Annotated in this window: 66 protein-coding genes and 1 riboswitch; of the genes, 32 read left to right on the top strand and 34 right to left on the bottom strand. The window is 72.0% G+C overall.

What is annotated here, in order from left to right:
• The first annotated feature begins 92 nt into the window (after window positions 1-92).
• Complete coding sequence (locus tag AC3A5R_RS21555; protein WP_487622825.1) at window positions 93-869, top strand: maleylpyruvate isomerase family mycothiol-dependent enzyme; 777 nt, start codon at window positions 93-95, stop codon at window positions 867-869.
• 24 nt (window positions 870-893) lie between these two features.
• Here AC3A5R_RS21555 and AC3A5R_RS21550 read toward each other — a convergent pair whose 3' ends face one another.
• Entirely contained in the window at window positions 894-2,876 is a 1,983-nt protein-coding gene (locus AC3A5R_RS21550) for a caspase family protein (RefSeq protein ID WP_487622824.1), read from the bottom strand.
• A gap of 2 nt (window positions 2,877-2,878) precedes the next feature.
• Window positions 2,879-5,239, bottom strand: coding sequence for a CHAT domain-containing protein (locus AC3A5R_RS21545; protein WP_487622823.1), 2,361 nt, complete (start codon window positions 5,237-5,239; stop codon window positions 2,879-2,881).
• A 136-nt stretch (window positions 5,240-5,375) separates the two neighbouring features.
• A riboswitch (guanidine-III (ykkC-III) riboswitch) is annotated at window positions 5,376-5,439 on the top strand.
• Window positions 5,440-5,449: 10 nt separating this feature from the next.
• Here AC3A5R_RS21545 and AC3A5R_RS21540 point away from each other — a divergent pair.
• The 5 genes from AC3A5R_RS21540 (at window position 5,450) to AC3A5R_RS21520 (ending at window position 8,616) form a co-directional block, all read left to right on the top strand.
• On the top strand, window positions 5,450-5,764 hold the full coding sequence (locus AC3A5R_RS21540; RefSeq protein ID WP_487622822.1) for a DMT family transporter: 315 nt from the start codon (window positions 5,450-5,452) through the stop codon (window positions 5,762-5,764).
• Window positions 5,764-6,120, top strand: a complete 357-nt coding sequence (locus tag AC3A5R_RS21535) for a DMT family transporter (RefSeq protein WP_487622821.1) — start codon at window positions 5,764-5,766, stop codon at window positions 6,118-6,120. Before AC3A5R_RS21540 ends, AC3A5R_RS21535 begins: the two co-directional genes overlap by 1 nt.
• Window positions 6,121-6,174: 54 nt before the next feature.
• A complete protein-coding gene (locus AC3A5R_RS21530) occupies window positions 6,175-7,440 on the top strand; it encodes a hypothetical protein (protein WP_487622820.1) in 1,266 nt (421 codons plus the stop codon).
• A gap of 85 nt (window positions 7,441-7,525) precedes the next feature.
• Entirely contained in the window at window positions 7,526-8,137 is a 612-nt protein-coding gene (locus AC3A5R_RS21525; protein ID WP_487622819.1) for a hypothetical protein, read from the top strand.
• A gap of 134 nt (window positions 8,138-8,271) precedes the next feature.
• Window positions 8,272-8,616 carry a 2TM domain-containing protein gene (locus AC3A5R_RS21520; RefSeq protein ID WP_487622826.1) on the top strand — a complete coding sequence of 115 codons (345 nt, stop codon included), beginning with the start codon at window positions 8,272-8,274 and terminating at the stop codon, window positions 8,614-8,616.
• On the opposite strand, the gene AC3A5R_RS21515 is transcribed toward AC3A5R_RS21520, so the two are convergent.
• Both AC3A5R_RS21515 and AC3A5R_RS21510 read right to left on the bottom strand, forming a co-directional pair.
• Entirely contained in the window at window positions 8,555-9,487 is a 933-nt protein-coding gene (locus AC3A5R_RS21515) for a hypothetical protein (protein WP_487622818.1), read from the bottom strand. The two genes, AC3A5R_RS21520 and AC3A5R_RS21515, sit on opposite strands and share 62 nt — an antisense overlap.
• Window positions 9,488-9,527: 40 nt before the next feature.
• Window positions 9,528-9,902 carry a thioesterase family protein gene (locus AC3A5R_RS21510; RefSeq protein ID WP_323099766.1) on the bottom strand — a complete coding sequence of 125 codons (375 nt, stop codon included), beginning with the start codon at window positions 9,900-9,902 and terminating at the stop codon, window positions 9,528-9,530.
• A gap of 116 nt (window positions 9,903-10,018) precedes the next feature.
• Here AC3A5R_RS21510 and AC3A5R_RS21505 point away from each other — a divergent pair, with 116 nt between their 5' ends.
• The 5 genes from AC3A5R_RS21505 to plsY all read left to right on the top strand — a co-directional run bounded on the left by AC3A5R_RS21505 (window position 10,019) and on the right by plsY (window position 16,976).
• Window positions 10,019-10,666 carry a lysoplasmalogenase gene (locus tag AC3A5R_RS21505; protein WP_487622817.1) on the top strand — a complete coding sequence of 216 codons (648 nt, stop codon included), beginning with the start codon at window positions 10,019-10,021 and terminating at the stop codon, window positions 10,664-10,666.
• Window positions 10,667-10,981: 315 nt separating this feature from the next.
• Complete coding sequence (locus tag AC3A5R_RS21500) at window positions 10,982-11,935, top strand: hypothetical protein (protein ID WP_487622816.1); 954 nt, start codon at window positions 10,982-10,984, stop codon at window positions 11,933-11,935.
• Between the two features lie 319 nt (window positions 11,936-12,254).
• Window positions 12,255-15,224, top strand: coding sequence for a leucine--tRNA ligase (locus AC3A5R_RS21495; RefSeq protein ID WP_487622815.1), 2,970 nt, complete (start codon window positions 12,255-12,257; stop codon window positions 15,222-15,224).
• Window positions 15,225-15,339: 115 nt separating this feature from the next.
• Complete coding sequence (locus tag AC3A5R_RS21490; RefSeq protein ID WP_487622814.1) at window positions 15,340-16,227, top strand: DegV family protein; 888 nt, start codon at window positions 15,340-15,342, stop codon at window positions 16,225-16,227.
• Entirely contained in the window at window positions 16,224-16,976 is a 753-nt protein-coding gene (gene plsY, locus AC3A5R_RS21485) for a glycerol-3-phosphate 1-O-acyltransferase PlsY (protein WP_487622813.1), read from the top strand. Before AC3A5R_RS21490 ends, plsY begins: the two co-directional genes overlap by 4 nt.
• A gap of 20 nt (window positions 16,977-16,996) precedes the next feature.
• On the opposite strand, the gene AC3A5R_RS21480 is transcribed toward plsY, so the two are convergent.
• The 6 genes from AC3A5R_RS21480 to purU form a co-directional block, all read right to left on the bottom strand.
• Window positions 16,997-19,252, bottom strand: a complete 2,256-nt coding sequence (locus tag AC3A5R_RS21480; protein WP_487622812.1) for an efflux RND transporter periplasmic adaptor subunit — start codon at window positions 19,250-19,252, stop codon at window positions 16,997-16,999.
• Window positions 19,245-20,228, bottom strand: a complete 984-nt coding sequence (locus tag AC3A5R_RS21475) for a hypothetical protein (RefSeq protein ID WP_487622811.1) — start codon at window positions 20,226-20,228, stop codon at window positions 19,245-19,247. The genes AC3A5R_RS21480 and AC3A5R_RS21475 overlap by 8 nt, the downstream gene beginning before the upstream one ends.
• A gap of 25 nt (window positions 20,229-20,253) precedes the next feature.
• The gene (locus AC3A5R_RS21470) at window positions 20,254-21,477 is read right to left on the bottom strand and encodes an ABC transporter permease (protein ID WP_487622810.1); all 1,224 of its coding nucleotides are present in this window, start codon (window positions 21,475-21,477) and stop codon (window positions 20,254-20,256) included.
• Window positions 21,474-22,238, bottom strand: coding sequence for an ABC transporter ATP-binding protein (locus tag AC3A5R_RS21465; protein WP_487622809.1), 765 nt, complete (start codon window positions 22,236-22,238; stop codon window positions 21,474-21,476). Before AC3A5R_RS21465 ends, AC3A5R_RS21470 begins: the two co-directional genes overlap by 4 nt.
• 4 nt (window positions 22,239-22,242) lie before the next feature.
• On the bottom strand, window positions 22,243-23,460 hold the full coding sequence (locus AC3A5R_RS21460; protein WP_487622808.1) for an efflux RND transporter periplasmic adaptor subunit: 1,218 nt from the start codon (window positions 23,458-23,460) through the stop codon (window positions 22,243-22,245).
• A 183-nt stretch (window positions 23,461-23,643) separates the two neighbouring features.
• Window positions 23,644-24,486: a formyltetrahydrofolate deformylase gene (gene purU / locus AC3A5R_RS21455; protein ID WP_487622807.1), complete on the bottom strand. Its 843-nt coding sequence runs from the start codon at window positions 24,484-24,486 to the stop codon at window positions 23,644-23,646.
• Between the two features lie 176 nt (window positions 24,487-24,662).
• Here purU and AC3A5R_RS21450 point away from each other — a divergent pair, with 176 nt between their 5' ends.
• Window positions 24,663-25,670: a ComEA family DNA-binding protein gene (locus AC3A5R_RS21450; protein ID WP_487622806.1), complete on the top strand. Its 1,008-nt coding sequence runs from the start codon at window positions 24,663-24,665 to the stop codon at window positions 25,668-25,670.
• Complete coding sequence (locus AC3A5R_RS21445) at window positions 25,667-28,090, top strand: ComEC/Rec2 family competence protein (protein ID WP_487622805.1); 2,424 nt, start codon at window positions 25,667-25,669, stop codon at window positions 28,088-28,090. Before AC3A5R_RS21450 ends, AC3A5R_RS21445 begins: the two co-directional genes overlap by 4 nt.
• Before the next feature lie 5 nt (window positions 28,091-28,095).
• Here AC3A5R_RS21445 and AC3A5R_RS21440 read toward each other — a convergent pair whose 3' ends face one another.
• From AC3A5R_RS21440 to AC3A5R_RS21420, 5 genes are all read right to left on the bottom strand, one after another.
• Window positions 28,096-28,545, bottom strand: coding sequence for a cupin domain-containing protein (locus AC3A5R_RS21440; protein ID WP_487622804.1), 450 nt, complete (start codon window positions 28,543-28,545; stop codon window positions 28,096-28,098).
• Between the two features lie 23 nt (window positions 28,546-28,568).
• Window positions 28,569-29,357, bottom strand: a complete 789-nt coding sequence (locus tag AC3A5R_RS21435) for a DUF1295 domain-containing protein (protein ID WP_487622803.1) — start codon at window positions 29,355-29,357, stop codon at window positions 28,569-28,571.
• Window positions 29,351-30,703, bottom strand: coding sequence for a class I SAM-dependent methyltransferase (locus tag AC3A5R_RS21430; protein WP_487622802.1), 1,353 nt, complete (start codon window positions 30,701-30,703; stop codon window positions 29,351-29,353). The genes AC3A5R_RS21435 and AC3A5R_RS21430 overlap by 7 nt, the downstream gene beginning before the upstream one ends.
• A gap of 115 nt (window positions 30,704-30,818) precedes the next feature.
• Window positions 30,819-32,342: a gamma-glutamyltransferase gene (locus tag AC3A5R_RS21425; protein WP_487622801.1), complete on the bottom strand. Its 1,524-nt coding sequence runs from the start codon at window positions 32,340-32,342 to the stop codon at window positions 30,819-30,821.
• A 110-nt stretch (window positions 32,343-32,452) separates the two neighbouring features.
• Window positions 32,453-33,403, bottom strand: a complete 951-nt coding sequence (locus AC3A5R_RS21420; RefSeq protein WP_487622800.1) for a LysR family transcriptional regulator — start codon at window positions 33,401-33,403, stop codon at window positions 32,453-32,455.
• Between the two features lie 87 nt (window positions 33,404-33,490).
• Here AC3A5R_RS21420 and AC3A5R_RS21415 point away from each other — a divergent pair, with 87 nt between their 5' ends.
• The 4 genes from AC3A5R_RS21415 (at window position 33,491) to AC3A5R_RS21400 (ending at window position 37,186) form a co-directional block, all read left to right on the top strand.
• Entirely contained in the window at window positions 33,491-34,453 is a 963-nt protein-coding gene (locus AC3A5R_RS21415) for a Sir2 family NAD-dependent protein deacetylase (protein WP_487622799.1), read from the top strand.
• A 1-nt stretch (window position 34,454) separates the two neighbouring features.
• Complete coding sequence (locus AC3A5R_RS21410) at window positions 34,455-35,537, top strand: phosphotransferase (protein WP_487622798.1); 1,083 nt, start codon at window positions 34,455-34,457, stop codon at window positions 35,535-35,537.
• Window positions 35,538-35,684: 147 nt separating this feature from the next.
• Window positions 35,685-36,269, top strand: a complete 585-nt coding sequence (locus AC3A5R_RS21405) for a DUF6318 family protein (RefSeq protein ID WP_487622797.1) — start codon at window positions 35,685-35,687, stop codon at window positions 36,267-36,269.
• Between the two features lie 467 nt (window positions 36,270-36,736).
• Complete coding sequence (locus tag AC3A5R_RS21400; protein WP_487622796.1) at window positions 36,737-37,186, top strand: PKD domain-containing protein; 450 nt, start codon at window positions 36,737-36,739, stop codon at window positions 37,184-37,186.
• Window positions 37,187-37,201: 15 nt separating this feature from the next.
• Here AC3A5R_RS21400 and AC3A5R_RS21395 read toward each other — a convergent pair whose 3' ends face one another.
• Window positions 37,202-38,107 carry a hypothetical protein gene (locus AC3A5R_RS21395; RefSeq protein WP_487622795.1) on the bottom strand — a complete coding sequence of 302 codons (906 nt, stop codon included), beginning with the start codon at window positions 38,105-38,107 and terminating at the stop codon, window positions 37,202-37,204.
• Window positions 38,108-38,229: 122 nt separating this feature from the next.
• Window positions 38,230-38,937 carry a transcriptional repressor LexA gene (gene lexA, locus AC3A5R_RS21390; RefSeq protein ID WP_487622794.1) on the bottom strand — a complete coding sequence of 236 codons (708 nt, stop codon included), beginning with the start codon at window positions 38,935-38,937 and terminating at the stop codon, window positions 38,230-38,232.
• A 227-nt stretch (window positions 38,938-39,164) separates the two neighbouring features.
• On the opposite strand from lexA, the gene AC3A5R_RS21385 reads away from it, so the two are divergent.
• The 3 genes from AC3A5R_RS21385 to AC3A5R_RS21375 all read left to right on the top strand — a co-directional run bounded on the left by AC3A5R_RS21385 (window position 39,165) and on the right by AC3A5R_RS21375 (window position 41,850).
• Window positions 39,165-39,578 (top strand): LysM peptidoglycan-binding domain-containing protein, encoded by a 414-nt coding sequence (locus AC3A5R_RS21385; RefSeq protein WP_487622793.1) that lies wholly within the window; start codon window positions 39,165-39,167, stop codon window positions 39,576-39,578.
• Between the two features lie 269 nt (window positions 39,579-39,847).
• Window positions 39,848-40,153, top strand: coding sequence for a hypothetical protein (locus AC3A5R_RS21380; RefSeq protein ID WP_487622792.1), 306 nt, complete (start codon window positions 39,848-39,850; stop codon window positions 40,151-40,153).
• Complete coding sequence (locus AC3A5R_RS21375) at window positions 40,153-41,850, top strand: alpha/beta hydrolase (RefSeq protein ID WP_487622791.1); 1,698 nt, start codon at window positions 40,153-40,155, stop codon at window positions 41,848-41,850. Before AC3A5R_RS21380 ends, AC3A5R_RS21375 begins: the two co-directional genes overlap by 1 nt.
• 37 nt (window positions 41,851-41,887) lie before the next feature.
• Here the strand turns inward: AC3A5R_RS21375 and AC3A5R_RS21370 are convergent, their stop codons facing one another.
• Entirely contained in the window at window positions 41,888-43,156 is a 1,269-nt protein-coding gene (locus tag AC3A5R_RS21370; RefSeq protein ID WP_487622790.1) for a sensor histidine kinase, read from the bottom strand.
• A gap of 139 nt (window positions 43,157-43,295) precedes the next feature.
• Between AC3A5R_RS21370 and AC3A5R_RS21365 the strand changes: the two genes are divergently transcribed.
• The 4 genes from AC3A5R_RS21365 (at window position 43,296) to AC3A5R_RS21350 (ending at window position 49,138) form a co-directional block, all read left to right on the top strand.
• Window positions 43,296-43,946, top strand: a complete 651-nt coding sequence (locus AC3A5R_RS21365) for a helix-turn-helix domain-containing protein (RefSeq protein WP_487622789.1) — start codon at window positions 43,296-43,298, stop codon at window positions 43,944-43,946.
• Complete coding sequence (locus tag AC3A5R_RS21360; RefSeq protein ID WP_487622788.1) at window positions 43,943-45,136, top strand: MFS transporter; 1,194 nt, start codon at window positions 43,943-43,945, stop codon at window positions 45,134-45,136. The genes AC3A5R_RS21365 and AC3A5R_RS21360 overlap by 4 nt, the downstream gene beginning before the upstream one ends.
• 444 nt (window positions 45,137-45,580) lie before the next feature.
• Window positions 45,581-46,078, top strand: coding sequence for a transcriptional regulator NrdR (gene nrdR / locus AC3A5R_RS21355; RefSeq protein ID WP_487622787.1), 498 nt, complete (start codon window positions 45,581-45,583; stop codon window positions 46,076-46,078).
• 129 nt (window positions 46,079-46,207) lie between these two features.
• Window positions 46,208-49,138 carry a vitamin B12-dependent ribonucleotide reductase gene (locus tag AC3A5R_RS21350; RefSeq protein WP_487622786.1) on the top strand — a complete coding sequence of 977 codons (2,931 nt, stop codon included), beginning with the start codon at window positions 46,208-46,210 and terminating at the stop codon, window positions 49,136-49,138.
• A gap of 217 nt (window positions 49,139-49,355) precedes the next feature.
• Here AC3A5R_RS21350 and AC3A5R_RS21345 read toward each other — a convergent pair whose 3' ends face one another.
• A complete protein-coding gene (locus AC3A5R_RS21345; protein WP_487622785.1) occupies window positions 49,356-50,357 on the bottom strand; it encodes an AraC family transcriptional regulator in 1,002 nt (333 codons plus the stop codon).
• A 472-nt stretch (window positions 50,358-50,829) separates the two neighbouring features.
• Here AC3A5R_RS21345 and AC3A5R_RS21340 point away from each other — a divergent pair, with 472 nt between their 5' ends.
• Window positions 50,830-53,727 (top strand): winged helix-turn-helix domain-containing protein, encoded by a 2,898-nt coding sequence (locus AC3A5R_RS21340; protein WP_487622784.1) that lies wholly within the window; start codon window positions 50,830-50,832, stop codon window positions 53,725-53,727.
• A 446-nt stretch (window positions 53,728-54,173) separates the two neighbouring features.
• On the opposite strand, the gene AC3A5R_RS21335 is transcribed toward AC3A5R_RS21340, so the two are convergent.
• Window positions 54,174-55,166, bottom strand: a complete 993-nt coding sequence (locus AC3A5R_RS21335) for a hypothetical protein (RefSeq protein ID WP_487622783.1) — start codon at window positions 55,164-55,166, stop codon at window positions 54,174-54,176.
• Between the two features lie 498 nt (window positions 55,167-55,664).
• Between AC3A5R_RS21335 and AC3A5R_RS21330 the strand changes: the two genes are divergently transcribed.
• Entirely contained in the window at window positions 55,665-57,011 is a 1,347-nt protein-coding gene (locus AC3A5R_RS21330; RefSeq protein ID WP_487622782.1) for a threonine/serine exporter family protein, read from the top strand.
• 73 nt (window positions 57,012-57,084) lie between these two features.
• On the opposite strand, the gene AC3A5R_RS21325 is transcribed toward AC3A5R_RS21330, so the two are convergent.
• From AC3A5R_RS21325 to AC3A5R_RS21305, 5 genes are all read right to left on the bottom strand, one after another.
• The gene (locus AC3A5R_RS21325) at window positions 57,085-58,425 is read right to left on the bottom strand and encodes a M20/M25/M40 family metallo-hydrolase (protein WP_487622781.1); all 1,341 of its coding nucleotides are present in this window, start codon (window positions 58,423-58,425) and stop codon (window positions 57,085-57,087) included.
• Window positions 58,426-58,431: 6 nt separating this feature from the next.
• Entirely contained in the window at window positions 58,432-58,875 is a 444-nt protein-coding gene (locus AC3A5R_RS21320; RefSeq protein ID WP_487622780.1) for a hypothetical protein, read from the bottom strand.
• Window positions 58,872-60,335 carry a glutamate/gamma-aminobutyrate antiporter GadC gene (gene gadC / locus AC3A5R_RS21315; protein ID WP_487622779.1) on the bottom strand — a complete coding sequence of 488 codons (1,464 nt, stop codon included), beginning with the start codon at window positions 60,333-60,335 and terminating at the stop codon, window positions 58,872-58,874. The genes AC3A5R_RS21320 and gadC overlap by 4 nt, the downstream gene beginning before the upstream one ends.
• A 150-nt stretch (window positions 60,336-60,485) precedes the next feature.
• Window positions 60,486-61,622, bottom strand: a complete 1,137-nt coding sequence (locus tag AC3A5R_RS21310; RefSeq protein ID WP_487622778.1) for an aminopeptidase P family protein — start codon at window positions 61,620-61,622, stop codon at window positions 60,486-60,488.
• Window positions 61,623-61,734: 112 nt separating this feature from the next.
• A complete protein-coding gene (locus AC3A5R_RS21305; RefSeq protein ID WP_487622777.1) occupies window positions 61,735-63,015 on the bottom strand; it encodes a threonine/serine exporter family protein in 1,281 nt (426 codons plus the stop codon).
• Between the two features lie 423 nt (window positions 63,016-63,438).
• On the opposite strand from AC3A5R_RS21305, the gene AC3A5R_RS21300 reads away from it, so the two are divergent.
• Together AC3A5R_RS21300 and AC3A5R_RS21295 are read left to right on the top strand one after the other, a co-directional pair.
• Complete coding sequence (locus AC3A5R_RS21300; RefSeq protein ID WP_487622776.1) at window positions 63,439-64,527, top strand: peptidoglycan-binding domain-containing protein; 1,089 nt, start codon at window positions 63,439-63,441, stop codon at window positions 64,525-64,527.
• 46 nt (window positions 64,528-64,573) lie between these two features.
• Window positions 64,574-65,734 (top strand): AI-2E family transporter, encoded by a 1,161-nt coding sequence (locus tag AC3A5R_RS21295; protein ID WP_487622775.1) that lies wholly within the window; start codon window positions 64,574-64,576, stop codon window positions 65,732-65,734.
• A 104-nt stretch (window positions 65,735-65,838) separates the two neighbouring features.
• Here the strand turns inward: AC3A5R_RS21295 and AC3A5R_RS21290 are convergent, their stop codons facing one another.
• The 6 genes from AC3A5R_RS21290 to AC3A5R_RS21265 form a co-directional block, all read right to left on the bottom strand.
• Window positions 65,839-66,474, bottom strand: a complete 636-nt coding sequence (locus tag AC3A5R_RS21290; protein WP_487622774.1) for a response regulator — start codon at window positions 66,472-66,474, stop codon at window positions 65,839-65,841.
• A complete protein-coding gene (locus AC3A5R_RS21285; RefSeq protein WP_487622773.1) occupies window positions 66,471-67,751 on the bottom strand; it encodes a sensor histidine kinase in 1,281 nt (426 codons plus the stop codon). Before AC3A5R_RS21285 ends, AC3A5R_RS21290 begins: the two co-directional genes overlap by 4 nt.
• A 9-nt stretch (window positions 67,752-67,760) precedes the next feature.
• Window positions 67,761-69,902, bottom strand: a complete 2,142-nt coding sequence (locus AC3A5R_RS21280) for an MMPL family transporter (protein WP_487622772.1) — start codon at window positions 69,900-69,902, stop codon at window positions 67,761-67,763.
• 81 nt (window positions 69,903-69,983) lie between these two features.
• Complete coding sequence (locus tag AC3A5R_RS21275) at window positions 69,984-71,696, bottom strand: DHA2 family efflux MFS transporter permease subunit (RefSeq protein WP_487622771.1); 1,713 nt, start codon at window positions 71,694-71,696, stop codon at window positions 69,984-69,986.
• Window positions 71,697-71,699: 3 nt separating this feature from the next.
• Entirely contained in the window at window positions 71,700-72,191 is a 492-nt protein-coding gene (locus tag AC3A5R_RS21270; RefSeq protein WP_487622770.1) for a DUF2871 domain-containing protein, read from the bottom strand.
• A 190-nt stretch (window positions 72,192-72,381) separates the two neighbouring features.
• The gene (locus AC3A5R_RS21265; protein ID WP_487622769.1) at window positions 72,382-72,591 is read right to left on the bottom strand and encodes an ACT domain-containing protein; all 210 of its coding nucleotides are present in this window, start codon (window positions 72,589-72,591) and stop codon (window positions 72,382-72,384) included.
• 599 nt (window positions 72,592-73,190) lie between these two features.
• Here AC3A5R_RS21265 and AC3A5R_RS21260 point away from each other — a divergent pair.
• Entirely contained in the window at window positions 73,191-74,576 is a 1,386-nt protein-coding gene (locus tag AC3A5R_RS21260) for an NAD-dependent malic enzyme (protein ID WP_487622768.1), read from the top strand.
• Between the two features lie 6 nt (window positions 74,577-74,582).
• On the opposite strand, the gene AC3A5R_RS21255 is transcribed toward AC3A5R_RS21260, so the two are convergent.
• Together AC3A5R_RS21255 and AC3A5R_RS21250 are read right to left on the bottom strand one after the other, a co-directional pair.
• Window positions 74,583-74,990, bottom strand: coding sequence for an LbetaH domain-containing protein (locus AC3A5R_RS21255; protein ID WP_487622767.1), 408 nt, complete (start codon window positions 74,988-74,990; stop codon window positions 74,583-74,585).
• Window positions 74,991-75,100: 110 nt separating this feature from the next.
• Window positions 75,101-76,204, bottom strand: coding sequence for a hemerythrin domain-containing protein (locus tag AC3A5R_RS21250; RefSeq protein WP_487622766.1), 1,104 nt, complete (start codon window positions 76,202-76,204; stop codon window positions 75,101-75,103).
• Between the two features lie 87 nt (window positions 76,205-76,291).
• Between AC3A5R_RS21250 and AC3A5R_RS21245 the strand changes: the two genes are divergently transcribed.
• Window positions 76,292-77,302: an aldo/keto reductase family protein gene (locus AC3A5R_RS21245; RefSeq protein WP_487622765.1), complete on the top strand. Its 1,011-nt coding sequence runs from the start codon at window positions 76,292-76,294 to the stop codon at window positions 77,300-77,302.
• An 86-nt stretch (window positions 77,303-77,388) separates the two neighbouring features.
• On the opposite strand, the gene AC3A5R_RS21240 is transcribed toward AC3A5R_RS21245, so the two are convergent.
• Window positions 77,389-79,332 (bottom strand): hypothetical protein, encoded by a 1,944-nt coding sequence (locus tag AC3A5R_RS21240; RefSeq protein ID WP_487622764.1) that lies wholly within the window; start codon window positions 79,330-79,332, stop codon window positions 77,389-77,391.
• Window positions 79,333-79,572: 240 nt separating this feature from the next.
• Between AC3A5R_RS21240 and AC3A5R_RS21235 the strand changes: the two genes are divergently transcribed.
• Together AC3A5R_RS21235 and AC3A5R_RS21230 are read left to right on the top strand one after the other, a co-directional pair.
• Window positions 79,573-81,228 (top strand): NERD domain-containing protein, encoded by a 1,656-nt coding sequence (locus AC3A5R_RS21235; protein WP_487622763.1) that lies wholly within the window; start codon window positions 79,573-79,575, stop codon window positions 81,226-81,228.
• A 79-nt stretch (window positions 81,229-81,307) separates the two neighbouring features.
• Window positions 81,308-81,736, top strand: coding sequence for a hypothetical protein (locus AC3A5R_RS21230; protein WP_487622762.1), 429 nt, complete (start codon window positions 81,308-81,310; stop codon window positions 81,734-81,736).
• The last annotated feature ends 228 nt before the right edge of the window (window positions 81,737-81,964 follow it).

Here is an 81,964-nt window from a genome sequence, read left to right as displayed (position 1 = left end):
CAACCACCACCGGCCCCACTCAGCGATCGGGAAGGTCGCACCCATCACCCGGTTGGACAACCTGGCTGGGCATCACAGCTAGACATCCGCTCGTGCACCCCACCCTCGAGCTGCCCGACCTGATTCGCCTCATCGACGAGCGAGCGACCGCCTTCCGTGCCGTCGTGACGTCCGCCCCGGACCTCGAAGCCCCGGTGCCATCCTGCCCCGGCTGGACGCTCCACGACCTGGCGCAGCACATCGGGGCGGGCCGCCGGTCGTGGGCCGCCACGGTCGCCCTGGGAGCCGCGGCCACCGGACGCGTGGTCCCCGACCCCGAGGAGGCCACCGCACCCCGCGACCGCGCGGACCTGGACGCCTGGCTCGCGACCTCGACGCGGCAGCTTCTCGACGCCCTCGCCGAAGCCGGGCCGGACCGGCCGTGCTGGACGTGGTGGGGCTCGTCGCAGTCGCCGCAGACCAGCGGCGCCGTGGCCCGGCACCAGCTTCAGGAGGTCGCCGTGCACACGTGGGACGCCCAGCTGGCCGTCGACGCGCCGCAGCCCCTGCCCCAGCAGGTGGCCCTCGACGGGGTCGAGGAGTTCCTCTCGACGTGCGTCGCGACGACGAGCCCGTGGCCGTACGAGCCGGCGACGGTCGTCTACCGGGCCACCGAGGGCGCTGCGTGGCGCCTGGGTCTGTCGGCCGAGGGAGCCCGGGTCGAGCGTCTCGCCGGGGCCGACGGAGCCGGGGAGCCGGACGTCACGGGCTCGGCCACGGCGAGCGAGCTCGTCCTGCTCATGTACGGACGCCTGCCCGTCGACGTGCTCGACATCGACGGAGACCGCCGGCCCCTCGACGGGCTCGTCGAGTGGGAGCCCGAGGACTGAGGCCCGCGCCCCGGGCCGCCTCGCTCAGGTGCGCGGCCGCGTCGTGACGACGCGGACGGTGGCGGTGCGCCAGTCGGCCACCGACCCGGCCCGGGCGACCGGGGTGGCCCGGCGTGTCCGGACGCTGCGCAGCACCCCGTCGAGCGAGGTCGCGGGCTCGCTGGCGCCGACCGCGAACGATGTGTCGACCCCGCGCACCGGCCCGGCGGGGGCGGGCGGCGCCGTGACGTCCAGCTCGTCCTGCTCGAGGGTGCGCGGGTCGAACTCGAGCGTGCTCGTGACGAGCATGAGCACGTCGGTGACCGACACGGTCCCGGCCTCCCACAGCGCGTCGGACACCTGGCCCATGAGGTCGACGGCCGTCGACTCGCCGGGGCCGAGGGCGACCGATCCGGCCGGGAAGGCGTCGGTGAAGATGCCGTAGGTCTCGGTGAGGTCGAGCAGCGCTGCCCAGAGCGGGCCGTCGGTCGTGTTCGTCACCGTCACGGTGAACCGCGGCGGGCCCTGCCCGGTGTAGGCCACGCCGAGCGTTCCGCCGGCGCCCGTGGGGGCGGTGACCGCGGCGTCCGGGGTGCTCACCTCGATGCGGACGGCGTCGGCGGGCAGCCGGGTGGCCGGGTTGGTCAGGGTGGACAGGCGCAGCCACCGGGCGACGTGCTCGAGCGCCACGACGGTGCGCTCCTCGCGGCCCGCACCTGCGACGACGGGCACGAGCGGACGCGGCACTCCGGGGCGAGTGATGACGAACCCGCCCGGCGTGGACTCGACGACGAGCCCGGGGGAGTCCGCCCCTGGCTCGCCGGCGTCGACGAGGTCGACGAGCGTGTGGTCGGCCTCCTCGGCGGCGCGCCGCAGGGCGGCGGTGCCCGCGTCATCACCAGTGACGCGAACGGTCAACGGGCGCAGGGGGATCGACGTGACGACGGCGCGGTAGACGAACGACCGGTCGAGCTCCGGGGTGAGCGTGACGAGGCTGCGGTCCGGGAGTACCCGCGTGACTGTCGCCACCGCGAGGGGCGCCCCCGACGTCTCGCCGGTCAGTGGGTACACCGCGAGCTCGGTCGTGTCGTCGCCGATCGGCTCGGGCACGCCGTGGACCGCCCCGGAGTCGATCGACCACCCGTCGGGCAGGCGGCTCAGTGTCAGCGGCCGCGGCGTCGAAGGGAGCGCACCGCCGAGGAAGGGCCGGTCGAGGTCGGAGGCGTCGGTGCTCTCCAGCTGCGGGTGCTGCTCCTCGACGCGTCCGAGCACCTCGGCAGTGATGGCGCGCAGCACGTCGCGGTAGGAGGGCCGGCCGTCCGAGGCGAGCAGCGTCGCCTCGAGCGCCGCGGACATCACGCCGCGCTGGCGCCCGAGGACCGTGACCTCGCGTGCCTTCTCCGAGGACCGGCACGCGGCGAGGAGGACGTGCCGGGCGGCCGGCGTCGCCCACCGCGGGACGTCACGCGTCGCGTCGGTGCCGCCGGCCTGGGCGACGACCCCGGGCAGGAACGAGCTCGCCGGGCGCACTCGGCGGTCCTCTGGTGCCAGGCGCACCACCTCGTCGACGTCGCGCGTCCCGCCTCCGGAGTGGCAGCAGTCGAGGACGACGAGCAGGTGGCACCCGGACGCGGCCACCCCGGCGGCGAGCGTGGCCACCTCCTTGTCGGCGAGGTCCCACCCACCCTCCGAGCGGCTGTCGACGCAGACGATCGTCTCGTTGCGGTGGTCGGGCTCGACCGCCCACAGCTCCGGGGGCGTGTCCTGCTGGGACCCGTGGCCGCTGAAGTAGAACAGGGCCGTGTCGTCGGGGCCGGCCCGCCCCAGGTGTTCGGCGAAGGCGGCCGTGACGCGCTCGCGGGTCGCCTCGGCGTCGGTGACGAGCAGCAGGTTGAGGGCGTCGTCGCCGACGCGGCGTCGCAGGACCTCGGCGAAGACCGTGACGTCGTTGACGCAGCCCTGCAGCGCCGGCACCGGCGGCGGGTAGGCGTCGACCCCGACGAGGAGGGCATGCAGGCGGCCGGACACGGTCACCCCGAGTCGCCGAGGGCGAGGGTCTGCCACGTGCCGGGGTGGTTCTGGTTGGCGCCCGAGCGGCTCGGGTTGCTGCTCAGCATGGTGCGCAGCGCCCAGTCGGCGCCCGAGCCGCGCGCGTCGCTGATGTTGACGTTGAACCCGAGGACCTCGCCGCGCGACGGAGGCACGGACCGGCCGATCTCCGACCACGGCACCCGCGCCTCGAGCTCGTAGCCGCTGTCGGTCGGGCGGGCGACGACCGCGATCTTCGGACGTCGCGACCCGGTGGGAAAGACGATCTGACCCTTCGAGCTGGTGCCGACGACGTTGACCGCCGCCGCCGCCCCGCGGTCGCCGTCGTCGAGGAGTCCGAGCACGACGTGGAAGTCCTTGCCCTTGCGCAGGGAAGCGGAAGGGGACAGGGCACGCGGGTCGGGCCCCACCTCGAACGACACGGCGTCGCCGCGCCACCACTGGCTCGGCTGCCCGGCAACGACGGCGGTGTGCGTCGGGTCGGTGACGACGGCGTGCAGGAACAGGGCGTCCTTGTCCCACAGGGCCTGCCACGTCGCCGACAGCCCGTTGACCGGAACTCGTGCGAAGTCCGGCACCGGGGTGTCGATGACGCGGGTCGTCACCGAGCGCCAGTCGTCGAACGAGCCGTCGACGACCGGCGCGACGGGAGCGCAACCGATCGTGAAGTCGGTGGCGCCCGGATCGACCGAGCTGGTGCCGCACGCCGCCGCGACGAGCGGGTCGGCCTTCTGCAGCAGCGAGGGCAGCGTCCGCCAGGCGACGAGCCCGAGGACGACGACGACGGCCAGGAGGGCCAGCCGCACCCATCGGCCGATCCCCTTGCCCCGATCCCGTTGCCGCCGTTCGGGTTCGGGCCGGACGGGCCTCGGCGGGTCGGGCTGGGGCTGCACGGGCTCGGGGTGCTCAGGCTCGGGGTGCTCGGGTTCGGGCTGCTGCTCGCGCGCCCACGGGAACGTCTGCGGACGCGGGTTGACGCCGACCACCGAGACCGGGTTCCGCGGCACGTCCGTGACCGCGGGCCCGGCGTCGGGCCGGACCCGTTCGATGAGCTCGGTGACGTCGGCGTAGTCGGGCCGCTCGGCGGCGATCTGCTCGAGCATCGGCAGCGCCGTCGTCGTGTCGGCGGCGGCGATGGCGCCCTGGGCTGCGGTGTAGAGCGAGGCGAGGCGGGCCTCTCGGGCCTGCGGGTCGGTGCCCGACGTCTCCGACCCGGCGGGTCGCCCTGCGGCAGAGGAGGGCCCGACGAACGCGAACGGCTGTTCCGAGCCCGAGCGGAGCAGCACCGCCGTGCCCCACTCGGCCGCCTCGTCCGACACAGCCATCGCCTTGCGCACCTCGCACATCGCGGCGTCGATACCGAGGCCGCGGGTGAGGAACCAGTAGAACTCGTGGCTGAAGACGAGCGCCGCCCGGTCGGAGATCTCGGTCTGCATCGCGACGACCGCCGGCAGCCCCTGGCGCACGAGCGCCTGCCCGACCCCGGAGAACGCGTCGCGCCCCGACGTCCGGGCGCCCTCGCACGCGTTGAGGACGGCGAGCTGGAGGGTCCGCGCGTCGTGCAGCAGCGTGCCGAGCCGGGCCCCGCTGACGAGGTGCGCCGTGCCGTCGGGGTGCTCCAGGGCGAGCACGCCCTCCTGTGCCTGGTCGTCGAAGCCGCCGTGGCCGATGAAGTGGAAGACGTGGTAGTCGTCGAGCAGCGCCCGCTGCAGCGAGATGAGCGTGGCCTCCTCGACGACGACCACCTCGAGCAGGCCTGCCGCGACGAGGTCCCCGGTCGTCGCGCGCAGCAGCTGCTTCTCGCGGTCGACCGCCAGCGGCTCGAGGTCCGAGGGGCTGCTCACCATGACGAGCACCCGCAGCGGAGGCTCGACCATGACGACGGGCGGACGGTCGAGAGCGTCGAGCAGGCGCACCACGGGCGTCTCCTGGGACAGCGCGACGAAACGCTCGAGTCCCTTGTCGTACAGGTACTCCCACGGGACGGGGTCGAGGTCGGGCACGGCGTCCAGCCGCAGCCGCAGCCGCAGGTCACGGCCCTGTGCCGTCGCGGCGGCGAGGCTGTCGCGGAAGGCGCGTCCGACGTCCCCGGCGAGCAGCGCGTCGGCGAGTCGGCGCCCGTACTCGCGCACGTCGACGACCCGGGACTCGGCCGGCACGAGCCGCCGCGAGGTGACCCGGGGCGGGCCCACCGCCACCATGAAGCGGGCCAGGTCGGCGGCGCCGAAGGGCAGCGTGAAGGGCGTGGACGCCTGCCCCGCAGGGGAGTCGAGCACGTGCGCTGCGTATCCCTGGCCCTCGCGGGTCAGTGCGATGTCGAAGTCGAGGTAGTCACCGCTCATGGCTGGTCCCGGGTGGTCGAACCGAACCGACATCTCACGGTAGTGCGGCGACACCCTCCTGATACACGGTTCACGAGCGGTTCCAGGCGTCGCGACGCCCGACTTGGGTCGGGTGCATGGGTCACCTACCATGAGGCGAGCGCGCGAGACCGCGCTGCGGACGAGGGAGCCGTACCCGCACAGCGACAAGACGGCCGGATCGGAATCGCCATGTACTGGCTCGTCCTCGTCGTCTCCGGGGCCCTCGAGGCCGTCTGGGCCACCGCGCTCGCCGCGTCCGACGGGTTCCGGCGTCCGCGCGCCACAACGCTGTTCGCCGTCTCGCTCGTGCTGAGCATGGTCGGCCTCGCGTGGGCCATGACCGGCCTGCCCGCGGGAACCGCCTACGCCGTGTGGGTCGGCATCGGCGCCGTCGGCACGATCGCGCTCGCGGTCGCCCGTGGCACCGAGCGGCTCGGCGCAGCACGCGCCGTGCTGCTCGTCGTGCTCGTCGGCTGCATCGCCGGGCTCAAGGCGGTGGCGTGATGCCGTGGGTCGTGCTCCTGCTCAGCGCCGTCCTCGAGGCCGTCTGGGCCTCGGCCCTGGCTGCGTCCGATGGGCTCTCGCGCCCGCTCCCGGCCGCCGTCTTCCTCGTCGCCGGCGCGCTGAGCATGGTGGGCCTGGCCCGCGCGGCCCGCTCCATCCCCATCGGGACCGCGTACGCGGTGTGGACCGGCGTCGGCGCCGCCCTCACGGTGACGTGGGCGATGCTGTTCGGCGGCGAGGCCTTCTCGGTGGCCAAGGTCGTGCTGCTGGCCGGGGTCGTCGCGGCCGTCATCGGACTCAAGGTCGTCGGCACTCCGGCGCGTCCCACGGGGGAGCGGCGCGTCCGGAGCCGATGATGGGCTCGACGTCCCCGGCAGCGGGTCGCGGACGCTGACCAAGGAGCCCTCACCTTGCCCAAGCCCTCACCCTGGTCGGTCGCGCTCGTCGCGACGCTCTCGCTCTCACTCGGCGGCGCCGGTCTCGCGGCCGGCGCCGGTGCCGCGTCGGCCGCGCCGACGTCAGCCGGAGCGCCCTCGACCGCCACCACGTCGTCACCGACGGCGTACGTCGCCCCGAACGGACACACCTACGACCTCGCCACCGGTGCCACGGACGACCCGCGCGCCGCGGCACTCCTCGCCCGCGCCAGGGCGTTCATGCCGGCCGACTGGCAGGCCCGCCGGCAGGCCGCCGCGGCTCGCCTGGGCGTCGAGGCCTCGGCCCCGCGCGAGGCCCTCGAGCGTGCCATCGACCCGACGCAGTACCAGTGCGCCCCGACGCGGCTCGACGCCTACGTCGACGGGCTCCTCGCGAACATCGACTACTCCAACCTCTTCTTCCTCGCCACGACCGGCGCCCTCGACCTGCCGACCTACGACGCGATCCTCTTCGGCTCCTCGGGCGATACCCGGTACGCCCTCCAGCGCGACTACCGCAACGAGCTGACCCACTCCTTCCGGGCGGCCCAGTCCTTCTGGGACACCGACGGATCCGGCATCCAGCTCATGGCGATGCACGGCGACGTCATGCGCGACGAGGCCCGGATGACCCGCACGCTCGCCTTCCTCTACGGGGACCCGACCTACGCGGCGGGCCTCGCCTCGCTCATCCGCCAGGTCGTCGCCGGCGACCCCGGCCTGCAGGACGGCGACAACCCGCTGTTCACCCTCAACGCCTTCGCATTCAGCGCCGAGGGCGAGACCGACCCGGTCGTCGCGGCGATCCCCGACAAGCTCGTCTTCGGCGACGGCATCCTCGCTGCTCTGCAGGCCATCGGCGTCGGCGACGTCGGCCCGCGCGCCGTCCTCGGCCACGAGTACGCCCACCACGTGCAGTACGACAAGGGCCTGTTCGCCTCGCCCCTCACCGGTCCCGAGGCCACCCGCCGCACCGAGCTGATGGCCGACGCGTTCGGCACGTACTTCGTCACGCACAAGCGCGGCCTGGCCCTCAACGCGGCCCGCGTGCTCCAGGCCGAGCAGTCCTTCTACCAGGTCGGTGACTGCAGCTTCACCAGCGAGGGCCACCACGGCACGCCGAACCAGCGCCTGCGGGCCTCGACGTGGGGCTTCTCGGTCGCCGACAGCGCCCAGAAGCAGGGACACGTGCTGCCCTCGCTGACGCTCGACGCGCAGTTCGAGGCCAAGCTGCCCGAGTTCGTCGCCCCCGACGCCTGACGCGTCCGCTGCAGACTCGCTCCGGGGCCCCGCCGATTCCGGTCGGCGGGGCCCCGGACCGCTCGGTCGGCACTAGGGTCGGCCCATGGGTTCCTGGTGGCTCGAGGCGATCGGCTGGATCGGTTCGGCCGTGCTCGTCTGGTCGCTCCTGCAGACACAGCTGCGACGGCTCCGGATCATCAACCTCGTCGGCTGCGTCATCCTCATCGGCTACAACACCGCCAACCACGTGTGGCCGATGGTGGGGCTCAACGTCGTGCTCGCCGCGATCAACATCTGGCAGCTCGCGCGGATGGCGCGGGAGCGGCACGACGCTGCCGCGTACGAGGTGCTCGAGGTCGCCGGCGACGACACGTACCTGCGCCACGTCCTCCGTGTCTACGAGGCCGACATCCGCCGGTTCAACCCGGACTTCGTCTACGACCCGTTCTCCGGCGACCCCTGCTTCCTCGTCCTCAAGGGCGACGAGACCGTCGGCGTCGTCATCGGCCACGACGCCGGCAACCGGACGGCGCAGCTGCTCCTCGACTGGGTGACCCCGCGGCACCGCGACCTCTCCCCGGGGGAGTTCATCCTCGGCCCGGACGGGCTGCTGCGCCGGCGCGGGTACCGGCGCTTCCTGCCGCCGCCGGGGATGGTCGAGCCGTACTACGGCTCGCTCGGTCTCTCGCGCGACGGCGACGCCTACGTGCTGTGACGCGTCCTGTGACGCATCAGGCCTGGTGAGGCCCGCCACGAGGGGCCTCCGGCGCCTGCGCGGCGACCTACGGTGGAACTGTGGGAGCCGGTGCGAGGTCCGCCCGGCGGCCCGCGGAGGAAACGGTGAGAACGATGACCGTGCACGGCACCCCGATCGAACCGCGACCCGACGTCGACCCCACGAGGGACCGCGTCGTGCCGGACGACCGCACGGGCGAGGAACCCGACCTGCGCACCAGAGCGCTCCAGCGGCTGCGCAAGAAGGCGGACTTCCGCGTCCACCTGCTCATCTTCTGCCTCGTCAACGGCATGTTCGTCATCATCTGGGCGATGACGACGAGCGGCTTCTTCTGGCCGATCTTCCCGATCGCCGGATGGGGCGTCGGGCTCGTCGCCAACGCCTACGAGGTGTACGTCAAGGAAGAGCCGACGGAGGCCCAGGTGGACGCCGAGGTGGAGCGGCTGCGTCGCCGCTGACGACGAGGTCCTCGTCCAGGGCGGCAGCCTGCTCGGGCCCGGCCCCCTCAGCCGGCTCTGCCCGGCCGGCGAGGGCAATGCATCCGGCGAGCGTCGCGACGAAGGCGGCGGCCGCCATCGGGTCGCGCCCGGAGACCACCCGGTCGCCCAGGGCGAGCAGCCCCACGAGCGCGGGCACCACGGTCTCGGTCGCGAACGTCAGGGCCGCCACGGTCGTGACGCGGCCGCGCGCCAGGGCCAGCGCGTAGGCGACGGTCGCCAGGGCGGCGTGCGCTGCGAGGATCCACGCGAGGCCGTCGGTGAGCAGACCCCAGAGCGGGTCGGGGACCTCCAGCAGCCGCGCCGCGACGCCGACCCCGCCGAAGCCGAGGCCGGCGGCGACGCTGAGCAGCAGCGCGCCCCGTCGGCGGTCGTGGTCGATGGCGCCGACCACGACGAGACCCGCCACCAGCGCGGCAGCGGCGAGCAGCCACCACGTCGCGCCGGGCCCGGGCTGCACGGCCGGACCCGGAGCGGCGGAGACGGCGAGGCCGGTCAGGCCGAGGCACACCGCCACGAGCGCGACCACCTCACCTGCGCCGAGCCGCAGGCCGAGGACGGCCACCGACAGCACGGCCGTCACCGCGACCGACGACGCCACGGCGGACTCCACGAGGAAGAGCGGCAGCGTGCGCAGCGCGGCCACCGAGGCGAGGAAGCCGAGCCCGTCGAGCACGAGCCCGAGCCCGTAGGGCCACACGGCCCGGACGCGTCGGAGCAGCGGGGTGCCCGGCGGGGTCGCCGAGAGACGGCGCACGCCGAGGGCCTGAAGGACCGTGGCGGCGCCGTAGGCGAGCGCTGCGAGGAGCGCACCGATGAGGCCGGGCGTCACGCGTCGATCGTGGCAACCACGGCTGGGAGGCGGCTGCGCGTCAGAGGATGCGCTGGCACTTGGCCATGAAGCGGTCCGGGTCGACGACCGCCCGGTGCACCTCGCCGAAGGCGATCTCCTCGCCGTCGGCGTCCTTGGCGCTGACGTGGCACACGAGCCGGCGGCCGTCGTTGATCGGCTCGGCACACAGGATGGTGATGTCGGTGCCGACGGCGCTGCCCTTGACGTGCTCGATGACGATCTTCGTGCCCACGGTGGTGTGGTCGGCGTCGATGCTCTGCTGGCAGACCTGGAAGGCGGCGTTCTCGCACCACGTGGCGAGACGCGGGGTCGCGAGGACCTCGAGGTCACCGCTGCCGACCGTGGCGGCCGTGTCGTCCGGGGTGACCGTGTGCTGGAACTTGCGCATGGGCATTGGACGAGTCTGACAGAGAACCATGAGGCCCTCGACACGTGCCCGGTGGGCGGGCGACGGTGGCGATCCTGCGTGTCGGAGCCCGCCCACGCGGCCCGGCTGGGAGTCTTGGCACCGTGACCACCCACCTCTGGGTCCTCTCGGTGGCCCTCGGCGTCACGGCGCTCATCAACTGGGGTGCCGTGCTGCGGGGTGAGTACGTGCTCGAGCGGTTGACCAAGCCCCTCGTCGTGCTGCTCCTCGGCGGCCTCGCCTGGTCGCTGAGCTGGGAGGGCGCGGCACCCGGGTCACCGACGCTGCTGCCGGTGCTCGTCGCGCTCGGCTTCAGCCTCGTCGGCGACGTCGCCCTGCTGACCGCGACCGAGACCCGGTTCCTCGTCGGGGTCGGCGCCTTCTTCGCTGCCCACGTCGCCTACATCTGGGCCATCCTCGAGACCCCGAGGCAGCCGGGCTTCCCGTGGTGGCTCCTCGGTGCCGTTCCGGTCGCCGTGCTGCTCTTCGTCTTCTTCGGCCGCGACATAGTCAGGGGCGCGGGGGAGCAGCGCGGACCGGTCTTCATCTACCAGCTCGCCCTGATCAGCCTGCTGCTCGTCGCCGCGTGGAAGGGTGACTGGCTCGTGATCCTCGGCTGCTTCACCTTCGTCGTCAGCGACACGGTGCTCGGCCACGACCGGTTCGTCCACGAGCGTCGGTGGGCCCCGATCGTCGTCATCGTCACCTACCACGTGGCCCAGACCCTCATCGTCGTCGGCCTCTTCCGCTGACGCGACGACCTGACGACCTGACGACCTGACGACCTGACGACCTGACGACCTGACGACGCAAGGCCACTTCCCCATCGAGTGAGCACTCAGCCCCACCCGTCCCACCCGTTCCACGCCGTCGCGGGTCCACCCCCGTTATCGAGTGAGCACGAAACCCCGCCAGCCCCATCGGTGACGCGCCGTCCACACCCCTGAACGGACGTCCGTCGCTGTCCACACCCGGAAACCGACGCCTTTCCCGCGCAACGCGGCACGCCGCAGCGTTGGGCGGTGCCCTCATCGTTCGCCGCCATCGGCGTCGCCCACGTCCCGTACATGAAGCTGCTGCCGGACGAGGAGTACTCGGCGGTTGTGGAACACGGGCGCCTCGTCCTCGATTGCGTCCCGCCGGGCTCGGTGCTGTCGCACGTCACCGCGGCGCAGCTGCACGGGATACCGCTGCCCGCCTCGGCACTGTTGGACTCGCGGACGCATGTGGTGCGTCCACTGCCCGCGACGCAGGCGCGGGTGCCGGGGGTGAGTGGCCACCGGGCGCTGCACCCCCGGGAGGTGACGACGATCCGGGGCCTCCCGGTCACGGGCCTCGCCGACACGTTCGCCGACCTGGGTGAGCTGATCGGTCGCGGGAAGCCGCTGGGCCTCGATGATGCGGTCGTGGCCGGGGATGCGTGCGCCACGATGATGTGCAGCGTCGCCCCGCTGCGACGGGCCATCGACGCGCGGGTCCGGCCACGGGGCAAGCGAACACTTGTCGAGGCACTGCAGCTCGTCAGGGTGGGTGCGGCCTCCCCGCGGGAGACGATCGCCAGACTCATGTTCGTCAGGGCGGGGCTGCCGGAACCGAAGCTGAACGAGCCGGTCCGCTCGGCCGATGATCCCGACCGCATCCTCGGCTTCGCCGACCTGCTCTGGAGAGTCCGGGCACCCGACGGCACCGTCCAGCAGCTGGTGGGCGAGTACCAGGGCGAGGCCTTTCACTCCTCGGCAGATCAGCGCGGCCGGGACGACGTACGAGCGCGTGGTTTCGCAGACGAAGGATGGCCGGTCGAGGAGATGTGGAAGGCGGACCTGGCGACCGAAGCGGCAAGGGTCCAGACGGTCCTGCGGTTCGCATCGCGTCTCGGCGTTCCGCGCAGCGCTCTCACGCTCTCGGCCGTCGGGTCTCGCTTCTTCGCGAGCCACGTGATCGAGGAGGCGATCCAGCGCTCCATGGTCGTCGAGGCGCGACGCGCCGAACGTGATACGTCGGACCGCCGAAGGGGCTCGTGAGGCTGAGTGCTCACTCGACGGAGGGGACGGGCGGTGTGGGACGGGTGGGGTCGAGTGCTCACTCGACGGAAGGGGGAGTGGGTCGGCATGGGGCTCGTGGGGTCGAGTGCTCACTCGATGGGAGGGGGCGCGCGGGTGTCCGGGATCATGCGGGTCGGCGGCGGTGGGGCGTGCTGCGCTAACCTTGCGAACATGGCTGGTCTGCTCCTCCTTCCGCAGCCGCGTTGAGCAACGTCGGGGTCACCCGACATCAGCGCGGCTCCCCCTCCTGTGCGAGGGGTTTTCTTTTGCCCCGGCGACCAGCGACGAGAGAGAAGACATGAGCCAGGCCAGCGAGAACCAGACGTCCGAGCGCCCGCAGACCGACGACACGCCGCACCGCTACACCGCGGCCATGGCCCGCGACATCGAGGTCGCGTGGCAGGACCGCTGGGAGGAGGAGGGCACCTTCGCGGCCCCGAACCCCGCGGGGCCGTGGGCCGAGCCGGACAAGGTGGCCGCGCTCGGGCGCAAGCTCATCGTCCTCGACATGTTCCCGTACCCGAGCGGCGTCGGCCTGCACGTCGGCCACCCGCTCGGCTACATCGCGACGGACGTCTACAGCCGCTACCACCGCATGCAGGGCCGCAACGTGCTGCACGCGCTCGGCTACGACGCGTTCGGCCTGCCCGCCGAGCAGTACGCGGTCCAGACCGGGCAGCACCCTCGGAAGACCACCGAGGAGAACATGACGAACATGAAGCGCCAGCTGCGCCGCCTCGGGCTGGGCTTCGACAACCGGCGCACCTTCGCGACGATCGACGAGGACTACTACAAGTGGACCCAGTGGATCTTCCTGCAGATCTGGGACGCCTGGTACGACTCCGACGCGGTGCGCGAGGACGGCGGCCTGGGTCGGGCGCGGCCGATCAGCGAGCTCGTCGAGCAGCTCGAGTCCGGTGAGCGCACCGTCCCGACGCCCGACGGACGGGTCTGGGCCGAGCTGACCGGCACCGAGAAGGCCAAGGTCCTGGAGGGCTTCCGACTGGCCTACCAGTCCGAGGCGCCGGTCAACTGGTGCCCCGGACTCGGCACGGTGCTGTCGAACGAGGAGGTCACGAACGAGGGCCGCTCCGAGCGTGGCAACTTCCCGGTGTTCAAGCGCAACCTCTCGCAGTGGATGATGCGCATCACCTCCTACGCCGACCGGCTCGCCGACGACCTCGACGGCGTCGACTGGCCCGAGAACGTCAAGCGCCTGCAGCGCAACTGGATCGGCCGCTCGCAGGGCGCCCGTGTCACCTTCCCCGTCGTCACGACGACGGGCGAGCAGGCCGGCATCGAGGTCTTCACGACGCGTCCCGACACGATCTTCGGCGCCACCTTCATGGTCGTCGCGCCCGAGCACCCGCTCGTGGACTCGCTGGTGCCGCAGGGAGACTGGCCCGAGGGCACCAAGGACGGCTGGCGCGGTGACGACGCCGACGCGTCCGGCACCCCGGCCGCCGCGGTGGGCGCCTACCGCCTCGCCGCGTCGCGCAAGGGCGAGGTCGAGCGGCAGACCGAGGGTCGCGACAAGACCGGCGTGTTCACCGGCTCGTGGGCCACGAACCCGCTGACGGGACAGTCGATCCCGGTGTTCGTCGCGGACTACGTGCTGATGGGCTACGGCACCGGCGCGATCATGGCGGTGCCGGGGCAGGACACCCGCGACTGGGAGTTCGCCGCGAAGTTCGGCATTCCGATCGTGCGCACCGTGCAGCCGCCCGAGGGCCACCCCGACGACGAGCCGTTCCTGGGCGACGGCGTCGCGATCAACTCGAGCACCGAGCGCATCTCCCTCGACGGCCTGCACGTCGCCGAGGCCAAGGAGCGCATCATCGCCTTCCTCGACCAGGAGGGCATCGGCCGCGGCACCGTCAACTACCGCATCCGCGACTGGCTCTTCAGCCGCCAGCGCTACTGGGGCGAGCCGTTCCCGATCATGTACGACGCGGACGGGGTCGCCTACCCGGTGCCGGACGCCGAGCTGCCGCTGACGCTGCCCGACGTGCCCGACTACTCGCCGAAGACCTTCGACCCCGACGACGCGACGAGCAGCCCCGAGCCGCCGCTGTCGCGCGTTCCGGAGTGGGTCGAGGTCGAGGTCGACCTCGGTGACGGCCGCGGCACCCGCGCGTTCCGCCGCGAGACGAACACCATGCCGAACTGGGCCGGCTCGTGCTGGTACTACCTGCGCTATCTCGACCCGGCCAACCACGACGCGTTCGTCGACCCCGAGAACGAGGCCTACTGGCTGGCCCGCCACGACGAGACCGTCGAGGGCGCGCCCGCCGGCACCCGCGACCCGGGCGGCGTCGACCTCTACGTCGGCGGCGTCGAGCACGCGGTGCTGCACCTGCTCTACGCGCGGTTCTGGCACAAGGTGCTCTTCGACCTCGGCCACGTGCGCAGCGAGGAGCCGTTCCGCAAGTACTTCTCGCAGGGGTACATCCAGGCCTACGCCTACACCGACGCCCGCGGCCAGTACGTCACCGCCTCCGAGGTGGAGGAGCACCCGGGCGGACACGGCGAGGACCCGACGTTCACGTGGGAGGGCCAGCCGGTCAACCGCGAGTACGGCAAGATCGGAAAGTCGCTGAAGAACTCGGTGAGCCCGGACGAGATGTACGACGCGTACGGCGCCGACACCTTCCGCGTCTACGAGATGTCGATGGGTCCGCTCGAGCTGTCCAAGCCGTGGGAGATCCGCGCGGTCGTCGGCAGCCAGCGCTTCCTGCAGCGACTGTGGCGCAACGTCGTCGACGAGGCCACCGGTGAGGTGCGCGTCGGAGACGCCGAGCCCGACAAGGCGTTGACGACCCAGCTGCACCAGACCATCGCCGGCGTCCGCGAGGACTTCGAGGGCCTGCGCTTCAACACCGCGATCGCCAAGCTCATCGAGCTCAACAACGCCGTGACCAAGCTCGACGTGGCGCCGCGGGAGGTCGTCGAGGCGCTTGTGCTCATGGTGTCGCCGATCGCGCCGCACATCGCCGAGGAGATGTGGGCCCGGCTCGGTCACTCCGGCGGCGTCGCCTTCGCGGCGTTCCCCGAGAGCGACCCGAGCAAGATCGTGCAGGAGCAGGTCACCTGCGTCGTGCAGATCAAGGGCAAGGTGCGCGACCGCGTCGAGGTGAGCCCCGACATCACCGAGGACGCGCTGCGCGAGCTCGTCCTGGCCCGCCCGAAGGTCCAGGCGGCCACCGAGAACGGCGTGCGCACCGTCATCGTGCGCGCGCCCAAGCTCGTCAACGTCGTCCCCGCCTGACGCCTCCGGGCGCAGCGCCCGACCCACGGCACCGGACGCGTCCCCGACGGACGCGTCCGGTGCCGGTACGTTGAGACCACCTGGCGCCACCTCGACCCGGCGGAAGGAGCGGCGCGTGACCACCCGCATCGTCACCGACTCGACGGCTTACCTGCCGGCCGCCGACGTCGAGCGGCACGGCATCGAGGTCGTGCCCCTGCACGTCGTCGTCGGCGGGCGCGACCACGTCGAGGGCCAGGACATCACCTCCCAGGAGGTCGCGGCCGCGCTGCGCGAGTACACGATCGTCACGACGTCGCGCCCGACGCCCCAGGTCTTCGCCGACACCTACGAGCGCCTGGCCGCCGAGGGCGCCGAGGGCATCGTGTCGGTGCACCTGTCCTCGCAGATGTCAGGCACCCTCGAGGCCGCCCGGATCGCCGCGGCCGAGGCACCCGTGCCGGTCGAGGTGGTCGACAGCGAGACGATCGGCATGGCCATGGGCTTCGCCGTCGTGACGGGCGCCGAGCGCGCGCGGGCCGGCGACGGTGCGTCCGAGGTGGCCTCCGCGGTGCGGGAGCGTCTGACGCCGTCCGGCGTCCTCTTCTACGTCGACACGCTCGAGCACCTGCGTCGCGGAGGACGGATCGGCGCCGCGTCGGCGCTGCTCGGCTCCGCCCTCGCCATCAAGCCGATCCTCGCGGTGCGGGGTGGGCGCATCGTGCCCGTCGAGAAGGTGCGCACGTCGGCGCGTGCCGTCGCCCGGATCGAGGCGATGGTGCTCGAGCACGTCCGTTCCGGTGGCCTCGCCGTCGACCTCGCCGTGCACCACCTCGACGCCGCCGAACGCGCCGACCAGATCGCCGAGCACCTGCGCTCGCAGGTGCCGGGCTCGCCCAACGTGCTCGTCGTCGAGCTCGGGGCGGTCGTCGGGGCCCACGTCGGTCCCGGGACCGTCGCCATCGCCGTCGCACCACGACCGGGGGAGCCGCTCTCGGAGGCGGGGGAGGGCACCCGGCCGTGACCGTCGGCTCCGTGCTCGCCTGGGCCGTCCTGGTCCTTGCGGCCTTCCTCATCGGCTCGCTCAACCCCGCGACCGGCGTCGCGCGGCTGCTCGGCAAGGACCTCTCGACGTCGGGCTCGGGCAACCCCGGCGCCACGAACGCCGGACGCGTGCTCGGGCGCAAGTGGGGCGTGCTGGTCGGGGTCCTCGACGTGCTCAAGGGCCTGGTGCCGACGCTCGTGGCCGGTCATTTCCTCGGGGCCCACGCCGCGTACGCCGTCGGCATCGCCGCAGTGCTCGGGCACATCTGGTCGCCGTTCCTGCGCGGACGCGGCGGCAAGGGTGTCGCGACGACGCTCGGGGCGGTGCTCGGCGTTCACCCGTGGGTGGCGCTCGTCGTCGTCGTGGTCTTCGTCGTGGCCGTGGCGCTGACCCGCTGGGTCGCGGCCGGGTCGATCTTCGGGGCCGTGTCGATGCTCGTCGTCGCGGTGCTGGTGTGGACCGGGCACGCGCCCGGCGACGCGTGGACCGGGTGGTGGCTCACGGCGATCGGGCTGCTCGTGCTGTGGCGCCACCAGAACAACGTCGTCGGCTGGTGGCGCCAACGCCGGGTCGTGCACCTCGAGCACCTCGAGGAAGCCGAAGAGTCCGACGAAGCCGAGGAGCCCGAGGAGCCCGAGGAGCCCGAGGAGTCCGAGGAGTCCGAGGAGTCCGAGGAGCAGGCGCAGCAGGAGGAGCAAAGCGGCGAGCGGGACCGGGAGCAGGGCTGACCGCTCCGGCTCGCCACCGGTCAGCCGGTTCGGCCCGCGGTGCGGCCGGTCGTCGCGGCGCCCCCGGTGCCGACGGTGCCGCCCGTGCCCCCTGCTCCACGGCCGGCACCCGCGCCGCCGAACCCACCGCCGCCGAAGCCACCCTTTCCGAGGCCGCGCAGCCCGGTCGTCGTCGTCGGAAGGGCCGCGGACAGGTCTGCGACGACGACCTGCTCGCCGCCGCTGAGGCCCGTCAGCACCTGCGCCCAGCCGCCCCCGACCGCCCCGAGCACGACGCGCCGGGTGGTCGGGGTACCCGCGCCGAGCACCTGGACCGTGGCGCTGCCGCCGTCCCGGCCCGCGATGGCCGACACCGGCAGCCGCACCGTGTCGGGGGCCGAGGCCACGACGAGCGAGACCGTCGCCGTGGAGCCCGCGGCGAGGGCGGCCGGCGGGTGGGCCACGAGCACCTGGGCCGGGTAGCTCGGGGACGCCGAGGCGGATGACGCGGACGATGCAGCGCCTCCCGCGGTGGAGGCGCCGCCGGCTGTGGTGCCGGCGGCGGAACCCGAGCCGCTGGTCGGCAGGAGCCCGACGGAGGTGACGCTGCCCGCGACCCCGGCGGTCCCGCCCGCCGGCGTGACGGTGGCAGCAAGCCCGGCGGTGACGAGGTGGACGCTGGTGAGCGGGACGGCGACGGACACCTGGGCCGCGCCGTCGCCGACGACGACGATGCCGGTCGACGTCGACGCCGGGCTCCCTGCGGTCAGGTCGACCTGGGCCACGACGCCGGTGACGGGAGCCTTGAGCGTGGCCCCGTCGAGATCGACCTGCGCCTGCTCGACCGATGCCTGCGCCTGGAGCACCGCGACCCGGTCCGACGCGATCCGGCTCGCCGTGCTCTGCGTCCCGGCGCCCGAGCCGCTGGTCCCCCCGGTGCCGCCGGTACCGCGGCTCGTTGCGCCGCTCGAGCCACCAGCGCTGCCGGTGCGTGATGAAGTACCCGTCGAACTGCTGGCGCCGGAGGACCGCGAGCCGCTCGACGAGCTGCCCTGACCGGACGAGCTGCTCGAACCGGTGGAGCCGCCCGCGCCCGTGGCGCCGGTCGAGCCGCTGCCGGCTGCCGCGGCGGCCCGCGCGATCTGCTGCACGACCCGCGCCACCTGGGCGGCGAGGGTGGTGAGCTGCGAGGCAGCAGCTCCCTGGGCCGCCGCCGTGGCCTGCAGGGCAGCCGCACACGTGGCCAGCTGGCCCGAGGTGGGACCCGCCGGGGCTGTCGTCGGGCCGGTGGGCGTCGTCGAAGTGGTCGTCGGCGTGGACGTGGTCGGCGTGGACGTGGTCGTCGGGGGAGCGGTGGACGTGCCCGTCCCAGTGCCGGTCGGGTCCGGCGCAGGAGGCTGGGTCGTGGCCCCTGGGGTCGGGGTGCCGGTGGAGGTGACCGAGGCCAGGCGCGCCGTCCGCGTCGTCGACCGGCTCGGGCGGCCACCAGCACGTGCGGTCGGGGCGGGGGAACCTGTGGTGCCGAGAACGGGGGCGCAGGCGGTCTGCTGCGCGGCGAGGGCCGTCTGGGCCCGCTGCACGGCGTGCACGAAGGTCGTCGTGTCGAGCGGCGCGCTGGTCGAGGAGCCGGAAGACGATCGGCGTGCCGTCGAACCCTGTCCGCCGCCCGCCCGGCCGGTCCCACCGCTTCCACCGCTGCCGCCAGTGCCGCCGGCTCCGCCGGACCCCGTGGCACGCGTCGAGCCGGACGACGAACCGGACCCGGCGCCCGAGGCGGACGACGCGGTTCGTGAACCCGAGGCCGAGCCAGAGCCGCTGGCCGCCGCGGACGCGCTGGCGCCCGTGGACGAGCCGCCGGAACCACCGGTGCTCGCGGTGCCGCTCGAGGCGGTGGACGTCGAGGTGCTCGTCGTCGATGCCGCGGTCTCGTCCGTGTCGAGGGAGGCCTGTGCCTGCGCGAGCTGGGCGTCGGCGGCGAGGAGGGCGGCCCGAAGGTCGGTCGGGTCCAACGTCGCGAGGGTCTGGCCCTCGGTGACGCGCTGGCCGACGTGGACCGGCACGGTGCGCACCGTGCCCGAGGTGGGGAACGTCGCCGTCACCTCGTCGAGCCGGCTGACGGTTCCGGTCAGCGTCAGCACCTGCTGCACGGCGCCGCGTCCGACCGTCGCGGTGCGGTAGGTGCCGGTCGGGTCGGTGCCGCGGGTCACGGCGACGGCGTAGCCCCCGGCGAGCACGAGGACGACGGCGGCCGCGACGACGACGACCGTCCAGCGCCGGGTGGTTCCTCGCTCAGCCACTGGTGGTCCCCACCCCTCCGGCAGCAGGTGCGCCCGTGCCGGTGCCGGCCCCGAAGCCGCCCCGCCCGCCGAAGCCGCGGCCCGTCGTGCACGACCCGCCGACCGGCCGGCTGACCTGCAGCGACGTCGCCGTCACCGCACCGGTCGAGTCGGCCTTGCCGAGGGCCGTGACGCAGAGGCCCACCTTGACGGCGCTCGCGGCGGCCGCCTGCAGCGTCGTGAACGTCGTCGACGCGTCCCAGGTGACCGTCACCGGCGCGAGGGGCGTACCGGCCGGCCCGTTCGGTCCGCGCAGGACGACGGGGCGCACCGTGAACGCGCCGGTCGTGACGGCGGAGACCGTCCCGACGGTGCCCCGGGCGCCACCGCGGAAGCCGTTCTGGCCTCCCGGTGCACCGGTCGCGGTGGTGGTCCGCGACGCGGCTCCGCGGCCGCCGCCGAAGCCGCCCGGGCCGACTCCGGCGCCACCCAGGCCGGTGGGCACGCACTTTCCCGAGGTCGCCGGGAAGAGCTCGACCGTGGCGGCGGCAACGGTGGTCGTCGCGCCGGCGGTGGTCGCCGTGGGCGTCGGTGTTCCGGACGCAGTGCCCGTGGGCCGGCCGGAGAACGCGGGTCGGGCGGTGACGCAGTCGCCGACGTGCACGGCGGACGCGGTCGCCGGCGTCAGGCTCGTGAACCGGGTCGTGCGGGTCCAGCTCACCGAGGTCTGCGCCGTCGCGCTCTGCACCTGGGCCGTGCTGCCGGTGACGTCGGCCACGAGGCCCGCGACGCCGGGGAACCCACGGCCCGAACCGGGTCCGCCGCCGCTGCCTCCGCCGAAGGCGCCGGTGCGTCCGGTGGGGGCCGCTGACGTCCCGCCTCCTGACTGCGAAGCGGCCGTGGCACCGGGCCCGCACGCCCCGAGGCCGAGGGCTGCCGCCAGGACTAGCGCCGGCACGGCGACGCGTCGACGGGGGAGAGGCTGGATGTCGGTCACGGGATCACTCGTTTCGGACGGGACGTCACTCGCTGCGGAGCGCGTCGATGGGGGCGAGGCGGGCCGCGCGGTTGGCCGGGTACACCCCGGCGGCGACGCCGATGACGAGGGAGACGAGCAGCGCGGCGGCCGCCGCCTCGACGGACACCGCGACGGGCTGGCCGATCGCGTGCGGCAGCACCGCGGCACCGACGAGCCCGAGACCGAGACCGAGGACGCCACCGACGAGGCCGAGCAGGCTCGCCTCGACGAGGAACTGGCGCAGGATGGCGCGCGGTGTGGCACCGAGCGCCTTGCGCAGGCCGATCTCGCGGATCCGCTCGGTGACCGACACGAGCATGATGTTCATGACGCCGATGCCGCCGACGAGCAGCGAGATCGCGGCGATCCCGCCGAGCAGGACGGTGAGCACGTGAGCGGTCGTCGTCGCGGTCTGCACGAGCGAGGCCTGGCTGTTCACGGTGACGTCGGCGGTGTCGGCCGTGACGCCGTGCGAGGTGAGGAGGGCGTTCTGTGTCTCCTGGTAGGCGGCCGACAGTGCGTCCTGTCCGGTGGCCTCGACGTAGATCGTCGACACGGCCGGGCTGCCGCTGCCGAAGGCCTGCGCGTACGTCGTGGCCGGCACGACCACCTGGTCGTCCTGGTCGCCCCCGACGGTCGACCCGGCCGTGTTGAGCACGCCGATGACCGTCAGCTGCAGACCGCCGATGCTCATGGTCTGTCCGACGGGCGACCTTGCGCCCCAGAGCTGCTCGGCTGTGGTTGCGCCGACGACGGCCACCCGGCCGGCGGCGTCGAGCTCGGGCTGGGTGAAGAAGCGGCCCATCTGCACCGACCGGGCCCGGACCCCGAGCCACGACGGGGTGGTGCCGACGACGCTCGTCGTCCAGTTCGTGCCGTCGGCGAGGACGCTCTGGGTCGAGGTCGACACCGGCGCCACGGAGGCGACGTCGGGAGCCACGGAGCGGTCGGCCAGCACGGCCGCGTCAGCGGCGGTCAGCGTCGTGGCGGTGCCCCGGCCGCCGCGGAGCCCACCGGTCTGGGTGGCGCTGCCGGGGGTGACGATGAGCAGGTTCGAGCCGAGCGCGTTGATCTGGCTGGCCACCTGGGCCTGCGCGCCCTGGCCGAGGCCGACCGTGAGGATGACCGCGGCGATGCCGATGAGCATGCCGAGGACGGTGAGGGCCGAACGCATCCTCCGGGTGCGGATCGCGTCGAACGCGGTGCGGGCGGTCTCGACCCACGTCATCGCGCGCCTCCGAGGGGGAGGGTGCCGGTCGCGTCGGACGCCGAACCGTCCGCGACGACACGGCCGTCGAACACGTGCACGATGCGGGCGGCGCGGGCCGCGACGTCGGACTCGTGGGTGATGAGCACGATGGTGCGGCCCTGCGCGTGCAGCGCCTGGAAGAGGGCGAGGACCTCGTTCGTCGATGTCGAGTCGAGGTTGCCTGTGGGCTCGTCGGCGAGGATGAGGTCGGGGTCGGTGACGAGGGCCCGGGCCACCGAGACCCTCTGCTGCTGCCCGCCGCTCAGCTCGCCGGGGCGGTGCTCCACGCGGTCGGCCAGCCCGACGCGGGTCAGCGCCTCGACGGCACGTCGCCGCCGCTCCTCCCGGGCCACTCCGGCGTACGTCAGCGGCAGCTCGACGTTGCGCCACGCGCTCAGCGTGGGCAGGAGGTTGAACTGCTGGAACACGAAGCCGATCCGCCGGTTGCGCACGTCCGCGAGCTGCCGCTCACCCATCGTGCTGACGTCCTCGCCGGCGAGGTGGTAGGTGCCTGTCGTCGGCACGTCGAGGCAGCCGAGGATGTGCATGAGCGTCGACTTGCCCGAGCCGGAGGGGCCCATGACCGCCACGTACTCACCGGCGTCGACGGACAGCGTCACCCCGCGCAGCGCGTCCACGGCGACGCTGCCGGTGGAGTAGGTCTTTCGGACGTCGGCGAGGTCGAGGATCGGGACGGCCGGGAGGACGGGGACGGGGAGAACGGGGATGGGGGAGGTCATGACGTCAGCCGCCCTGCCCGGCTCCGCGGCCCTGGCCGCCGCCGCCACCACCGCCGCCGCCGAAGCCGCCACCACCGAACCCGCCGCCCCCGAGTCCACCGAACCCGCCGCGTCCGCCCGTCCCGGTCGGGCTCGTGCTGCCGCCGGTGGTCCCTCGCTGGAGGGTGCTGAGGTCGATGACGACCTGGTCGCCGTCGGCCAGGCCCTTGGTCACCTGGGTCTGGGCACCGAACACCTGCCCGACCGTCACCGGCGTCGTCACCGTGGCGCCGCCGCGCACGAGGGAGACGACCGTCGACCCGTTCTCGGTGCGCACCGCCAGCGTCGGGACGACGAGCACGTCCTGCAGCTGGCGTACGACGATCGACACTGACGCGGTCGTGCCGGCGTAGACGCCGGTCGGGTGCCCGGTGAGGGCGATCGTGACGGGGAACTCGGCCGCGCCGCTCGAGCCCGATGAGGCGATGATGCCGACCGACCTCACGGTGCCGAACAGGGGCTGAGTGGCACCGGTCGGCGTCACCTGGGCCTGCAGACCCGCCTTGACGTTCGGCAGGTCGGCATTGGTCACCGAGGTCGTCACGAGCCACGACGAGGTGGAGATGACGGTCAGGACGGTCGTCCCGGTGCCCCCGGATGAGGCGGATGTGCCCGAGCCACCCGCGGCACCCGACCCACCCGATCCGCCCGAGCCGCCCGAACTGCCACTGCCGGAACCGGATCCGCCGACGCGCGCACCCACCTGCACGTCGACCGCGGCCACGACGCCGTCGAACGGCGCGGTCAATGTCGCCCCGGACAGCGCGTCCTGCGCCTGCGTCAGCCGGGCCTGCGCCGACGCGAGCTGCGCGCGGGCCGAGGCCAGCTGCGCGGCCGTCCCGGTGGCGCTGTCGTCGACCTGCGTCTGCGCCTGCGTCACCTGCGCCGACGCGAGGTCGACCTGGCTGCGCAGCGTCGTGTCGTCGATCGTGGCGAGGCGCTCGCCCGTCGTCACCTTCTGCCCGACGGTGGCCGAGAGGGTCGTCACCGTGCCGGCGCTGCCGAAGGCGAGGTCGGCCTGCTGCGCCGGCTCGATGGTGCCCGAGGCAGTGACGGTCTGCTGCAGCGTCGTCAGGGACGCCGTGACGGTGCGGGTACGCGTCGCCGTCGGGTCGCCCGCGCGGTGCGTCAGCGCCCAGGCGCCGCCGCCGCCGGCGATGAGGAGGACCGCTGCGAGCAGCACGACCGCTCTGCTCCGGTACCACGCTCGAGGACTGCCGTCATGGCGAGACCTGGCCACCGCACACCGTCCGATCCATCCGTCTGAGAGGTGTTTTCGGCGTGACGGTAGGAGCGCCGACTCAAAGGTCGGCATGGACCGGCTGTCAGGACGCTGTGGGTGGACGCGACGGCGTCCGGCGGTGCGTCAGAAGACGATGGTGCGGCGTCCCGAGAGGAAGACACGCGACTCCGCGTGGTCGCGAACCGCCCGCGACAGGACGCGCCGCTCGACGTCGCGGCCGATCGCGACGAGCCGTTGGGGCGACTCCGCGTGCGTCACGCGGACGACGTCCTGCTCGATGATCGGGCCCTCGTCGAGGTCGGCCGTGACGTAGTGCGCCGAGGCGCCGATGAGCTTGACGCCGCGGTCGTGGGCCTGGTGGTAGGGCTTGGCCCCCTTGAAGCCGGGCAGGAACGAGTGGTGGATGTTGATGGCTCGGCCCTCGAGCGCGCGGCACAGGGCGTCGCTGAGGATCTGCATGTAGCGGGCCAGGACGACGAGACCGACGTCGTTCGTGTCGACGATGCGCAGCAGCTCGGCCTCGGCGTCGGCCTTGGTGTCGGGGGTGACCGGTATGACGGTGAAGGGCAGCCCGAAGTACTCGACGAGCCCACGGCAGTCCTCGTGGTTGGACACGACGCCGACGATGTCGATGGGCAGGTCTCCGGACTTCCACCGGTGCAGCAGGTCGAGGAGGCAGTGGTCGAACTTGCTGACGAGGATGACGGTGCGGCAGCGCTCGTCCTCGGGGCGGACCGCGAGGTGCTGGGACACGACGGCCGGGCTCTCGCGGATGGTGTCGAGGACGCGCTCGACGTCGGAGGCGTCGGCGTCGAAGACCGTGCGCATGAAGAAGAGGTTGGTGTCCTCGTCGGAGAACTGCTGGTTCTCGACGATGTTCGCGTCGACGGCGAGCAGCGCCGCGGAGACGGCCGCGACGATGCCGGGTCGGTCCTCGCAGGTCAGGGTCATGATGTGCCGGGCCATTGGAGCAGTCTGGACCACGCCGCCGCCGCCGCGGGAATCGGCGCGCCCGGTGTCTCGGTACGTGGGTCACCGGCCCGTCCGCGGTCCGTCCACATCCCCTCGCCGGAGTGGTGCGTCGTCCCCAGCCCGCGCTCGAGGGCGGGACGCCGGTGGCTCGCGCTACCTAGCGTGCGGGCATGCCTCGACGACCGCGCCGCCCCACCGACCTGCGTCGCGTGGCCGCGATCCTCGCCGACGGACGCACCACGGCGGGCTGGGTGCCCGAGCCGCCGGGTGAGCCGGAGCGCCCCGCTGAGCGCGCCGACGACGGGGGCCGCAGCCGGGTCCGTGACGGGCTCGAGCGGGTGGGGCTGGGCGGCGTCGGCGACCTGCTCGGTGTGGCGGAGGGGTCGGACGGGGCGGAGGGCTCTGAAGCCGACGAGCAGACGCGTCGCCTCGACGCCGACCTGCGCCGAGCACGCCGACCGGGGCTGCTCACGGTGCCCGACGACGTGCGGTCGGGCCGGCGCAGCGTGTCGACGACCGCCGTCGTGTCGCTGCTGGCGCTCGTCGTCGCTGTCGGGTGCGCCTTCGTCGTGCGCGTGCTGTGGGCGGAGCGGTCGGCCGCCGGACAGGTGGACCCTCCGGGGCGCGGGGTGTCCGTCGTCGCGGCCACCGGCACCTCGCCGCCCACTGCGGCTGGAACCGCGACGCCCCCTCCTTCCGCGGCTTCGCCCGCGCCCTCGTTGGTCGTGCACGTCGTCGGACAGGTCAACCGCCCCGGGCTGGTGCGGCTGCGTGCCGGGTCCCGCGTGGCCGACGCGATCGAGGCCGCAGGAGGAGCCCGCCGCGGCGCCGACCTCTCGGCCCTCAACCTCGCTCGGCTCGTCGTCGACGGCGAACAGGTGCACGTGCCGAAGCCCGGTGAGGTGGTGCCCGCCGTAGGCGTCGGCCCGTCCGGCCCGTCCGGCTCGTCCGGTGCGGCCGCCGGTGGGGGAGCAGGTGCCGCAGGCGCTCTCGTGAGCCTCAACACCGCCGACGTCGCAGGGCTCGACACGCTGCCCGGCGTCGGCCCGGTGCTCGCGCAGCGCATCCTCGACTGGCGCACCGAGCACGGCCGCTTCACCTCCGTCGACGAGCTCGGCGAGGTGAGCGGGATCGGCGACAAGCTCATGGCGCAGCTGCGACCCAAGGTGACGCTGTGAACGGCGCCGGTTCGCGCGGGGCCGCGGCGCGCCACCGCGGTCCCCGGACGGCCGGGCTGCTCGACGTCCGCCTCCTCGTGCCCGTCGTCGTCGCCTGGCCGGTCGTCGCCTTCTGGGGGCTGACCGCTCCGGAGGACGTGGTGGTCGTCGTGGCACTCTCGACGCTCGTCGGTGCCGTCGGGCTGCTCGTCGCCGTCCGGGGGCCGAAGCCCGGACGGCGGAGGCAGGTCGCGCCCGCTGCGCGTCTCGCCGCCGCGACGCTCGCCGTGCTCGCGCTCCTGCTGTGCGCCGCCGCCGGGCACCGGGCGGTCCGGTCGGCGGGTCCGGTGGGAGAGCTGGCCGACGAGCAGGCGGTCGTGACGCTCGTCGGTCGGGCGGCCGCCGATCCCCGGCCGATCGGTCCCGATCTCTCCGCGCCCGAGCGCGCCGGCCCGCCCCTCTGGGTGGTGCGGCTCGACGCCGAGCAGGTCACCGGCCGGGGTCGCACCACCGCGGTGTCGACGCCCGTCCTGCTCATCGGCCGCGGCGCCGCGTGGGCCGGCGTCGGCTGGCGTGACGAGCTCGTCGTCGTCGGCCCGCTGTCCCCGGCCCAACCCGGCGACGACGTCGTCGCGGTCGCGTCGGTCACCGGCGAGCCTCGGGTCCGGGACGGCCCCGGCGCCCTCGTCGAGGCCACCGACCAGGTTCGGGAGCTGTTCCGCGAGGCGACGGACGCGGTGTGGCCCGACGCGCGTGGCCTCGTGCCGGCCCTCGTCGTCGGTGACACGTCGCGCACGCCGTCCGAGCTGACCGACGCCATGCAGGCCACCGGCCTGAGCCACCTGTCCGCGGTGTCGGGCACCAACGTCACCCTGGTGCTCGCGGCGGGTCTGGCGCTCTGCGGCGTGGTGCGCCTGCCACGACGCCGGCGCCCGCTCGTCGCGCTCGTGATGCTCTCCGGCTTCGTGGCGCTGGCGCGGCCGGAGCCGAGTGTCGTGCGCGCCGCAGTCATGGGCTGCGTCGGTCTGCTGGCGCTGTCCACGTCCCGGCGACGGGCCGGCGTCCCGGCGCTCGCCGGCGCCGTGGGTGCCCTGCTGGTGTGGGACCCGTGGCTCTCGCGCTCGTTCGGGTTCGCCCTGTCCGCCGTGGCCACCCTCGGGCTGCTCGTGCTCGCTCGGCCGTGGGGTGAACGCATCGCGGCCGCGCTGCCAGGGCGCCTGGCGCCGTTCGGTCCCGTCGTCGCCGTGCCCGTTGCCGCCCAGGTCGTGTGCGCACCGCTCGTGGCGCCCCTGCAGGGCAGCGTCTCCGTCGTCGGTGTCCTCGCCAACCTCCTCGCCGCCCCTCTCGTCGCTCCCACGACGATCGTCGGCATCGTCGTCGCCGTCCTCGCCACCATGTGGGTCCCGGCAGCGGCCGTACTCGCCTGGGTCGCAGCGGTCCCGGCGCAGGGCATCGCGGCCGTGGCCCGCTGGTGCGAGGGGCTGCCCGGTGGGTCGGTGCCCTGGAGCGACTCCGGGCCGGCGGCGGTGCTGCTCGCCGTCCTGTCCGTCGCGCTGGTCGTCGTCGGGCCGTGGGCCTGGCACCGCGGCCGCCACCGTCCGCTCGCGGCGGTGGCCGTCGTCGTGGTCGTGGCCGGCGGCGCCACCCCGACCAGCGTGCTGTCGTGGCCGCCCCCGGGCTGGGTCGTCGTCGCCTGCGACGTCGGCCAGGGCGACGGTCTCGTCGTCGACGCCGGCGGCGGGCACGCGGTCGTCGTCGACGCCGGGCCCGACCCCGACCTCATGCGCAGCTGCCTCGACCGTCTGGGGGTTCGCGCCGTCGACCTCGTCGTGCTGACCCACTTCCACGCCGACCACGTCGACGGGTTCGCCGGCGTGCTGGACCGCCCGGTCGCCGAGGTGCGTACCTCGTGGGTCGCCGATCCCGCCGACGAGGCAGACCGCGTCGGCCGGCTCGCCCGGGGCGCCGGAGCGCGGCTGGGCACGCTCCGGGCAGGGGACCGCTTCGTGGCAGGTCCGGTGTCCGCTGAGGTGTGGTGGCCGGCGCGCCGCATCGACGCCGGGTCGGTGCCGAACAACGCGTCGGTCGTGCTCACCCTGCACGTCCGGGGTGTGACGGTGCTCTTCGCGGGCGACGTCGAGCGCGAGGCTGCGGCGGCCGTCGTCCACGAGGCCGCTCTCGACCCCGGCCGGTGGGGCCGGGTCGACGTCCTCAAGGTGGCCCACCACGGGTCCTCGAACCGCGACGACCGGCTCCTCGATGCCGTGGCCGGGCGGATCGCGCTCATCAGCGTCGGCGCGGGCAACGACTACGGCCACCCGGCGCCGGCGACGCTCCGGGCCCTCGACGCCCGCGGCTTCGAGGTCCACCGCACCGACCTCGAGGGTGACGTCGCCGTCGTCACCGACGGCGCCGGGGAGGTCCGGGCGGTCCACCGGTGAGCGGATCAGCCCGCATGGTCTCCAACGTCGTCTCCCGTTTCGGCGAGCTCGAAGTCGGCGAAGTCGAAGCCGGGGGACACGAGGCAGCTGACGAGCGCGTCCTCGGGGCCCGGACGCGTCCGCTGCCAGGCTCCGGCCGGCACGACGGCCTGCGCCGCCTCGCCCGCCCCCACGTCGGTGCCGACGACGACGGAGCCCACGGCCTCGGGGCCCGGCCCGGTGCCGCCGAGCTCGAGGGCCACCCGACCGGTGTGGGCGAGCCAGACCTCGTCCGAGGCCACCCGGTGCCAGGCCGACGACTCACCCGCCGGCAGGAGGAAGAGGATGAGCGTCGCCGCCGGGCGCACCCGGCCGTCGGCGAGCGTCACCACCTCGGGGGAGGCCCACGTCTGCCGGTACCAGCCGCCCTCGGGGTGGGGGCTCAGGTCGAGGGTGGCGGCGAGATCCGGGTGCACGGCTCCATCCTGCCGGTCGCCCGTCACCCCGCCGCCTCCTTCTTCGGCGGCCACGGGAAGAACCCGCTCGTGCGCCGGACGTACTCGGCGTACTGCGGACGGCGCTCGCCGATGTCCTTCTCCAGCAGCTTCTTTCCCGTCCCGGCGTAGAGGTTCCACACCATGGCCGCGGGGGAGAGGACGGTCAGCACTCCGGGCCACGCGCTCGCGGCGACGAGGAAGAGGCCGGTCCACACGCACGCATCGCCGAAGTAGTTGGGGTGGCGGGTGTAGCGCCACAGGCCGGTGTCGAGGACCGTGCCACGGTTCGCGGGGTCGGACCGGAAGCGCGTCAGCTGGAGGTCGCCCACCGACTCGAAGAAGAACCCGACCGCCCAGACGAGGACCCCGAGCCACAGCACCCAGCCGAGCCCGCCCTCGACGACCATGGCGGCCTGCACGGGCAGGGAGACGAACCACATGATGACGCCCTGCGGCAGGTAGATGTGCAGCAACGCGTACGTGTTCGGGTTGCCGTCGGCTCGTTTCATCATCGCCTCGTAGCGCGGGTCCTCGCCCTTGCCCCGCGACCGGCTGAAGATGTGCGCGGCGAGGCGCAGGCCCCAGACCGCCGTGAGCACCAGGGCGAGCCACCGGCGCAGGCCGTCGCCCTGGCCGCTGGTCGCGAGGAAGGCCGTCAGGGCGATGGCGACGAATCCGAGGCCCCACGTCACGTCGATGACGGCCTGCTTGCCGACGCGCAGCGCCACGGCGAAGGTGATGCCGAGGACGACGACGACCGCCAGGGCCGTGAGCCCGAGCATCGTCACCATGTCCGCACCGGCGGGAGGCCGCTGCGGCCGTCGGCCGTCGGCCTAACCGCGAGGATCTGGTCGACGCCCATGCGGCCCTCCTCGAAGGCGAGGGCCCCGCCGACGAGGTAGAGCCGCCACACGCGTCCGACCTCCTCGCCGACCATCTCGACGACGCGGTCCCAGTTGGCCTCGAACGTGTCGTACCAGGCGTTGACGGTCCGCACGTAGTGCTCGCGCAGCGCGTGGACGTCACGGACCTCGAGACCGGCCCGCTCGATGAGGTCGACGGTCTCGCCGACCGGGCGCATGTGCATGTCGGGGGCGATGAAGGCCTCGATGAAGGGACCACCGCCGGGTCGGGTGGTGCGCGACATCTGCTGGATGAGGGCGCGGCCGCCGGGCCGGAGCAGCCGGTGGATCTGCGCCGTGAACGCCGGGTAGTTCTCCTTGCCGACGTGCTCGCCCATCTCGATCGAGGACACGGTGTCGAAGGGCGCGTCGGGCACCTCGCGGTAGTCCTGGAGGCGGATCTCGACCCGGTCGGTGAGGCCGCGCTCCCGGATCCGCTCGTCGATGAACGCCTTCTGCTCGCTGGAGATCGTCACGCCGACGACGTGGGCGCCGTAGTGCTCGGCGGCATGCAGCGACAGGGAGCCCCAGCCGCAGCCGATGTCGAGGTGGCGGCCCCCGGGCTCGATGCCGAGCTTGCGGCAGACGAGGTCGAGCTTGTCGCGCTGGGCGTCCTCGACCGTGTAGCCCGCGTCCGCGCTGGTCCAGTAGCCGCAGGAGTAGGCCATGTGCGGGTCGAGGATCAGGGAGTAGAACTCGTTGCTCAGGTTGTAGTGGTGCTCGATGGCGCTGCGGTCGCGTGCCTTGGTGTGCAGCCGGCCGCGCAGCCGCGCCTGCGACGCCGGCGGCTCCGGGGGCAGACCCACGACGCCGAGGTCGAGCGCCGTGCGGATGGCGCGTGGCGTCACGGTGGCGAGCGTCGCGGCGCTGACGGTGCCGGCGCCGAGCTCGCGCGCGCGGGCCCAGACGCGTCGGAAGCCGTCGAGCAGGTCGCCCTCGACGTCGAGCTCGCCGGTGACGTACGCCTGTGCGAGCCCGAGCTCGCCGGGGTGGCGCACCAGCCGGCGCAGGGCGGCCGGGTCGCGCAGCACGACGGTGGGCGCGTCGGTGGGGCCGGCGAGGCTGCCGTCCCAGGCGCGCAGCCGCACCGGCAGGGTGCCGCCGAAGAGCGGGGCCACGACCTCGGCGAGGCGTGCGGCGACACCTCCGGGTCCGGCCACCGGGCCGGCCGCCGGGCCGGGTGTCGCCTCGGAGGTCGGCTCGCTCACGGCGGGGCGGTCGTCGGTCGTCGTCATCGGGTCGGCCTCTCGTCAAGGGCGGTCCGGTGCGCCGCCGTCGGCGGTCGTCCGGTCACGGTTCGCCGGTGTCGGGTGCGGTTCGGTGCCGGTGCCCGTCCGGATGGGAGCCGCCTCAAGGGGATACCCCGACGGCGGCCTCCCGTCGCGCATCGCCGGCGGCGACGAGCCCGTCGGGCCCGAGCAGGGCCGCGCCCACACCGCCGAAGTACATGTGCAGACCCGGGTAGGCGTGCGAGGGCAGGCCGGACTCACGGACCGCGGCGGCGATGGCCGCGGACGGCTCGTGCTCGACGCGGGGGGTGCCGTCGTCGGTGAAGCGGACGTGCAGACGCGGCTCGTCGATGGCCGACTGGAGCGGCTCGTGGTGCAGCAGCGTCTGGCCCAGCACCTGCATCAGGGCCGTGGTGATGCGGTCGGCGCCGGGGGAGCCGACGGCGAGGGCGCCGCCGGTCGCCCCGCGCGCCGTCGTCGGCGCCATGTTCGAGGCGAGTCTCGTGCCCGGTGCCACGGCGTGCACACCCAGCCGGTTGAGCTCGGGTTCGCCCAGGGCGTTGTTGAGCAGGATGCCGGTGCCGGGCACGACCATGCCGGCGCCGTAGCCGGCGGACATCGTGACGGCACAGGCGTTCCCGTACTCGTCGACGGCCGAGACGTGGGCGGTGGAGGCGGACGTCGGCAGGCCCGCCAGCCCGTGCCGTTCGACGGCGGCGAGGAGGGCGTGGCCGTCGGCGTCGAGGTCCTCGGAGTGGTCGTGGACCCTGATCCGGTAGGCGAGCACGCGGCGCTGGATCTCGATGACCTCGGTCCACGTCCACGCCTCGTGGTGGGCGAGCTCGCCGAGCATGACGGCGAGCATCGGACCGCCCACCGACGGAGGCGGGTTGAGGGCCACGCTCCAGTCGCCGACGCGTCGCATCGTCGGGCAACGGGCGACGGCCGTGTAGGCGATGAGGTCGGCCTCGGTGATGAGTCCGCCGTGGGCCGCCATCTCCTCGGCGAGGACGCGCCCGACCGCGCCGGTCGACAGCAGCGAACCCCCTTGCGCAGCAAGCAGCTCCAGGATCTCGGCGAGGTCGGGGTTGGTTGAGGTCTCGCCGGGCTGGAGCGCCCCGCCGTCGGCGCCGGTGACGAGGGCGTGGGCCTCGGCGTCCTCTCCGAAAAGGGTGTCTCGGACGAGCCCGAGGTAGAGGGCGGCCGATGCCCCGATGCGGTAGCCCTCGCGGCACGACCGGATCGACGGCTCGATGAGGCGACGCCACGGCAGGACGCCCCAGCGCTCGCTCGCCATCTCGATCGCGGGTACGGCGCCGGAGTTGGCCACCGAGCCGTGACCCGCCCCCATCGACACGCCACCGCCGTAGTCGGTCCGGATGGTGCGGATGCCGCGGCCGAAGGCGGAGGCGTCGAGGCCCCGCCCGGGCATCTCGACGTTCCCGTCGACGACGACCGGGTCCTCGCCGGCCGGCCACACGTTGACGTACGCGCCCCCCATGAGGCTGACGATGCCGGGCTCGGTGCTCATCGCCGCGAGCGCGGCCGCCAGGGCGGCGTCGACCGCGGTGCCACCGTCCGCAGCCACCTCGAGCCCGGCGCGGAGCGCGGCGGGTCCGGTGGCGGCGAGCGCGACCCGGGTCATGACGCCATTGTGCCGACGTTCCGGCTCCCGCGCGGGGCGACGACGCCGCCCGTGGCGCGACGCGTCAGGCGTGGGCCGCGCGACGCGTCAGGCGTGGGCCGCGCGACGCGTCAGCTGCGGGCCGCACCCACGAGCTCGGCGGTCGAGAGGTTGGGGTCGGCGCCGGCGGCCTCGCACAGGGCGTCGAGGGCAGCAGCGACGGCGGGCACTCGCTGGAGGTCGGGCGTCGTGACGGCGAGGATCTGTCGGCGCGAGGCCGGGGAGAGCGGCAGTGTCGCGACCTCGTCGTGCTTGGCGGCGTTGAGGATGAGGTCGGGCACGAGGGCGACGCCGAGGCCGGCGGTGACGAGGCCGAGCTGGGCGACGTAGTCCTCGGTCTCGAAGGCGACGTTCGGGCGGAACCCGGCGTGGTCGGCGAGGGAGAGCAGGTGCCCGCGGCAGCGGGGGCAGCCGGCGATCCAGTCGTCGCCGGAGAAGTCGGTGAGCGTGGCGGACGCATCGCCCGCGTGGGCGTGGCCGCCGGGCACGACGAGACGCACCTCGTCGTCCATGAGACGGCGGGTCACGAGGAGGGAGAGGTCCTCCTCGAGCTCGCCGAGGTCGGCGCCCTCGTAGGCGAAGGCCACGGCGACGTCGCAGTCGCCGTTGCGCAGGGCGGCGAGCGACTCGGGCGGCTCGGCCTCGCTGAAGGTCACGGTGATGTCGGGGTGCTTGGCCTTGAGGATGGCGAGCGTCTTGGGCACGAGGGTCGCCGACGAGCTGGGGAAGGCCTGGAGGCGGACGCGTCCGGCCCGCAGGCCGGCGATGGCCGTGATCTCCTCCTCGGCGGCGTCGAGCGCGGCGAGGACACCGACCGCGTGACGGGCCAGCACCTGCCCGGCCTCGGTGAGACGGACCTGGCGGCCGTAGCGCTCCACGAGGACGGTGCCGGTGCGCTGCTCGAGGCGACGCACCATCTGCGAGATGGCCGGCTGGGTGAAACCGAGCGCGTTGGCGGCGCTCGTGAAGCTCCCCTCGTCGGCGATGGCCTTCATGACCCGCAGTCCCGCAGCATCGATCATGCGCGTATCATAACCGACGATTATGGAAAGTACCGATCGACAGCACGGTGGGCATGGGACGGCGGAGCCCCCGCGTACGCTGGCCCGGTGCATGTGCCCCAGGGGTCGTCCCAGGATTCCGAGCCCTCTCGCGACGGCGGGGTGCTGACGCGTCTGGCCACCTCGCGGCGCCTGCCGCTCGAGGTGAGCGACCTCGGCACCTTCGACGACCTCGTCGACCTGGTCAGCGCCGGCGACGTCGTCGTGCTCAGCGGGGCCGGCCTGTCGACCGACAGCGGCATCCCCGACTACCGCGGTCCCGACGGCACGCGACGCGTCGAGCCGATGACGTACGGGGAGTTCGCCGGTTCGAGCGACGCGCGGCGCCGGTACTGGGCTCGCAGCTACATCGGCTGGCAGCGGTTCAACGCCGCGTCGCCGAACGAGGGCCACCGCGTCGTCGCCGAGCTGCAGCACGCCGGCTATGTCGGGCCGGTCATCACCCAGAACGTCGACGGCCTGCACCAGGCCGCCGGGGCGCGCGACGTCGTCGAGCTGCACGGCTCGCTCGACCGCGCCGTGTGCCTGACGTGCGGTGAGGTGACCTCGCGCCTCGGCCTGCACGAGCGGATGACCGAGGCGAACCCGGGCTTCATGGACCGCTTCTCGGCGGCCGCGGCTGCTGTGGGGTCGCAGTGGGGCGAGCAGGTGCGGCCCGACGGCGACATCGTCCTCGCCGACGAGCTGGTCGCCTCCTTCCACGCCCCGCGCTGCCTCGTCTGCGACCACGACACCGTCAAGCCGGATGTCGTCTTCTTCGGCGAGTCGGTGCCGAAACCGTTGGTGGAGAGGTGTTTCGCGCTCGTCGAGGCCGCCGGGGCGGTGCTCGTGCTGGGCTCGTCGCTCGCGGTCATGAGCGGGTACCGGTTCGTCCGGCGCGCGCACCAGCGCGGGGTGCCCGTCGCGATCGTGACCCGGTCGGCGACCCGGGGCGACGCCGAGGCGACGATCCGCCTGCACGCCCCGCTCAGCGAGGCGCTCCCGCGCCTGCGCTCGGCCCTGGGCCACTGAGGTGGCCGGCTCGGAAGGCGCGCCCGGCGCCTCGGGCGTTGCTGACGCGTCGGGCGAGCGCTGGTGGGCGGCACTGCCGGCCGCCGGGGACGGGCCGTCGGTCCGCTGGACGTCGGACGCGTTCGCCGCGGAGCTGCGCGAATGGGTCGCCGACGCCTTGGGTGGGCTCGAGGCCGGTGGGCTCGCCGACCTCGAACCGGTGCACCAGCGGCCCTGGTCGACGGTGTGGCGGGCCACGACGACCGGCGGAAGCGTCTTCTGGGCCAAGGAGAACTGCCCGCACCAGGCCTTCGAGGCGGCCCTTCTCGAGGTGCTCTCGCGGCGCGCTCCCGACCGGGTCGTGCCCGTGGCGGCGGTGGACACGGCCCGCGGGCTGCACCTCGTGCCCGACCAGGGCGAGGTGCTCGGAGCGTCCGTCGACCCGCACGACACCGACACGTGGTGCCGGGTCATCGCGGAGGCGATGCACCTGCAGCGCGAGCTCGCCGGGTGCGAGCCGGAGCTGGTCGCGGCCGGCCTGACGCCGCTGCACCCGCTAGACGCCGCCGACTACGTCGTCGCGCGTGCCTCGCAGCTCTCCGCGCTGCCCGAGGCCGACCCGCGACGCCTCGACGGCGAGGCGTCGCTACGCGTCCTGTCGCTGGCTCCGCGTGTGGCCGAGTGGGGCGAGGGGCTCGACGCGCTCGGGCTGCCGCTCGCGCTCGTGCACAACGACCTGCACGCGAACAACGTGTTCGCGACGGCGTCGGGCATGAGGTTCTTCGACTTCGGCGACGCCGTCCTCGCGCACCCGCTCACCGCGATGTTCGTGCCGCTGAACGTGCTGGCCCACCGTCTCGAGGCATCGGCGGAGGACCCGCGCCTACGCCGCGTCGCCGATGCCGGGCTCGAGGTGTGGAGCGACGTCGCGCCGACCGCGGCGCTGCGGGCCGCGTTGCCTGCGGCTCAGCGGCTGGGCCGGCTCGGACGCGTCGAGTCGTGGCTGCGGGTGACGGCGACGATGACGCCGGCCGAGCTGGCCGAGTACGGCGACGCCGCGGCCTGGTGGCTCGCGGCGGTGGGGGACGCGACGCCGGTGTCCTGACGTGCCTGTGGACGGCCGCGGGCGCCCGAGATGCGGTTGGGGCAGGATCTGTGGGAGCGTTCGATGACGTTTTCGCCCGTTTGCGCCCGGTGGGCAGGGCACAGATTCGCCGAACAGGGGACCAGGGTCGTGCTGAGACACCAGAGGATGACGTGCGCCGCCGCCGGGCTGACGCTGGCCGTGACCGCGCTCGCGGGGTGCACCGGGGGAGACCCGGCACCGCCGCAGACGAGCGCCGCGGTGCTGTCAACGACGACGAGCACGACGACGTCGGCGCCGCCCAAGACGGCCACGACGAGCGCGGGGCCCGCCTTCCCGGCCGGCCTCCCCGACGCCGCCAAGACCAAGGACAAAGCCGGCGCCGAAGCGTTTCTTCGGTTCTTCATCCACAGCCTCAACGGGGCGTGGACGAGGGCGGAGCCCAAGAGACTCGATGGATTGTGCCTGCCCTCGTCCGAGGCCTGCGCTTCATGGCGCTCGGACGCAGCCGAGCTGAAGCGCCTCAAGCATCACTACGACGGCTCTCCGGTGACTTTAGAGTCACTAAAGTCTCTCTCTGCGACGGGCGACCTGGTCCGATTCACGGCGAACGTCACGCAAGAACGACGCGACGTTGTGGACTCGATGGGGCGAGTCGTCAAGACCGATGAGCATGCTGAACTAAAGATGTTGGCGGCGCTCAAGTGGACTAAGTCCGGTTGGCAACTTTCGTCCTTCGGCACCGTCTCGTGACGGGGCATCGCATCCCTGCTGCTCTCGTCTTGTCGTTTGTCGTCTTGGCGGCGAGTAGCGCGACGGCGCTGGCAGACTTCAAGGGGGGTGCCGGAAAGGACGCCGCGACCATCCGAGTGAAGACTCTGCGCGCGTGGACGGCTGAGTATCAGGAGGCGGTCGTCCAGGCACAATCACGTTGGATTTATCGCACGCGAATCGCCTCGTGCGATTTGGGTGGCCGCGATGCCAGCAGCGAATGTTATGCGGTTGCCGTTGAGGCGTGCGCTGACAATCCGCCCAGCGAGGGGCGGGGTCCCCTAACTGACGTTCTTCGCCGGTGGGTCGACAAATCTGGGCAGCCTGAGGAACATGATCCTTCGCCGACCGCAGAGGCGGCAGAGCCGAATGGATGGTTCCTAGAGGGGACTACGTGTCTTCCCGAGGCCGTTCCGGGCATTAAACCGGCCCCAACAATCTCTATGATCGTGGACGCGTTTCACAAGACGGCGTGGGCGAAGGGTGCGATCTCGACGCAGCCGAAGGGGAATACGACGCTCGTCAACCTCAAGACCTTCTACAAGGTTGACTGGGCCAGTGCCGGTTTCGAGCCGGGCGAGATCGACCTCGTCGACCCGACCACGATGTTCGGCTACCGCGTCGAGATCCGGCCCAAGCTCGTCAGCTACGTCTACCGCTTCGGCGACGGCACGAGCGAGGGCCCGACCACCTCGCCGGGCGGCGTGTACCCCGACGGCGACATCATCCACACCTACCGAAAGCCGGGCACCTACACCTCGCGCGTCGACGTGACGTTCGGCGCCGACTTCCGGATCAACGGCGGGTCCTGGATCGCCATCCCCGACACGGTGACCGTCCCGCAGCCCGGCACCGCGATCACCGTCAAGGAGGCCCGAGGCGTCCTCGTCCGCAACTGACGCACCCGGAGTCGGTCACTCGGCGACGGCGTCGACCTTGCGGGCCTCGACCTCGGCGGTGTCGCGCAGGTCCCAGAGCTCCTTGGTCTGCACGATCCAGTAGGTGCAGAACAGCACGATAATGATGACTTCGCCGATGAGGATCACGTGGTCGAACCCGTGCAGCGTCAGGTGCGCCAAGACCGTGATGGTCAGCAGCACGGCGAGCGTGCCGGCGATGGCGAGGTACCAGCGCTTGTACGTCAGCGCCTCATCGGTGGAGGCGTGCCGGTCCTCGACGCGGAAGGCGCTCAGCACCATGACGGCGATGACCCCAGCGACCATCGTCGCGGCCGCCAGGCCGTGGCTCAGTGCGATGAATCGGTCGGGCAGGGCGAGGAAGAGCACGAGCTCGAAGACGATGACGGCGCTACAGGCGACGGTCAGGAGCATCGTCCGGACCGGTGGACGCTGAGCGGGGTCGGCCAGCTCGTCGCGCCGCAGCCACACCGTCACGACCAGCGCGACGAACCCGACGGCGATGAGCGACCACACGTTGTTGTTGACCGCGTCGGAGATCGCCGCCGTCGACAGCGCGAACGGGTTCGTCGACCCGGCCGTGCTGCAACGCCCATCGGGGACCGTCGGCACCATGGCGACCACGAAGGCCATGAACCCGGAGAAGTTGAGCAGCACGTCCTCGGCCGGCGAGTGCCCCTTGTAGACGACGAGCGCCGCGCCGAGCGCGAAGAGGCTGCCGACGAAGACCGTGCGGGACGGCGTGAAGTAGTACGCGCTGATCGAGCCGAGCCAGCACGTCCCGTTCGTGCCCCACCACCACTGGAGGATGACGGACAGCAGCAGCATGAGCAGCATCGCCACCATGCCGCCGCGCAGGTAGCGGTAGGTGAAGACGACGTCGCGGTCCGGACGGTCGGGCATGGCGTCCTCCTGAGGCGAGTGTGTCTCTCAGAGTGGCGAACCCGGCCGCCGGATACGTCGCGACGCGCCGCGGAACGTCCGCGGCGCGTCGGGAGGCGAGGCGTCAGAGCAGGGAGTGGGCGTCAGACGCGGCGCAGCACCGCGGTGACCTTGCCGAGGATCGTCGCGGCGTCGCCGTCGATCGGGTCGTAGGCGGCGTTGTGCGGCAGCAGCCAGACGTGGCCGTCCTTGCGCTTGAAGGTCTTGACGGTGGCCTCGTTGTCGAGCATCGCAGCCACGATGTCGCCGTTCTCGGCATTCGGCTGCTGCCGCACGACGACCCAGTCGCCATCGCAGATCGCGGCCTCGACCATGGAGTCGCCCTGGACCTTGAGCAGGAACAGCTGGCCCTCGCCGACGACCTGCCGGGGGAGCGGGAAGACGTCCTCGACGACCTCCTCGGCCGTGATCGGGACGCCCGCGGCGATCTTGCCGAGGACGGGCACGTACGAGGCCTCCGGGCGCGCGTCACCCGCCTCGGTCTCGACATCGTGCTGCTGGGAGCCGGCGGCACGACCGCGGCGCGTCGGCTCGTCGGCGCCGTCGGGCGAGACGACCTCCAGGGCGCGCGGACGGTTGGGGTCGCGCCGCAGGTAGCCCTTGCGCTCGAGTGCCGCGAGCTGGTGGCTGACGCTGGAGGGGCTCGCGAGACCCACGGCCTCGCCGATCTCGCGCATGCTCGGCGGGTAGCCACGCCTGTCGACGGAGTTGCGGATCACCTCGAGCACGCGTCGCTGCCGCATCGTCAGGCCGTCGCCCTTGTCGCGGTCGGGAAGCTCGGTCACGCCCATGGTGTCCCCTTCGTCGCCCGTCCAGAGCCCGTGATCCGGGCCGCTGCGGACCCAGTGTCAGTGGTGACTGGTGTGGTTGGTGGTGTGAGGAAAGCGTACGGGTTTCGAACACAGTTGCCAAACGCGTGTTCGATGCGTGTCTCGACTTCCTCGAACATACGTGCTACAAATCGTACAGACGTTCGATCGAACACATGTTCGCAAGGCAGCAGGAAGGGGAGGTCAGCATGAGCGTTGTCGCACTCGAGGCCGTTCGTCAGCAGCGTGAGCTGGAGTCGGGGGACTCCGTTCCGCGCTCGAGGCCGCAGCTCGTTCTCGTTCCCACCGGCCCTGACGCCGTCCGTGCCGCCCGCGCCGAGCAGGCGCCGCTGCGCCTGACGCGGTTCGGGCGGTTCGTCGTCACCCTCCTCGTCGCCGGGGTGCTCGTCGCGCTGGGCCTGGGCCTCGCCGGCCAGCTCGCCTCGGCCGCCGACGCGCCGCGGTCCATCACCGTCCAGTCGGGCCAGACGCTGTCGGGAATCGCCGCCCGCGAGCTGCCCGACCTGCCGGTCTCGGAAGGGGTCGCCGAGCTCCAGCTGGCCAACTCCCTCTCCACGTCGATGATCCACGCGGGCCAGCGTCTCGTCGTCCCGGCTCCCTGACCTCCGCTCCGCGCGCGTTCGTGTCGCGCGGATCTCCGACGGCCGCGTTGGCTCCACCTCCAGCGGCTGGCGTGCCCGGCGCTTCGACCCCGCCGGTCCGCCCGGACGCCGCACCCCCACTCCGGGGTGCGGCGTCCTGCTGTACAGGCCTGTTGGCTCGCCCTGTGGACGACCGGGTGCCGACGGCCGGCCCAGGGCGACGCCTGTGGACGGAGGAGCCCACGATCCGAAAGCCCTTCCTACGGTGAAGTTCTCAGGAAGGAGTGGGCATGCGCTACGAGGTGGACCCGGCAACAGTCGGTGACGCAGCGGCCGAGATGGGGGCCGCGCTCGCGCGGCTCGCGTCGATCCGTGCCGATGCCGCGGTGGCGGCGGTCGCCTCGGGGCTACCCGGCGGGGAGGCCGCGGCGTCGACCCCGCGTCTCGTCGAGGCGTGGCGAGACCGGTTCCGTGACGCTCGGCTCGAGCTGCTCGGTCTGGGTTCCGCGCTGGAGGCGGCGTCCACCCTGTACGAGGGCGTCGAACGGACGGCTGCGGCCACCTTCTCCGCCGAGTCCGACGGCGGTGTCCCGTGATGACGCTCGACGTCGGCCGGATCCGGTCGAGCAGACCTGAGGTGCTCCTGGCCGCGGCGAGGCGACTCGAGAGGTGCCGGCTCGACGTCGAGGCGGTCGTCATCAGGCTCTTGCGTCGGCGCACCCGGGGTTGGTCCGGTCCCGCCTCGGCGGCGGCGGCCACGAGGGCGGCTGCTCTCGTTGCCGGCCTCGGCCGGCTCGGCGCGTGCCTCGCCGCGGCGTCGATCAGCCTGAGCCAGGCCGCTACCCGCGTACGTGCCGCGCAGGACCTGCTCTCGCGGGCCGACCGGCGTGCGGCCGATGACGGCGCGTGGGTCGACCATGAGGGCACCCTCTTCCTACCGGTTCGCGCCGCCGGCCTCGACCCGGTGCTCGAGGCCCATCGGGCCCGCCGCGACGTGCTGCTGCGCGAGGAGGTGCACACCTACCTGCGGCAGGCCGTCCGTCTCGCGACCGACGTCGATGCCCGCCTGGCCGCCGACCTGCTCGCTGCGGCGCACGGTGGTTCGGCGGCAGCGCCGGTCCTCGCCGCCGGGGGAGTCCTTCCCGTGACCCCGCCGCCGGTGGTGCTCCACGACGCCAGTGGCGCCTACGCGTCCGCGGCGTGGTGGCGATGTCTCACCGACGCGGAGCGCCGGTCCGTGATCCGCGACCACCCCCAGTGGGTCGGACCGCGCGACGGCATCCCGGCCGCGGCGCGCCACGAGGCCAACCTGGCTCTCCTCGCCGAGGCCGAGCGGGCGGCGTCTGCCGCCCTGGCCGCCGAGCGTGAGCAGCCCGCGAACCTGCTCGGGGTCGACGTCGTGGCGTCGGCGCGACGCCGGGTAGAGGACCTGCGCGCCGTGCGCACCGTGCTCGGGCGTCAGGACGGCGTCCTGCGACGCCTCCTGTTCCTCGACGCCAGGGGTCGCGAGGTCAAGGTCGTCGTCGCGCAAGGCGATGTCGAGACTGCTGAGCACGTGGTGACCTACGTCGGTGGGTTGTCGACGAAGCCCCGCGACGACCTCGCGCGGTACGACGACTGGTTCGCGCCGTTGCGTCAGCAGGCTCTCCGCGAGGGAGGAGGTGCCGACACCGCGATCGTGACGTGGATGGGGTACGAAGCCCCGCAGCCCCACGAGATCGTCACGACCATCGACCGCAGCGTCCTCAACCCGAGGATCGCCCGCGACAACGCCGACGAGCTCGCCGCCTTCGTCACCGGCGTGGCGGCGGCGCGCGACGAGCCCGTGCACCAGACGGTGTGGGCGCACTCGTACGGGTCGGTCCTGGCGGGCAACGCTCTGCTGCAGGACAGCCCGATCGACGACGTAGCTGTGTTCGGGTCGCCGGGCGTGCCCTTCGACCGGATCGAGCGCACCGGCCTCAAGGCCGGGTCGCTCAACGTCCTCGAGGGCGGCCACGATCTCGTCGCCCATCCCGGGTGGCCGCTTTTCGGCCGCCACCCCGACACCGTCAGAGGCGCCGTCTCGCTGTCGACCACCGCGCTGAAGGACCCGACCGCGTCGTGCAACCTCTGGCGCGGCATCGGCTCCGGCGCGGACGACCCGTCGCGGACGTCGGTGGGGCACACCCAGTACCTGCGGGCAGGCACCGTGAGTGCCGACAACCTCGTGGCGGTCGCCGTCGGGCGGCGCGACCTCGTGGTCCGGCAGACATCGGTCGAACGGTCGTGCATCACGATGCCGTCCCTGTGAGGTGGCCGTCCCTGGGAGGTGGACCCGGTGGGGAGCGTCAGGCTTCGTCGACGTCAGGAGCGCCCGCGGGCAGCTCGAACCAGAAGCGAGACCCGCCCTCGGGGGCCGGGTCCACGCCGATCGAGCCCCCGTGCACCTCGACGATGCGCTTGCACGTGGCAAGCCCGATCCCGCTGCCCTCGACATCGGTGGACACCCGGGTGAAGAGCCGGAAGATGCTCTCGCGGTTGGCCTCGTCGATGCCGACCCCGTTGTCCTGCACCGTGATCCGCCATCGGTCGTCGTGCGGTCGCGCCGTCACGGTGACGACCGGCTCGAGGTCCGGACGGGTGTACTTCAGGGCGTTCGACACGAGGTTCAGCAGCACCGAGTACAGCTGGGCACCGTCGGCCCACAGGGTCGGCAGCGGCTCGGCCATGACGGTCGCGTTCGCGTGCTCGATGCTCGGACCGAGATCGGTCAGGACGTCTGAGAGCACGGCGTCGAGGTCGGTCTCGGTCCGCTCGAGGCGGGCCCCGACCCGCGCGTGCGTCAGGATCTCCTCGATGAGACCTGCCATCCGCGTCGAGGCGCGGAACGTCGTGCCGACCAGGCGGGTGGCCAGCGGGTCCTCGACGACGGACTCGCGCTGCCCGAGCATCTCCGCGCTCGCCATGATGGCCGACAGGGGGCTGCGCAGGTCGTGGCTGACCTGCCCGGCGAAGACCGACAGCAGGTCGTTCGAGCGGCGCAGCTCGTCGCGGGCTGCGGTGAGGTCCGACAGCGACTCCTCCAGCTCGCGGCTGCGAAGCCTCAGCTCGAGCACATCGACGATCCGGTCCGCGAGCACGGTCAGCGCGTGCTCCTGCTCGGGGGCCAGCGTTCGCGGCTCGACGTCGAAGACGCACAGTCGGCCGATGATGACGGCGCCCGGCGTCGTCAGCGGAGCGGACGCGTAGAAGCGGACGTCGCCGAGGATGCCGGTCACGAACGGGTTGTCGCGGAATCGCTCGTCCGTCGCGGCGTTGCGCACGACAACCGGTTCTGGACGGTCGAGGACGACCGCGCACATCGAGTCCTCGCGCAGGCAGATCGAGGCCTCGAAGCCGAAGGTCGCCACCTGGTGCTGTCGGGTCGAGGTGATGAGGTTGATCGCCGCGTTGGGAACGGCACAGATCTGCGCCGCCATGTCGACGAGGGCCTGCAGATCGCGGCTGGGCCCGCTCTCGAGCACCCCGTAGCGACCGAGGACGGCGTCGCGCAGGTGCGCCGGCTCGTCGGAGGGGAGCGCGGCCGTGGGCGCCTCGTCGAGTGTCCGCTTTGTCACGCCTTGATCTTCCGACATGCCCCCTCCCTCGCGCACGCCGCGGGTGGGCGTGTCGCCCGGACGACGTCTGACCGCAACGAACTGGGCGAGTTATACAAGAGTGCTTGTATGTCTGGCCGACGAGCACGATGGTGGGCCCATGCCCCGACGAACCGCGGCCGAGCGCCACGAGACCACGACCCCGACCGACGCCGACGTCCTCGGCGGCGAGTCCGGAGACGCCCTCCTCGAGGTGCTGTCCGCCTTCCACCACCCGACGCGTCGATGGATCTGCGAGCTGCTCTCCGTCGAGGGCCCGGCCACCGTGGGGCAGCTCGCCCGCCGCACCCGTCTGGCCGTCGGGTCGGTGAGCCACCACGTCGGGGTCCTGCACCGGCACGGCTTCGTCGAGCCTGCCCCTGAGCTCGCTCGCGACACCCGGGAGAGCTGGTGGCGCAGCCGCTCCCGCCAGTTGTCGTGGGACGCGTCCGACTTCGTCCCGGGCACGGTGGCACGACGCATCGCCGCGACGGCGGAGGCCGAGAACTTCCGCCACCACGTCCGCGCCGTCCAGCAGTGGCTCGCGACCTCGCAGGACGCGCCGGAGGAGCTGCGGCGTGCCGCGACGGCCACCGACACCCTCGAGCAGGCGACTCTCGAGCAGATGCGCGACCTGGGGACGCGCCTCACCGAGGTGGTGCTCGCCTGGAGCGAGCAGTGCCGGGCGGACGCCCGAGCCCACCCGGAGGTCGAGAGGTACCCGGTGCGCGTCGGCACCCGCGTCTTCCCCAGCGCGCCGGTGAAACCATGAGCACGGTGACGGCCCCGGCCCCCGTCGGGGCTCCGCCACCGCCGCTGCGACGCGACCGGATGGTGCGCGCCTGGGTCGCCGCGATGTTCCTTTCGTGGTTCGGCGACGCACTGTGGACGGTCGCCCTGGCGTGGACGGCCGCACACACGCTGTCACCCGCGATGGCCGGGGTCGTGCTGGGCGCCGAGACGATCCCGCAGGCCGCCCTGGTCGTCGTGGGCGGCGTGCTCGCCGACCGGTACGACACGCGTCGGGCGCTGGTCGTCGGGCGGGTGGCCCAGGGCGTCGTGCTGCTCGCCGGTGCGTTCGCCTGGACGGCCGGCGTCAGGGGTGCCGGCTTCCTCGTGGCGCTCGGCGTCACGTTCGGCGCCGTCACCGGCCTCACGATGCCGTCCGGCGCGACGATGGCGCGCCAGCTCGTCACGAGCAAGGACCTGGCCACCGTCAGCGGCTGGAACCAGATCGGCAACCGGACGGCGCGGCTGCTCGGTGCGCCGGCCGGTGGTGCGGTCGTCGCCTGGTCCGGCCCGGCCGGCGCCATGGTCCTCGACGCGGTGACCTTCCTCGGGATCGCGGCGACGCTCGGCCTCGTCGTCCGTCCGAGGTTCGCCCTGCCGCGGTCGGCGGGGATGCCGTGGCTGGCCAGCGTCCGCGACGGCGTCGCCTACCTGCGTCGTGACGACCGGGCCCGGCTGCTCGTGCTCGGTCTCGCCGCGCTCAACGTCTTCGTCTCCCCGGTCATCGCCCTCGGCGTCGCCCTACGCGTCACCGGGTCCGGGTGGGGGCCGTCGTGGCTCGGGTACGCCGAGGCGGCCTTCGCCACGGGGGCGATCATCGGCAGCCTCGTCGGGATCCGGGTCCGACCGGTCCGTCCGGCCCGTGCCGGGTTCCGCGTCCTCGTCGCGCAGGGCGTACTGATCGTCGGCGCCGGCATGGACGCCCGGCCGGTCCTGCTCGCCGCGATGCTCGGCATCGGACTGACCGCGGGCGCCGCGTCGGTCTGGCTGTCCGGCGCCTACCAGCGCACGGTCGCCACGAGCCACCTCGGACGCGTGTCGTCGCTGTCCGGGTTCGGTGACCTCGTGCTCGTCCCGCTCGCGATCCCGGCCTTCGGCCTGCTGGCCGCTGCGACGTCGCTGCTGACGGCGGCGGCGGCGTGCGGCGTCGGCATGGCGGGCCTGTGCGTGTAGTTCGCGACGCGTCCGCGGTTGTCCGAGGTGCGCTGAGCCGTCGCCCCCAGATGGCGCCACATGGGGGAGTCGCTACGGTGGTCGACCCCAACATCTTGGGGTCGCCCGTCTGGCGACACGCCGGGACGGATGGGACTCTTGTGGCGTTTGTGCAGGTCAGCGACGCGCCACGCCGGGTTTTTCCGAAGTGCTTGCGACGCACGTCACGACCTGCCTACAGTTACCCCTACATCTAGTAGTTACACGGATGTAAGACGTCCACATGTAGTCCCCAACCAGATTGGGGTTATGGACAGGTCGTCCCCAGCTCATCCACAGAACCATCCCCAGCCCCGGCCGGTCCCACGAACACCGACCCGGGCCTCGGAGAGGCTCGTGGACGGCATACGGGGACGACCACGAGCGTTCCTACGACTGGGCTTACGGAGAGGGAGGTGACCCGTCGTGCACTGTCCCTTCTGTCGGCACACCGACTCGCGGGTCATCGACTCACGCACCACCGACGACGGCGCGGCCATCCGCCGCCGCCGCCAGTGCCCCGAGTGCAACCGCCGCTTCACGACGCTCGAGACCTCGAGCCTCAACGTGATCAAGCGGTCCGGCGTCACCGAGCCGTTCAGCAGGGTCAAGGTCCTCTCCGGCGTCCGCAAGGCCTGCCAGGGCCGACCGGTCACCGAGGACGACCTCGCGCTGCTCGCCCAGAAGGTCGAGGAAGCCATCCGTTCGCAGGGAAACGCCGAGATCGAGGCGCACGAGGTCGGCATGGCCGTCCTCGAGCCGCTCCGCGAGCTCGACGAGGTCGCCTTCCTCAGGTTCGCCAGCGTCTACCAGGCCTGGGAGAGCCTCGAGGACTTCGAAGGGGCCATCACGCTCCTTCGAGCCGAACGTGACGCGCTCGGGACGGGCCCAGACGCCCACCCCGAGCTCGGCGCGCAGCGGTAACCACCCTCCACACGAATCGCCCACACCCACAAGGGGACTGTCAGACCCCGGCGAGACACTGACACCGAACGACACGACGAGCACTCGGGCCCGGGGCGGGCCCGCACACGGTCAGGGAGGCCGCAGGAAATGACGGAGATCGGTAACCGCACATCTCGCTCGAAGGCAGGCGCCAAGGGCGTCAAGATCGAGCGCATCTACACCACGCCCGGCGTCCACCCGTACGACGAGGTGACGTGGGAGAAGCGCGACGTCGTCCAGCAGAACTGGAAGACGGGCGAGACGATCTTCGAGCAGCGCGGGGTCGAGTTCCCCGACTTCTGGTCGATCAACGCGAGCACCATCGTCACCACCAAGTACTTCCGCGGCGCGGTCGGCACGCCCGCTCGCGAGGTGTCGCTCAAGCAGCTCATCGACCGCGTCGTGCTGACGTACGTCGCCGCCGGCAAGAGCAACGGCTACTTCTCCAGCGCCGACGACGCCGAGGTCTTCGAGCACGAGCTGACGTGGGCGCTGCTGCACCAGGTCTTCTCGTTCAACTCGCCGGTGTGGTTCAACGTCGGCACGAAGTCGCCGCAGCAGGTCTCGGCCTGCTTCATCCTCGCGGTCGACGACTCGATGGACTCCATCCTCAACTGGTACAAGGAGGAGGGGAAGATCTTCCAGGGCGGCTCCGGCGCCGGCCTCAACCTCTCCCGCATCCGCTCCTCCAAGGAGCTGCTCTCCTCCGGTGGCACGGCCTCCGGCCCGGTCTCCTTCATGCGCGGCGCCGACGCCTCCGCGGGCACCATCAAGTCGGGCGGCGCGACGCGTCGGGCCGCCAAGATGGTCGTCCTCGACGTCGACCACCCGGACATCGAGGAGTTCGTCGAGACGAAGGCGCGCGAGGAGGACAAGATCCGCGCCCTGCGCGACGCGGGGTTCGACATGGACCTCGGCGGCAAGGACATCGTCTCGGTCCAGTACCAGAACGCGAACAACTCGGTCCGCGTCAACGACGAGTTCATGAAGGCCGTCGAGAACGGCACCGACTTCGGCCTGCGCTCGCGTTCCGACGGCTCGGTCATCGACACCGTCGACGCCCGCGACCTCTTCGCCAAGATCGCCAAGGCCGCGTGGGAGTGCGCCGACCCGGGCATCCAGTACGACGACACGATCAACGCCTGGCACACCAACCCCGAGACCGGTCGCATCACCGCGTCCAACCCCTGCTCGGAGTACATGTCGCTCGACAACAGCTCGTGCAACCTCGCCTCGCTCAACCTGCTGAAGTTCCTCAAGGACGACGACACCTTCGACGCCGTCACCTTCCAGAAGGTCGTCGAGCTCGTCATCACGGCGATGGACATCTCGATCTGCTTCGCGGACTTCCCGACCGACCCGATCGGCGAGACGACGCGCAACTACCGCCAGCTCGGCATCGGCTACGCCAACCTCGGCGCGCTGCTCATGGCCACCGGCCACGGCTACGACTCCGAGGGTGGCCGCGCGCTCGCCGCGTCGATCACCTCGCTGCTCACCGGCGCCGCCTACAAGCGCTCCGCCGAGATGGCCTCGGTCGTCGGCGCCTACGCCGGCTACGCCCGCAACGCCGACGCGCACAAGCGCGTCATGCGCAAGCACCAGGCGGCCAACGACGACATCAAGACCCTCGACGCCATGGACTCCGGCATCCACAAGGTCGCCACGAAGGCCTGGGACGACGTCATCAAGCTCGGCGAGAAGCACGGTTACCGCAACGCACAGGCGTCGGTGCTCGCCCCCACCGGCACCATCGGCTTCATGATGGACTGCGACACCACCGGCATCGAGCCGGACTTCTCGCTCGTCAAGTTCAAGAAGCTCGTCGGCGGCGGCTCGATGCAGATCGTCAACCTGACGATCCCGCGGGCCCTGAAGAAGCTCGGCTACCAGCAGGAGTCGATCGAGGCCATCGTCGAGTACATCGCCGACAAGGGCCACGTCGTCGACGCCCCCGGCCTCAAGCCGGAGCACTACGAGGTCTTCGACACCGCGATGGGTCAGCGCGCGATCTCCCCGATGGGCCACGTGCGCATGATGGCGGCGGCGCAGCCGTTCCTGTCCGGCGCCATCTCCAAGACGGTCAACCTGCCCGAGACGGCGACGGTCGAGGAGATCGAGGACGTCTACATGCAGGGCTGGAAGCTCGGCATCAAGGCGCTCGCGGTCTACCGCGACAACTGCAAGGTCGGCCAGCCGCTGTCCGACGGTGGGTCCACCGCCAAGGACAAGGAGAAGGCCAAGGACGTGCCGGCCGAGGCCGCCCCGGCCAAGGTCGAGAAGATCATCGAGTACCGCCCGGTGCGTCGTCGCCTGCCCAAGCGCCGCACGTCGCAGACGACGTCGTTCGCCGTCGGTGGCGCCGAGGGCTACCTCACCGCCGGCACGTACGAGAACGGTGAGCTCGGCGAGATCTTCCTCAAGTTCGGCAAGCAGGGCTCGACGCTCGCCGGCGTGATGGACGCGTTCTCGATCGCCGTGTCCGTCGGCCTGCAGTACGGCGTGCCGCTCGAGACCTACGTGGAGAAGTTCACGAACCTGCGCTTCGAGCCGGCCGGCATGACCGACGATCCGGACGTGCGGATGGCCCAGTCCCTCATGGACTACGTCTTCCGACGGCTCGCCCTGGACTACCTCGACTTCGACACCCGCTCGTTCATGGGCATCCACACCGCCGAGGAGCGCGCGCGCCAGGTCGAGACCGGCTCGTACGAGGCGATCGAGGCCAGTGACGACGAGGACGAGGACGAGCTGGCCGAGGAGCTCGAGACGCTCCAGCAGTCGACGCCGGTCGCCAAGAAGGAGCCGAAGCCCGAACCCAAGGCGGAGAAGGCCGGTGAGGTCGAGGTCAAGTTCGGCGCCGGTGCCGCGTCGGCCCGCGAGGCCTCCGGTGACGTGCACAGCTCGGCCGAGCTGCTCGAGAAGTTCGGCGGCATCACCGCCGACGCGCCGATCTGCATGACCTGCGGCACGAAGATGCGTCCCGCCGGCTCCTGCTACGTCTGCGAGGGTTGCGGCAGCACCAGCGGCTGCAGCTGATGTCATCGGTCAGGAATTGACACGAATGGCTCGACCACGAGTGGCATTCAGCTGGTCAGAATTGTCACCCGATCGGTCAGATGACATTTCGTGAGCGGCACCTGAGTCGGCCCGGTCCCTCCATGAGGGGCCGGGCCGCACGTCGTTGGGGGTGGGTTCCGGTACTCCACCAACCGTCAGCCCACGCAGGAGCCGGACTCTCCCTGACGCTTCTGTACTACGTCCTGGCCAGCTTCCGCCAGTCCCGGGCCGTCATGCCGAAGCGCCTCGTGAACCATCGGCTGAAGGCGCCCGGGGTGTCGAATCCGAGCAGCTGTGAGATCTGGGTCATCGACTGGGTGCCACTGCCGAGGTGGCGTTGGGCCAGGGCGGCCCGGGTCTGGTCCACGACGGCCCTGAAGGACGTCCCTTCCCGAGCGAGGTGTCGCCGCAGTGTGCGCGGATCGAGGCGTAGGGCGCTGGCGACCGCGGTGAGCGAGCACCGCCCTGCTGGTAGCAGCAGCTCGACCAGCTCGGTCACACGGGCGGTGGTGCTCGGCCCTCTCCTGGCGACGGCGGCCTCGAGGAACTGCTGCGCGTACGGGCGCAGCAGCGGGTCGGACAGCCGGTTCGCCGAGCCGAGGTCGCGCGAGCGCAGGACGAGTCCCGAATACGGCTGGTCGAACCGGAGGCCAGGCCCGAACGCGTCGGGGTACTGCCCGAGGTCAGCGGGAGCGGGGAACGCGAAGTAGGCGCCGAGCGGGCGCCACGAGTCGTCGAGGCACTCGCGGATGACCCCGTTGACCGCGGTGACCCCGAGCGCGGTGGCCTGGCCCAGGGGTGCCGGCGCGCCCAGCTCGAGCCAGAGCCGGATGGTGGCCGTGCCGTCGCTCTCGTCCAGGCGCAGGCGCAGGGCCTCGTTGTAGGTCACCTCGTGACGGACCAGCACCTGCAGCACGTGGCGAAGGTCGGGCTCCTCACGGACCGCCACGCTGATCGGGCCGAGGGTGGCCAGGCGCCGCCCGTCGCCCAGCAACACCGCGAAGTCGGGGCGCGCCGAGAGGGTGGCCGACAGGTCGAGCAGTCGCGCGGCCGCCCGGGCGGGGAGCCAGGTGTCCGGAGCCCGCAGCTCCGCGAGCTCCAGGCCCACCTGAGCCACCAGCGCCGGAGCGTCGACGCCCAGGGCCGTGGCGAGTTCGAGGTACCCGTCGAGCGTTGCAGCCCGGATCAGCGGCTCCATCACGTGCCCCCAGGTCGAGGTGTCCGCATTCGACAAGGATCTGCCCGGTTCGGCGAAGAAGTCGTCACTCTCCGCGACCTACGCTCTTCCTGCGCAACAACGCGCGTCGCCGGGTACCCCTAAACCCGGCGGAAGGCCCCCAGCTCCCCCTGGGCTGGGGGCCTTCGTGGGCGCTCGGAGGGCGGGCTCGTTGGTCCGCGGGTGGTGCCGGCAGCTGCGGAGCGCTCGAGGGTCCCGCTCACCCTGATAAGGGATGTGGGGCTGCTGGGGGGCCACGATGATGATGGATCAGGCAGGCCCGTCCCGTCCTCCCGTCCAGCTCAAGGCTCAGGGGGTGCTCTGCCAGACGCCCGGGCTGACGCTCCTGCAGGGACCCGAGATTCTGGGCTGTGTCGGGGCCTGTCCTTGAGCCCGCAGGGCACTATCGGCCGGGGCCTGAGGCCCGCCGTAAATCCTCTACCACGGGACAGCCGTGCGCTCCGTGTCCGGGATACTGGTCCACGGACACGGCCGGATCCAGCGCCGCTACACGCACCTGTCGGCGGACCGGTCCGTGGTCGCGGCCGCCGGTGCTCGCCACAGGCTTGGGGCGCGCCTGGGGCTTACGTCCGGCGGGGACGAGGCCTCTCAACGAGGGCCATTCATCCGAGTAGTCCGATATCGGCGAAGGTTCCCAGTCCGAGGGGTAGGCTGCAGATACCCCTCCGCGGACCCCTCTGCGTGCGCCCATCCACAAGGGGATGAGATGGTCGGACCACGTCATGCGCGTATGGCGATCCCGTCGCCTTCTGCCCACACGATCGAGCGGGCTCGTCTGGCGCCCCTGATCGACGAGCGGCCGGTGGTCGTGCTCGCGGGCATGGCGGGTTACGGCAAGTCGACGCTGCTCGCGGAGGCCTCCCGGCGCCAGCAGGTCAAGGGTGCGGCCATCTGGTTGGGCGTCGATGACTCCGACCGGGCGCCGGTGCGGCTCGTCGCGGACCTCGTGACTTCAGTGTGCCTCTCGGGGCTCGAGGAGCTGGGCACCGACCTGGAGCCGCTGCGGGTCTCCGCGCTGCGGGCCGAGCCCCTTGCGCTGGTCGACTCGCTGCTGGAGGTGCTCTTCGACGCGGCGCTGCCGTTGACGCTCGTGCTGGACGATCTGCAGGAGCTGACCGGTTCCAAGGGCTCGATCCAGGTGATCGACCACCTCTTGAAGTGGGCGCCGGCAAACATGCGCATCGCCGTGGCCGCGCGCGTCGTGCCACCGCTGCGGTTGCAGCGGCTGCGCCTGGATGACCGGCTGTCCTTCCTGTCCCACGAGCAGCTGGCGTTCAGTCCGGCGGAGACGGCCGAGGCGGTGCGGGCCGCCGATCTGGACCTCGACGAAGAGACAGTCAAGGACATCCACCGTGCCACCGGTGGCTGGGCAGCGGGGGTGCGCATGGCGCTCCTCGCCTCGCGCCAGTACGGCCTGCGCCAGCAGGTGCCGACGCAGCTGCGGCGTGACCAGGCGCTGGCGGAGTACCTCGCGACGGAGGTGCTCGCGTCGCTGTCGGACGACCTGCGCGACTTCGTCCTCGACGCCACCCTGGACGAGCACGTGTGCCCCTCACTGGTCGACAGCGTCCGGGGGACGCACAACGCAGAGGCGCTGCTGGAGCTGTGCGTCGCCGACGGCCTGTTCCTGTCCCGCGGTGTCAGCAACGGGGAGGAGGCCTGGTACTACTGGCACCCGCTCTTCGCCGCTCACGTCCACCGGCGCCTGGTCGCCGACTACCCCGATCGGGCCACCCGGCAGCACACGGCGGCCGCGGACTGGTGGAGTGCCGTTGATGCCCGCACGGCGATCAGACACGCTGTCGCGGCCGGGGACGGTGACCGAGCCTCGCAGATCTTCGCCGACCGCTGGCTCGAGCTGTTCCTCGAGGGACGGGTCGACGCGGTGCTCGACGCTGTCGAGCACGTCCCCCAGGTTTCGGCCTACTCCGGCGACGCTCATCTGGCCCGTGCCCTGATCCTCGTGCAGCGCGGGAAGATCGACGAGGCCAAGGCGCAGATCCAGGCCGCCGGAGCCGCTGCCGTCCTGCTTCCGGCCGACGCGAAGGCGGAGTTCGAGGACCGTATGGCAGTCGTCAAGCTGTTCCATACCGGCTATCGATCGGGTTTGAGCGCGGCCGTCGAGCCGGGAGCGGCTCTGCTGCAGGGGTTCGACCTGAGGCGGCGCCGTCCGGACCCGGCGGTCCTGGCCTCGGTGCAGATGTTCGTCGGGATGGGGGAGGCCAGGCGTGTGCAGTCCGAGCCCGAGGTCACCCTCGAGATGCTGCGGTCCTCTGCCGCGACCGCGCACGACACCGGTCTGCTGGCCCTGGAGCTGACCGCGCTCGCCGAGTCGTGCCTGCCCGCGATCGCCGAAGGACGCCTTGGCGAGGTGCGCGACCTCGCTGAGGACGTGCTCGCCCGGGCCGATGACCGCGGCTGGGTGGGGCTGGCCACGCTGGCTCCGGCGGTCGCCTACCTCGGCTGGCTCGACTACTGGCGGGACAACCTCCACGAGTCACGGACCCAGCTCGAGCGGGCTCTGACGATGATGCTGCCCTTCGACTGGGAGCTGCAGGGCTTCACGCTCAGCTACCTGACGACGACCTGCCTGTTGCTGGGAGACCTCCAGGGCGCACGAGCGGCAACGGCGCAGATCCGGACCCTGTCGGAGTCGGGGTGCAGCGCGCCGGCCTGGCACTCCATGCTCGCCGCGCTCGACGGGCTGATCCTCATGGCTGAGGGCAGCACCCCTGAGGCGGTGGCCCTGGCCGCGAAGCCCCCCTCCGGACCGGAGTATCCGCTGGCTACGGTCCAGCGGGCGAAGGTGCTGCTGCAGGCGGAGCTCCCGGCCGACGCGCTCTCCCTGCTGGACCAGACGACGACGAGGAGTCGGCTCGTGCATGTCGAGGTCCTCTCCCGCTGCCTCGAGGCCGAGGCGCTCGGGCAGCTGGACCGCCCCGGCGCACACGCCTCGCTCGAGCTGGCCCTGGCCGCGGCCGAGCCGGACGAGCTGTACGGGCCCTTCCTCTGTGCTGGCGAGCCCCTGCCGAGCCTGCTGAAGTCCCACCTGAGCCACGGCACCGCGCACCCGGGAGCGGTGACGCAGGTGCTCGGACGGATGGCCGCAGTGCAGCGCCGGGACGTCACCGGGCGGCATGAGCCGCTGACGGAGCGTGAGCGGGTCATTCTGCGCTACCTCGCCACCAACCTCACCAACGCCGAGATCGCCGAGGCGGAGTACATCTCGCTGCACACGGCCAAGACACACATCGCACACATCTATCAGAAGCTGGGCGTCAGCAGCCGGCGGGCCGCGGTCCGCCGTGCGGCCGAGCTCGAGCTCTACTGATGGTGCGGACTCACGCACCGGTGATTCATCGCAGTGCGCTCGGCGGCGTCTGCTCCGACACGACTGCACGCACGCTGATGGATCTGGTCGGGCTGGCCGTGGCGATGGCGGCCTCAACCGGTTCCGCCGTCTCTCCCTGACGGGCCGCGATGACCCGGGCGTCCCCGCTGCGGCTGTCCCTTCCCGGCACCGAGCATGTTGCCGGCGAGCACCGGGCCGTCATGCGCGATTGGCGGAAGGGCTCAGACGCCGCCCGCGCGTTCCCTCCCGGTGGCAGGCCACGACGCGGGAACCCCCGTTGCCGTGGTGCTGGATGGTGCGTCTGCGTCCCGACTGGGGTACCGACGTCAGATGCTTCACGGCCTTCCGGTTTCAGGTGCACGATCCGCAGGCGGCGTGATGGTCCTCCCGGCTGGGCATCACTTGGCCCTGACCAGGCGAGGTGGTCACCCGACCGGTTCGAACGACACTTCATGGGTGCGCACATCGAACGCCGCCAGCTGCACATCGGGACGCAGGTCCGCCTCGTGGAGCCTGCGGCGCAGCAGGTCGAGACTGAACGCCGGCTTGGTGACGTTGATGAAGACACCCACGTAGGCCGCCGGCAACCGCTGGTCGGGGTGGGCGCCCTCGGCCGCGTTCAAGATGACCGACAGCTTCTGGACGTCCCTGACCACCGCGCTGTAGCTGAGCCCCGACGGCTGCGTGGCTGCGACGTTGAGCTCGGTGATCACGGAGGCGTCCGCCAGCTGAACGAGGTCGGACCGCGGGTTGCCCGGTCCCTCGAGCGGGCCCGGTGGGTGCGGAGCATCCCGGCGGGGCACGCGCACGAGCGGTCGGCGCAGCGTCAGCATGTCGATCGTGAGCTTGCCGACAGACCGGTAGGGCGCCGCAGCGGCGGGCAGCAGGTGCCGTGGGTCCAGATCCACCTCGAGCACCACGTGTCTCGGGCTGAGGTTAGCCATCGTGAAGTGCGCGAGCCACGCCTGGTAGGTCGCATCCGGAGCAACGGTGTCGTGGCACTGCGCGGCCAGCTCTCGCCACGCGTCCTCGAACAGGCCGGCGTGCTGCTCGCGGACCGGGTCGGCAGTACCTGACTCGCCGTCCGCCGCGCCGTAGCCTGCGGCCCTGCCCGTCCCGGCGCGGCTCACCAGCAGCGGGATGAGCCGACGCTGCCACCTCAACGCGTCGACGAATCCGCTCGCCATCGCGCCGCGGGTGGGCTCGTCACGGTGGACGAGCTGCAGGTTCTCAGGAAGTGGGTCGACCGACAGGTCGACACCGACGACCTCGGCGAAGGTGTCGAGAAGCAGACGCTGCACGGCGCTCGTGCCCGGTGGGACGGACGTGGATGCCAGCCGCGTGCGCATCGCAGCCCAGACCCACGGGTCCCCGCGGAGACCCCACTGCTCGGGCTCCCGCTCGAACAGGTCGCTCATGACCGCAGACACGCTGCCCCCTGACCCTCGCCGGTGGGCCTCACACTACGGATGCGCGGACCGGCCGGGATCACTCCCAGCGGACCAGTTTCACCCGATCCGGCGGCATCACCGGGCGTGCGGAAGAGAGCTGCCTGACCGGCGCGCCCGGCCTGAATACGCCTGCGGCCAGTGTCCTTCCGTCAAGCGCGTCACCCCAAACCACGGACGCCCGCCTGCCAGGCCTGCTCGACCGCGTGCTTCTCGGCCGCGACGACAAGGCGCTCGATGGACTCGCCGTGTGCGAGGGCGCCCGCGTACCCCTGCAGGGGGCTATCGCCGTGTGTCATCCGCGTCCCACGCAGGGAGATCGCTGACATCGGCTCGGCTCACGGGCATGGCGCCCTGCTGGGCGGCCCCTCATCCGCTGCGGGCGATCAGAGCGGCGCATGCTGGTGGCAGTGTGGAGCCGTGGCTCCTGACGGAAAGCCGGCAACGCCAGTAGGGCAGTCTTCTGGTATGCCGCGCCGCGAGGTCACGTTCAGGCAGCGTGCCTGGGCACGCATCGCGGAGATGGCCGCGCGCCGGATGGCACCTCTGGCCGCCGCTCCGGTGCCTGAGCCCGAGGCAGTTCCTGCCCCGCCACCCGAGGCCGTGCTCGACCTGCTGCGGCATCTGGGAGTCGCCATGTCCCGCGCGGGAGAGCCTGCGGACCGTGTCGCCCTGATCCTGGGGCGGGTCGCCGACGTGTACGGCGCGACGGGGGTGACCTTCTTCGTGGTGCCGACGGGGGTCCTCGTGCGCATCGATCTGGGGACCTCGAGCAGTGTGGACTTCGAGACCGGAGACAGCAGCCCCCTGCGTCTGGACCAGGTGGATGCGCTGTACCGGCTCATCGACGACATTCGCTATGGGCAGGTGAGCGCCGAGGCGGCGATGGCGCGCCTACAGGAACTGTTGACGGCCGCGCCGAGGTTCGGCGCCGTCGTCGCCGTGCTGGGCGGGGGAGTCCTCACCGTCGGTCTGGGGCTCATGCTCAACCCCACGGCCGGTATGCTGCCGGCGTTCCTGGCGTTGGGCTTCCTCGTGGGGCTGCTTCGCTGGTGGGCCGATCGCGAGCCCATCCTGACGCTGGTGCTGCCGGTCGTCGCCGCCGTGGCCGTGACGTGGGTCGTGTTCGCATGGCTGGCGCCCGCCCTCGACGTCGAGGCGCTGCACATCGTCATTCCTGCCCTCGTCACCTTCCTGCCGGGGGCGGCGCTGACGATGGCGACGGTCGAACTGTCGACCGGCGACATGCTCGCGGGGTCGGCGCGACTGGTCTATGGCCTGGAACGGCTCCTGCTGCTGAGCTTCGGGATCGCCGTGGGGGTCCAGCTCGCCGGGCGGCCACAGTCATCCCCACCGGGCGGGTCGGCCCTGGGTGCGTGGGCTCCGTGGCTCGGGGTGCTCATCTTCGGGCTGGGTCAGTACATCGCCTCGTCAGCGCCCCGACGCACTCTCGGGTGGTTGCTGGTCGTCCTGTACACCGCCTACGGGGTGCAGGCGCTCTCGGGCCGCCTGATGGGCTCCCTGGGTGCCAGCTTCCTGGCGGCGGCGGTGGTCTTGCCGGTGTGCTATGGGATCCAGAGCCGTCGAAGCGGGCCACCGGTCCCGGTCACCTTCCTGCCGACGTTCTGGCTGCTGGTGCCCGGGGCGCTCGGGCTGGCCGGCGTCGCGCAGATCGTCGGCGCCGACCAGGCGGCCGGCCTCGGCGACTTCCTCAACGCCCTCCTGTCGATCGTCGCCATCGCGGTCGGTGTCCTTGTCGGCTCGGGAATCTCCGAGCGGATCGGACGGACGACCTCGACCTGGAGGGGGATCTAGCCGGACTCACCGGGCCGATGCCGGCCCAGACAGCCAGACCAGACAGCGGCTGACGCAGCAGCCCGCTCCTGCGTCAGCCGGCGCCGAAGCGTCGGAGGAACAGGGCCTCTGCGAGAGCCAGGTCAGCGATCTCCCGGGGGTTCACGCTCTCGTTGGGCGCGTGTATCAGGGCCTGCGGCTCTTCGACGCCCATGAGGATCAGCTCGGCGTCGGGGTAGGTCTCGGCGAACACGTTGCAGAGGGGGATCGAGCCGCCCTGGCCCAGATGGACCATGGGTCGTCCGAACGCCTCTTCCATTGCTGCGCCCATGGCGCGGTAGGCGGGGCCATCGGTACGCGCCTGGAACGGCGACCCGGTTGCTTCCGTCTCGACGCTGACCTGTACACCCCACGGCGCTGCTCCGAGTAGGTGCTCACGGAGGGCCTTCTCGGCGGTGGCCGGCTCGGTCCCGGGAGGAATCCGCAGGTTGAGCCGCGCCCGCGCGTGCGGCGAGATGGCCGCGGCGGAGCCGAGCACCGGCGGGCAGTCGATGCCCAAGATGGTGAGGGCCGGACGTGCCCAGAGCATGTCGGAGACGGTTCCGCTCCCCAGCAGGGCCGCACCCTCGACCAGGCCTGCGTCGGTGCGGAACTGCTCGGGCGGGTAGGGCTGGCCCGGCCAGGCCCGGCCGTGGTCCAGCCCTGCCACGGTGGTGTCGCCTGTCGTGTCGCGCAGCGTGGCCAGCATGGCGACCAGAGCCGCGAGTGCGTCCGGGGCGGCTCCGCCGAACATTCCGGAATGCACCTCCGAGGACAGCGCGTCGACGCTGACCACGACGTTGACCATGCCGCGGAGGCTCACGGTTGCGGCTGGGACGCCGACGGCCGCGTTTCCCGTGTCGCACACGAGGATGGTGTCGGCTCGGAGCAGTTCCGCGTGCTTGGGCACGAAGTCCTCGAGGCCGCCGGTGCCCTGCTCCTCCGAACCCTCGACCACGAGCTTGAGGTTGACCGGCACCTCGTCACCGAGGGCCCGTAGGGCGGTGAGGTGCATGACGATGTTGCCCTTGCAGTCCGCCGCTCCGCGCCCGTACCAGCGTCCGTCGACCTCGGTGAGCGCGAACGGCGGAGTGCGCCAGGCGTCCTCGTCGAGCGGTGGCTGGACGTCGTAGTGGGCGTAGAGCAGGACGGTCGGGGCGGACTGGTCCGCGCACGGGCGTGAGCCGACGACCGCCTGGCTGCCGTCTGCCGTCTCCTCCAGGTGGGCGTCACGGAAACCTTCCTCGATGAAGGCATCCACGACCCACTGGGCGGCACGCGCGCACGCTTCCGGCGGGTACTGCCGCGGATCGGCGACCGACGGGATCGCCACCAGCTCGGCGAGGTCCGTTCGCGCGCGTCCCATCAGCCCGGTCACCCGGTCACGTAGGTCCACGCGTCATCAGCTCTTCACGGTGTCGCCGAGGTTCAGGCTGTTGACGAACTCCTGGAAGGTCGGCACGTCGCCAGGGCAGTAGACCTTCATGATGAGCAGCTGGGCGCCCACGACGCGTCGGTCCGCGATGACCGGGCGCATGCCGGGTCCGGCGGCGCCGTTCATGAGCTGCTGCGCCAGGACTCCCCGGCGAAGGGCCCCGTTGGGGTCGTCACACACGGAGCCGCCGTCGTTGCCGAAGAGTCGCACGAGCGTTTCCTGGCTCGGTGCGCGGGCGCCGGCGGCGGTGAGGGCGGCGGTGAGCTGGACGGCCTTCTGCTGCGCCTCCTGGGAGGTCTTCCCGGAGTGGAAGGTGAACAACGCGATCACCGCGAGCACCAGCACCACGGCCCCCATGACGATGTACGTGGTCCGGGTCTCCTTGTCCGAGGAGGTTTCCGTGACGGTCATGACTGGCTCACCTCCGACGCCTCTGGTTGCTTCCAGGACGGCTTGCGTGACCGGTAGAAGAGGAACGGCACCAGCAGGCCGAGGCCCAGCGCTCCGCCGGCGACGATGAGGAGGTACAGGGCCGGGCTGCCGGACTCGAACTGCGAGGGGGGGATGAACCCGATGAGCAGGGCAGCCAGCGAGGCCGCGAAGCCGACGCCGCAGAGGGCACCGAGGATCGGGGCGCGGTAGCCACGGACGTGGTCAGGGTCGTTGCGGCGCAATCGAACTGCGGCGACGAACATCAGCAGGTACATGATGAGGTAGACCTGCGTGGTGATGACGGAGAAGATCCAGTAGGCGCTCGAGACGTTGGGGATCAGGGCGTAGCCGAGGCCGATGACGGTCGTCACGATGCCCTGGGCGACCAGGATGTTCTGCTGCACGCCGTTCTTGTTGAGCTTCTGCAGCACCGGGGGCAGGTAGCCCTCCTGACGCGAGATGAGCAGCAGCCCCTTGGACGGCCCCGCGAGCCAGGTGAGCATGCCACCGAGTGATGCGGACACCAGCATGATCCCGAAGATCGGGGTGAGCCACTGGGCGCCGAAGTTGGCCAGGACGGCGTCGAAGGCCTGCATCACCCCGGCGGTGAGCGACAGCTCTTCGGCCGGAACGATCCAGGCGATGGCCAGGGCCGGCAGGATGAAGATCACCAGGACCAGCCCCATCGCCAGGAACATCGACTTCGGGAACTCCTTGCCCGGGTTCTTCAGGCTGCCCACGTGCACCGCGTTCATCTCCATGCCGGAGTAGGACAGGAAGTTGTTGACGATGAGGACCAGGCTCGAGAGCCCGGCCCAGACCGGGAAGAAGTGGGCTGCGTCCATGGGAGCGGCCGACGGGTGGCCCTGGCCGAGGAACACGGCCCCCAGGGTGACGAGGATGGCCCCGGGGATCAGGGTGCCGATGACGAGACCCGCACTGGCCAGGCCTGCCACTCCCTTGGTGCCACGGGAGGAGACCCAGACGCCGGTCCAGTACACGACGACGATCACCAGTGCCGTCCAGACGCCGTTGGAGGCCAGCGCCGGGTTGATGACGTACGCCAACGTGCTCGCGACGAAGCCGAGCAGGCTGGGGTAGTAGAAGATCGTCATCGCGAACTGGCACCAGACCGCCAGGAACCCCATCGGTTTGGAGATGCCTCGGGCCACCCAGTTGTAGACGCCGCCTTCCCAGCCGGAGGCGAGCTCGGCCGAGACCAGCGACGTGGGGATCAGGAACACGATGGCCGGCACGACGTAGAGGAAGACGCACGCCAGCCCGTACACGGCCATGGTCGGTGCCGCGCGCAGGCTGGCCACCGAGCTGGTCGTCATCATCGCCAGCGCGATCCACGAGATGTAGGGTGCGGCGGCTGTTCGGGTCTTCGCTCTGTCGACGGGCACCGCCTGACCGCTGGCCCCCTCCACCGTGCTCATCGCGACCACCTCGGGCTCGTCGGGCCAGGTCCCACAGCGACCATGCTGACCACCACCTCATGCAGGGCTGTCTCTCTCGACTGCATCAGGTTGGTACCGCACGCCCGAGACGGCATCACTCGCCGGGAATGATCGGTCCCGACAGGTGGCTCACGTGACGATCCCGAGCCCGTGGTCGGTGTCGTTGAGGCGAGCGACGCCGGAGTCCGTCACCGTCACGATGTCCTCGATGCGCACACCGAAGCGCCCGGGGAGGTAGATGCCGGGCTCGACGGAGAAGCACATGCCGGGTACGAGGGGCTGCTCCTCTCCCTCGACGATGTAGGGCGGCTCGTGCGTCGTGACGCCGATGCCGTGGCCGGTCCGGTGGATGAACGCCTCGCCGTACCCGGCCTCCGTGATGACGGCCCTCGCGGCACGGTCGACGTCCTGACAGGTGGCCCCCGGCCGCACCGCGTCGACCCCGGCCTGCTGCGCGCGGCGCACGACCTCGTGCACGTCCCGGATCTCCGGGGTGGGCTCACCGACGCAGACCGTCCGGGTGGTGTCCGAGCCGTAGCCGTACCTGAGGCCTCCGAAGTCGAGCACGACCGCATCGCCGTCCCGGATGACACGGTCTCCGGCCTCGTGGTGCGGGTCGGCGCCGTTGGGGCCTGACCCGACCACGGTGAAGTCGACCTGCTCGTGGCCGAAACGGCGCAACAGGTCCGCGAGGTCGGCGGCCACGTCGGTCTCCTTGCGCCCGGCAAAGGGGGCCCCGAGGATTCCCCGGTAGGTCGCGTCGGCCGCAGCAGCCGCTGCGGCGAGGCGCGCCAGCTCGTCCGGACCCTTGACCGCCCGCATCAGTGGCAGCGCGTTCGTCAGGGAGCGGTAGGTCGTCCCAGGCATGCGCTCCTGGAGACCGAGCAGGTGGAGTGCCCACGCGGAGTCGGAGATCCCGTAGGCGCCGTCCGGCCGAAGCAGCGGCGCGACCGCCTGGTACGGGTCGGTGGCGTCCGACCACGCGATCACCTCCATCCCCGTGACGCCCTCCGCCTGCTCGGCATCGTGCCGTTCGAGGGCCGGCACCACGAGGGTCGGGTCCCGGTCCGGGCGCAGCACCAGCATCGTCACGCGCTCGGTGATCGCTGTAGGGCGGTAGCCCGTCAGCCAGACCAGGTCAGGACCGGGTGTCACCAGGACACCGGCCAGGCCGTGCTCCGACGCCGCGGCCACGACTCTTCGCGCTCGGGCTCGGTAGTCCTCGGAGGTGAATGGGGCCGGTGCTTCGATGTCACCTGCAGCCATGAGCAGCCTCCGTTTCGCAGCAGCCCCCGTTTCGCGCGCAACGATGGTACGGCTGGTGTGGCTAGCGGGTGCTCACCCCCCACGTATGAGATCGAGGTCCCGGTCACCGTCCTCAGCCCGGCGGCCTCGGGCCGCTCCGTGACGTTTGGGGGTCCGGCAGCCAGCGTCGCCCCACGACGAGGAAGCCGAAGCCGATGCCCAGGGCCACCGTCGGCATCTGCAGGGCGAAGTCGACGAGGTGCCGCACTCCCGTGATCGGGTGACCACCGACGAGCGCGGCGGCCCCGCGCAGGCCCAGACCGCCCACGGTCAGGACGAAGAAGCCGCCGAGCACGACGACGAGACGCGGCGGGCGCCAACGACTGCGCGAGGCCCAGGTCGCGTACGCACCGAGGGCCGCACCGGCCACGAGCGTGCCCGTGACGTCGCCGACCAGCTTCGTGACCGCCTGCTGCAGGAGGAACGTGCCGAGGACGCCGCCCAGGACCCAGCCGAGGTCGGAGGCGCGCGCACGGAACACGAGGGCCAGGCCAGCGGTGAACGGGATCCATGCCAGGAGCACGACGAGGAAGGGCAGCTCGGCGGGGACGCTCTGCTCGGTCAGGGCAGCCGCACCCGCCCCGGCGACCTCGGCGGCGCCGACGATCCCGACCACCATCTGGGCGAGGATGAAGAACGACCACACAACTCGTCCGGTGCCTGAGGTGATCCGGCCTGCGAGCAGCTCGCCGGCACCCGCGGAGAGCGTGTCACCGGGCAGCACGACGAACAACGCCGGTAGCACGACGAGCACCGGCCCGGCGAGGTCGACGATGCCCGGCCGGATCGCGAAGGCGACGCCGGTCAGGACGGCCGCGGAGATCGCCGGCAGCAGCGCGTCGACGGCACGCCCTTCGGCCGCGACGAGCATCACGCCCATGAGCAGCCCCAGTGCCACCGCGGCCGCGACCTCCGAGGTCGTCGCCACGACGCTCGGAGCGAAGCCGCCGGCGAAGAGTGCCACACCGAGAACGCGGGCCCAGCGGCCCAGTGGCGGTGCAGCGACGGCGATGGTCTCGAGCCGCGCCAGCGCGGCCGCGGCCGGCAGCCCTCGCTCGAGGGAGTCGACGACCTCGTGGGCGGCGCTGACCCGATCCAGGCGATTGATGCCCGGCGTCGCGTGCACCACGACCATCCCGCGGTACGTGTCACCCGCGGAGCCCGGCGCCCCCGAGAGCACCAGCTGCTCGGGCAGCGCCAGCAGCTCCAAGCTGGAGCCGAGGGCGGCGGCGCGGCGCAGCTCGCCCTCGACGAGCACCACTCCTTCACCGCTGTTGGCCAGCAGCACCTCCGCGAGGCGGCGTAGCACGTCGAAGGCAACTGTCCCTCCGTCGTGCCTGTCATCGTTGTCCACGCTCGACCCCTATCCGACGCCGGCGACAAGACTTCAGCGCCCCGGCAGGGGCCTGCCCAGGCGACGTGGTGTCGCCCTCCCCCCGACGAGGCCCGGGGCTGCCGTTCACTCGAGGCTAGGAACCGCAACCTGTGCGGGAGATCACTCGAGGGGGGTGAAACGTTGGCGTCCCCGGCGACGGCCACTCGGCCAGGTATCGCTCGCATGGAGGGAGGCGACCGCCCCTGCCCTTCAGTAGGTTCCGATCGTGGGCAGATGTCGTCGATCGGGAGGATCGTCATGGCGCCGGCGTACTCGGGAAATCGTCAGGTGGCCGGGCATGCCCTGAGCCGTCGCTTTCGACGGAACAGCGCGCGGGCCGTCGTGATCGTGGCGGCTACCTGCGTGCTCGTGGGTTGCAGCAGCAGTGGTGCCGACACGGCCGTGAGCGCCGCACAGGCGAAGGTGGACTCGGCCCAGAAGGCCCTCGACGAGGCGAACGCCGCGGCCGCCAAGGCGAGCACGGCGTTCTGCTCGGCGAGCGCGAGCTACATCACGGCCCTGGACCGGTACGGCGACATCCTCAACCAGACGGCGGTGACGGTCGGGGACGTCAAGACCGGAGGAGGCGACCTGAAACGGCCGGGGCAGGACGCCGCGTCTGCAGGTGAGGCCGCGGTCGAAGCTCACCGGGCCGTGGCGCACGCCGAGCAGGAGCTGGCAGCCGCGCAGGCCACCCTGGCCGCGGCCCAGGCCGCGGCGACCGGAGGCACCGCGACTCCATCCGCGGTGACGCCTTCCGCCACCACGTCGACGACCGTAGCCGCGTCCAGTGAGACCGTGGCGCGGGTCCAGCAGGCGGAGGCCGACCTCGAGACGGCGCAGGCCGGAATCTCCGACGGCACCCCCCTGGTGCAGGCCTCGAAGCAGTTCAACAGCGCAGCGGTGGCCCTCGAGATGGCGTGGATCCAGCTGTTCTCGGAGGCCGGCTGCCTGACCGACGAGCAGCAGCAGAAGACCGCGAAGGCGGTGCACGACTACACGAAGGCGTTGCAGGCGGACCTCGCGAAGGCCGGCTACTACAACGGCACGGCCGACGGGGTCTACGGCCCGTCCACCGTGGCCGCCGTCGAGGCTCTCCAGAAGGCTCACGGCCTGCCGGTGACCGGAACGATGGACAAGGCCACCGAGGCGGCCCTCCAGACCGACCTGGCGGCCAAGGGAGGGGTGACGGCACAGGCCGAGGTGGCCTCGACGGCGGCGCTCCAACAGACGTTGAAGCTCGCCGGCTACTGGGACGGCCCGGTGGACGGGCACTGGTCCCCGGCGCTCACCGACGCCCTGAAGAAGTTCCAGACCGAACTCGGCGTCCCCGCGAGCGGTGCGGTCGACGCTGCGACCGTCGCCGCGTTCGAGAAGGCCATCGACAGGGCCGCGCAGACCCCGACCGTCACCGAGACCACGACGATCACCGCGACCGTCACCTCGGCCGTCACCTCGACACCGTCGTCGTCCACCTCGACGCCACCCTGACCGTTCCCGATGACGCCGGACCTTGTCGAAGGGACAGCCTGCCCACGTGACCAAGTCGACCAACGGACGCAACAGCGACTCGCCCAGCGATCCTGAGCGCGCACCCGCGAGCGGGTTCCACACGCCGTCCGGAAGCGAGGCGGTCGAGTCGGCGCGTCAGACGATCGTGACCTTGCGAGTGCCCTCGTGGCTGGAAGCGCTCGGCCGTGGATCCTGGATGGTCCTCGGGATGATCGCGCTGGCAGCCGTGACGGTTTTGCTGCTCGGCGTGATCAGCAGCCTGCTCATCCCGCTCGTGGCGGCGGCCATCATCGCCGCGATCATCGTGCCCCTGGTGGAGCGACTGGTCCGCTGGCACGTCAGCCGTTGGCTGAGCGCCGCGCTCGTCCTTCTGCTCGGTCTGGCCATCGTCCTTGCGGTCGTCGTGGTCGTCGTCAAGGGCATCATCGACCAGGCCGACGAGATCACGGCCCAGGCGACGGCGGCGGCCAGGCAGGCTCAAAGCGCCGAGCCCGCGGTGCCAGACAGCGAGCACCTGGGCACCTTGGTCGGCGCGACGACACGTGTCCTGCTCGGCGGAGTCCTCACCGGCGCCCTCGGGTCGGCGGTCGGGCTCCTCGTCGGCGCGGTCATGGGCGTCTTCATCCTGCTGTTCCTGTTGACGGACTGGTCCGGCATCGTCGGGTGGACCGGTCGCCACGTCGGCCTGCCCGAGCCCTTGGGCGCACGCATGGTCGGCAGCGCGATTCAGGCGTTTCGCGCCTACGCGCGCGGCCTCACCCTCATCGGTGTCGCCAACGCGGCCGTCATCGGTGTCGGCATGCTCCTGTTCAGGGTCCCTCTGGCCGGCACGATCGCCCTCGTGACCTTCTTCGGCAGCTACGTGCCCTACATCGGTGCGTTCGCGAGTGGGGCGTTCGCGGTCGTGATTGCCTACGGCGCGGGCGGCCTACCACTCGCGATCGTCACCCTGGCCATCGTGCTTCTCGCCCAGAACACGTTGCAGAACCTGTTGGAGCCCAAGGCATTCGGGTCACAGCTTCGGCTACATCCGTTGGTCGTACTCATCGTGGTCAGCGCCGGAACGCTTCTCTTCGGCGTGTTCGGTGCCATTCTGGCGGCACCGCTGACGTCCGTTGCGGTGCACACGGCCCAGGATCTCCGCGACGCCGGAGCCTTTGGCGAGCCCACCGAATCGTCGGCGTAGCGGCGAAATGTCATGTTGGCCGGCGAACGGACATCGTTCGACCGATGACAACAAGTGGCCAGCCACACGCCGCAGGGCGCGCCATCTTGGGGCGCCTCGAGGCGCTAGGTCCGGTCGAGGAGCCCGGCGCTGCGGGCGGCCGCGATTGCAGCAGTGCGGCTGTCCACACCGAGCTTGGTGTACGCGTGGTTCAGGTGCGTCTTGACCGTCGCCTCGCTGACGAACAGGACCTTGGCCACCTGCCGGTTCGACAGCCCCTCAGCGACGAGCCGCATGACCTCGAGCTCGCGCGCGCTCAACCCCGCCTTGCGGGTGCGCAGGGTTGCGATCATGCGCTCGGTCATCGACGGGCTCAGGACGGTCTGCCCCCCCGCCGCGGCCTCGATGGCAGCGACGAGCTCGTCGGTGGCGACGTCCTTGAGGAGGTAACCCGATGCTCCGGCCTCGACGGCGCGCACGATGTCGGTGTCGTGGTCGTAGGTCGTCAGGATGAGTACCGCGGGAGCAGGTGGCGTGAAGGAGAGGACGGCTCGGGTGATCGCGACCCCGTCCATGCCGTCACCGAGTCGCAGGTCGCACAGCACGACGTCCGGGCGGTGCTGCGCCGCAGCGGACAGCGCCGTCTGGCCGTCCCCGGCTTCGGCGACGACCTCGACCTCGGGCCGGGCTGCCAGCAACATGCGCAGACCAGCCCGCACCACCGGGTGGTCGTCGACAATGAGGACGCGGACGGGCGTCATCGACCCACTCCCGCGTGCAACGGCACGTGCGCGGTCAACGCGGTGCCCTGACCAGGCGCGGCCTCCACGTCGAGACCGCCGCCGAGCTCGCGAAGCCGTGCCCGCGTGGACGACAGCCCGTAGCCCCCGGCCTCCGGCGCGTGCGGCCCCGAGATGACCGCTTTGGGGTCGAAGCCGATCCCGTCGTCGACGACGTCGAGGCGCACGGAGTCCGTTGTCTCCGACAAGGACACGACGACGCGGGTGGCGTGGGCGTGCCTGCGCACATTGGCCAACGCCCCTTGCAACGTACGGACCAGGGCGACCTCCAGGGCCGTGGGCAGTGCGTCAAGCTGCCCGTCAAGACGCAGGTCGGTGGGGATGCCGGTCTGGTCGGTGAACGAGTCCAGCAGTCGCCGAAGGCTGGTCGGCAGGGTCGCCCCATCGAGCTGGCGTGGCGCCAGCGAGGCGACGACCCGTCGTGCCTCATCAAGGTTCTCGGATGCCGTGGACTGGATGTGACGCAGGAGCTCATGGAGGCGCGTCCGGTCGGTCACGTCCTCGGCGGAGCGAGCCAGCAGCACGATCGAGGAGAAACCCTGCGCCAGAGTGTCGTGGATGTCACGCGACAGACGCGCCCTCTCGCCGAGGGCGCCGGCCTCACGTTCTGTGGCGGCCAGCTGGGCATGCAGCGACTCGGCCTCGGCCTGCGCCTCGACCAGGGAAGCGATGAGGCGTTCGCGTTCGACGCCGTACCGGACGAGCTGCACCTGTCCCCGGGAGACGATGAGGGCGAACAACGCGCCGATCGCCGGCCCGATGACCCCCGCGACCGTGAGCACGCCCAGCGCGTGCCACGGCGCGACCACCACCACGGCCAGCACGACGAGCGCGTACGGCACCGACCAGCGCCACGGGAGAAAGTGCCCGGCCAGCAGCCAGAGGCTGAATGCGACCCAGACGAACTCCGCAGAGAGGGCGACCAGGACGAGCCACAGCGCCGTCAGCCCGAGCAGCCAGACAAGTACGGCTGATCCGGCGCCCGGTGTCGTACCGATGACGCTGCCGGTGCGCATGGTCTCCTGCGAGGGGGGTGCGCCGGGTCCGGCTCCGGCATGCACCCTCCGGCGCCGGGAAGAGATGACGCCGAGGACGTACCAGCCCAGGAACGCGACGGTGAGCGCCACGGCGGAGGCCGGCGATGCCCCGAGCGTGACGGCCCTGACCAGTCCAATGCCGGTCAGGGCCACCAGGAGCAGGTGCTGGAAGCCGGTCAGGAACCGCAGGGCCGAGTCCACATCCCGAACCTACGGCACCGGCCGATTCACGGGGACAGCCTCGGCGCTCGCGAGTTCCTCGCCGGTGACCGCGTGACTCGAGCGGGTCGGCCGCGTCGCGCGGCTCGGGCGCGCGGGCCACCACAGGCGGTCGTTCACGAGCCCGGCCAGCGCCGGCACGAGCACTGTGCGCACGACGAGCGTGTCGAGCAGGACCCCGAGTCCGACGATCAGCCCGAGCTGGCCCAAGGTCACCAGGGGCAGCACGCCCAATGCGGCGAAGACGGCGGCCAAGACGACTCCGGCGCTGGTGATGACCGTGCCGGTCGCCCCGACCGCGCGCACCATGCCGTCCTTCGTGCCGTGCTCGACCGCCTCGTCACGGGCGCGGTGAGCCAGGAAGATGGTGTAGTCGACGCCGAGCGCGACAAGGAACAGGAACGCGATGAGCGGCACCTGCAGGTCGAGCGCCGGCCAGCCCAGCAGGTGCGTGCCCACCCAGGAGCCGGCACCGATCGCGCCCAGGGCGCTCAAGGCGTTGACCGGCAGGAGTATCAGGGGCGCGACGAACGAGCGCAGCAGCACCAGCAGGACCAGCCCTGTGAGCACGAAGACGAGTGGCACGATGAGCCGCAGGTCGGCCTCGTTGCCGGCGCGCGCGTCGACGTCGGTCGCGCCCGGTCCGCCGACAAGCGCGGCCGCGCCCGGGACCTGGTGGACGGCTGCGCGGACGGCTTCGACGCCCTGCCGCGCTTCGGCGGTGCCCGGCGTGGCGTCGCTGATGACGGTGACCACGACGGGTTCGGCGCCTGCGGCGGCGGCAGTGCTTCCCCTGTCGCCGGCAGCCGATGGTGCACCGGGGACGTGGACGCCCGGGACGGTGGCCGCGGCACGGGACACGGCCTCGGCATGCTGACCGTCCGTGATCACGACGGTGGGCTGTGCCGCTCCAGCCGGGTAGTGCTGGGCGAGCACCTGCAGCCCGGTGGCGGACTCCGCCGAGCCTCGGAAACGCTCGGTCTGGCTCAGGCCGAGGCTGGTGCCGAACAGCGCGGTGCCTAGGACCGCGAGCAGGGCCACGGCCGCCGCCGCGATGAGCGCGGGCCGGCGTACGACGCGAGTCGCGACCCGTCCGAAGATGCCGGAGCGGACGTCGCGGCTGCTGCCCGCCTCAGGTGCGAACGGCCAGAAGACGCGACGCCCCGTGACGGCCAGGGCCGCGGGCAGCAGGACGAGCACGCAGACGAGGGTGATGAGTAGGCCGACGGCTGCGGCCACGCCGAGGCCGCGGATGCCCGGGGTGGAGGCGAAGGCGAGACTGGCCAGGGCCAGCACCACTGTGACGTTGCTCGCGAGCACGGCCGGGGTGATGCGTCGCCGAGCGGCAGCCAACGCGGTGAGGTGGTCAGGGTCGGTGTGCAGCTGCTCGCGGTAGCGGGAGATGAGCAGCAGCGCGTAGTTGGTGCCGGCCCCGAAGACGAGGACGCTGACGATGCCGGTGTCGAACTGCAGGTCGAGCGCTGCACCGAGCCGGGCCGTCACAGTGGCTGCCGCCTGGTCGGCGAGGGCGACGACTGCCAGCGGGATGAGCCACAGGATGGGGGAGCGGTAGGTGAGCAGCAGCAGCAGGGCGACGATGCCGACGGTGACCAGCAGCAGGGTCACGTTCGCGCCGTCGAAGGCGGAGGCGATGTCGGCGCCGAACGCTGGCCCGCCGGTGACGAGGACCTGCAACCCGTCCGGGCGCGCGTCGGCGATGCGCTCGCGCAGGGTGGCGATGGTGGTGGCGTTGTCCGTGTTGGACGCTGCGGTCACGATCGGGACCTGGACCGTGGCGGCGAGCTGGTCGGCGGAGCGGGTCGCGCTCGCGGCGGGTTGACCCGGTGCTGTCGGCAGCTGCCGTCCGAGCTCGTTGAGAGCGTGCAGGTCGGTGCTGGTGATCGGGTGGCCGTCCTGGCGGGTGGCGACCAGCAGGACGGGCTGGACCTCGTGCCCGGGCAGGGTCGCCAGGACCCGGGCCGCGCGTGCTGACTCACTGTTCGCGGGCGCTGGCTCAGAGCGCGAGGCGGTGTCGGTGGTCTTCAGGCCGCCGATGACGGCCAGCACGGTGACCAGGCCGAGCACGAGCGTGATCCACGCTCGACGACGGCTGGTTGTCCGGTCAGTGGACACGGTGCTCCTTCAACGAAGGCGCAGCACGACGCTGCGGTGGGGATGAGTGGATGTAGCCACGCCAAGCCGTTGGACCCGGCGTCAGCGGGCCGCCGAAGGCACGGGCTGGGCGGCCGCCGTGGGCTCGCGCGGCTCGGTGGGCTCGATGGTCGGTGCCGGCCCGCCCGCCGAGTCTGCTCGCGCGACGCGTGCCACCCGGACGGCGCCGAGCACGCCAAGGCCCAACAGGACCGTGGCGCTGACGAGGGCAAGGCGGGTGGCGTCGGCGAAGCCGGCCGACAGCGCGTCGGTGACCAGCGGCCCGATGCCGCCGAGACGGCCGTGGGTGCCCTCGGCCCGCAGCAGCGGGATGACTCCTCCGGCGCTGTCGGCGCTGGAGGCTGCCAGCTGCTGCGCGAGCTGGTCCGGCAGCTGGGGGATGCGCGCCAGCCGGTCGGGCAGGACCGTTGACAGGTCGGCTGCGAGCGTGGAACCGGCGATGGCGGTGCCCAGGGCCGAACCGAGCTGGCGTGCCGTGCTCTGTGCCGCGGACGCCGACCCTGACTGATCGGTCGGCACGTCGCCCAGCACGGTGCTGGTCAGCTGCGCCGAGGCCAGGCCGAGCCCGACACCGTAGACGACGAGGGTGGCGGCCAGCGCCCACGGTGACGTGTCCGGCCCGACCAGAAATGCGGTGACCAGGACGCCAGCCAGCTCGAGCGCCAGGCCGAGCACCACGATCACCGGTGCGCGAAGGCGCGTGGCCAGGCGGCGTGCCTGCGCCCCGGACGCGAACGCCCCCAGCGCCATCGCGGCCACGACGACGCCGGTGGCCAGGACGGTCAGGCCGAGCACGTTGACCAGGTAGAGCGGCAGCACGAAGACGAGGGCGAACTCGCCCGCTGCGACGGCGAACGCGGTGACGTTGCCCCAGGAGAACGTGGGCACCGTGAACAGGCGCAGGTCGAGCAGCGCGTCACGGCCCGCGCTGGAGCGGCGCCGCTCCCACACGGCGAACAGGACCAGCAGCCCGACCCCGGTTGCGATCGCCGGCGCCACGGCGCTGACAGGGGCGGTCACCGGCCACGTCAGACCGGCCAGGGTGAAGTCAGAGGTCGGCCTCCACCATCCCAGGGGAGTCCCCTCGATGAGGCCGAAGACGACCAGGGCCAGGCCCGGGCCGCTGGTGAGCAGGCCGCCGACGTCGAGACCTCGGCCGGAGCGGGCACCCTTCGTCTGCGGAACGGTCAGGGCCGTGCCGATGAGGATCAGCACCCCCAGGGGCACATTGACGTAGAAGATCCAGCGCCAGTCGAAGCTCGTCACGAGCCAGCCGCCCAGCAGCGGGCCGACCGCAGCCATCCCGGCCATCACGGCTCCCCAGATACCGAACGCGCGGGCGCGGTCCTTGCCCCGGAACGTCGCGTTCACCGTCGACAGGGTCGCGGGCAGGATCATGGCGCCGCCGATGCCTTGCAGGGCCCGCGAGGCGATGAGCGCTGAACCGGAGCCGGCCTGCCCCGCGATGATGCTCGCGACGACGAACACGACCACACCGACGGCGAACACGGTGCGGCGACCGAGCTGGTCGGCCAGCCGGCCGAACACCAGCAGCAGCGCTGCGAACACCATCGCGTACAGGCTCGAAACCCACTGTGCGTCAGTGAGGTCCAGGTGCAGGTCGCCGATGATGCGCGGCAGGGCCACGCCGACGATGGTGCCGTCGAGAACGATCATCGACAGGCCAGCGGCCAGCACCCCCAGCGCGAGCCACTTCCTCGGCTGCTCGCTCGCAGGCGGTGACACATCCTGCATCGTTCAGGCCTCTGCGCGGGCCGTCGCGGCCGCCGTCCCGGTGCCCGCCGTGAGCACCTGCTGGAGCCGGCGCTCAGACTCGACCTGGCGCACCACGCGCCCGATCCCGACGAACAGCAGCACGAACGCGCCGGTAAGCGTCATGTGACCGAGGCCAGAGACCCCCGCCAGCACCGCACTGTCGGCGGCGTCGTTGCCCAGGACCTGCAGGACGCCCTTGACGAGCATGCCCCCGGTCGTCAGGACCAGGCCCGCCTGCCACACCCAGAAGCCGGCTCGGAACGGGCGAGTCGTCGCAAGCCTGCTCCAGATGCCAGCCAGTGCCAGCAGCACGAGCGAGACGACGGTGCCGAGCGCGAGCGTGTGCGTGTGCACCAGAGCCAGCTGGGTGCCGCCTGCGACATCGTTGAGCTTGGTGAACTCGCGGTAGAAGAGCCCACCGGTGAGACCGACAGCGGTCCAGGCGGCGGCCGAACGGTAAAGCAGGGGAAGCATTTTCGAGACCTCTCATCGACGTGTCAGCAACGTCTTCGACGCTACGGAGCGCCGGCGCCGCCGCCCATCGGCCGGCATCAACCTTTCGGTGGAGCCAGACCACGGGCGATCGCGTCCCGGTCGGCTGAGGAAGCCGCGGCTTGCCCGCGCCGCCCACCGCTCGCCTCGCGGGTTCGGTGGCGCCTGTGGTTCAGTGCTCGACGGACAGGACGCACGGGAGCCGCTCCAGCTGCCGGACCAGCAACGCCGTCATCTCCCGGGTGGCGATGAAGGCGTGTTCGACCTGCCAGGTGTCGTGCTCGTCGGTCAGACGTGCCGTGATCGACTGGGGCGCGCTGCCTCGGTGACGGACGAGCCCGATGACGCGGTTCACGCCGGTCAACCCGTCCCGCACGGTCACGCGAAGGCTGCTCGGGACGGGGGTGCTCTCAGGGGCACCGGTGCTTGTCATCATGGGTTCGTCGGCCGGGGCCGGACGCAGATGGTCACGGACACCTCAGCCGTCTCCTTTCGCGCAGTCCGGCCGAGGGCTCGCTCCGAGCCGGGCGCGCCTGTTCTCAAACCGATGAAGTGGGGGTCGCGCTGCCAGCCACCCGGCTGGGGCTGCCGTGTCGCAGCGAGCGCGGGATCGATCGTTGCCGGGCAAGGCGGCCGAGGCAATCCACTCTTCGATGGATGCTGCCAGGCAGATCGAGCATCCTGTGGGCACCTACCGTTGCCAGATCCGTCTGCTCGTCGATCGGCGCCGGTCGACGGTTGTGCCGGAAGACGTTGACCCGCCGGAGGCCAGCCGTATCTCGTGGGACATCCGCGCCGTCTCTGCGCGGACGAAGTTGTCATCGGTAGGACTCGGTCGTCCTCGGCCGATACGCGCCCGAACGTACGAGCCGATCTCCACGACGCACCTCGCCCGTCGCGGGTGACCTTCCGCCCGGCGACGGGCGCCGGTCCGGGTGGAGGATGGGCTCGTCGCCACCGTCGCTCAGCGAGAGGACTGTCATGGCCATCCCGAGCCCTGGGTACTCGATCACGGTCCGGGTCGAGGTCCCGGCCTCGGCGAACGCGACCGCGGCCCTGACCACGGCCGTCTCCTCGACGGGCGGGGCGCTCACCGCCCTCGACGTCGCCGAGAGCCGCACCGACCGTCTCGTCGTCGACGTCACGTGCGACACGAGGGACGAGGCCCACGGTCACCTCATCACCGACGCCATCGCGTCCATCCCGGGCGCGGTCGTCCACAAGGTCAGCGACCAGACGTTCCTGCTCCACCTCGGCGGGAAGATCGAGGTCAACCCCAAGGTGCCCCTCAAGCACCGTGACGACCTGTCCCGCGCCTACACCCCGGGCGTCGCCCGGATCTGTCGCGCCATCGCCGAGCACCCGGAGGACGCTCGCCGCCTGACCATCAAGCGCAACACGGTGGCCGTCGTCACCGACGGCTCGGCGGTCCTCGGCCTCGGCAACATCGGGCCGCTCGCGGCGCTACCGGTCATGGAGGGCAAGGCGGCGCTCTTCAAGCAGTTCGGCGGTGTCGACGCATGGCCGGTGTGCCTCGACACCCAGGACTCCGACGCCATCGTCGAGATCGTGCGCGCCATCGCCCCCGTCTACGGAGGGGTCAACCTCGAGGACATCTCGGCGCCGCGGTGCTTCGAGATCGAGGCGCGCCTGCGCGACCTGCTCGACATCCCGGTGTTCCACGACGACCAGCACGGCACGGCGATCGTCGTGCTCGCAGCCCTGACCAACGCGCTCCGCGTCGTCGGCAAGCCCATCGAGGACGTACGCATCGTCGTCTCGGGGGTCGGGGCGGCCGGTCACGCCATCATCCGGCTGCTGCTGACCCAAGGAGCCCGCGACATCGTCGCCTGCGGCCGAACCGGCGTGGTCCATGCAGGCACCGAGGCCATGGAGCCGTTCCGCCAGTGGATCGCCGAGCACACCAACCCTCGAGGGGTCAGCGGCAGCCTCACCGAGGTCCTCGCCGGGGCCGACGTGTTCATCGGTGTCTCGGCGCCCGACCTGCTGACCGGCGAGGACATCGCGACCATGGCCGGCGACGCGATCGTCTTCGCGCTCGCGAACCCGGTGCCCGAGGTCGACCCCATCGCTGCGAGCGAGCACGCGGCGGTCGTGGCGACGGGTCGCTCGGACCACCCCAACCAGATCAACAACGTCCTCGTCTTCCCCGGGTTCTTCCGGGGGCTGCTCGACGCGGGGGTGTCCGACATCAGCGACGCGATGATGGTGGCAGCCGCCCGCGCCATCGCCGACACGGTCGAGCCCGGCGAGCTCAACGCGAGCTTCATCATCCCGAGCGTCTTCGACGCCACTGTCGCGCCCGCCGTCGCCGCGGCCGTCAAGCACGTGGTCGAGCCCGCCTGAGGGGCGTCAGGCGGCGTGACGGCCGGTGCTCGAGCGTCGGACGACCGCCCCCGCGGGGATCGTCTCGTCGACGTCGATGCGGACGCCGTCCCACACGTGGGCGCTCGCGCCGACCTTCGACCGGGCACCGATGCGTGCCCCTCGTCCGATGACGGCGCCGCGTCCGACGTGGACGCCCGAGCCGATGACGGCGTCGGCGTGCACGGTGGCACCGGCGTCGATCCAGGCGCCGCTGTGGATGTGGGCGCGCGGGCCGATCGTCGCTCCGCGGTCGACGTACGTGGTGTCGCCGACGTAGGCGGCGGGGTCGACGGTCGCGTGGCGCTCCACGTAGCCGCCACCGTTCTCGTGGCGCGCGTAGTGCAGCATCATGCCGTTGTCGGCCTCGAACTCCTCGTACTTCCTGCGCCTCACGTTCCACCTCTCCTCAGACTGCGGTCCGGTTCCTGCACGTTCATGCCCGGAATCGTCACCTGAGCAACGTTCGAGCCCAGATGAAGATTCCGGACCGCGGCAGCGATCTGTCAGGCCCGGGCGGCCAGGCCACGGACGTCGTGGGTGGCCGTCTCGAGCATGTCCGAGAACGACCCCGTCCGACGCTCCGCTGCGGACGCCTGCTGTCGCAGCGCCTGCACCACGAGCGCGGCGTCCGTCGGGCCGAGGTCCTGGAGCAGGACGGGGAGCTCCCGCTCCTCCTCGGCCCGCGCGTGCTGGGTGATGGCCTCCTCGATGAGGCCGAACTGGGTCAGGAACACGGGGGAGTCCGTGCCGGTGTCCTCGAGCCGCCGGATCTGCTGACCGACACCCTCCTCCTCCGCGATCCGTTCGGCGCCGACGTCAGGGTCCGCCGTCGTCCCGGCACGGGGGTGGAGCAGGACCTCCTCGACGGCCTCGTGCCCGGCCAGGTAGGCGAGCAGCCGGTGGAGCGCGTCGGGCCTGCCGGTGGGGTCGGTGGCGTGCACCGCCGCGATGAGGCGGGTGATCTCGCCGTGCTGGGCGGTGACCGCCTCGAGGACGTCGTGAGCCGTCGTCGGCTCGGGTGCGGGGCGTGGGTCGGTCATCTGCTCGTTCCTCCTTGTCAGGGCGGGGTGGCGGGTCGCGACGCCGCGGGCGCCCGCCAGGTGTCCACCGAGGTAGGCAGCCGCACCGGCGAGGCCCGAGCCCACGAGCGCGAGCGCGACGCCCGATGTGTGCTGACCTCGCCGACGCGTCAGCCACGAGCCCGTGTAGGCGGCGAGCGACGCGGCGTTGAGGGCCGCGTGGACGACTCCGACGCGTCGGTCCCGCTGGCCCGCCGCGTGCCACTCCGTCCAGCCCGACGCGGCCGTCGGCGCTGCGGCGAGCAGCCCGAGCCCGAGGAGCCGCTGGGCGGCATCCCGCGACCGTACGCCGCCGAGCGCGTCGAGCACGCCGGCCGCGGTGAAGAGCCCGATGGGGAGGTCCGTGAGCGCGGGGTGCAGCGCGTGACCGAACCAGCGGCCGCTCAGCACGGACGCCGCGGCTCCGCGGCCGAGCGGTGCCGTGACCCGGGCGGCCAGTGCCGCGGCGCGGTCGAGCCGCGCGTCGTCCTCCAGGGCGACGGCGATGCGGGTCGGCAGCGGGAGTGGCGTCTCTGAGTGTCGTGCCATGACGGTCCCCTACCCACGCGCGTGCCGTCGGCACCGGGCCAGGATGCGGGGCCGGGCGCGTCGAGGCCCGGGCATACGGTGGGCAGCATGAACTTCCGTTACCTCGGCAACAGCGGCCTCAAGATCTCCGAGATCACCTACGGCAACTGGCTCACCCACGGCTCGCAGGTCGAGAACGACGTCGCGACGCAGTGCGTGCGTGCCGCGCTCGACGCCGGCATCAGCACCTTCGACACCGCGGACGTCTACGCGAACACCAAGGCGGAGAGCGTCCTCGGCGACGCCCTCAAGGGCGAGCGGCGCGAGAGCCTCGAGATCTTCACGAAGGTCTACTGGCCCACCGGCCCGGGCGGCAAGAACGACACCGGCCTGTCGCGCAAGCACATCATGGAGTCGATCAACGGCTCGCTTCAGCGCCTGCAGACCGACTACGTCGACCTCTACCAGGCCCACCGCTACGACACCGAGACGCCGCTCGAGGAGACGATGCAGGCGTTCGCCGACGTCGTCCGCCAGGGCAAGGCCCTCTACATCGGCGTCAGCGAGTGGACCGCCGACCAGATCCGCGCCGGGCATGCGCTCGCCAAAGACCTTGGCGTGCAGCTGATCTCGAGCCAGCCGCAGTACTCCATGCTGTGGCGGGTCATCGAGGGCGAGGTCGTGCCGACGTGCGAGGAGCTCGGCGTCAGCCAGATCGTCTGGAGCCCCATCGCGCAGGGCGTGCTCACCGGCAAGTACCAGCCGGGCCAGCAGCCGCCGGCCGGTTCGCGCGCCGCCGACGAGAAGGGGGGCGCGGACATGATCAAGCGGTTCATGAACGACGACGTCCTGACCCGCGTGCAGAAGCTGAAGCCGGTCGCCGACGAGGCCGGGCTCTCGATGGCCCAGCTGGCGGTCGCGTGGGTGCTGCAGAACCAGAACGTCGCGGCCGCCCTCGTCGGCGCGTCGCGACCCGAGCAGGTGGCTGAGAACGTCAAGGCCGCCGGAGTGACGCTCGAGCCCGAGCTCATGGCGCGCATCGACGACGCCCTCGGCGACATCGTCGAGCGCGACCCCGCCCGCACGGCCGAGAACGCACCGAAGACCCGCGTCGCCTGACTGCCTCCGTCACCGAGCACGTACGCCGCCCAGCCGGATTCGCAAGGCTGGGCGGCATACGTGTGTGGGCGGGTGTCAGGCCGCCACTACGGCGTGATCTTCGTCAGACGCGTCGACCAGTTGCCCAGGGACGTCCGCGTGCCGCCGCAGCTGCCGAAGGGCGCTGCGACGTACTGCTGGAAGGTGCAGGTCTGGGCGATGTACTCGGACGCCATCCAGATCGACCGGCCGTCGGTGACGGCGGCGCCGTAGTCGCCCCAGCGAGTGCGGATCGGCGTGCCGACGAACGCCTTGTAGCTGGTGAACCCGTCTGCGGGGCCGAGGCCCTGGCCGACGATGTGAATCGGTCCGACCGTGCCCGTGGACGAGATCGGGACGTACCCCGCACTCGGGTAGTGGCTCGGTCCGGCGACGGTGAAGGCCATGGCGCCCTGCCCGCTGGGCAGCATGGTGATCGCCGGGTAGGTCAGGTCGCTGTCGGCCAGGGCGAGGTAGCCCTGCTTCTTGATGCTCCCGCCGACCTTGCCGGCGCCGTTGATCGTCGGCTGCAGCGAGAACCAGGCGATGCCGGCGCGCAGCTGGCCGTTGACGCGCACCGCGGTGTCGAGGGCACCCCACAGCGCACCGTTGGTGAACCAGGTCTGCTGCATGCGGGTGTCGTTGGCGTCGGGACTCGAGATGACCTCGTTGTGGGCGGGCTCCTGGTTCGGGTCGAAGAAGAACTGCCAGCAGCCGGGCCCGAAGGGGGTCCCGAGCGTCGTGTCGTTGATGCACTCGCCGAGCGGGATGTTCCCGGGCTTCTGCTGCACCTTCGGTGGGAAGACGTACGTCTGGCTCGTGACGGTGCGGCTCGTCACACCGAGGTTGGGCGTGGCCGCGTCGAGCGACGCCGTGTTCGTCAGCGCCCAGAGCCCGATCCGCCTGGCGGTGCCCGTCGGGTTGCCCGTCTCGGAGCCGTCACCGGCGACCGAGCTGAGCATGAACTCGGTGCCGTTGGCGTCGGTGGCGTACTGGTTCGCCGGTGACGTGGCCGGCCAGACCGTGAAGCCGGGTGTGCCCGCGAGGTCGAGGTTCTGGACCAGGGTCACGCCGAGGGACGCCGGGTGCTCGGAGAGCTGCCTCTTGGAGAACGCGAAGACCTGGGCGGCGTTGAAGTTCGGTCCGAAGAGGTCGTACTCGTTGGTCGTGATGTAGATGCCGTTGGCGTCGCCCCCGATGTGCGGGTAGTCCTGGAAGCACGGTCCAGGCGTGGTGCCGTCGGTGGTGCAGTGGTGGTTCGGCGTCCCGTCGGTCCCGTCGTTCTGCGCCGGGACGGAGTAGACGGTCCAGGCTCCCGTCGGGTCCCCGGTGTTCGAGACGGCCACGTCGATCGTGTTCTTGCCGTTGAAGTCACCGTTCGCGTCGACGTCGAGGGTCGTGATGGCCACGACGAACCGGTTGAAGTCGGGGTCGAAGTGGCAGACCGGGTCGATGACGTTGGGGCCGACGACGCCGGTCGTCCTGTTGATGGCCGCCGGGTAGCGGAAGAACGTGTTGAGGTCCTGGACGCCGGTCACCGGCACGGCGTTCGAGTTGTAGACCCGGAGCACGCTGTTGACCGCCTCGACGGTGAAGCCGTTGCCGACGCAGAGGGCCTGGTCGGGCGGCTCGAGCGAGAACTGGTTGCCGCCGTTCGCGAGCCGCTGGTCGCGGTGGTTGAGGCCTTGGATGCTGGCCTGGACGGCCGGGTTGGTGGCCGCGACCGCACTGGATGCCACGACGGGGGCATCGAGCGGGTGCTTGGGAAAGATCCCGCGCTTGAAGTTCGGGTCGGGTCGGGTGGACGGGACGGCAGGACCTTCGTCGTCAGGACCGGCCCGGAGCTCGGGCTGTTGCAGCCCGTCCGCGCCGCTGGCGAGGGATCGGATGGATGTCGAGCCGGTCGAAGGGACCTGGCGGGTGTCAGAAGAGGCGGCGTTCGCGGCTCCTGGCAGACTCAGCAGGGCGGCAGCGATTGCTGCGGCTCCGCCGGTGGCGATGATCTTTCGCATGAGCACCTCCGAGTGGGGTAACTGCACCGACGTGTCGCGCGGGCCTCGCTCGGGTCGTTCATGCATGCGGAGCAGGAAATCCACACGACTTTCGAGCGTACGCTCGCGCTCCCCGGCCGGGAGCGGTTTGGTGGATGTGCCCTCCACGCAGACTGGTTGGCTGCATTTCCCGGTCGACGCGCCGCCGGGCAGACGTCCCGGGTGCAGCATCCTGTTGGCATCGATGGCTAGCCTGCGGCCATGGCACAGGGGGAGGGCGCGCGGTTCGCGCACGAGTCGGAGCGTCTCGTCTGGGAGCGACTCAGTGGCACGGTGGCGGACGGCACGGTGCTGCTGCCCAACCTGAGGCTCACGTCGCAGCGCAAGGACCACGAGCTCGACATCGTCGTGCTCATGCCCGGCCTCGGTGTCGTCGTCGTCGAGGTGAAGGGTGGCAGCGTGTCGGTCGACGCGCAGGGGCGGTGGTGGTCGGGTGGCGGCACCCGGAGGAGCCGTGTGCGCCCCGTCGAGCAGTGCCGCGACGGCAAGTACGCCTTGCGCGAGTTCATCGAGGCCGACCCCCGCTGGAAGAACCATCGCAGCAGGGTGCGCTTCGGTCATGCGGTTGTCGTGCCGTTCACTGACGTCGCCGACGACTTCGCCACCACGGAGTGTCCACGCTGGATGATCAGCGGCAGTAGAGACCTCGACCGCCTCACCGAGCGCGTCCGGGACGTCGCGGCTCGACAGGAGAACGAGCAGCGCGTGCCGACCCAGGACGATGTCGACCTCATTGTCGAGATCCTCACGGGCAGAAGCTTTCCCGCACCTGACATCACAGCGGATGCCGACGACCGCGAGGCGGTCGCGGACCGGCTCACCCAGGAGCAGGCCACGCTCCTGCAGGCCACCCGCCTCATCAAGCGCATGGAGATCCGCGGTGGGGCCGGCAGCGGCAAGACGATCCTCGCGCTGACCCAGGCCAAGGACCTGACGCGTGGCCAGGGCGACCGGCACCCGCAGCGCGTGGCCCTCGTCTGCTACTCCATCGGGCTGTCGCAGTACTTCAAGCGCCAGCTCGAGGGCGTGCCGCGCCGGCACCGGCCGGCCTTCGTCGGCTCCTTCGAGGACCTCGCCAACGAGTGGGGGATCGACACGGCGGCCCACGACCGCAACGACGCCGAGTTCTGGGAGCGCGACCTCGCGAGCCGGATGACGGAGATCGCGACCTCACTGCCCGAGGGCAGGAAGTTCGACGCCGTCATCGTCGACGAGGCGCAGGACTTCGCCGACCACTGGTGGTTCCCGCTCATGAAGGCGCTGCGCGACGAGGACGAGGACGGCCTCTACGTCTATTCCGACGAGAACCAGCGCATCTTCGCGCGCTTCGGCCAGCCGCCGGTGCCCCTCGTGCCCCTGGTCCTCGACCACAACCTGCGCAACACCCAGCAGATCGCCCGGGCCTTCGGACCGCTCGCGCCGATGCGGATGCAGCTGCGTGGTGGCGACGGCGCAGAGGTGACGTTCGTGGCGTGCCCGCGCGAGGAGGCCCTCGGAACCGCTGACGACCAGGTCGACCTCCTGCTCGAGAAGGGCTGGGAGCCGGAGCACGTGGCCCTGCTGACGATGGGGTCGCGCCACCCCGCCCAGGTGGAGCGCCAGGACGCCCGCGGTCACGTCGGGTACTGGAAGTCCTTCTGGGACAACGACGACGTCTTCTACGGACACGTTCTCGGCTGCAAGGGCCTGGAGCGTCGAGCGGTCGTGCTGTGCGTCAACGCCAAGAACACCGAACGGGCGCGCGAGATGCTCTACGTCGGCATGTCGCGGGCCACCGACCAGCTCGTCGTCGTCGGCGACCCGGAGTTCATCCGCGAGATCGGCGGCGACCAGGTGGCCGCCAGGCTCGGGATCTGACCGCCCCCGCCGACGCACAGCCCGAGAGGCTGGGGACAACTCGAGCGGGGCCGCCCCGGTCCGCACCAGCATGACGGGCATGACCTTCGAAGACCTTCCGGACCGTGCCAACGAGATCCCGCTCACCGACCCTGTCGTCGCCGGTGACGTCATCGACCTCATCATCGGTGACGCCGACCGCGCCGGCGGCTGCCTCGCCGTCATGATCTGCGACAGCGAAGACCGTGGCGTCCAGCCCGTCCTCGTCGGCGAGGTGCCCGAGGACGCCGACCCGGGCGGTCTGGTGAACCTTCTTCGCGCTGTCGCCCCGATGCTGCGGGAGTCCGGCGGCTCGGTGCTCGTCGGCCGGGGCCGAGCGCACGGCGTCCGGGCCACCGACACCGACCGGGAGTGGCACGAGGCGACGATCCGGACCTGCCGGGACGCCGGGATGCGGCTGCTGGGGTTCCACGTCGCCACCGCCGAGGGCGTGCTGCGCCTGCCCGACCCGCTGCAGGCAGCGTCCTGAGGGCGCCGCTCGCACAGGCTCCATGCGAAGGCGTTGTGCGCAGGAGCTGCCCGCCGCGACAGGCACGTCAGAACGGTGGCGGTGAGTCGTCGTAGCGGCGGGGCGTCGGTGGTGGTGGGGGAGCTGGCCGGAGGTCCTCGAGCCAGTCCTTGGGTTGGGTGGTGTAGCGGCGGCCGGCGGTGGTGCGCCAGTGCACGCGTGCGTCGTTGTCGCGGGTGGCGGTCCAGT

The organism is Intrasporangium sp. Soil_C_50, from assembly GCF_057656595.1.
The sequence above is the reverse complement of the archived record's forward strand: the minus strand, read 5'-3'. Positions and strand labels throughout refer to the sequence as shown.

Excerpts from the sequence above, each read along its gene's own strand:
- AC3A5R_RS21425 (WP_487622801.1), bottom strand. The coding sequence starts at position 32,342 with ATGACCCGGGTCGCGCTCGCCGCCACCGGACCCGCCGCGCTCCGCGCC.
- AC3A5R_RS21405 (WP_487622797.1), top strand. The coding sequence starts at position 35,685 with ATGACGTGCGCCGCCGCCGGGCTGACGCTGGCCGTGACCGCGCTCGCG.
- AC3A5R_RS21290 (WP_487622774.1), bottom strand. The coding sequence starts at position 66,474 with ATGACGCCCGTCCGCGTCCTCATTGTCGACGACCACCCGGTGGTGCGG.
- purU (WP_487622807.1), bottom strand. The coding sequence starts at position 24,486 with ATGGCCCGGCACATCATGACCCTGACCTGCGAGGACCGACCCGGCATC.
- AC3A5R_RS21450 (WP_487622806.1), top strand. The coding sequence starts at position 24,663 with ATGCCTCGACGACCGCGCCGCCCCACCGACCTGCGTCGCGTGGCCGCG.
- AC3A5R_RS21375 (WP_487622791.1), top strand. The coding sequence starts at position 40,153 with ATGACGCTCGACGTCGGCCGGATCCGGTCGAGCAGACCTGAGGTGCTC.
- AC3A5R_RS21430 (WP_487622802.1), bottom strand. The coding sequence starts at position 30,703 with ATGACGACGACCGACGACCGCCCCGCCGTGAGCGAGCCGACCTCCGAG.
- AC3A5R_RS21240 (WP_487622764.1), bottom strand. The coding sequence starts at position 79,332 with ATGCGAAAGATCATCGCCACCGGCGGAGCCGCAGCAATCGCTGCCGCC.
- AC3A5R_RS21420 (WP_487622800.1), bottom strand. The coding sequence starts at position 33,403 with ATGATCGATGCTGCGGGACTGCGGGTCATGAAGGCCATCGCCGACGAG.
- AC3A5R_RS21320 (WP_487622780.1), bottom strand. The coding sequence starts at position 58,875 with ATGACCGTCACGGAAACCTCCTCGGACAAGGAGACCCGGACCACGTAC.
- AC3A5R_RS21350 (WP_487622786.1), top strand. The coding sequence starts at position 46,208 with ATGACGGAGATCGGTAACCGCACATCTCGCTCGAAGGCAGGCGCCAAG.
- AC3A5R_RS21520 (WP_487622826.1), top strand. The coding sequence starts at position 8,272 with ATGACCGTGCACGGCACCCCGATCGAACCGCGACCCGACGTCGACCCC.
- AC3A5R_RS21385 (WP_487622793.1), top strand. The coding sequence starts at position 39,165 with ATGAGCGTTGTCGCACTCGAGGCCGTTCGTCAGCAGCGTGAGCTGGAG.
- AC3A5R_RS21365 (WP_487622789.1), top strand. The coding sequence starts at position 43,296 with ATGCCCCGACGAACCGCGGCCGAGCGCCACGAGACCACGACCCCGACC.
- AC3A5R_RS21250 (WP_487622766.1), bottom strand. The coding sequence starts at position 76,204 with ATGGCACGACACTCAGAGACGCCACTCCCGCTGCCGACCCGCATCGCC.
- AC3A5R_RS21510 (WP_323099766.1), bottom strand. The coding sequence starts at position 9,902 with ATGCCCATGCGCAAGTTCCAGCACACGGTCACCCCGGACGACACGGCC.
- gadC (WP_487622779.1), bottom strand. The coding sequence starts at position 60,335 with ATGAGCACGGTGGAGGGGGCCAGCGGTCAGGCGGTGCCCGTCGACAGA.
- AC3A5R_RS21245 (WP_487622765.1), top strand. The coding sequence starts at position 76,292 with ATGAACTTCCGTTACCTCGGCAACAGCGGCCTCAAGATCTCCGAGATC.
- lexA (WP_487622794.1), bottom strand. The coding sequence starts at position 38,937 with ATGGGCGTGACCGAGCTTCCCGACCGCGACAAGGGCGACGGCCTGACG.
- AC3A5R_RS21465 (WP_487622809.1), bottom strand. The coding sequence starts at position 22,238 with ATGACCTCCCCCATCCCCGTTCTCCCCGTCCCCGTCCTCCCGGCCGTC.
- AC3A5R_RS21535 (WP_487622821.1), top strand. The coding sequence starts at position 5,764 with ATGCCGTGGGTCGTGCTCCTGCTCAGCGCCGTCCTCGAGGCCGTCTGG.
- AC3A5R_RS21470 (WP_487622810.1), bottom strand. The coding sequence starts at position 21,477 with ATGACGTGGGTCGAGACCGCCCGCACCGCGTTCGACGCGATCCGCACC.
- AC3A5R_RS21230 (WP_487622762.1), top strand. The coding sequence starts at position 81,308 with ATGACCTTCGAAGACCTTCCGGACCGTGCCAACGAGATCCCGCTCACC.
- AC3A5R_RS21395 (WP_487622795.1), bottom strand. The coding sequence starts at position 38,107 with ATGCCCGACCGTCCGGACCGCGACGTCGTCTTCACCTACCGCTACCTG.
- AC3A5R_RS21260 (WP_487622768.1), top strand. The coding sequence starts at position 73,191 with ATGGCCATCCCGAGCCCTGGGTACTCGATCACGGTCCGGGTCGAGGTC.
- AC3A5R_RS21525 (WP_487622819.1), top strand. The coding sequence starts at position 7,526 with ATGGGTTCCTGGTGGCTCGAGGCGATCGGCTGGATCGGTTCGGCCGTG.
- AC3A5R_RS21310 (WP_487622778.1), bottom strand. The coding sequence starts at position 61,622 with ATGGCTGCAGGTGACATCGAAGCACCGGCCCCATTCACCTCCGAGGAC.
- AC3A5R_RS21380 (WP_487622792.1), top strand. The coding sequence starts at position 39,848 with ATGCGCTACGAGGTGGACCCGGCAACAGTCGGTGACGCAGCGGCCGAG.
- AC3A5R_RS21495 (WP_487622815.1), top strand. The coding sequence starts at position 12,255 with ATGAGCCAGGCCAGCGAGAACCAGACGTCCGAGCGCCCGCAGACCGAC.
- AC3A5R_RS21500 (WP_487622816.1), top strand. The coding sequence starts at position 10,982 with ATGAAGCTGCTGCCGGACGAGGAGTACTCGGCGGTTGTGGAACACGGG.
- AC3A5R_RS21330 (WP_487622782.1), top strand. The coding sequence starts at position 55,665 with ATGCCGCGCCGCGAGGTCACGTTCAGGCAGCGTGCCTGGGCACGCATC.
- AC3A5R_RS21435 (WP_487622803.1), bottom strand. The coding sequence starts at position 29,357 with ATGGTGACGATGCTCGGGCTCACGGCCCTGGCGGTCGTCGTCGTCCTC.
- AC3A5R_RS21540 (WP_487622822.1), top strand. The coding sequence starts at position 5,450 with ATGTACTGGCTCGTCCTCGTCGTCTCCGGGGCCCTCGAGGCCGTCTGG.
- AC3A5R_RS21345 (WP_487622785.1), bottom strand. The coding sequence starts at position 50,357 with ATGGAGCCGCTGATCCGGGCTGCAACGCTCGACGGGTACCTCGAACTC.
- AC3A5R_RS21545 (WP_487622823.1), bottom strand. The coding sequence starts at position 5,239 with ATGAGCGGTGACTACCTCGACTTCGACATCGCACTGACCCGCGAGGGC.
- AC3A5R_RS21335 (WP_487622783.1), bottom strand. The coding sequence starts at position 55,166 with ATGAGCGACCTGTTCGAGCGGGAGCCCGAGCAGTGGGGTCTCCGCGGG.
- AC3A5R_RS21360 (WP_487622788.1), top strand. The coding sequence starts at position 43,943 with ATGAGCACGGTGACGGCCCCGGCCCCCGTCGGGGCTCCGCCACCGCCG.
- AC3A5R_RS21270 (WP_487622770.1), bottom strand. The coding sequence starts at position 72,191 with ATGCTTCCCCTGCTTTACCGTTCGGCCGCCGCCTGGACCGCTGTCGGT.
- AC3A5R_RS21235 (WP_487622763.1), top strand. The coding sequence starts at position 79,573 with ATGGCACAGGGGGAGGGCGCGCGGTTCGCGCACGAGTCGGAGCGTCTC.
- AC3A5R_RS21275 (WP_487622771.1), bottom strand. The coding sequence starts at position 71,696 with ATGCAGGATGTGTCACCGCCTGCGAGCGAGCAGCCGAGGAAGTGGCTC.